At 74.3% G+C, this 115343-nt stretch carries 104 protein-coding genes, 4 tRNA genes, 1 pseudogene and 1 riboswitch (1 of these 110 only partly in view); of the genes and pseudogenes, 17 read left to right on the forward strand and 92 right to left on the reverse strand.

What is annotated here, in order from left to right:
• A protein-coding gene (locus tag NXY84_RS10910) for a hypothetical protein (protein ID WP_258723138.1) crosses the window boundary here: on the reverse strand, positions 1–231 show its 5' end (the start). Its footprint begins 621 nt before the window's first position; 231 of the gene's 852 nt are visible here — the first part of the coding sequence; the start codon lies at positions 229–231; its stop codon lies beyond the left edge, outside the window.
• Between the two features lie 318 nt (positions 232–549).
• Here NXY84_RS10910 and NXY84_RS10915 point away from each other — a divergent pair, with 318 nt between their 5' ends.
• The 4 genes from NXY84_RS10915 to NXY84_RS10930 all read left to right on the forward strand — a co-directional run bounded on the left by NXY84_RS10915 (position 550) and on the right by NXY84_RS10930 (position 5122).
• Positions 550–1656 carry a carboxylate-amine ligase gene (locus NXY84_RS10915; protein ID WP_258723139.1) on the forward strand — a complete coding sequence of 369 codons (1107 nt, stop codon included), beginning with the start codon at positions 550–552 and terminating at the stop codon, positions 1654–1656.
• 10 nt (positions 1657–1666) lie between these two features.
• Entirely contained in the window at positions 1667–3817 is a 2151-nt protein-coding gene (locus NXY84_RS10920; RefSeq protein ID WP_258723140.1) for an ABC transporter ATP-binding protein, read from the forward strand.
• A gap of 108 nt (positions 3818–3925) precedes the next feature.
• Complete coding sequence (locus NXY84_RS10925) at positions 3926–4525, forward strand: hypothetical protein (protein WP_258723141.1); 600 nt, start codon at positions 3926–3928, stop codon at positions 4523–4525.
• 252 nt (positions 4526–4777) lie between these two features.
• Positions 4778–5122, forward strand: a complete 345-nt coding sequence (locus NXY84_RS10930) for an RNA polymerase-binding protein RbpA (protein ID WP_034626998.1) — start codon at positions 4778–4780, stop codon at positions 5120–5122.
• Positions 5123–5260: 138 nt separating this feature from the next.
• On the opposite strand, the gene lnt is transcribed toward NXY84_RS10930, so the two are convergent.
• From lnt to NXY84_RS10975, 9 genes are all read right to left on the reverse strand, one after another.
• Positions 5261–6826 (reverse strand): apolipoprotein N-acyltransferase, encoded by a 1566-nt coding sequence (lnt, locus tag NXY84_RS10935; RefSeq protein WP_258723142.1) that lies wholly within the window; start codon positions 6824–6826, stop codon positions 5261–5263.
• A 372-nt stretch (positions 6827–7198) separates the two neighbouring features.
• A complete protein-coding gene (locus NXY84_RS10940; RefSeq protein ID WP_258723143.1) occupies positions 7199–8860 on the reverse strand; it encodes an amidohydrolase in 1662 nt (553 codons plus the stop codon).
• 122 nt (positions 8861–8982) lie between these two features.
• Complete coding sequence (locus NXY84_RS10945; protein WP_258723144.1) at positions 8983–11946, reverse strand: DEAD/DEAH box helicase; 2964 nt, start codon at positions 11944–11946, stop codon at positions 8983–8985.
• 9 nt (positions 11947–11955) lie between these two features.
• Positions 11956–12882 (reverse strand): diacylglycerol/lipid kinase family protein, encoded by a 927-nt coding sequence (locus NXY84_RS10950; protein WP_258723145.1) that lies wholly within the window; start codon positions 12880–12882, stop codon positions 11956–11958.
• An 84-nt stretch (positions 12883–12966) separates the two neighbouring features.
• On the reverse strand, positions 12967–13752 hold the full coding sequence (gene tatC / locus NXY84_RS10955; RefSeq protein ID WP_258727184.1) for a twin-arginine translocase subunit TatC: 786 nt from the start codon (positions 13750–13752) through the stop codon (positions 12967–12969).
• A 45-nt stretch (positions 13753–13797) separates the two neighbouring features.
• Positions 13798–14124: a Sec-independent protein translocase subunit TatA gene (tatA, locus tag NXY84_RS10960; protein WP_258723146.1), complete on the reverse strand. Its 327-nt coding sequence runs from the start codon at positions 14122–14124 to the stop codon at positions 13798–13800.
• An 81-nt stretch (positions 14125–14205) separates the two neighbouring features.
• Positions 14206–14532: a hypothetical protein gene (locus NXY84_RS10965; RefSeq protein WP_258723147.1), complete on the reverse strand. Its 327-nt coding sequence runs from the start codon at positions 14530–14532 to the stop codon at positions 14206–14208.
• A 101-nt stretch (positions 14533–14633) separates the two neighbouring features.
• On the reverse strand, positions 14634–15599 hold the full coding sequence (locus NXY84_RS10970; RefSeq protein WP_258723148.1) for a helix-turn-helix transcriptional regulator: 966 nt from the start codon (positions 15597–15599) through the stop codon (positions 14634–14636).
• On the reverse strand, positions 15592–16623 hold the full coding sequence (locus tag NXY84_RS10975) for a helix-turn-helix transcriptional regulator (protein WP_258723149.1): 1032 nt from the start codon (positions 16621–16623) through the stop codon (positions 15592–15594). Before NXY84_RS10975 ends, NXY84_RS10970 begins: the two co-directional genes overlap by 8 nt.
• 33 nt (positions 16624–16656) lie before the next feature.
• On the opposite strand from NXY84_RS10975, the gene NXY84_RS10980 reads away from it, so the two are divergent.
• Positions 16657–17814, forward strand: a complete 1158-nt coding sequence (locus tag NXY84_RS10980) for a DUF3866 family protein (protein WP_258723150.1) — start codon at positions 16657–16659, stop codon at positions 17812–17814.
• 8 nt (positions 17815–17822) lie between these two features.
• Here the strand turns inward: NXY84_RS10980 and NXY84_RS10985 are convergent, their stop codons facing one another.
• From NXY84_RS10985 to pyrR, 25 genes are all read right to left on the reverse strand, one after another.
• Entirely contained in the window at positions 17823–18314 is a 492-nt protein-coding gene (locus NXY84_RS10985) for a PH domain-containing protein (protein WP_258723151.1), read from the reverse strand.
• 31 nt (positions 18315–18345) lie between these two features.
• Positions 18346–19194, reverse strand: coding sequence for an ATP phosphoribosyltransferase (hisG, locus tag NXY84_RS10990; RefSeq protein WP_258723152.1), 849 nt, complete (start codon positions 19192–19194; stop codon positions 18346–18348).
• 84 nt (positions 19195–19278) lie between these two features.
• Positions 19279–19542 carry a phosphoribosyl-ATP diphosphatase gene (locus tag NXY84_RS10995; RefSeq protein ID WP_258723153.1) on the reverse strand — a complete coding sequence of 88 codons (264 nt, stop codon included), beginning with the start codon at positions 19540–19542 and terminating at the stop codon, positions 19279–19281.
• Positions 19543–19551: 9 nt separating this feature from the next.
• Positions 19552–20262 (reverse strand): nicotinamide riboside transporter PnuC, encoded by a 711-nt coding sequence (gene pnuC / locus NXY84_RS11000; RefSeq protein WP_258727185.1) that lies wholly within the window; start codon positions 20260–20262, stop codon positions 19552–19554.
• Positions 20262–20756: a 6,7-dimethyl-8-ribityllumazine synthase gene (gene ribH, locus NXY84_RS11005; RefSeq protein WP_258723154.1), complete on the reverse strand. Its 495-nt coding sequence runs from the start codon at positions 20754–20756 to the stop codon at positions 20262–20264. Before ribH ends, pnuC begins: the two co-directional genes overlap by 1 nt.
• Positions 20753–22219, reverse strand: a complete 1467-nt coding sequence (ribB, locus tag NXY84_RS11010) for a 3,4-dihydroxy-2-butanone-4-phosphate synthase (RefSeq protein WP_258723155.1) — start codon at positions 22217–22219, stop codon at positions 20753–20755. The genes ribH and ribB overlap by 4 nt, the downstream gene beginning before the upstream one ends.
• On the reverse strand, positions 22216–22848 hold the full coding sequence (locus NXY84_RS11015) for a riboflavin synthase (RefSeq protein WP_258723156.1): 633 nt from the start codon (positions 22846–22848) through the stop codon (positions 22216–22218). The genes ribB and NXY84_RS11015 overlap by 4 nt, the downstream gene beginning before the upstream one ends.
• The gene (gene ribD / locus NXY84_RS11020; protein ID WP_258727186.1) at positions 22848–23918 is read right to left on the reverse strand and encodes a bifunctional diaminohydroxyphosphoribosylaminopyrimidine deaminase/5-amino-6-(5-phosphoribosylamino)uracil reductase RibD; all 1071 of its coding nucleotides are present in this window, start codon (positions 23916–23918) and stop codon (positions 22848–22850) included. The genes NXY84_RS11015 and ribD overlap by 1 nt, the downstream gene beginning before the upstream one ends.
• 255 nt (positions 23919–24173) lie before the next feature.
• Positions 24174–24308, reverse strand: a riboswitch (FMN riboswitch).
• Positions 24309–24475: 167 nt separating this feature from the next.
• Positions 24476–25147, reverse strand: a complete 672-nt coding sequence (gene rpe / locus NXY84_RS11025) for a ribulose-phosphate 3-epimerase (protein WP_258723157.1) — start codon at positions 25145–25147, stop codon at positions 24476–24478.
• 92 nt (positions 25148–25239) lie between these two features.
• Positions 25240–26784, reverse strand: a complete 1545-nt coding sequence (locus NXY84_RS11030) for an RsmB/NOP family class I SAM-dependent RNA methyltransferase (protein WP_258723158.1) — start codon at positions 26782–26784, stop codon at positions 25240–25242.
• A complete protein-coding gene (fmt, locus tag NXY84_RS11035) occupies positions 26781–27731 on the reverse strand; it encodes a methionyl-tRNA formyltransferase (protein ID WP_258723159.1) in 951 nt (316 codons plus the stop codon). The genes NXY84_RS11030 and fmt overlap by 4 nt, the downstream gene beginning before the upstream one ends.
• A gap of 33 nt (positions 27732–27764) precedes the next feature.
• Positions 27765–28391 carry an HAD family hydrolase gene (locus tag NXY84_RS11040; RefSeq protein ID WP_258723160.1) on the reverse strand — a complete coding sequence of 209 codons (627 nt, stop codon included), beginning with the start codon at positions 28389–28391 and terminating at the stop codon, positions 27765–27767.
• Complete coding sequence (locus tag NXY84_RS11045) at positions 28388–30643, reverse strand: primosomal protein N' (RefSeq protein WP_258723161.1); 2256 nt, start codon at positions 30641–30643, stop codon at positions 28388–28390. Before NXY84_RS11045 ends, NXY84_RS11040 begins: the two co-directional genes overlap by 4 nt.
• A 288-nt stretch (positions 30644–30931) precedes the next feature.
• Complete coding sequence (gene metK / locus NXY84_RS11050) at positions 30932–32134, reverse strand: methionine adenosyltransferase (RefSeq protein ID WP_258723162.1); 1203 nt, start codon at positions 32132–32134, stop codon at positions 30932–30934.
• Positions 32135–32143: 9 nt separating this feature from the next.
• Positions 32144–33364: a bifunctional phosphopantothenoylcysteine decarboxylase/phosphopantothenate--cysteine ligase CoaBC gene (gene coaBC / locus NXY84_RS11055; protein ID WP_258723163.1), complete on the reverse strand. Its 1221-nt coding sequence runs from the start codon at positions 33362–33364 to the stop codon at positions 32144–32146.
• Between the two features lie 31 nt (positions 33365–33395).
• Positions 33396–33659 carry a DNA-directed RNA polymerase subunit omega gene (gene rpoZ, locus NXY84_RS11060; RefSeq protein WP_034627292.1) on the reverse strand — a complete coding sequence of 88 codons (264 nt, stop codon included), beginning with the start codon at positions 33657–33659 and terminating at the stop codon, positions 33396–33398.
• A 42-nt stretch (positions 33660–33701) separates the two neighbouring features.
• Positions 33702–34268 carry a guanylate kinase gene (gene gmk / locus NXY84_RS11065; protein ID WP_258723164.1) on the reverse strand — a complete coding sequence of 189 codons (567 nt, stop codon included), beginning with the start codon at positions 34266–34268 and terminating at the stop codon, positions 33702–33704.
• A gap of 74 nt (positions 34269–34342) precedes the next feature.
• Complete coding sequence (mihF, locus tag NXY84_RS11070) at positions 34343–34654, reverse strand: integration host factor, actinobacterial type (RefSeq protein WP_034627300.1); 312 nt, start codon at positions 34652–34654, stop codon at positions 34343–34345.
• Between the two features lie 78 nt (positions 34655–34732).
• A complete protein-coding gene (gene pyrF, locus NXY84_RS11075) occupies positions 34733–35593 on the reverse strand; it encodes an orotidine-5'-phosphate decarboxylase (protein WP_258723165.1) in 861 nt (286 codons plus the stop codon).
• Complete coding sequence (gene carB, locus NXY84_RS11080; RefSeq protein WP_258723166.1) at positions 35590–38964, reverse strand: carbamoyl-phosphate synthase large subunit; 3375 nt, start codon at positions 38962–38964, stop codon at positions 35590–35592. The genes pyrF and carB overlap by 4 nt, the downstream gene beginning before the upstream one ends.
• Complete coding sequence (gene carA / locus NXY84_RS11085) at positions 38964–40178, reverse strand: glutamine-hydrolyzing carbamoyl-phosphate synthase small subunit (RefSeq protein WP_258723167.1); 1215 nt, start codon at positions 40176–40178, stop codon at positions 38964–38966. Before carA ends, carB begins: the two co-directional genes overlap by 1 nt.
• Positions 40175–40738: a hypothetical protein gene (locus tag NXY84_RS11090; protein WP_258723168.1), complete on the reverse strand. Its 564-nt coding sequence runs from the start codon at positions 40736–40738 to the stop codon at positions 40175–40177. Before NXY84_RS11090 ends, carA begins: the two co-directional genes overlap by 4 nt.
• On the reverse strand, positions 40738–42078 hold the full coding sequence (locus NXY84_RS11095) for a dihydroorotase (RefSeq protein WP_258723169.1): 1341 nt from the start codon (positions 42076–42078) through the stop codon (positions 40738–40740). The genes NXY84_RS11090 and NXY84_RS11095 overlap by 1 nt, the downstream gene beginning before the upstream one ends.
• Entirely contained in the window at positions 42075–43061 is a 987-nt protein-coding gene (locus NXY84_RS11100; protein WP_258723170.1) for an aspartate carbamoyltransferase catalytic subunit, read from the reverse strand. The genes NXY84_RS11095 and NXY84_RS11100 overlap by 4 nt, the downstream gene beginning before the upstream one ends.
• On the reverse strand, positions 43058–43678 hold the full coding sequence (gene pyrR / locus NXY84_RS11105) for a bifunctional pyr operon transcriptional regulator/uracil phosphoribosyltransferase PyrR (protein ID WP_258723171.1): 621 nt from the start codon (positions 43676–43678) through the stop codon (positions 43058–43060). The genes NXY84_RS11100 and pyrR overlap by 4 nt, the downstream gene beginning before the upstream one ends.
• Before the next feature lie 173 nt (positions 43679–43851).
• On the opposite strand from pyrR, the gene NXY84_RS11110 reads away from it, so the two are divergent.
• Positions 43852–46086 (forward strand): putative bifunctional diguanylate cyclase/phosphodiesterase, encoded by a 2235-nt coding sequence (locus tag NXY84_RS11110; RefSeq protein WP_258723172.1) that lies wholly within the window; start codon positions 43852–43854, stop codon positions 46084–46086.
• A 262-nt stretch (positions 46087–46348) separates the two neighbouring features.
• Here the strand turns inward: NXY84_RS11110 and nusB are convergent, their stop codons facing one another.
• The 4 genes from nusB to NXY84_RS11130 form a co-directional block, all read right to left on the reverse strand.
• Positions 46349–46765: a transcription antitermination factor NusB gene (gene nusB, locus NXY84_RS11115; RefSeq protein WP_258723173.1), complete on the reverse strand. Its 417-nt coding sequence runs from the start codon at positions 46763–46765 to the stop codon at positions 46349–46351.
• Position 46766: 1 nt separating this feature from the next.
• Positions 46767–47330 (reverse strand): elongation factor P, encoded by a 564-nt coding sequence (gene efp / locus NXY84_RS11120; RefSeq protein ID WP_183294810.1) that lies wholly within the window; start codon positions 47328–47330, stop codon positions 46767–46769.
• A 165-nt stretch (positions 47331–47495) separates the two neighbouring features.
• The gene (locus tag NXY84_RS11125) at positions 47496–47942 is read right to left on the reverse strand and encodes a hypothetical protein (RefSeq protein WP_258723175.1); all 447 of its coding nucleotides are present in this window, start codon (positions 47940–47942) and stop codon (positions 47496–47498) included.
• A 79-nt stretch (positions 47943–48021) separates the two neighbouring features.
• Positions 48022–48666, reverse strand: coding sequence for a hypothetical protein (locus NXY84_RS11130; protein ID WP_258723176.1), 645 nt, complete (start codon positions 48664–48666; stop codon positions 48022–48024).
• 97 nt (positions 48667–48763) lie between these two features.
• On the opposite strand from NXY84_RS11130, the gene NXY84_RS11135 reads away from it, so the two are divergent.
• Entirely contained in the window at positions 48764–50737 is a 1974-nt protein-coding gene (locus NXY84_RS11135; protein WP_258723177.1) for a DUF6541 family protein, read from the forward strand.
• Here the strand turns inward: NXY84_RS11135 and NXY84_RS11140 are convergent.
• The 26 genes from NXY84_RS11140 to NXY84_RS11265 form a co-directional block, all read right to left on the reverse strand.
• A complete protein-coding gene (locus NXY84_RS11140; RefSeq protein WP_258723178.1) occupies positions 50716–51924 on the reverse strand; it encodes a glycosyltransferase 87 family protein in 1209 nt (402 codons plus the stop codon). The genes NXY84_RS11135 and NXY84_RS11140 overlap by 22 nt on opposite strands.
• Positions 51925–52010: 86 nt before the next feature.
• Positions 52011–52454: a type II 3-dehydroquinate dehydratase gene (locus tag NXY84_RS11145; RefSeq protein WP_258723179.1), complete on the reverse strand. Its 444-nt coding sequence runs from the start codon at positions 52452–52454 to the stop codon at positions 52011–52013.
• Positions 52455–52489: 35 nt separating this feature from the next.
• Positions 52490–53629, reverse strand: coding sequence for a 3-dehydroquinate synthase (gene aroB / locus NXY84_RS11150; protein ID WP_258723180.1), 1140 nt, complete (start codon positions 53627–53629; stop codon positions 52490–52492).
• Positions 53626–54225, reverse strand: coding sequence for a shikimate kinase (locus tag NXY84_RS11155; RefSeq protein ID WP_258723181.1), 600 nt, complete (start codon positions 54223–54225; stop codon positions 53626–53628). Before NXY84_RS11155 ends, aroB begins: the two co-directional genes overlap by 4 nt.
• Before the next feature lie 13 nt (positions 54226–54238).
• On the reverse strand, positions 54239–55429 hold the full coding sequence (gene aroC, locus NXY84_RS11160) for a chorismate synthase (RefSeq protein ID WP_258723182.1): 1191 nt from the start codon (positions 55427–55429) through the stop codon (positions 54239–54241).
• A 114-nt stretch (positions 55430–55543) separates the two neighbouring features.
• Positions 55544–56350: a hypothetical protein gene (locus tag NXY84_RS11165; RefSeq protein ID WP_258723183.1), complete on the reverse strand. Its 807-nt coding sequence runs from the start codon at positions 56348–56350 to the stop codon at positions 55544–55546.
• Positions 56350–57066, reverse strand: a complete 717-nt coding sequence (locus NXY84_RS11170) for a fimbrial assembly protein (protein WP_258723184.1) — start codon at positions 57064–57066, stop codon at positions 56350–56352. The genes NXY84_RS11165 and NXY84_RS11170 overlap by 1 nt, the downstream gene beginning before the upstream one ends.
• Positions 57063–58130: a type IV pilus assembly protein PilM gene (pilM, locus tag NXY84_RS11175; RefSeq protein ID WP_258723185.1), complete on the reverse strand. Its 1068-nt coding sequence runs from the start codon at positions 58128–58130 to the stop codon at positions 57063–57065. The genes NXY84_RS11170 and pilM overlap by 4 nt, the downstream gene beginning before the upstream one ends.
• 110 nt (positions 58131–58240) lie before the next feature.
• Entirely contained in the window at positions 58241–59014 is a 774-nt protein-coding gene (locus NXY84_RS11180) for a prepilin peptidase (protein WP_258723186.1), read from the reverse strand.
• Positions 59015–59039: 25 nt separating this feature from the next.
• Positions 59040–60623, reverse strand: a complete 1584-nt coding sequence (locus NXY84_RS11185) for an RICIN domain-containing protein (protein ID WP_258723187.1) — start codon at positions 60621–60623, stop codon at positions 59040–59042.
• 20 nt (positions 60624–60643) lie between these two features.
• Positions 60644–61327, reverse strand: coding sequence for a PulJ/GspJ family protein (locus NXY84_RS11190; protein ID WP_258723188.1), 684 nt, complete (start codon positions 61325–61327; stop codon positions 60644–60646).
• On the reverse strand, positions 61324–63216 hold the full coding sequence (locus tag NXY84_RS11195) for an Ig-like domain-containing protein (protein ID WP_258723189.1): 1893 nt from the start codon (positions 63214–63216) through the stop codon (positions 61324–61326). Before NXY84_RS11195 ends, NXY84_RS11190 begins: the two co-directional genes overlap by 4 nt.
• The gene (locus tag NXY84_RS11200; RefSeq protein WP_258723190.1) at positions 63213–63647 is read right to left on the reverse strand and encodes a prepilin-type N-terminal cleavage/methylation domain-containing protein; all 435 of its coding nucleotides are present in this window, start codon (positions 63645–63647) and stop codon (positions 63213–63215) included. Before NXY84_RS11200 ends, NXY84_RS11195 begins: the two co-directional genes overlap by 4 nt.
• A gap of 92 nt (positions 63648–63739) precedes the next feature.
• Complete coding sequence (locus NXY84_RS21750; protein WP_309484986.1) at positions 63740–64186, reverse strand: prepilin-type N-terminal cleavage/methylation domain-containing protein; 447 nt, start codon at positions 64184–64186, stop codon at positions 63740–63742.
• Positions 64187–64398: 212 nt separating this feature from the next.
• Positions 64399–64800, reverse strand: a complete 402-nt coding sequence (locus NXY84_RS11210) for a type IV pilin protein (protein WP_258723191.1) — start codon at positions 64798–64800, stop codon at positions 64399–64401.
• Between the two features lie 35 nt (positions 64801–64835).
• Positions 64836–66065 (reverse strand): type II secretion system F family protein, encoded by a 1230-nt coding sequence (locus tag NXY84_RS11215; protein WP_258723192.1) that lies wholly within the window; start codon positions 66063–66065, stop codon positions 64836–64838.
• Entirely contained in the window at positions 66065–67504 is a 1440-nt protein-coding gene (locus tag NXY84_RS11220) for a type IV pilus twitching motility protein PilT (protein WP_309484987.1), read from the reverse strand. The genes NXY84_RS11215 and NXY84_RS11220 overlap by 1 nt, the downstream gene beginning before the upstream one ends.
• A 113-nt stretch (positions 67505–67617) precedes the next feature.
• Entirely contained in the window at positions 67618–69291 is a 1674-nt protein-coding gene (locus NXY84_RS11225; protein WP_258723193.1) for a GspE/PulE family protein, read from the reverse strand.
• A 120-nt stretch (positions 69292–69411) separates the two neighbouring features.
• A complete protein-coding gene (locus tag NXY84_RS11230) occupies positions 69412–70317 on the reverse strand; it encodes a shikimate dehydrogenase (protein WP_258723194.1) in 906 nt (301 codons plus the stop codon).
• Positions 70314–71465 carry an endolytic transglycosylase MltG gene (gene mltG, locus NXY84_RS11235; protein WP_258723195.1) on the reverse strand — a complete coding sequence of 384 codons (1152 nt, stop codon included), beginning with the start codon at positions 71463–71465 and terminating at the stop codon, positions 70314–70316. Before mltG ends, NXY84_RS11230 begins: the two co-directional genes overlap by 4 nt.
• On the reverse strand, positions 71458–72084 hold the full coding sequence (ruvX, locus tag NXY84_RS11240) for a Holliday junction resolvase RuvX (RefSeq protein ID WP_258723196.1): 627 nt from the start codon (positions 72082–72084) through the stop codon (positions 71458–71460). Before ruvX ends, mltG begins: the two co-directional genes overlap by 8 nt.
• Before the next feature lies 1 nt (position 72085).
• Complete coding sequence (gene alaS / locus NXY84_RS11245) at positions 72086–74794, reverse strand: alanine--tRNA ligase (RefSeq protein WP_258723197.1); 2709 nt, start codon at positions 74792–74794, stop codon at positions 72086–72088.
• A gap of 119 nt (positions 74795–74913) precedes the next feature.
• Positions 74914–75288, reverse strand: a complete 375-nt coding sequence (locus NXY84_RS11250; protein WP_258723198.1) for a hypothetical protein — start codon at positions 75286–75288, stop codon at positions 74914–74916.
• Positions 75288–75662 (reverse strand): DUF948 domain-containing protein, encoded by a 375-nt coding sequence (locus NXY84_RS11255; RefSeq protein WP_258723199.1) that lies wholly within the window; start codon positions 75660–75662, stop codon positions 75288–75290. The genes NXY84_RS11250 and NXY84_RS11255 overlap by 1 nt, the downstream gene beginning before the upstream one ends.
• Before the next feature lie 131 nt (positions 75663–75793).
• A complete protein-coding gene (gene rpsD, locus NXY84_RS11260; RefSeq protein WP_183294785.1) occupies positions 75794–76420 on the reverse strand; it encodes a 30S ribosomal protein S4 in 627 nt (208 codons plus the stop codon).
• Positions 76421–76648: 228 nt separating this feature from the next.
• Positions 76649–78175 (reverse strand): replication-associated recombination protein A, encoded by a 1527-nt coding sequence (locus NXY84_RS11265; protein ID WP_258723200.1) that lies wholly within the window; start codon positions 78173–78175, stop codon positions 76649–76651.
• A 126-nt stretch (positions 78176–78301) separates the two neighbouring features.
• On the opposite strand from NXY84_RS11265, the gene NXY84_RS11270 reads away from it, so the two are divergent.
• Together NXY84_RS11270 and NXY84_RS11275 are read left to right on the forward strand one after the other, a co-directional pair.
• The gene (locus NXY84_RS11270) at positions 78302–80536 is read left to right on the forward strand and encodes an MMPL family transporter (RefSeq protein WP_258723201.1); all 2235 of its coding nucleotides are present in this window, start codon (positions 78302–78304) and stop codon (positions 80534–80536) included.
• A 131-nt stretch (positions 80537–80667) separates the two neighbouring features.
• Positions 80668–81033, forward strand: coding sequence for a hypothetical protein (locus NXY84_RS11275; protein WP_258723202.1), 366 nt, complete (start codon positions 80668–80670; stop codon positions 81031–81033).
• 16 nt (positions 81034–81049) lie between these two features.
• Here NXY84_RS11275 and aspS read toward each other — a convergent pair whose 3' ends face one another.
• Positions 81050–82822, reverse strand: coding sequence for an aspartate--tRNA ligase (aspS, locus tag NXY84_RS11280; RefSeq protein ID WP_258723203.1), 1773 nt, complete (start codon positions 82820–82822; stop codon positions 81050–81052).
• Between the two features lie 376 nt (positions 82823–83198).
• A complete protein-coding gene (locus tag NXY84_RS11285) occupies positions 83199–83927 on the reverse strand; it encodes an MBL fold metallo-hydrolase (RefSeq protein WP_258723204.1) in 729 nt (242 codons plus the stop codon).
• A gap of 168 nt (positions 83928–84095) precedes the next feature.
• Between NXY84_RS11285 and NXY84_RS11290 the strand changes: the two genes are divergently transcribed.
• The 3 genes from NXY84_RS11290 to NXY84_RS11300 all read left to right on the forward strand — a co-directional run bounded on the left by NXY84_RS11290 (position 84096) and on the right by NXY84_RS11300 (position 87814).
• Complete coding sequence (locus tag NXY84_RS11290; RefSeq protein ID WP_258723205.1) at positions 84096–84878, forward strand: peptidylprolyl isomerase; 783 nt, start codon at positions 84096–84098, stop codon at positions 84876–84878.
• Complete coding sequence (locus NXY84_RS11295; protein WP_258723206.1) at positions 84875–86968, forward strand: DUF349 domain-containing protein; 2094 nt, start codon at positions 84875–84877, stop codon at positions 86966–86968. Before NXY84_RS11290 ends, NXY84_RS11295 begins: the two co-directional genes overlap by 4 nt.
• Before the next feature lie 162 nt (positions 86969–87130).
• Entirely contained in the window at positions 87131–87814 is a 684-nt protein-coding gene (locus NXY84_RS11300) for a type IV toxin-antitoxin system AbiEi family antitoxin (RefSeq protein ID WP_258723207.1), read from the forward strand.
• Here the strand turns inward: NXY84_RS11300 and NXY84_RS11305 are convergent.
• The 19 genes from NXY84_RS11305 to NXY84_RS11395 form a co-directional block, all read right to left on the reverse strand.
• On the reverse strand, positions 87763–90078 hold the full coding sequence (locus NXY84_RS11305) for a RelA/SpoT family protein (RefSeq protein ID WP_258723208.1): 2316 nt from the start codon (positions 90076–90078) through the stop codon (positions 87763–87765). The genes NXY84_RS11300 and NXY84_RS11305 overlap by 52 nt on opposite strands.
• A 114-nt stretch (positions 90079–90192) precedes the next feature.
• The gene (locus tag NXY84_RS11310; protein ID WP_258723209.1) at positions 90193–90741 is read right to left on the reverse strand and encodes an adenine phosphoribosyltransferase; all 549 of its coding nucleotides are present in this window, start codon (positions 90739–90741) and stop codon (positions 90193–90195) included.
• Between the two features lie 8 nt (positions 90742–90749).
• Complete coding sequence (gene secF, locus NXY84_RS11315; protein ID WP_258723210.1) at positions 90750–91844, reverse strand: protein translocase subunit SecF; 1095 nt, start codon at positions 91842–91844, stop codon at positions 90750–90752.
• A complete protein-coding gene (secD, locus tag NXY84_RS11320; RefSeq protein ID WP_258723211.1) occupies positions 91844–93796 on the reverse strand; it encodes a protein translocase subunit SecD in 1953 nt (650 codons plus the stop codon). Before secD ends, secF begins: the two co-directional genes overlap by 1 nt.
• A 90-nt stretch (positions 93797–93886) precedes the next feature.
• On the reverse strand, positions 93887–94309 hold the full coding sequence (gene yajC, locus NXY84_RS11325) for a preprotein translocase subunit YajC (protein WP_258723212.1): 423 nt from the start codon (positions 94307–94309) through the stop codon (positions 93887–93889).
• Between the two features lie 130 nt (positions 94310–94439).
• Positions 94440–95477, reverse strand: coding sequence for a Holliday junction branch migration DNA helicase RuvB (gene ruvB, locus NXY84_RS11330; RefSeq protein WP_258727188.1), 1038 nt, complete (start codon positions 95475–95477; stop codon positions 94440–94442).
• Positions 95478–95520: 43 nt separating this feature from the next.
• Positions 95521–96135: a Holliday junction branch migration protein RuvA gene (gene ruvA / locus NXY84_RS11335; protein WP_258723213.1), complete on the reverse strand. Its 615-nt coding sequence runs from the start codon at positions 96133–96135 to the stop codon at positions 95521–95523.
• Between the two features lie 117 nt (positions 96136–96252).
• Positions 96253–96822: a crossover junction endodeoxyribonuclease RuvC gene (ruvC, locus tag NXY84_RS11340; protein ID WP_258723214.1), complete on the reverse strand. Its 570-nt coding sequence runs from the start codon at positions 96820–96822 to the stop codon at positions 96253–96255.
• Between the two features lie 136 nt (positions 96823–96958).
• Complete coding sequence (locus NXY84_RS11345) at positions 96959–97720, reverse strand: YebC/PmpR family DNA-binding transcriptional regulator (RefSeq protein ID WP_258723215.1); 762 nt, start codon at positions 97718–97720, stop codon at positions 96959–96961.
• Between the two features lie 75 nt (positions 97721–97795).
• The gene (gene pdxT, locus NXY84_RS11350) at positions 97796–98407 is read right to left on the reverse strand and encodes a pyridoxal 5'-phosphate synthase glutaminase subunit PdxT (protein WP_258723216.1); all 612 of its coding nucleotides are present in this window, start codon (positions 98405–98407) and stop codon (positions 97796–97798) included.
• 66 nt (positions 98408–98473) lie between these two features.
• Entirely contained in the window at positions 98474–98998 is a 525-nt protein-coding gene (locus NXY84_RS11355; RefSeq protein WP_396126198.1) for an NUDIX hydrolase, read from the reverse strand.
• Positions 98999–99054: 56 nt separating this feature from the next.
• Positions 99055–99984: a pyridoxal 5'-phosphate synthase lyase subunit PdxS gene (gene pdxS / locus NXY84_RS11360; RefSeq protein WP_258723217.1), complete on the reverse strand. Its 930-nt coding sequence runs from the start codon at positions 99982–99984 to the stop codon at positions 99055–99057.
• 86 nt (positions 99985–100070) lie between these two features.
• On the reverse strand, positions 100071–100745 hold the full coding sequence (locus tag NXY84_RS11365) for a hypothetical protein (RefSeq protein ID WP_258723218.1): 675 nt from the start codon (positions 100743–100745) through the stop codon (positions 100071–100073).
• Positions 100742–101938 carry a glycosyltransferase family 4 protein gene (locus tag NXY84_RS11370; protein WP_258727190.1) on the reverse strand — a complete coding sequence of 399 codons (1197 nt, stop codon included), beginning with the start codon at positions 101936–101938 and terminating at the stop codon, positions 100742–100744. Before NXY84_RS11370 ends, NXY84_RS11365 begins: the two co-directional genes overlap by 4 nt.
• 29 nt (positions 101939–101967) lie before the next feature.
• Positions 101968–102945, reverse strand: a complete 978-nt coding sequence (locus NXY84_RS11375; RefSeq protein WP_258723220.1) for a phosphatidylinositol mannoside acyltransferase — start codon at positions 102943–102945, stop codon at positions 101968–101970.
• Entirely contained in the window at positions 102942–103553 is a 612-nt protein-coding gene (pgsA, locus tag NXY84_RS11380) for a phosphatidylinositol phosphate synthase (protein ID WP_258723221.1), read from the reverse strand. Before pgsA ends, NXY84_RS11375 begins: the two co-directional genes overlap by 4 nt.
• 7 nt (positions 103554–103560) lie before the next feature.
• Positions 103561–104139, reverse strand: coding sequence for an HIT family protein (locus NXY84_RS11385; protein ID WP_258723222.1), 579 nt, complete (start codon positions 104137–104139; stop codon positions 103561–103563).
• A 5-nt stretch (positions 104140–104144) separates the two neighbouring features.
• Positions 104145–106148 (reverse strand): threonine--tRNA ligase, encoded by a 2004-nt coding sequence (gene thrS, locus NXY84_RS11390; RefSeq protein WP_258727191.1) that lies wholly within the window; start codon positions 106146–106148, stop codon positions 104145–104147.
• A gap of 134 nt (positions 106149–106282) precedes the next feature.
• Positions 106283–106357: transfer RNA gene (locus NXY84_RS11395), tRNA-Val, on the reverse strand.
• 369 nt (positions 106358–106726) lie between these two features.
• Here NXY84_RS11395 and NXY84_RS11400 point away from each other — a divergent pair.
• On the forward strand, positions 106727–107155 hold the full coding sequence (locus tag NXY84_RS11400) for an SsgA family sporulation/cell division regulator (protein WP_141372596.1): 429 nt from the start codon (positions 106727–106729) through the stop codon (positions 107153–107155).
• A 182-nt stretch (positions 107156–107337) separates the two neighbouring features.
• On the opposite strand, the gene NXY84_RS11405 is transcribed toward NXY84_RS11400, so the two are convergent.
• Both NXY84_RS11405 and NXY84_RS11410 read right to left on the reverse strand, forming a co-directional pair.
• The gene (locus NXY84_RS11405; RefSeq protein WP_258723223.1) at positions 107338–108201 is read right to left on the reverse strand and encodes an aminotransferase class IV; all 864 of its coding nucleotides are present in this window, start codon (positions 108199–108201) and stop codon (positions 107338–107340) included.
• Positions 108198–109439 carry a chorismate-binding protein gene (locus NXY84_RS11410; RefSeq protein ID WP_258723224.1) on the reverse strand — a complete coding sequence of 414 codons (1242 nt, stop codon included), beginning with the start codon at positions 109437–109439 and terminating at the stop codon, positions 108198–108200. The genes NXY84_RS11405 and NXY84_RS11410 overlap by 4 nt, the downstream gene beginning before the upstream one ends.
• Positions 109440–109563: 124 nt before the next feature.
• Between NXY84_RS11410 and NXY84_RS11415 the strand changes: the two genes are divergently transcribed.
• From NXY84_RS11415 to NXY84_RS11425, 3 genes are all read left to right on the forward strand, one after another.
• Positions 109564–109635, forward strand: a tRNA-Gly gene (locus NXY84_RS11415).
• 56 nt (positions 109636–109691) lie between these two features.
• Positions 109692–109762, forward strand: a tRNA-Cys gene (locus tag NXY84_RS11420).
• Between the two features lie 14 nt (positions 109763–109776).
• A tRNA-Val gene (locus NXY84_RS11425) sits at positions 109777–109851 on the forward strand.
• A gap of 244 nt (positions 109852–110095) precedes the next feature.
• Here NXY84_RS11425 and NXY84_RS21850 read toward each other — a convergent pair.
• A pseudogene (locus NXY84_RS21850) lies at positions 110096–111013 on the reverse strand (tyrosine-type recombinase/integrase); the annotation flags it as partial.
• Positions 111010–111540 (reverse strand): hypothetical protein, encoded by a 531-nt coding sequence (locus NXY84_RS11430; protein WP_258723225.1) that lies wholly within the window; start codon positions 111538–111540, stop codon positions 111010–111012. The gene NXY84_RS11430 and the pseudogene NXY84_RS21850, both read right to left, overlap by 4 nt.
• 57 nt (positions 111541–111597) lie before the next feature.
• Between NXY84_RS11430 and NXY84_RS11435 the strand changes: the two genes are divergently transcribed.
• Positions 111598–113124 (forward strand): ribbon-helix-helix domain-containing protein, encoded by a 1527-nt coding sequence (locus NXY84_RS11435; RefSeq protein WP_258723226.1) that lies wholly within the window; start codon positions 111598–111600, stop codon positions 113122–113124.
• Positions 113125–113454: 330 nt separating this feature from the next.
• On the opposite strand, the gene NXY84_RS21855 is transcribed toward NXY84_RS11435, so the two are convergent.
• Complete coding sequence (locus NXY84_RS21855; RefSeq protein ID WP_396126397.1) at positions 113455–113658, reverse strand: DUF4913 domain-containing protein; 204 nt, start codon at positions 113656–113658, stop codon at positions 113455–113457.
• On the reverse strand, positions 113598–113888 hold the full coding sequence (locus NXY84_RS11440) for a hypothetical protein (protein WP_258723227.1): 291 nt from the start codon (positions 113886–113888) through the stop codon (positions 113598–113600). Before NXY84_RS11440 ends, NXY84_RS21855 begins: the two co-directional genes overlap by 61 nt.
• Positions 113889–115343 lie beyond the last annotated feature (1455 nt).

A 115343-nucleotide genomic window follows, 5' to 3' on the forward strand; every position in this document is an offset into this window, starting at 1 on the left:
GACGGACGCGGGTCGTCCGTCCTCGGGCGTCTCCCGGGCGGCGAGCCACGCAACGAGGGCCTCGGGCTGCAGCGCGTCCAGGGCCTGGGCGCGCCCGGCCTCCTCCGCGTGCTCGCACAGGTCGCGCAGGGCCCACCGCCGCTGACGCTGCGTCGACGCGGACGCCTCGAGCCCGGCCAGGTACCGGTCGGTCACGTCGTGGACGGTCAGGGTGCGACCCGCGCTGCTCATGGCACAGGTGTACCGGTTCTCACCCACACCGCGTGGACGGGGCCTCGTCCGGTTCTGAGTTTCGATAACGGAAACATGCCCCTCGCCTCCCTTTCCTTGCTGACGCGCGCAGCGCGCGCGCCGGGCTGGCCGAACGGCGCCACGAGGAGGGATGACAAGGCGTGTTTCCGTTATCGTACCCGCGGTGTGTATCCCCTGTCGTATCGGCACGGACGGTCCTCGACTCGAGGCCGGAGGACTCGCCACCGCCTTGGGCGGTCCTCCCCGTCCGGGCCCCCTGCACAGGACATCCCCGCCGCTCACCCCCACACTGTGCGCATGCGCAGCATCGGAATCGAGGAAGAGTTCCTGCTCGTCTCCCCCGACGGGACCCCACGGGCGGTCGCCGCCGCCGTCCTGCAGCACGCGTCCGCGCGCATGCCCGAGCCCGCCCCGGACTCCACACCCGGCGGCGAGCTCGAGAAGGAGTTCACGCAGGAGCAGGTCGAGACCTCCACGCACCCGTGCACCGAGCTCGACGCCCTGCTGACCGAGGTCCGGTCAGGCCGCGCCCGGGCCGACGCGTCCGCCCAGCACGCGGGCGCCCGCGTCGCCGCTCTCGGGACCGCACCCCAGCGCGTCGCGGCCACGGTCATCGCGAACCACCGGGCGCGGCAGATCCGGACGGAGTTCGGGCAGGTCGCGCGCGACCAGCTCACCTGCGGGTGCCACGTCCACGTCGAGGTGCGGGACGACGACGAGGGTGTCGTCATCCTCGACCACCTGCGCCGCTGGGCGCCGGTGCTCCTCGCCCTCAGCGCGAACAGCCCCTACTACCAGGGCGAGGACACGAGCTACGCGAGCTTCCGGTCCCAGGTGTGGGGACGGTGGCCGACGGCCGGCCCGACCGCGCCCTTCGGCGACGTCGGGACGTACCGCGCCGTGGTCCGCGACCTGCTGGCGAGCGGGACCATCCTGGACGACGGGATGATCTACTTCGACGCCCGGCTGTCCGCGCGCTACCCCACCGTCGAGGTGCGCGTGCCGGACGTGTGCCTCGACCCGGCCGACGCGGTGCTGCAGGGGGCCCTCGTGCGCGCGCTCGCCGACACGGCCGTCGCCCAGGCGGACGGGCCACCCGTGCTCGAGCAGCCGCGGACCGAGGTCCTGCGCGTCGCCGCGTGGCGTGCGGCACGCTCCGGCCTGAGCGGCGGTCTCGTCGACCCCCTGCACGGCACCACCGTTCCCGCCGCCGACGTGGTCGCCGGGCTGCTCGCGCACGTGCGGCCGGCGCTCGAGGCCTGCGGCGACCTCGAGTGGGTCACGAGCCACCTCAAGGAGGTGCTCGCGCGCGGGAACGGCGCGATCCGGCAGCGCCGGTGGCGCGAGGAAGGCGCGGACGACTCGGCGCTCGTCGCACGCGCGGTCGAGGCGACGCTTGCCTGAGACTGGTCCCATGACCCCCGAGCCGGACGGCATCCCCGGCACCTCGCACCCCGCCGCGCCGTCGGGGACGGACCCCGCACGGACCGCGCCCCCGACGGCCGCGCCCACCACGTCCGCCCGTGCCGGCGACGCCGGCCTGCTGCGCCGCATCGGTGCCCTCCTCGCCCCGCACCGCGGTGCCCTGCTGCTGGTCGCGCTCTCGATCGTCGTCGCGTCCGTGCTCGGGATCGTCACGCCGTTCCTCACGCAGCGCGTGTTCGACGACGCGCTGTTCCCGGTGGACGGCTCCGGCGTCGACCTGCCCCTGCTCACGTGGCTCGTCGCCGCGATGATCGTCATCCCGCTGCTCAGCGCCGCGATCGGCGTGGGCCAGACCTACCTGACGACCAAGATCGGCAACCTCGCGATGGCCGACCTGCGCGGCCGGCTGTTCGAGCACCTCGAGCGGATGGAGCTCGCGTTCTTCACCGCGACGAAGACCGGCTCCATCCAGTCGCGCCTCGCGAACGACGTGGGCGGCGTCCGCTCCGTGCTGACCACGACGGCGTCGTCGATCCTCTCGAACACCGTCACCGTGCTCGCCTCGCTCGTCGCGATGCTCCTGCTGAGCTGGCAGCTCACGGTCGTCGCCGTCGCGCTCATGCCGGTGTTCATCGTGCTGCAGCGCCGCGTCGGCGCCCGTCGGCAGGTCATCGCGCGCCAGACGCAGGAGTCGCTCTCGGACATGACGGCGATCACCGAGGAGGCGCTGAGCGTCTCCGGGGTGCTGCTGACGAAGGTGTTCAACCGCTCGGACACCGAGATCGCGCGGTACCGGGCGGAGAACGACCGGCAGGTCACCCTCCAGGTGCGGCAGGCGATGGCCGGGCAGGGCTTCTTCGGCGTCGTCACCGCCTTCATGGCGATCACCCCCGCGCTCGTGTACCTCGTCGCGGGCTACATGATCGACGGACGCGCGGGGACGGCGACGCTGACCGCCGGCACGCTCGTGGCGTTCTCGACGCTGCAGGCCCGCCTGCTCATGCCCGTCATCTCCCTCATGCGCGTCGCGCTCGACGTGCAGACGTCGCTCGCCCTGTTCCGGCGGATCTTCGAGTACCTCGACCTGACGCCCGCGATCACGGACCGCCCTGGTGCCGTGCACCTCGACCCGCAGGGGACCCGGGGTCGGGTCGAGCTCGACCACGTGTGGTTCCGGTACCCGCCCCCGCCCCGGCTGACGCAGCCGCCTCCGGCACCAGGAGGTCGCGGCGGCGGCTCCGGCATGCGTGGGGCGATGGCCGGTCTCGCTGCACCGTCCGGCGGCGGGCACCCCGGCGGCGGCGGGCCGGTGCGCCTGCCCCGTGACGAGCCGGCTGCGGCCACGGGCGACGCGCTCGCCGGGTCGCGGCGGCGCGCCTGGGCCGTGCGCGACGTCTCGCTCGTGGTCGAGCCCGGACAGCTCGCGGCGTTCGTCGGCCCGTCCGGGGCGGGCAAGACGACCCTCAGCTACCTGGTCCCGCGGCTGTACGAGGTCGACCGGGGCGCCGTGCGCGTCGACGGCCACGACGTCCGGGACCTGACGCTGTCGAGCCTCGCGGACACCGTCGGCATGGTCACGCAGGACCCGTACCTGTTCCACGCGACGATCGCGGACAACCTCCGCTACGCCCGCCCCGACGCGACCGACGACGAGCTCGTCGAGGCGTGCCGGGCCGCGAACATCCACGACCGGATCGAGGCGTTCGAGCACGGCTACCGGACGCTCGTGGGTGAGCGCGGCTACCGGCTGTCCGGCGGGGAGAAGCAGCGCATCGCGATCGCGCGCGTCCTGCTCAAGGACCCCCGCATCCTCATCCTCGACGAGGCGACGTCCGCGCTCGACACCGCGTCCGAGCGGCTCGTGCAGGGTGCGCTCGCCCGGGCGGTGCGGCAGCGCACGACCCTCGCGATCGCGCACCGGCTCTCGACGATCCGCGACGCGGACGTCATCTTCGTCGTCGACGACGGCCGCGTGGTCGAGCGCGGCTCGCACGAGGAGCTCGTGACCGCTCCGGACGGGCTCTACGCACGTCTGTACGCCGAGCAGTTCGGGGGCGGGCGGGTCGAGGCCCGGTTCTCCGACGGGGTGATGTTCACCGACGGTGTCGTCCTCGCCCAGCCGGCGCCGCCGCACGCCTGACCGTCGGCGCCCGCCGCGCGCCACCCACAGGCCCGGCACGTGTCGCCTCGACCGCCGCCCGCGCCGGTGGGCCGCGACCCCGGCGCCCCGGTCCGCGACCGTCACGCCATGAGCTCCGACGACGACCAGCTGCTCCCCCGCCCGCGCCCCCACCGGGAGACCCTCCCGCCGGACGAGCCCCTTCCCCACTCCCCCGAGAACGCACGGGCCGGCCACCGCGCTCCCCCGCCACCCGGCCCGCACGCGACACCCGCGGTGCCGCCGGATCCCTGGGACGCCCTCCGCCTCCCGGAGCACGGTGCGCCCGACGCGGTCGGCCGCACCCTCGAGAGCGTCGACGAGGCTCTCGCGCTCCTGCTCGGCCTCGTCGGCCGCGACCGCTCGGGACCGCCGGCCCTGTGGTTCGTCGTGCTCGACGCGGACGACCGGGTGCTCCCCGTCGTCCTGCCGATCCCCGAGGTGCCGCTCGTCGCCGACCCCGTCGTGGCGTCGAACCTCCTGCACGTCCTCGCCTCCGTCCTCGAGCACGACGCTCCCGGAGGCTCGCTGCTCGTGGCGTACGTCCGACGCGGCGGCGGGGACCGCGGCGCGTTCGAGGGCGGGTGGTCGCGTGTGCTGCAGGCGGAGGCCGGGCGGGTCGGCGTGCGGATCCGGGCCGAGGCGGCCCTCGGACAGGACCGCGCCCGGGTCCTCGACCCACGCTGGTGACCCGCATCACGCGCGAGCGGGTCGCCCGCGAGGGGCCCCGACCGACCCCGACCGGCCGGTAAGCGAGACGTCCGTCACACCCCCGTGGCACCCCGAGCAGGGTTTCGTCCGGGTATGCCCGGCTCTGCATCTGCGCTGCTCCTGGCCCCGCGCGCGTTCACGAGACCTTCACGGCAGACTGGAACACCCAGGGTCCCTCCATCGTTGAGCCCGGTGGAAGATCTCGTAAGGCAACAGCACGGAGGTCCACAGATGTCGAACCGGTCACTGCGCGGTATGCGCATCGGTTCTCACAGCATGGAGACCGAGGACGGCGTCGAGTTCGCCCCTCGCCTCCAGGCGCACTACGACTGTCCCAACGGTCACACCATCATCCTCCCGTTCTCCGTCGAGGCCGACGTCCCGCTCGTCTGGGAGTGCCGCTGCGGTGAGGAGGCGCTCCTGCGCGACGCGTCGCGTCCGGAGCCGAAGGCCGGCAAGCCGCCGCGCACCCACTGGGACATGCTGCTCGAGCGACGGACGGTCAAGGAGCTCGAGGAGCTCCTCGACGAGCGTCTCGGACTGCTCCGGGCGGGCAAGCTGCGCCGCAGCGCGTGACGCCGTGACGGCGTCCGCACCGCGATGAGGTGAGGATCAACGAAGGGCGGGTACCGGCTGATGCCGGTACCCGCCCTTCGTCGTGCAGCCCCCGCGTTCGTCGCTGCGCGCACGGTCCGGCAGGTGCGGCGCCTGGTCTCAGCCGACGCCGTCCGGCCGCTCTCCCCGCCGGATGCGCCGCGCGCCCGCCATCCCGGTCACCACGACGCAGAGCGCGAGAGCGTCGACGACCCACGCCGGCCACCCGCCCAGGCGCGACGCCACCGTCAGCGAGTCCCGCAGCGGCAGGGACGCGACGAGCTGCTCCGCGGTGAACAGCCCCGTCTGCTGGCTCACGACGCCGTTCGGCTGGATCACCGCGCTCACGCCCACCGTCGAGATCTGCACCGTCGCCCGCCCGTGCTCGACGGCCCGCACACGGGACATCGCGAGCTGCTGCGTCGACTCGGCGGTGTACCCGAACGACGCGTTGTTCGTCTGCACGACGAGCACCTCCGCGCCCGCCCGGACCGCGTCCCGGGGCAGCGCGTCGTACGCGACCTCGAAGCAGATCACGTCGCCGATGCCGACGACGCGACCCAGCCGCTCCGACTCGAGCGGCACGAGCCCGACCTTCGTGCCCGGCAGCATGTCGTTGCGGACGAGGTCCACCGCAGAGGAGAACGGCCGCACGAGCGACCGGAGCGGGATGTACTCGGCGAAGGGCGCGGGGTGCTGCTTCGAGTACGTCGCCACGACGCCTTGTGCGGGCACCCACAAGACCGCGGTGTTGTACCGGTCCCCGGACTCGGGGTACTCGACCGTCCCTACGAGCATCGGCGCCCCGACCGCCTGCGCCGCGGCGTCGATCTCCTCCGCGGCCGCCGCGTCCACCTGCGGGTCGACGTCCGTCCCGTTCTCGGGCCACAGCACCAGGTCGAGCTCGCCGGGCTCCACCTGCTCGAGGAGCGCGTGGGTCCCGACGGCGTGGTTGTGCAGCACCTCGCGCTGCTGGGCGAACGCGTCCAGGCCCGGGGTGGGGACGTTGCCCTGCACGGCTCCGACGCGCAGGCTCCCCGCCTCGGCGTCCGACGGGAGCGGCACCAGGAGCGCCCCGACGACGACGGCGAGCGCAGCGCCCACCCGCAGCGCGGTGCTCCCCACCGCGAGCCGGCGGGCCGCGAGGACGGCGAGGGCGAGCAGGACGCCGATCATGGCCGTGAGGAGCGACAGGAGGGGCGCGCCGCCCCACGAGGCGTAGGCGAGGACCGGTGAGTCGGCCTGGGAGAACGCGAGCCGGCCCCAGGGGAACCCGCCGAAGGGCCACGCGGACCGCAGCTCCTCGACGGCGACCCAGAGCACCGCGAAGACGATCAGCTGGAGCCGGGCGTCACGCCACACGGCGTTGCCGCGCCGCGCCCAGCTCCACGCGGCGCCGAAGAGCGCGACGAAGCCGGCCTCGACGACGGACAGCGCGACCCACGGCACCGGGCCGACGGCGTAGTCGGCCCACGCGATGTGCGGGAGGAAGAAGACGAGGCCCCAGACGAGGCCGAGCAGGGCGTTCCACCGGGCGCTGTCGCGCCGCATCGCGAGGAACAGGGCGGCGACCGCGAGGTAGGCCGTCCCCCACCACCCCACGTCGGGGAACGCAGCCCAGGCGAGCACGCCGCCGACGGCGGCGAGCGCGAGGCTGAGCGCACGCGAGGGCTCTCGGGCTGGCACCGCAGAAGCCTACGTCAGCCGGGTGACCCGGCCGACCGGCCCGCGTGTCCTTCGTGCCGGACGCCACGACCGTGTGGTGCGGCGTACGTTTTCTACTGAACACGCGGGCCCAGCCGGGTCCTCCTGTACGGGCGGCGGGCCCTGGGTGCCTGAGCGCATCTCCGGACCGACCGTCGTCCGCCAGAGCGGAACACCACGTGAACCTACCGGCTGCGCAGCACGTGTCAAGGCCGTGTCGTCGCAGGTCATGCGTCTAGCGGCAGGTCAGCGTGGCCGGTCGCGGCGTGTCGTCCCCGGACGCCCCGGCGTGTCGCCCGGTGTGTCGTCGTGACGGCCGACACGTCCGCCCGTTGGGGTGGTGCTCCTGCGGGGTCAGCCGAGCTCGTCGTGCAGGACGACGCCCGCACGCACCGTGCGCAGGCAGCGCGGGGCCGGTGCGCCGGGGCTGACGTCGGGCAGGAGCGGTGTGCCCGCGCGGGCGTCGGTGCTCCACGCGGAGACCCGCCCGTCCGCGGCCTGGACGGTGAGGTGCTCGGCCCGCCACACGGCGAGGTGCGCGGGCGCTCCGAGCCGGATCTCCCCCGCGCCGGTGTGGTCGAGACCCGCGGCCCGCCAGCCGCCCCGCGTGTGCGCGCGGAACGCCGCGCGGGCGGAGATGCGCTGGTCGGGGGCATGGTGCGTGACGGCGGCCCGCACGGCGCCCCAGGGGTCGAACGGCGTGACCGGCGAGTCCGAGCCGAAGGCCAGCGGGATGCCGGCGGCGGCGAGGTCGGCCAGGGGGTGCAGGGCGTCGGACCGGCCCTCGCCGAGCCGACGGGAGTACATGCCCCCGGCACCGCCCCACGCGGCGTCGAACGCGGGCTGGGTGCTGACCCGCACGCCGAGCAGCACGAGGGCGGCGAGCGTCGGGGCGTCGATCATCGAGGCGTGCTCGAGCCGGTGACCCGCGCCGCGGATCGCGCCGACCCCCTCGACGTCCACGGCGGCGCGCAGGCCCACGAGGACCTCGTCCATCGCGCGGTCGCCGATCACGTGGAAGGCGGCGTGAGACCCGGCGCGTGTGACCGCGGCGACGTGGTTGCTCACCTGGCCTGCCGTGAGGTGCAGGACGCCGCCGGGGTGCTCGGCGCCGGCGGGGGCGTCCGTGTACGGCGAGCGCAGCGCGGCGGTGCGGGAGCCGAGCGAGCCGTCGACCGACAGGTCACCCCCGATCCCGGTCAGCCCGGGGATCGCCGCGAGGAGCTCGCGGGCGTCGTCGCTCGTCACGCACAGCTCGGCGCGGTAGCCGGCGACGTGCGGCAGGCCGGAGGCGGCGTCGGCCGTCATCCCGAGCAGGGCGACGAGACCCTCGCGGGTGTCCACGTGCGGTGCGCTGTGCTCGTGCAGCGCGACGATGCCGGCGGCTGCCGCGCTCCGGAGCACGCGCGTGTAGAGCGCGTCGCGCCGGGCCGCGTCGACGTCCCGGGCCCCGTCGCGCGCGGCGTGGTGCGCGTCGAGCGTCACGAGGCCGTCGTCGCGCCAGCCGCGCAGCGCCGGGAGGCCGAGCGCCTCGGCGAACGACGTCGAGACGACGGCCGAGTGCACGTCGACGCGGGCCAGGTAGACGGGTGCGCCGCCGGCGGCCCGGTCGAGCTCGTCGCGGGTGGGCGCACGGCCCTCGGGCCAGGCCAGCTCGTCCCAGCCGTGGCCGAGGAGCGGGAGGCCGGCACGGTCCCCGCCCGCGGCCCGGACCTCCTCGGCGGCGGCGTGCACCGCGTCGAGCGCGTCCTCGAGCGACGTCACGCCGGCCGCGGCCGACAGGTCCACGCCCTCGAGCGCGAAGCCGGTCTCGAGCACGTGCGCGTGCGCGTCGACGAACGCGGGGGCGACGAGCGCGCCGTCGAGGTCGACGACCTCGTCGGCCCGGTCCGCGAGCCCGTCGGCGGTGTCGTCGGCCCCGATCCACACGACGGTCCCGTCCTCGACGACGAGGGCCTCGGCGAAGGGGTCCGCGGACGAGTGGACGACGCCGCGCCGGTACAGGGTGGAGGTCACACCCGCACGATAGCCAGGTTCACCGCACCTGACCTGCGAAGGAGCCTGCACGAGGGTGCACGCGGGGCGAGCACGGCCCACGCGAGGCCCTTGACGGTCGTCCCAGGCAGCTCACAGCGGCCTCACAGCGACGAGTAGGACACCACGCCCCGCCGCAGCGCGCCGACCGCGCGGCCCGCGGTATGCCGCACGTGCGGGTCGGGCGCGGACTGCGCGAGCTGGTCGAGCAGGTCGATCACCTGCTTGCACCAGCGCACGAAGTCGCCCGCCGCGAGCTCGCTGCCGCGCAGCACCGCGTCGAGGCTGCGACCCGCCGCCCACCGGTGGATCGACTGGACGAGGCCGAGGTCCGGCGGTGCGAGGGTCTCGAGGCGGTGCTCCCGCTCGAGGTCCTCGAGCTCGGACCAGATCCGGACCGTCTCGTCGAGCGCGCGCCCCAGCGTCCCGGCGGGACCGCCGGGGATGCCCGGCTCGGCCTCGCGGTCGTCACGCCGCGCGGAGTAGACCAGGGCGGAGACCGCGGCAGCCAGGCCGGGGGCGTCGAGCTCGTCCCAGGCGCCCCGGCGCAGGCACTCCGCGAGCAGCAGGTCGTTCTCGGCGTAGAGCCGGCGCAGCCACCGGCCGTCGGGCGTGACCACGGTGCGCGTGCCGGCGCCCGCGCGCCCGGTCGCCGACCCTCGGGACGGGACCGGCGGCCACGCCCCGTCGCCGTCCTCCGAGGTGCCCGGCGCGGTGACGGGCTCGGGGTCGGCGGTCGTGAGGTAGCCGAGCCGCAGCAGGACGTCGCACGTGCGGTCGAAGACCTTGGCGATGGACCCTGTGCGCCCCTCGATACGGCGGACGAGGGAGTCGTGCTCGGCGCGCAGGCGCTCCCAGCGCTCGGCCCAGCGGGCGTGCTCCTCCCGGTCGGGGCACTGGTGGCACGGGTGCGCACGGAGCCGGCGGCGGAGCTCGTCGAGCGTCGCGTCCTCGCGGGCGCCGGACCTCCCGCGCGCCCGACGGCCCCCGTCGCGCCGCGCGCCGTCGCCCGAGGGCAGCTCGGCCACGAAGTCGCGCAGCGTCGCCGCGAGGTCGCGGCGGGCCGCGGCGACGCGCCCGTTGAAGCCCTTGGGCACGCGCAGGTGCCCGACGGTCGTCACGCCGGTGCCGACGTCCGCGACGGCGAGCCGCCGGACCTGCCGGTCGGTCGTCAGGACGGTCGGGCGCGGTCCGTCGAACCCGCCGGCCGTGCCCGGGTCGAGCACCACCGCGTGCGCGCCACGACGGCCCCACGGCACCTCGATGACGTCGCCGACCCGCAGGCCCTCGAGGGAGCGGACCACGTCGGCGCGCCGCGCGGCGGACGACTCCTTGGCGATCGTCCGTTCGCGCGCGCTGATCGCCCGGCGGATGCCCGCGTACTCGGAGAAGTCCCCGAGGTGGCAGCTCATCGCCTTCGCGTACCCGTCGAGCGCCTCGGTGTGCGCCTGCGCCTGGCGGGCGAGGCCGACGACGCCGCGGTCCGCCTGGAACTGCGCGAAGGACGTCTCGAGCACCTCGCGCGCGCGGTCCCGGCCGACCTGCGCGACGAGGTTGACCGCCATGTTGTACGTGGGCCGGAAGCTCGACTTGAGCGGGTAGAGCCGCTTGGACGCGAGACCGGCGAGAGCCACGGGGTCGAGCCCCGGGTGCTCGACGACGACGGCGTGCCCGTCGACGTCGATGCCGCGGCGCCCGGCCCGCCCGGTCAGCTGGGTGTACTCCCCCGGTGTCATGTCGACGTGGTTGGACCCGTCCCACTTGACGAGCTTCTCGAGGACCACCGAGCGCGCGGGCATGTTGATCCCGAGCGCGAGGGTCTCGGTCGCGAAGACCACGCGAACGAGGCCGCGCGCGAACAGGTGCTCGACGGTCTCCTTGAAGACGGGGAGCATGCCCGCGTGGTGCGCCGCGATGCCGCGTGCGAGCGCCTCGGTGAACGCCCAGTAGCCGAGCACCTCGAGGTCCTCGGGCGGGATCGACGCGCACCGCTCCTCGACGACGCGGCGGATCTCCGCCTCGTGCGCCGGGGTCGTGAGCCGCAGCCCCGCGGCGAGGCACTGCGAGACGGCACCCTCGCACCCGGCGCGGGAGAAGATGAAGAAGATCGCGGGCAGCAGCTCGGCCTGCTCGAGGACGTCGACCACCGCGAACCGCGGCGTCGGCCGGTTCCCGGCCAGCGCGTTCGACGGCCCGTGACCGCGCCCGCGGAAACCGCGATCGCCGGGGCCGCGTCGGCCGCGGTGCGGTCCGTCGATGCGCTCCTGGCGGCGCAGCAGGTGCGTGATCTCCGGGTTGATCGGCGGGTTCGGTCCCGGGTCGGTCGGGTCGACCTGGCCGGCGTAGAGGTCGAGCAGGTCGCCGCGGATCAGCACGTGCTGCCACAGCGGCACGGGCCGGCGCTCGCTGACCACGACCTGGGTGTCGCCGCGGACCATCGTCAGCCAGTCGCCGAACTCCTCGGCGTTCGATACGGTGGCCGAGAGCGACACGAGCTGGACGTCGTCGGGCAGGTGGATGATCACCTCCTCCCAGACCGGTCCGCGGAAGCGGTCGGCGAGGTAGTGCACCTCGTCCATCACGACGTAGCCGAGCCCGTCGAGCGCACGCGAGCCCGCGTAGAGCATGTTGCGCAGCACCTCGGTGGTCATGACGACCACGGGAGCGTCGCCGTTGACCGACGTGTCACCGGTGAGCAGGCCGACGTTGTCCGCGCCGTGCCGCCGGGCGAGGTCCGCGTACTTCTGGTTCGACAGCGCCTTGATCGGCGTCGTGTAGAACGCCTTGCGCCCGGACGCGAGCGCGAGGTGCACCGCGAACTCCCCGACGACCGTCTTGCCCGCACCGGTCGGCGCCGCGACGAGCACGCCGCTGCCGCGCTCGACGGCCTCGCACGCCTCGACCTGGAACGGGTCCAGGCCGAACTCGAAGCCCTCCGCGAACCGGGCGAGCTCGGTGCGCTCGGCGGCGGTGCGCCGCCGGGCCGCCGCGTACCGCTCGGCCGGGGAGAGCGCCGCAGAGCCGGCTGCTGGGTGCGACGCGGGTCGCGATCGTTCGGTGCGTGCCACTCGACAACCCTAGGCGCTGGTGCCTCCGAGCACCCGGACAGCGCCGGGGTGGACGTCGGCGCGCAGCGGGAGCGGGCCGAGGCGCTCGCCGTCGGCGAACGCGTGCGATGGCTCGGCGCCGAGCCGCTCGACCGGCTCGATGAGCACGGAGCGGGACCGGAGGACCTGCACCGCGGGGTGCGTGACGTGCCGGCCCGCGTACATGCCGGGGAAGATCCGCACGACGCCGGCCTTCGTGAACGGCCCGGCGACGACGACGTCGAGGAGGCCGTCGTCGAGGACCGCGCCGGGCGCGATGTGCACGCCGCCCCCGAACCACGGCGCGTTGGCGACGGCGACGAGCGTCCCGGCGGACTCCCACACCGCGTCGTCGAGCGTCAGGCGGTACCCGTACGGCCGGAACCGGGCGAGCTCGCCCGCCAGCGCACGGACGTAGCGCGCGCTCCCCCGCGGCCAGGTGAGGGCGTTCGCGCGGGCGTTGACCGCGGCGTCGATCCCGCAGGAGAGCACCCCGACGTACCACTCGCGCGCGGTGTGCTCGGGCGGCCCGGCGCTCACGGCGTCGATCGACCGGGGGCCGGCAGCGAGCCCCCGCTCGATCGCCGCGACGTGCTCCTCGACGCCGCGCCGCGGGATGCCGAGGGCCCGAGCGAGGTCGTTGCCCGTGCCGGCGGGGACGATCGCCAGCGGCAGGTCGGTGTCGGCGACGACGTTCGCCCCGAGGTGCACCATGCCGTCACCGCCGACGACCACGAGCGCGTCGAGCCCCTCGACGGCGGCGTGTCGCGCGGAGGCGCGCGCCCGCTCCGCGTCCGGGGCGGACAGGTCGAGCACGGTGTGCCCGCGGGCCCGCAGCCGCGCGATGGTCCCGGACCCGACGCGGGCGCCCCGGCCGCGGGCCGCCGTCGGGTTCACGACGACGCCGAGCCGGGTCACGCGGCGGGACCGTCCGCGCGGCCGGCAGCGCGCCCCGCGGGGCGGCTCACCGGGTGGGGACCGGCGGTGCGGTGCACGGACGGCTCACGACGTGGTGAGGCCCTCGCCCGGGACGGACCCGTCGAGCCGCGGCAGCCCCTCCGCGAGGCGCTTGCGGTCGACACGGCGGTCGTGCACGAGGCAGACGCCGAGCGCCAGGAAGTACAGCCCGCAGATCGGCAGCGCCATGACGATCATCGTCACGGCGTCCGGCGTGGGGGTCATCACGGCGGCGAAAACGAACGCCAGCAGCACCGCCCAGCGCCAGCCGTGGCCCCACGTCGCGGCGCGCACGAGCCCGGCGAGGTTGAGGCACACCATGATGACCGGCAGCACGAACGCGACGCCGAAGGCCAGGATGAAGCGCATGACGAAGCTCAGGTAGGTCTGGGCGTCGACGAGGTTGGTCGAGTCCTCGGGGATGAAGTCGGTGAGGACCCGCACGGCCGCGGGGAGCGTCGTCCACGCGAGAAACGAGCCGCTCAGGAACAGGGGGACGGCGGCCGCGACGAAGCCGACCGCGTAGAGCCGCTCGCGACGGGTGAGCCCGGGGGTGACGAACGCCCACAGCTGGTAGAGCCACCACGGGCTCGTGAGGATCGCACCGAGGAACAGCGAGACCTTGACCCGCATGTCGAACGCGGTCGCCAGGCCACCGAAGTTGACCGAGGCGGACGCGTCGCGCTCGGCCGCCGCGTTCAGGAGCGGTGCCTGGAGAGCGTCGAACACCGGGTCGAACAGCAGCCACCCGGCGACGGCGCCGAGCACGAGACCGCACGCCGCGAGGAACAGCCGCTTGCGGAGCTCGAGGAGGTGCTCGCGCAGCGGCATCCGGCCGCCGGGCTCGCCCCGGCGGCGCTCAGCAGGCACGACGCGTCAGACCCGGGGCTGGCCGCCGCCCTCGACGGGCGGCTCGGCCGGACGCACGGGCTCCGTGGCGACGACGGGGTCGGGGATCGAGCCGTTCGCGTAGGGCGCCGGGGGTGTCGCGGGCGTGGTGTACGTCGTGGGCGCGCCGGCGACGGGCGCCGAGGGGGTGCCCTTGTCCTTGTCGTCGGTGAGGTCCTTGACCTCGCTCTTGAAGATCTTGAGGGACTGGCCGACGCTGCGTGCGAGGTCGGGAAGCCGCTTCGCCCCGAAGAGCAGGATGATCACGATCACCAGGATCAGGATGTGCGTGGGCTTCACAGCGTTGCCGAACATGGGGTGCTCTCCCTCGAACATCGGTGGGTCAGACGATCCTAACCCCGTCGAAGCGCTTCGACCGTCGATCCGGCGATCTGTTCAGCGGCTGTACGCCCGCCACCGCGCGTAGGTCTCCTGGTGCTGCAGCCGGCGCACCGCACGGCGGCCCCCCGCCGCACGACGCAGCTCCGCGAGCCGCTCGCGCAGGACGTGCGTGTCGTCGAACAGCTGCGCCCGCACCGGCTCCTGCTGCCCCGCCGCGTCCGCGAGCGCGTCCACCTGGTCGGCGAGGCGCCCGAGCACGTCGGAGGCTTCCGCGGCGGCGGCTCCGAGGTCCCGGACCTTGCGCCAGAGGCTGCGGCCGAGCAGGAAGGCGCCGGCCACGGCGGCGAGCACGAGGACCGTCCAGACGGTGAACCACAGCATCGGGCCAGCGTAGTCGTGGGTCGCGTGCGGCTGCGGCGTCGGCGGGGCCGGCGGGGCAGCTCGGTGCGGTGTGGCGCGGCGTCTCCGTGCGGCGCGGCCGGTCAGTCCGCGAGGGGCCCGTAGGCGTCGAGGGCGGCGCTGGCGACGGCGGAGACGTCGGCGGCGGCGTCGGCGGGGCGGACCTCGAGGATGTCGTCGGCGGCCTGGAGGAGCAGGTGGCGCAGGAACGCCCGGGAGGCGATGCGCAGGTCGACCTCGAAGGTGCCGTCGTCGTGGTTGCGGACGGCCTCGACCGGGACGTTCTCGGCGACCCAGCGGCCCTGGCTGGTCAGGTGCAGGGTGACGAGCCCGCCGGCGGGGTCGGGGCGGAAGACGTCGGCGTCGGCGCGTACGCGGTGGGGCTGGGCGGGTTCGTCGAGGACCTCGGCGCGCAGGATGCGGTCGACGCGGAAGAGGCGTTCGTCGTCGGCACGCAGGCACCAGGCGAGCAGGTAGGAGCGTTCGTCGTCGGTGACGAGGCGGACGGGGTCGACGTCGCGGGTGCTGGCGACGTCGGCGGCGTTGACGTAGCGCAGGCGCAGGCGGCGGGCGTCGCGCAGGGCGGCGGAGAGGGCCTCGACGACCTCGGGGGCGCCGTCGACGGCGAGGCGGACGTCGATGGTCGCGGCGGCCTCGCCGGTGGCGGCGGTGAGCTTGGCCAGCGCGGAGGAGAGCACGGCGGCGCGGGCGGGCTCGAGGCGGGGGCCGAGGGCCTCCTCCATGGCGCGCAGGGCGGCGACGAGCGCGACGGCCTCACGGGTGCCGAGGCGCAGGGGTCGGGTCATGCCGCGGGACTCGGTGAGGCGGACGACGCCGGCCTCGTAGGACGCCGCGTCGAAGTCGATGAGGTCGTGCGGGAAGTAGCCGGGCGTTCCGGTCATCCAGAGGGTGTCGACGTCGTCGATGACCTGGGCGGGCGTCACCCCGAACTGCTCGGCGACCTGCTCGACGGGGACGCCGGCGTGGCGGTCGAGGTAGGTGATCATGCCGAGCATGCGCAGGAGGCGGTCGCTCGCGCGTTCAGCCATGGTCGGCTCCCCGGGTGACGAGGTCGGCGGCGGTGCGCAGCAGGCGCAGGACGGTGGCGCGGAGGGGCTCGGGGGCGAGCACGACGACGGCGTCGCCGTAGCCGACGATCTCCTCGGCGAGATCCCACAGCGCGGTGAAGGGGATGCGGACGACGTCGCGGTCGGCGAGGACGGCGGCGACGCGGGGGTCGGCGAGGTCGACGTCGTCGGGCGTGGTGGCGGGGGTGCGGACGGCGCGCACGCGCAGGGCCTCGGCGCGCTCGGGGCGGATGGCGAGGGTCGCGATGCGCTCCTCCCCCGCGCCCCAGCTGCGCAGGGCCGTGCCGAGACGCTCGACGTCGGGCTCGGGGAACGCGCCGGGGGCGCCGACGGTGCGGACCTTGCCCTCGACGCGGCTGAGCCGGAAGGAGCGGGGCGCGTCGCGGTCGCGGTCGTGGCCGACGAGGAACCAGCCGCCGCGCCGGGCCAGGAGCTTCCACGGTTCGACGACGCGCTCGCGGACCTCGCCGGTGCTCGCGGCGCGGTAGGTGAAGCGCACGGCCTGGCGGGCGTGCACGGCGTCGAGCAGGGGGCCGAACGCTGCCCCGGCGGCGCGCACGCGGGGGGCGAGGCCGGCGACGAGGTCGGACGCCTCGGGGGCGTCGCCGACGGCGCGGAGCTTGGTCAGCGCGCGCTCGGTGTCGGTGCGCACGGACTTGTCCTGCCAGAACTCCGAGGCGAGCGAGAGCACGCCCAGCTCGGCGGCGGTGAGGTCGACGGGCGGGAGGGCGTAGGCCTCCTGGTCGATGCGGTACCCGATGTCGTCGCCGTGCCCGGCGCCCGTCACGGTGAGCACGGGGATGCCGAGGTCGCGGAGCGTGTCCTTGTCGCGCTCGAACATGCGTTCGAACGCGTCGTCGGACGGGGCGTCGGCGTACCCCGCGACGCTGCGACGGATCTGCTCCTTCGTCATGCGCGCCGAGGTGTTGACCAGGGCGATGACGAGGTTGAGCAGCCGTTCGGCGGGGTGGATCTGGTCGGGCATCGCCTCCACCGTAGTCGCCGGTAGCCTGCAGCGGTGATCACGTGGCGTGCGGGTGTCGTGGTGTCGGGCGGCGCGTCGTGGCCCGGGGCGGTCGAGATGCAGGTCGAGCTCGAGGGCGAGCCGGTCGGCGGGCTGCCCGCGGACGGCCGGGTGCGGGCGCTCGCGTACCCGGGGCTCGTCGGGGAGCCGCAGGTCGGCGACCGGGTGCTGCTGAACGTGTCGGCGCTCGCGCGCGGGCTGGGGACGGGCGGCTACGCGATGGTCGTCGCGCTCGGGGACCGGGTGCCCGCCGACCCGCCGGCCGGGCCCGGGCACCTGGTGAAGGCCCGGTACACCCCGCTGCAGGCCACGGTCCTCGGCGTCGACGACCAGGAGTCCGCGCACCACGAGGTGCTGCGCGACGCCGACGACCTCGCCGGGCTGCCGGTGGTCGTCGCGGACCTGCACTCGGCCCTGCCCGCGGTCGTCGCGGGGGCCCGGCACTCCGCGGCGCTGCACGGGCGGCCCGCGCCGCGCGTCGTGTACGTCATGACGGACGGTGGCGCGCTGCCCGCGTGGTTCTCCCGGACGGTCGCGGGGCTGCGGGACGCGGGCTGGCTCGAGGCGTGCGTGACCACCGGGCAGGCGTTCGGGGGCGACCTCGAGGCCGTCACGGTGCACACGGGCCTGCTGGCGGCGCGGCTCGTCGCCGGGGCGGACCTCGCCGTCGTCGCGCAGGGCCCGGGCAACCTCGGCACCGGGACGCGGTGGGGGTTCTCCGGGGTCGCCGCGGGTGAGGCCGTCAACGCCGTCGGTGTGCTCGGGGGGCGCGCGGTGGCGTCGCTGCGGGTCTCCGGGGCCGACGCGCGCGAGCGCCACCTGGGCGTCTCCCACCACTCCACGACCGCGTACGGGCGGGTGGCCCTGTCCCCCGCCGACGTCGTCGTCCCCGGGCTCGCGGCCGCCGGGGCGGGGCTCGACGAGCTCGACGCCCGGGTGCGGGCGCAGGCGCAGGCCCTCGCGGCTCCCGCAGGGCGGCACCGGCTCGTCGACGCGGCGACCGGGCCGGACCTCCTCGAGGCGCTGCGCGGGACGCCGGTGCGGCTCTCCACGATGGGGCGCGGGCTCGACGGTGACCCGGCAGCGTTCCTCGCGGTCGCCGCGGCCGGGGTGCACGCCGAGCGGCTCGCCGCGGAGCCCGCGAGCGCCTGAGCGGTCGCTCAGTCGTCGCGGGCGGTGCGCGAGTGCAGGGCGACGAGGGTCGCGAAGCGCCGGGCCTGCGCGTCGGCGTACGCGCCGTCGGAGCGCTGCACGCCCATGACGGCGAGGGTGTCGCCGTCGGCGAGGTCGAGCTGGACCCAGGGGCGGCCCTGACCGAAGCGGACGGAGACGATCTCGGGCCAGGTGAGCCGCCGGGTGAGCAGCAGGTTGCGGACGGTGACGCCGTCGCGGTCGACGCGCGCCTGGACGCTGGCCTGCCGCCAGCAGAACCAGGCGATGCCGGCGCCGAGCAGGCCCATGCCGAGCTGGTCGCCGAACGACTCGCCCTCGGGGCCGATGGACGGCAGGGCGACGACGAGGGCGGCGGTGAGCGCGAGCACGAGCACCATGAGCGCGAGCGTGACGACGCGCGCGAGCCGCGGGCGGAACGTCGCGTAGAGCCCGGCGATGCGGTCGGCGTGGGGTCCGGCGTCGGGGTCGCCGCTGGTCATGGTGCCTCTCCGGGGGCGGTGCGCCGGGGGGTCAGAGCCGGCACGCGTGGATCGAGGTCACCAGGATCGCGCGAGCGCCCACGTCGTACAACGCGTCCATGACACGGTTGGTCTCGTCGCGCCGGACCATGGCGCGCACGGCGGCCCACTCGCGGTTGTGCAGCGGGGACACGGTCGGGGACTCGAGCCCGGGAGTGATGGCGACGGCCCGGTCGACGAGCGCGAGCGGCACGTCGTAGTCCATGAGCACGTACTGCTGGGCGGTCAGGACGCCCTGGATGCGGCGGGTCAGCACGTCGAGGCCGGCGGGCTCGTCGCCGTCGGCGCGGCGCACGAGGACGGCCTCGGAGCGCAGGATCGGCTCGCCGAAGATCTCGAGGCCGGCGGCGCGCAGCGTGGTGCCGGTCTCGACGACGTCCGCGATGACGTCGGCGACGCCGAGGCGGATCGCGGTCTCGACGGCGCCGTCGAGGCGCACGATGCCGGAGGCCTCGACGCCGCGCTCGCGCAGGTAGTCGGCGACGAGGACCGGGTAGGACGTCGCGACGCGGTGCCCGGCGATCTGGGTGACGTCGGTGAGCTGCCCGGCGGGGGCGGCGAACCGGAACGTCGAGCGCGCGAAGCCGAGCCGGAGGTGCTCGGTCGCCGTCGAGGCGGAGTCGAGCAGGAGGTCCCGGCCGGTGATGCCGACGTCGACGGTGCCCTCCCCCACGTACACCGCGATGTCGCGGGGGCGCAGGAAGAAGAACTCCACGTCGTTGTCGGGGTCGGGCAGCACAAGCTCGCGGGAGTCGCGGCGCTGGCGGTAGCCGGCCTCGCGGAGCAGGTCGGCGGCGGGCTCGGACAGGGAGCCCTTGTTGGGGACGGCGATCCTCAGCACGTGGTCCTCACGGGGTGGTTCGGTCGGGTGGGGGCCCGGGCGCGGCGGGTGTGCCGGGGCCGGGGCCGGGGTCGTGCCGGCGCCTCAGAGGTGGGCGTAGACGTCCTCGAGCGTGAGCCCGCGCGCGAGCATGAGGACCTGCAGGTGGTAGAGCAGCTGCGAGATCTCCTCGGCGGTGCGCTCGTCGCCCTCGTGCTCGGCGGCCATCCACACCTCGGCGGCCTCCTCGACGATCTTCTTGCCGATCGCGTGGACGCCGGCGTCGAGCTCGGCGACGGTTCCGGATCCTGCGGGGCGGGTGGTGGCCTTCTCGGCCAGCTCGGCGAACAGCGAGTCGAACGTCTTCACGCGCTGAGCCTAGACGCCCGCGCGGTCGCCGGCGGGCGCGTCCACCGCGAGGGTGCCCGCCCCGGCCGACGCGGTGACCTCCTGGGCCTGCCCGGTGCGCTGCGCGCGGACCCACACGGTGAACCCGTAGAGCACCACGCCGCCGTACACGGCGTACAGGACGGCCGACGGGTAGTACCCGGCGCGCAGCAGCAGCGGGACACCGACGGCGTCGACCGCGATCCACACGAGCCAGAACTCCGTCCAGCCGCGCGCCATGCCGTAGGTCGCCAGCAGGCTGCCGGTGAAGATCCACGCGTCGGCCCACGGCCCCCACGAGCCGAGCGCCTGGAACACCAGCGCGGCGACGACGGTCCCGCCGACGGCGGCGACGAGCAGCTGGACCCGGCCGCGGGTGCCCGCCCAGGACGGCACGATCGCCGGCCCGTCCCCGGCGCCGCGGGCCTGGCGCCAGCGCACCCACCCGTAGACCGCGACGACCACGAAGAACACCTGCCTCCCGGCCTGCCCGTAGAGGTCCTTCGCCTGCGGGGTGTCGAACACCCCGCCGAGGAACACCGTGAACAGCAGCACGTTGCCGACGATCCCGACGGGCCACGCCCACACGCGCCGGCGCAGACCCCCGACGGCGGACGCGAGCCCGAACAGGTTCCCGACGACCTCGCGGACGAGGATGGGCGCACCCGCGACGACGAGCTGGGCGTCGAAGAGCCAGTCGATCACCGTGCGCCCCCGAGCGACGCACCGAGCGACCCGCGCAGGGCCACGACGGTCGCGACCGCGGCCTGTGCGGCCTCCGTGCCCTTGTCCTCGTGCGACCCGGGCAGGCCCGCGCGGTCGAGGGCCTGCGCCTCGTCGTCGCACGTGAGGACCCCGAAGCCGACGGGGACGCCGGTGCGGACCGCGACGTCGGTCAGCCCGAGGGTCGCGGCCTGGCACACGTAGTCGAAGTGCGGGGTCCCGCCGCGGATGACGACACCGAGCGCGACGACGGCGTCCGCGCCGTGCTCGGCGGCGTGCTTCGCGGCGACGGGCAGCTCGAACGTGCCCGGCACGCGCACGACGGTCACGTCGCTCACGTGGGCGTCGGCGAGCGCGCGCTGCGCCCCCGCGAGGAGGCCGTCCATGACGACGGTGTGCCAGCTCGCGGCGACGACGACGACGCGCAGCCCGGTGCCGTCGACGGTGAGGGTGGGGGCTCCGGCGCCGCTCATGCGGGGGTCTCCTGGTTCGTGGGGGTGGTGCGGGGGCTGGGGACGGGGGTGCCCGCCGGGACGGTCGCGCCGTCGAGGACGTGGTCGGTGGTGTCGGTGCCCGGCAGGGGCGGGGAGGCGCGCACCGGGTCGACGTGCACGGGCGCGACGGTGCGGGGCTCGGCGTGCGGGGCGTGCGCCCCGCGGCCGTCCAGACCGGGCAGCACGTGGCCCATCGCGGTCGCCTTGGTGCGCAGGTAGGCCTCGTTGTGCGGGGTGCGCCCGACCTCGAGGCCGCGGACCTCGGTGACGGCGACGCCGTGGGCCTGCAGCCCCGTGACCTTGGCGGGGTTGTTCGTCAGGAGCCGCACCCGGGTCACGCCGAGGTCGGTGAGGATCGCGGCGGCGGCGCCGTACTCGCGGCGGTCCGCGGGCCAGCCGAGGTCGAGGTTCGCCTCGACGGTGTCGCGGCCCTCGTCCTGCAGCGCGTAGGCGGCGACCTTCGCGAGCAGGCCGATGCCGCGGCCCTCGTGCCCGCGCAGGTAGACGACCGCGCCGCCCTCGCGGGCCGCGAGCGCGAGGGCGGCGTCGAGCTGGGGGCCGCAGTCGCAGCGGGCGGACCCGAAGGCGTCGCCCGTGAGGCACTCGGAGTGCACGCGCACGACGGGGACGTCGGCGAGGCCCGCGGTCGAGACGAGCGCGACGTGCTCGGCGCCGGTGCGCAGGTCGCGGTACCCGTGGATGCGGAAGTCCCCGTGCCGGGTCGGCAGGTACGCGGTGTGGGTCGGGTGCACGCGGGCCTGGGCGGGGGCGCCCGGCGCTGCGGCGTGGCCGGCGGTCTCGGGGCCGGGCGGCTCGACGGGGTCGTGGGTGCGCCGCCAGGCGACGAGGTCCTCGATGGTCAGGAGCACGAGCCCGTCGCGCTCGGCGAGGGCGGCGGCCTCGGGGAGCCGGACCATCGTGCCGTCGTCGTTGACCAGCTCGGCGATGGCGCCCACGGGCTCGAGGCCCGCGAGGCGGCACAGGTCGACGGCGGCCTCGGTGTGCCCGGCCCGGTGCAGGACGCCGCCGGGGACGGCGCGCAGGGGCAGGACGTGCCCGGGGCGGATGAGGGACTCCGGGCCGGACGAGGGGTCGGCGAGCGTGCGCAGCGTGTGCGCGCGGTCCGCGGCGGAGATGCCGGTCGTGACCCCGCGGGCGGCGTCGACCGTGACGGTGTAGGCGGTGCGGCGCGGGTCCTCGCTGCGCGGGACCATGAGCGGGAGCTCGAGGGCGTCGGCGCGGGCGGCGGGCATGGGCGCGCACAGGTAGCCCGAGGAGTGCCGGATCGTCCACGCGACCCACTCGGGGGTCGCGGACCGGGCGGCGAGGATGACGTCGGCCTCGTTCTCCCGCTCCGGGGAGTCCGCGACGAGCACGGGGCGGCCGGCGCGCAGCGCGTCGAGCGCGTCCTCGACGGTGCCGAGGCGCACGGGTGCGCTCACCGGGTCACCGCGCCGGTCGCGAGCAGGCGCTCGACGTACTTGGCGAGCACGTCGACCTCGAGGTTCACGCGCGAGCCGGGCGCGAGGCCGCCCAGCGTCGTGGCCTCGAGGGTCGTGGGGATGAGTGAGACGCCGAACGCGTCGTCGGACACGTGCGTGACCGTCAGCGAGACCCCGGAGACGGTGATCGACCCCTTCTCCGCGACGTACCGCGCGAGGTGCGGGTCGAGCGCGATCTCCACCTCGTCCCAGCGGGGTCCGGGCCGGCGGGCCCGGATGGTCCCGACCCCGTCGACGTGCCCCTGCACGACGTGCCCGCCGAGGCGCGCGTCGGCCCGCAGCGCCCGCTCGAGGTTCACCGGGCTGCCCGCCGCGAGGTCACCGAGCGCGGTGCGGCGCAGCGACTCGGGCATGACGTCGACCGTGAAGGTGCCGTCCTCGCCGAGGGCGGCGACCGTGAGGCAGACCCCGGACACCGCGATGGAGTCCCCGAGGCGTGCGTCGGACGCGACGAGCGGCCCCCGCACCGTCAGCCGCGCGTCCCCCTCGCCGCCGCCCGTCGTGCCGTCGTGCGCGCCCGGCTCGAGCGCGACGACCGCGCCGACCTCCTCGACGATGCCTGTGAACATCAGCTCTCCTCGCTGGTCGTGCTCGTGCCGGTCAGGGGCGCGGGGGCGTCCGGGGTCGCCACGACGAGGACGTCGGGCCCGAGGTGGACGACCTCGCGGGGGGTCAGGCGCAGCGCGCCCGCGATCGTGGTGACGCCGAGGTCCGCGAGCGCGGGCGGCCCCGCGCCGAGCAGGACGGGTGCGACGTAGGCGTGCACCTCGTCGACGAGGCCGGCGCGCAGGAACGCCGCGGCGAGCGTCGGGCCGCCCTCGACGAGGACGTGCCGGGCCTCGCGCCCGTGCAGGACGCGCAGCACCTCGTGGGGGTCGTGGGAGCGCACGTGCAGCAGCTCCCCGCCGGCGCCGTGCAGGCGCGCGCCGGCGGGCAGGTCCCGGTGCCCGACGACGACCCGCAGCGGCTGGTGGTGGGTCAGGGCGCCGTCGGCGGTGCGGGCGGTCAGCGACGGGGCGTCGGTGAGCGCGGTGCCCGTGCCGACGACGATGGCGTCGACGTCGGCGCGCAGGTCGTGCGCGTGCCGGCGGGACTGCGCCGAGGTGATCCAGCGGCTCGACCCGTCCGGGGCGGCGACGCGGCCGTCCAGGCTCGTGGCGAGCTTGAGGGTGACGAACGGGCGCGCGCGCTCGACGGCGGGCAGCCAGGCGCCGAGGGTCTCCCGGCCCTGCTCGGTGAGGAGCCCCTCCCGGACGTCCACGCCCGCGGCGCGCAGGCGGTCCGCTCCCCCGGCGGCCTGCGGGTTCGGGTCGGCCACGGAGACCACGACGCGGGCGACACCCGCGTCGAGGAGCGCGACGCTGCACGGGCCGGTGCGCCCCGTGTGGTCGCACGGCTCGAGCGTCACGACGGCCGTGGCGCCCCGCACGTCGTGGCCGCGGCGGCGGGCGTCGGCCAGGGCCGCGACCTCGGCGTGCGCGGTCCCCGCGCCCTGGTGCCAGCCCTCGCCGAGGACGGCGGCGGGCTCCGGTGCGCCGGACGGGTCGGTGCCGGCGCCGGGGGCGAGGAGCACGCAGCCGACCCGCGGGTTGGGTCCGTGGGCGGGACCGCGGCGCGCGAGGTCGAGGGCGTGACGCATGGCGGCGGTCTCCGCGGGGGTCACGGCCGCCGTGGGCGCCGGGACCGTCGCGGGGAGACCGGCGGGGGTCGTGGCGGTGCCCGGTGCGGGGCGGGGAGCCCGGGCACGGGCGTGCGTGCCGAGCAGCGTCGCGCCGTGGTGGGTCTCGGTGCCCATCGCCGTCCTCCCGTGCCGGTCAGGGCTCCGGGGTCTCGGCGGAGGACGACCCCAGGGGTCGCCGCTGCCACGTGCGCGCGACCGACGGCCGCGTGCACGCCACGTCTCCTCCCATCCGGACTTTCACCGTCGGTCCCGGAGTTCCACCAGGTCAACCGCTCGGCTCACGAGGAGCCTCACGGGTCGCGGACTGTCACCGCCGGCTCGGAATTGCACCGACCCCGGAGCACGTGTGTGCGTGTTCTTGCTGAGCAACGATCATGGCACACCGCGCATTCCCGCTCGGTGGGGTGTCCGGGTGCCGACACGCCCGGTCGCGGCGCGCCGGACCGTGCCGGCGGTCCGCTCCGGGTGCGGGTGCGGGTGCCTCGCCGTCGTGCCCGGCGGTCGTGCGGCGCCGGTCACTCCCCGGCGCGCAGCGCCTGCTCTGCGAGGTCGCGCAGCGCGCCGATCTCCGCCGCGACGTCGTCGGCGCCGTAGACCGCCGACCCGGCGACGAAGACGTTCGCGCCGGCGGCGGCGACGCGCTCGATCGTGCTGCGGGACACCCCGCCGTCGACCTGGATCCACGTGTCCGCGCCGGCGGCCGCGATCGCGGCGCGGGCACGGCGGATCTTCGGCAGCGTGCCCTCGATGAACGACTGGCCCCCGAACCCGGGCTCGACCGTCATCACGAGGATCATGTCGAGCTCGTCGAGCAGGTCGAGGTACGGCTCGACGGGCGTCGCCGGCCGCACCGCCACGGCGGCGCGGGCCCCGAGGGACCGCAGCTCGCGGGCGAGGCGCACCGGCGCCTGCGCGGCCTCCGCGTGGAACGTCACGGACGCGGCACCGGCCTCGGCGAACGCGGGCGCCCACCGGTCCGGGTCCTCGATCATCAGGTGCACGTCGACCGGGACCGGGGAGACCTCGACGAGCCGCTGCACGACGGGCAGGCCGATCGTGAGGTTCGGCACGAAGTGGTTGTCCATCACGTCGACGTGCGCGTAGTCGGCGCCCGCGATCGCGGCGAGGTCGCGCTCGAGGTTGGCGAAGTCGGCGGACAGGATGCTCGGGTTGATCAGCGCGCGCACCCGGTCAGCCTAGTCACGGCGCGGCACGGCCGGCCGACCGGCGGCACCCGACTACCCCGCGGCGGCCACCGCCCCGCCGGCCACCGCGCCGGTCAGGACGTGCGGCGCAGCAGCGTCAGGTGCATCGCGTCCGTCCCGTGCACGTGCGGCCACAGCTGCACGTCGTCGCGCTCGGGCAGCTCGATCGCGGGCGCCACCGCGAGGACCGCCGCGCGGGCGTCGAGGACCTCGACCCCGTCGCCGGCCTTCGTCCGGGCCCGCACGACGTCCTTGACGACGAGCTGGGTCTCCGCGAGGTGCGGGGAGCAGGTCACGTAGGCCACGACGCCCCCGACGCGGACGGCGGCGAGCGCCGACGTGAGCAGGGCGCGCTGCAGCTCGGCGAGACCGGCGAGGTCGGCCGGGCTCCGCCGCCAGCGCGACTCGGGGCGCCGGCGCAGCGCCCCGAGACCGGTGCACGGTGCGTCGACGAGGACCCGGTCGTAGGCGCCCGGGTCGTCGGTGCCGAGCGTGCGGCCATCACCGGTGCGGACCGCCTCGACCGCACCCGCGGGCAGCCCGGCGACGGCCTGCTCGACGAGCCGTGCCCGGTGCGGCTGCACCTCGTTGGCGACGAGCCGGGCCCCGCGCTGCGCGGCCACCGCACCGATCAGGGCCGCCTTGCCCCCGGGTCCCGCGCACAGGTCGAGCCACCGCTCGTCCGGGCCCTCGAGCGGGGCGCCGGTGAGCGCGAGGGCCACGAGCTGGCTGCCCTCGTCCTGCACGCCGGCCCGCCCGTCGCGGACCGCGGCCAGCGCGGCCGGGTCGCCGCCGCCCTCCAGCACGAGCGCGGTCGGCGCCCACCGGCCCGGTCGGGCGCCCCCGGCGTCCGCGGCGAGCTCGTCGGGCTCGACCAGGCCGGGCCGGGCGACGAGCGTCACCTGGGGTGCCTGGTTGTCCGCGCGCAGCAGGTCCCCGAGCTCGGTGACCGCCCGCCCGGACCCGGCGAGGGCCTCCCGCAGCGCCCGCACCACCCACGCGGGGTGGCTCTCGGTGACCGCGAGCCGGGTCGTGTCGTCGGCGGGCTGCGCCGCGTCCGCGATGCGCTCGAGCCACGTCTCGAGCGGCTCGCGCGACGCCGCACGCAGGACGGCGTTGACGAACTGCGACGCACCCGTCCCGGCGCGCTCGCGGGCGAGCCCGACGGTCTCGGAGACCGCGGCGTGCGCGGGCACCCGCATGCCGAGCACCTGGTGCATCCCGAGGCGCAGGAGGTCGAGCACCGGGGGGTCGATCGACGCGGCGGGACGCGACGCGCACAGCTCGATCACCGCGTCGTAGCGCCCGCGCAGCCGCAGCGTCCCGTAGGCAAGCTCGGTCGCGAACGCCGCGTCGCGCCCGGCCACCCGGCGCTCGCGCAGCAGGGGCGGGAGCACCAGGTTGGCGTAGGAGTCGCTCGTGTCGACGGCCCGCAGGACGTCGTACGCGGCGCCGCGCGCCGGGTCCCCCGCACGCCGGCGGGCCGACGGCGCCGCGGCCGTCCGGGCGCCCCGCCCCTGCGCGCGGGCCGCCCCGCGCTCGCGGCCCTGCCGGTCACGCCGGTCCGCCCCGCCGCGGGGACGCTCGCCCGTGCCGCCCGTGCCGCCCGTGCCGCTCATGCGTGCTCCACCACGGCCGCACCGAGCACCGTGCCGGGCGCCGGGCGTGCGCCGCGCGCCCAGTCGACGGCGGGCATCGTGCGCTTGCCCGCGGGGGTCACGTCCCCGAGGCGGACCGCGTGGGTCGCGGTGCCGACGAGCACCGCGTCCTTGCCCGCCCGCAGCTCACCGGGCGCCAGGTCGGTCACGTCGGGGGCCGGCGTCACCGGGCCCAGCCCGAGCCGGGCCCCGTCCGGGGTGCGGGTCCAGGCGCCCGGCGCGGGCGTGCAGCCACGCACGCGGCGGTCCACCGCGTACGCGGGGTGCTCCCAGCGCACCCGCGCGTCCTCGACCTCCAGCCGCGGGGCGTGGCTGACCCCCTCGGACGCCTGCGGCACCGGCGCGAGGATGCCGTCCTCGATCGCGTCGAGCGTGCTCACGAGCAGCCCGGCACCGGCCACCGCGAGCCGGCCGAGCAGGTCGCCCGACGTGTCCCGCGGCCGGATCTGCTCCGTCAGGACCCCGAACACCGGACCGGTGTCGAGCCCCTCCTCGATCCGGAACGTGCTCGCGCCCGTGACCTCGTCGCCCGCGAGCAGCGCGTGCTGCACGGGCGCCGCGCCGCGCCACGCCGGGAGCACCGAGAAGTGCAGGTTGACCCAGCCGTGCCGCGGCACGTCGAGCACGGCGGGCGGCAGCAGCGCCCCGTACGCGACCACGGGTGCGGCGTCCAGGTCGAGCTCGGCGAGCCGTGCCTGGAAATCGGCGTCCCGCGGCGACCGCGGGGTCAGGACCTCGAGGCCCGCGTCCAGCGCGCGCTGCTTGACCGGGCTCGGCGCGAGGGTCCGGCCGCGCCCCGCACGGGCGTCCGGGCGGCTCAGCACCGCGACGACGTCGTGCCGGGAGGCGAGCAGGGCGTCGAGGGCCGGGACGGCGACGTCCGGGGTCCCGGCGAAGAGGAGGCGCATGGGCTCGATCCTAGGCGGCGCCCCAGGACCCGTTCAGACGCCGACGCCCCGGGCGGCGAGCTCGGCACGGGCCGCCGCCGCCGTGGTGAAGAGCACGGCCGCGAACCCCTCGGCCGCCGCTCCCGCGACGTTCACCGGGCTGTCGTCGAGGAACACCGTGCGCGCGGGGTCGAGCGAGAACCGCTCCGCGAGCAGCCGGTAGATCCGCGGGTCCGGCTTGGCGACCCTCACCTCCCCCGAGACCAGCACGCCCTCGAGCAGCCCCACCGCGGGTGCCGCCGGCTCGGCGTGGTGGAACGTCTCCGCGGACCAGTTCGTCAGGCCCAGCACCCGCACCCCGGCCGCGAGGAGGTCCCGCACGAGCTCCTCCGAGCCGGGCACCGGCCCGGGCAGCGCGGCCCGGAAGTGCTCGACGTACAGGTCGAGGGCCGGCAGGTGCTGCGGCAGCCGGGCCTGCACGTCGGCGCGCGCGTGCGCCCAGGGCCGCCCCGCGTCCTGCAGGTGGTTGAACGCCGGGAAGTCGACGTCCCGGAAGAAGGCGTCGACCGCCGCGCGCGGGAGGCGCCCCTCGTACGGGCCGTACGGGTCCCAGCGGACCAGGACGTTGCCGAGGTCGAAGACGACCGCGTCCACGGGCGGCGCGGCGCCGGGGACGCTCACAGCATCTCCGCCGGGTCGACCTGCACGCGCACCGTGCCGCCCTCGCGCCGCGCGCTGCGCACCGCGACCGACGCCGCGACGGTCCGCACGAGCGCATCGCCCGCCGCGACGGGGGCCCGCACGAGCGCCCGCACCTCCGGCTCGAACGAGCCCTGCGCCGGTGCGGCAGCCGCCCGCGCGCGGCCCGACGCGACCCCGGTGCGCACGACGCCGGAGCCGCCCTCGTCGACCGGCACCGGGCCCAGCACCTCCCCGCCGGGGGGCAGCTCGAGGCGCGCGAGCACCGCCCGGACCGCCTCGCGCCCACCCGTGACCGCCACGACCCGCACGGACGGCGGGAGCGCGAGCTCGTGGCGCTCGGCGAGCTCACGGGCGGCGAGACCCGCGGGGTCCCACCGCACGAGGGCCTGCGTGGGACGCGGTGCGCCGTCGCCGACCAGCAGGACGACACCGCCGTCGGTCGTCGGGCGCACGAGCGCCGCCGCGGCGAGCCAGCGCCGCAGCGCGTCCTCCGCGCCCCGCAGCGACGTCGACGCGGACGCGACCGCCGCGTCGAGCAGCACCGCGGCCGCGTACCCGGCGTCGCACACCGGCTCGGCACCGGTGGTCGCGACGACCAGGGCGGGGGTCCCCGGCACGCTCGCGAGCACCCCGGTCGCCGACCGGGCCCCCGACGAGCGCACCGGCACCCCCGGGAACGCCCGGCCGAGCTCCTCGGCGGTCCGCTCGGATCCCACACGCACCGACCGCAGGGCCCCCGCGCCGCACTCCGTGCACCGCCACCCCGTCGCGAGGCGCCCGCACCACCCGCACTGCGGCACGCCGTCGGCCGACGCGAGCGACAGCGGCCCGTGGCACGCCGTGCACCGCGCGAGCGCCCGGCACCGGCCGCACGCGACAGCCGGCAGGTAGCCCGCGCGGGGGACCTGGACGAGCACCGGACCGTGGGCGAGGTGCTCACGGATCGCGCGCCACGCCTCGCCGGGCAGCCGGGCCGACGCCGCGGCGCCCTCGCGCGCGAGCTCGACCGACGTGAGCGCCCGCACGCGCGGGGCCCGGGACCGCAGCACCGCGCGGTCGGCGCTCACCTCCCGCGCCCACCCGCTCTCGACGAGCGCCTGGGCCTCGACGCTGCGGGCGTGCGCGGCGAGCAGCACCGCGGTCCCCTCGAGCTCGGCGCGCAGCCGCACGACCTCCCGCACGTGCGGGTACGGCGCCCGCGGCTCGGCGTGCAGGTCGTCGCCGTCGTCCCAGCACACGACGAGGCCGAGGTCCTCGACCGGCGCGAACGCCGCCGCGCGCGTCCCGACCACGACGCGCGCCCGCCCGCGCAGCGCCGCGAGGAACGCGCGGTACCGCGGCGCGGCGCCGTCCTCCGCCGCCAGGCGCACGTACCCGCCGGGGCGCTCGGGCGTGCACGGGGGGACCTCCACCCGGTCGAGCGCCTCGCACACCTGCGCCACGTCGCGCGCGTCGGGGACGACGACGAGCGCGCCCCGGCCCCCCACGAGGCACGCCTGGACGGCCTGCGCCACGGCGTCCGGCCACCGCGCCCCGGCCGGGCCCGGCAGCGCCGTCCACACCGCGCGCGGCGAGGAGCCCGCCGCGAGGTGCTGCAGGAACGCGGGCCCGCCCCGGTACGGGAGCCACGCGTCGCCGGACAGGCGACCGTGCGCGGGTGGGGGGCTCGCCGCGTCCGGTGAGGACCCGTCCGCTGCCTCCGGGACGGTCGCCTCCGCTGTCGCGGGCGCCACGGACGCCTCGGGCTCGCCCGCTGCGGGCCCCTCGGACTCGACGCGCGCATGCCGCGGGGGGATCGCGAGCCGCAGGACGTCCGCGAGCGTCCCGGCGTACCGGTCGGCGACCGCGCGCGCCAGGCGCGCCACCACGTCGCTGAGCACCGGCTCGGCCGAGACGACCCGCCGCAGCGGCTGGAGCGCGCCGTCGTGCTCGGCGTCCAGGGTGCGCGCGAGCACGTACCCGTCGACGTCCTGGCGCCCGAAGCGCACCTTGACGCGGGTCCCGGGAACGGCGTCCGCCGAGAGCGCCTCCGGGACGAGGTACTCGAACACCCGGTCGAGGTGCGCGGGCGGCAGGTCGATGCACACGCGGGCGACCGGCAGGGACGCCGCGGGCTCGAGCCCCTCGGCGGTGCGCCGACGGGCCGCCGACCGCCCGCGGCCCGGGAGCACGGGCTCCGGGAGCCCCGCGAGGGTCAGCTGCTCCCCCGCTGCACCGCCCGTCGCCTCCACGCCTCTATCTCACCATCGACGACCGACCCCGCGGACCGCTCCGTCCACCGGTCGCCGCGCACGGCGCCGTCGGGCCTGTCACCGCCGCACCGAGCCGCCGCCCGCCGCCGCCGCGCGACCCGCCGCCGAGCCGCGGGGAGCACCGCCGGGAGCGCCGCCGCCGGTACGCGACGAGCCCGCCCGGCCAGGTGGGCCGGACGGGCTCGTGCTGCAGGACCGCAGGGTCGCAGCCGGGAGGAGACCCCGTGCGGCAGAGGACGCCGCACGCGGTGACGGACCCGTCGCGCGTCAGCCCACCGCGCTGATCAGGTCCGCGGTGCGGTCCGCGCGCTCCCACGTGAAGTCGGCGAGCTCGCGGCCGAAGTGCCCGTACGCCGCGGTCTGCTGGTAGATCGGCCGCAGCAGGTCCAGGTCGCGGATGATCGCGGCCGGACGCAGGTCGAACACCTCACGGATCGCAGCCGTCAGACGCCCGACCGGGACGGTGCCCGTGCCGAACGTCTCGACGTAGAGGCCGACGGGGTGCGCCTTGCCGATCGCGTACGCGACCTGCACCTCGCAGCGCCGCGCCAGGCCCGCGGCGACGACGTTCTTGGCGACCCAGCGCATCGCGTAGGCGGCCGAGCGGTCGACCTTCGACGGGTCCTTGCCCGAGAACGCACCGCCTCCGTGACGGGCCATGCCGCCGTAGGTGTCGACGATGATCTTGCGGCCCGTGAGCCCGGCGTCGCCCTGCGGCCCACCGACGACGAACGTGCCCGTCGGGTTCACGAGGAGCCGGAAGTCGCTGGCGTCGAGGTCCAGGTCGGCGACGACCGGCTTGACGACCAGGTCCGCGATCGCGGGCGCGAGGGTCGTCTCGAGGTGGACGTCCGGGTCGTGCTGCGTCGAGAGGACCACGGTGTCGAGGCGCACCGCGCGGTCGCCGTCGTAGCCGATGGTCACCTGCGTCTTGCCGTCGGGGCGCAGCCCGGGCACGACGCCCTCCTTGCGCACGGCCGCGAGGCGCTCCGCGAGGCGGTGCGCGAGCCAGATCGGCAGGGGCAGGAGGCTCGGGGTGTCGTCGCTCGCGTACCCGAACATGAGGCCCTGGTCGCCGGCGCCCTGCAGGTCGAGGGGGTCGAGGTCGCCGCTGTCGACGCGGACCTCGAGCGCCTTGTCGACGCCCTGGGCGATGTCGGGCGACTGCTGCCCGATCGAGACGGACACGCCGCACGAGTCGCCGTCGAAGCCGATGTGGGAGGAGGTGTAGCCGATGCCCCGGACGACCTCGCGCACCACCTGCGGGATCTCGACGTACGCGCTCGTGGTGACCTCGCCGGCGACGTGCACCAGGCCGGTCGTCACCATCGTCTCGACGGCCACCCGGGCCGAGGGGTCCTGCTCGAGGATCGCGTCGAGGATCGCGTCGGAGATCTGGTCGCAGATCTTGTCGGGGTGCCCCTCGGTCACGGACTCGGACGTGAACAGGCGCATGTCGGGCTCGGTCATGCGCACAGGTTACTGGCCGTGCGCTCGGCCCCGGAGCAGAACGGCGTCCCAGACGGCGTGCGCGACGTCGTCCTTCGAGCCCGCCGCGACCGCCACGACGTCGCCGTCCCCGTCGAGGACCGTCACGTCGTTATCGGCCGTCCCGAAGCCGCGCCCGCCGCCGACCGCGTTGACGACGAGGAGGTCGGCGCCCTTGCGCCGGGCCTTCGCACGCCCGTGGTCCAGCACACTGCCCGAGGCGTCCCCCGTCTCGGCCGCGAAGCCGACGACGACCTGGCCCTCCCGCAGCCGCGGGGCCGAGAGCTCCGCGAGGATGTCGGGCGTCTGGACGAGCTCGAGCACGCGGGTCCCGCCTGCGGCGTCGTCGGCGCCCTTCTTGATCTTGGTCTCGGCCGCCGTCGCGGGCCGGAAGTCGGCGACCGCGGCCGCCATCACGACGACGTCGGCGTCCTTGGCCGCGGCACGCACCGCGTCGCGCAGCTCCGCCGAGGTCTCGACGGGCACCACGGCCACGCCCTCGGGGGTGGGCAGCGTCACGTTCGCGGCCACGAGCGTCACCTGGGCGCCCCGCACCGCCGCCGCCCGCGCGAGCGCGTAGCCCTGGCGGCCCGAGGACCGGTTGCCGAGGAAGCGGACGGGGTCCAGCGGCTCGCGCGTGCCCCCGGCCGAGACGACGACGTGCCGCCCGGCCAGGTCCTGCGCGGCAGGCCGCACGAGCGCGAGGGCCGCCGCCGCGATGGCCTCCGGCTCGGGGAGCCGGCCGGGGCCGGTGTCGGCACCCGTGAGGCGGCCGGAGTCCGGGTCGAGCACGTGGACGCCACGCGCGCGCAGGGTCTCGACGTTCGCGCGCGTCGCCGGGTGCTCCCACATCTCCGTGTGCATCGCCGGCGCGAGCAGGACCGGGCAGCGCGCCGTGAGCAGCGTCGCGGTCAGCAGGTCGTCCGCACGGCCGGTCGCGGCCCGCGAGAGCAGGTCCGCGGTGGCCGGGGCGACGACCACGAGGTCGGCGTTCTTGCCGAGCCGCACGTGCGGGACCTGGTCGACGTCCTCGAACACGCGCGTCGTCACCGGTGCGCCGGACAGCGCCTCCCACGTCGCGCGACCCACGAACTCCAGCGCGGAGTCGGTCGGCACGACGCGCACGTCGTGGCCGGCCTCGACGAGCAGGCGCAGCAGCAGCACGGCCTTGTACGCCGCGATGCCGCCGGCGACGCCGAGGACGATCCGCATGGTCGGGACGCCGGGAGGGACGGGGCCGAGGTCAGCCCTCGGTGGCCTCGACCGTCAGCAGCCCGCCGTCGATCTCGCGCATCGCGATCGACAGGGCCTTCTCCTGCGGGCGGGTCTCGACGAGCGGCCCGACGTACTCGAGCAGGCCCTCGTTGAGCTGGGAGTAGTACGCGTTGATCTGGCGCGCGCGCTTGGCGGCGTAGATGACGAGCGCGTACTTGGAGTCCGCGCGCTCGAGCAGCTGGTCGATGGGCGGGTCGGTGATGCCGACGGGTGCAGCGACGGTTCCGGACACGGTGGACTCCCGCAAGGACGAAGGGGTGGGACTGACGCCAGTCTACCTGGTCGGCAGTCCCATGACCCGGACCAGCTCGTCGGTCGCCCGCCGCACGTCGTCGTTGACGATCACGTGGTCGAACTCGGGCTCCGCGGCGAGCTCGACGCGCGCCGTCGCGAGCCGTCGCTCCCGCTCCTCCGGCCCCTCGGTCCCCCGCCCCACGAGCCGGCGCTCGAGCTCCTCGAACGACGGCGGCGCGAGGAACACGAACCGCGCACCGGGCATGGTCGAGCGGACCTGCCGCGCACCCTGCAGGTCGATCTCGAGCAGCGCCGGCGCGCCCGCCGCGAGCCGCTCCTCGACCTGGCGCCGCGGCGTGCCGTACCGGTTGCGGCCGTGCACGACCGCCCACTCGAGCAGCTCGCCGCCCTCCGCCATGGCGTCGAACTCGGCCGGGGTCACGAAGTGGTAGTGCACGCCCTCGACCTCGCCCGGTCGCGGCTCACGCGTCGTCGCGGAGACGGACAACCAGATCTCGGGGTAGCGCTCGCGGATGTCGGCGGAGACCGTGCCCTTGCCGACGGCGGTCGGTCCGGCGAGAACGGTGAGCCGGGCTGGCGTCGTCATGGGTGCTGCGGTGCTCCTGGCCTGGTGCTGCGTGGATCCGGCTGGTCAGAGGCACACGGTACGTGCCTCCGGGCTCACCCGAAGCGGTCGACGAGCGCCTTGACCTGGTGCGGACCCAGGCCACGGACGCGCCGCGTCTCGGAGATGCCGATCTCCGAGATGATGGCGCGCGCCTTAACCTTGCCGACGCCCGGCAGGGACTCGAGGAGCGCGAGCACCTTGAGCTTGCCGATCGTCTCGTCCGCCTGGCCCTGGGCGATCACCTCGGAGAGCGTGCCCTGAGAGTACTTGAGTCGGTTCTTGACCTCGGCACGGGCCTGCCGGGCCGCGGCCGCCTTCTCGAGTGCTGCTGCGCGTTGTTCGGGGGTCAAGGGGGGAAGAGCCACTCGAGTCACCTTCTCGTCCGCGGGATGTGATCGTGCTCCGAACCTAGCGACCGGGGGGCGGGTCCGCCAACGCGACGCTCAGCGGAGTGCAGCTGCGGCCTCGTGGGCGGCGTTCTGCGCCGCTGCCAGCAACGACGCTCGGTCCGGCCCGGCGGCGAGGACCGCCCGGGACGACGACGCGAGCACCGCGCGTCGCGCGGTCCCGAAGACGCGCGCGAGCTCCGCGGACCCGGCGCCCTGCGCCCCGACCCCGGGCGCCAGCAGGGGCCCCCGGACCGCGGCGAGGTCGACGCCGAGGCGCTGCGCGGCGTCGCCGGTCGTGGCGCCGACGACGAGCCCGACGGACCCCAGCTCCCCGCCCGTCGCCGCGAGCTCCGCGGCGTTGAGCGCGGCGGCCTGCGCCGCGACCGCGGCGGCGACCGCGGTCCCGTCCGGTCCGGTCGCGTGCTGCACGGACGCGCCCTCGGGGTTGGACGTGAGCGCGAGCACGAACAGCCCCCGCCCGGAGGCCGCGGCGGCCTCGACCGCGGGCGTGAGCGACCCGAAGCCGAGGTAGGGCGAGACCGTGAGCGCGTCGCCGGCGAGCGGGGAGCCCTCGCGCAGGTAGGCGTCGGCGTACCCGGCCATCGTCGAGCCGATGTCGCCGCGCTTGGCGTCGACGACCACGAGCGTGCCCGTCTCGCGTCCGGCGGCGACGACCTCCTCGAGCACCGCGACGCCGGCCGAGCCGTGCCGCTCGTAGAGGGCCGACTGCGGCTTGAGCGCCGCGACCTTCCCCGCGAGGGCGTCGAGCACGCCGAGGCTGAACGCGCGCAGGCCCGCGACGTCGTCCGCCAGGTCCCAGTCGCGCAGCAGCCCGGGGTGCGGGTCCAGGCCGACGCACAGCGGCCCGTGCGCGTCCATGGCCGCCGCGAGGCGGGCACCGAACGGCGCGGTCACGCGGTCACCACGGCGTCCGCCGCCGCACCCGCACCGGCCGTGCTCGCGGCCGCCTGGGCCCGGCGCGCGTGCGTCGCCGCGTCGTGCTCCTGCAGGCTCGTGACGCTGAACGGTCCCGCGAGGGCGGCCTCGATGCCCTGCACCGCCGCGCCGAGCTGCTGCACCGTGGTGACGATCGCCTTGTCGGCGGCCGTCGTGGCGGCCCGGATCTCGTACCCGTCGGCACGCGCGCCCTGACCGGAGGGCGTGTTCACGACGATGTCGACGCTCCCGGAGGAGATGAGGTCGACGATCGTCGGCTCCCCCGCCGGACCGCGGCCGCGCGAGAACTTCCGGACGACGCGCGAGGCGATGCCGCTGCGGCGCAGCACCGCGGCGGTGCCCTCGGTCGCGAGGATCTCGAAGCCGAGCTCGACGAGGCGCTTGACCGGGAACACGATCGAGCGCTTGTCGCGGTCGGCGACCGAGATGAACGCGGTGCCCGACGTCGGCAGCCCGCCGAACGCCGCGGCCTGCGACTTCGCGAACGCCGTCGGGAAGTCGACGTCGAAGCCCATGACCTCGCCGGTCGAGCGCATCTCGGGCCCGAGCACCGTGTCGACCACCGTGCCGTCGTGCGTGCGGAACCGCTTGAACGGCAGCACGGCCTCCTTGACGGCGATGGGCGCCTCGAGGTCGAGCACGCTCGCGTCCGTCTGCGGCAGCACGCCCGAGGCGCGCAGGTCCGCGATCGAGTGGCCCGTCATGACGAGCGCGGCGGCCTTGGCGAGCGGGACGCCCGTCGCCTTGGACACGAACGGCACGGTGCGGGACGCCCGCGGGTTCGCCTCGAGGACGTAGAGCACGTCGGAGACGAGGGCGAACTGGATGTTGAGCAGGCCGCGGACCCCGACGCCCTTCGCGATGGCCTCGGTCGAGCGGCGGATGCGCTCGAGCTCGGACAGCGAGAGCGTCACGGGCGGCAGCACGCACGCCGAGTCGCCCGAGTGGATGCCGGCCTCCTCGATGTGCTCCATGACGCCGCCGAGGAACAGCTCGGTGCCGTCGTAGAGCGCGTCGACGTCGATCTCGATCGCGTCGTCGAGGAACCGGTCGATGAGCAGCGGCGGGATCTCGGTGCCGCGGCCCGTGGTGTTGACCGCCGCGGCGATCGCGCGCTCGACGTACTCGGTGAGCTGCGCGTCGTCGTACACGATCTCCATGCCGCGTCCGCCGAGCACGTAGGACGGGCGCACGAGCACCGGGAAGCCGATGCCCTGGGCCGTCTCGCGCGCACCCTCGAGCGTCGTCGCGGTGCCGAACGACGGCGCGGGGAGCCCCGCCGCCTCGAGCACCGCGCCGAACGCGCCGCGGTCCTCGGCGGCGTCGATGGCCTCGGGCGGGGTGCCGAGGATCGGCAGGCCGGCGTCGGCGAGGCGCTGCGCGAGCGACAGCGGGGTCTGGCCGCCGAGCTGCACGATGATGCCCTCGACCGGGCCGACGGCGAGCTCGGCCTCGTAGACCTCGAGCACGTCCTCGAACGTCAGCGGCTCGAAGTACAGGCGGTCCGAGGTGTCGTAGTCGGTCGAGACGGTCTCGGGGTTGCAGTTGACCATGACGGTCTCGAACTCGCCCTTGAGGGCCAGCGCGGCGTGCACGCACGAGTAGTCGAACTCGATGCCCTGGCCGATGCGGTTGGGGCCCGAGCCGAGGATGAGCACCGCGGGGCGCGTGCGGGGACGCACCTCGGTCTCGTCGTCGTACGCCGAGTAGTGGTACGGGGTGAGCGCCGCGAACTCGGCGGCGCACGTGTCGACCGTCTTGAAGACCGGGCGGACGCCGGCCGCCCACCGGGCGGCGCGGACCGCGTCCTCGCCGATCCCGCGCAGCGCGCCGATCTGGGCGTCGGACAGGCCGTGCCGCTTGGCCCGCACGAGCACGGCCCGGTCGAGCTCGGGGGCGTCGGCGGTCTTCGCGGCGACCTCGTTGACCAGCACGAGCTGGTCGAGGAACCACGGGTCGATCCCGGTGCGCGCGTACACGTCCTCGAGCGGGACACCCGCGCGCAGGACCTGCTGGACGTCGATGAGCCGGTGCTCGGTCGGCACCGAGATCGTCGCGAGCAGCGCGTCGAGCGCGTCGCCGGTGAGCGGCTCGCCGTCCCAGTGGAACACCGACCCGGCGCGGTCGATCGAGCGCATCGCCTTGCCGAGGGCCTCGGTGAAGTTGCGCCCGAGCGCCATCGCCTCGCCGACCGACTTCATGGTCGTCGTGAGCGTCGCGTCGGCCGCGGGGAACTTCTCGAACGCGAACCGCGGGACCTTGACCACGACGTAGTCGAGCGTCGGCTCGAACGACGCCGGGGTCGAGCCCGTGATGTCGTTCGGGATCTCGTCGAGCGTGTAGCCGATGGCCAGGCGCGCGGCGATCTTCGCGATCGGGAAGCCCGTGGCCTTCGAGGCGAGCGCCGAGGACCGCGACACGCGCGGGTTCATCTCGATGACGACGATGCGCCCGGTGTCCGGCTCGACGGCGAACTGGATGTTGCAGCCGCCCGTGTCGACGCCGACCTCGCGGATGACCGCGATCCCGATGTCGCGCATGCGCTGGTACTCGCGGTCGGTCAGGGTCAGCGCCGGCGCGACGGTGACGCTGTCGCCGGTGTGCACGCCGACGGGGTCGACGTTCTCGATCGAGCAGACGACCACGACGTTGTCCGCGTGGTCGCGCATGAGCTCGAGCTCGTACTCCTTCCACCCGAGGATCGACTCCTCGAGCAGGACCTCAGAGGTCGGCGAGTAGTGCAGGCCCTGCCCGACGATGCGCCGCAGGTCCGTCTCGTCGTACGCGAGGCCGGAGCCGAGGCCGCCCATCGTGAACGACGGCCGCACGACCATCGGGTACCCGAGCCGTCCGGCGGCGTCGATCGCCTCGTCGACCGAGTGGATGATCTCGGACGCGGCGCTCTCGCCGCCGCACACCTCGACGACCTCCTTGAACTGCTGGCGGTCCTCGCCCTTCTGGATCGCGGCGATGTTCGCGCCGATGAGTTCGACGCCGTACTCCTCGAGCACGCCGGCCTCGTCGAGCGCGATCGCGGCGTTGAGCGCCGTCTGGCCGCCGAGCGTCGCGAGGACCGCGTCGGGGCGCTCCTTCGCGATGATCGAGGTGAGCACCTCGGTCGTGATCGGCTCGACGTAGGTCGCGTCGGCGAACTCCGGGTCCGTCATGATCGTGGCCGGGTTGGAGTTCAGCAGGATGACCCGCAGGCCCTCCTCCTTGAGCACGCGGCACGCCTGGGTGCCCGAGTAGTCGAACTCGGCGGCCTGGCCGATGACGATCGGCCCGGAGCCGATGACGAGGACGCTGTGGAGATCTGTCCGGCGGGGCATCAGGCGTCCGCACCCTTCTGGTTCTGGAGCTGCACGTCGGCGCCCGTGGGCGCGCCGCGCATGAGGTCGAGGAAACGGTCGAAGAGGTACGCGGCGTCGTGCGGGCCCGCGGCGGCCTCGGGGTGGTACTGCACGGAGAACGCCGGCAGGTCGAGCGCGGCCAGGCCCTCGACGACGTCGTCGTTGAGGTCGACGTGCGAGACGACGACGCGCCCGTAGCGCCCGCCGTCGTGCGGCGCGACGGACTCGCCCTCGAGCGGGGCGTCGACCGCGAAGCCGTGGTTGTGCGCGGTGATCTCGACGCGGCCCGTCGCGCGGTCGAGCACCGGCTGGTTCACGCCGCGGTGCCCGTAGCCGAGCTTGTAGGTGCCGTAGCCCAGCGCGCGCCCGAGGATCTGGTTGCCGTAGCAGATGCCGAAGAACGGGATCCGGCGGTCGAGGACCTCGCGCAGCAGCTCGACCTCGTGGGTCGCCGCGCCGGGGTCGCCGGGGCCGTTGGAGAAGAACACGCCGTCGGGGCCGGCGGCGAGCACGTCGTCGATCGTCGAGCTCGAGGGGAGCACGTGGACCCGCACGCCGCGCTCGGCGAGCCGCTGCGGGGTCATGGCCTTGATCCCGAGGTCGATCGCGGCGACCGTCGCGACCGGCTCGTCGAGCGGGGTCCCGTCCGGGCCGAGGGCCTCGACGACGTAGGCCTCCTTCGTCGTGACCTCGCCCGCGAGGTCGGCGCCCTGCATCGCCGGGGCCGCGAGCACGACCGCGAGCAGCTCGTCGTCGGAGCGCCGGGCGCCGCCGTCGGCCGTGAGCGCGTCGCCCGAGAAGATCCCGGCCCGCATCACGCCGCGCTCGCGCAGGCGGCGGGTCAGCGCGCGGGTGTCGATGCCGGAGATCCCGACGACACCCTGCGCCGCGAGGTCCTCGTCGAGCGTGCGCACCGAGCGCCAGCTCGACGCTCGGCGCGCGGGGTCGCGGACCACGTAGCCGGCGACCCAGATGCGGCTCGACTCGGGGTCCTCGTCGTTCGCGCCCGTGTTGCCGATGTGCGGCGCGGTCATCACGACGATCTGGCGGTGGTAGCTCGGGTCGGTGAGCGTCTCCTGGTAGCCGGTCATGCCGGTGTTGAAGACGACCTCCCCCACGGTGGTGCCGTGCGCGCCGTAGGCCTCGCCGTGGAACGTGCGCCCGTCCTCGAGGACCAGGACTGCGTCGGTCATGACTGCTCCTTCTGCGCCTGCGGTGCGGCAGGCGGCGGGTTCTGCGAGATCAGGGTCGTGGCGGCGGCGACCAGACGGGCCCGGTCGGCCCGTCGTCGCACGCGCAGGCCGGTGTCGAGGCCGCGCTCGTCGTCGGGTCCGGTGCTCCACGTCAGGACGACGAGCCCGTCCCGGCCGACGAACTTGCCGGCCTGCCCGGGGGCGGTGCCGACCGCGCGCAGCGAGCCGGCGGGGACGAACACCTCGCGCGCGCCGGTGCGCCGGACGAGCACCCCGGCGTCGCGGACCTGCACGAGCGCGGGGCTGCGGGTCCCGAGGTCGTGCGCGACGACGCGGTCGAGCCAGTCGCCCGCGCGCGTCGAGGACACGTAGGTCGCCTCGATCGGCTCGGTGCGGGCGCGCCCGAGCGTGCCCGGGCCCTCACCCTCGGGCGGCGCGACGGGCAGCGCGGGGACGACGGCCGCGGTGCCGGCCCGGCGGTTCGCCCAGCCGCGGCGCATGCCCCACAGCGCGAGCAGCACGAGCGCGACGATGACCAGCACGGTCACGAGCACGCGCATCAGGCGCCCGCCCCCCGCCCGGCCGCGCGGCGCGAGCCGTCCGCGTCGTCCTGGAGGGCCCCGTCGAGCACCGTCGCGCGCCCGCGCAGGAACGTCGCGACCACCCGGCCCGGGAGCTCGCGGCCGCGGAACGGGGAGTTGCCGCTCGCCGTCGCCTGCTCGGCGGGCTCGACGGTGCGGCGCACCGATGGGTCGACGAGCACGAGGTTCGCGGGCTCGCCGACGGCGACCGGGCGGCCGTGGCCCTCGACGCGGCCGATCGCGGCCGGGGCGGTGGACAGCACGCGGGCGACGTCGGCCCAGGTCAGCCGACCGGTGTCGACCATGGTCTCCTGCACGACGGCCAGCGCGGTCTCGAGGCCGGTCATGCCGAACGCGGCCGCGGCCCACTCGCAGTCCTTGTCCTCGCGCGTGTGCGGCGCGTGGTCGGTCGCGACGATGTCGATCGTCCCGTCGGCGAGTCCCGCGCGGACCGCCTCGACGTCCTCGGCGGTGCGCAGCGGCGGGTTGACCTTGAAGACCGGGTCGTAGCCGCGGGCGAGCTCGTCGGTGAGCACGAGGTGGTGCGGCGTGACCTCGGCCGTCACGTCGATGCCGCGCGACTTGGCCCAGCGGACGATCTCCACCGAGCCGGCGGTCGACAGGTGGCACACGTGCAGGCGCGAGCCGACGTGCTCGGCGAGCAGCACGTCGCGCGCGATGATCGCCTCCTCGGCGACCGCGGGCCAGCCCGCGAGGCCGATCTCGCTCGAGACGACGCCCTCGTGCATCTGGGCGCCGTCGGTGAGCCGCGGCTCCTGCGGGTGCTGGGCGATCACGCCGTCGAACGCCTTGACGTACTCCAGGGCGCGGCGCATGAGCACGGGGTCGTGCACGCACTTCCCGTCGTCCGAGAAGACCCGCACGCGCGCGGCGGAGGACGCCATCGCGCCCAGCTCGGCGAGGTGCTCCCCCGCGAGCCCGACGCTGACCGCGCCGACCGGGTGGACGTCGACCCAGCCGGCGTCGCGGCCCAGCCGCCACACCTGCTCGACGACGCCCGCGGTGTCCTGCGTCGGGGTCGTGTTCGCCATCGCGTGCACCGCGGTGAACCCGCCGGCCGCCGCCGCGCGGGTCCCCGAGCGGATCGTCTCCGCGTCCTCCCGGCCCGGTTCGCGCAGGTGCGTGTGCAGGTCGACGAGCCCGGGCAGGAGCACGAGCCCCTCCCCCTCGACGACCGTCGCGCCGCCCGCGCGCGCGGCGGCGTCCGGGCCGATCGCCGCGATCACGCCGTCGGCGAGCAGCACGTCGGCCGGCTCGCCGCCGAGCGGCGCGACCGAGCGGAGCAGGTACGTCGTCACTTGCCGTCCACCTTCACGTTCGTCGTCTCCCCCGCGAGCAGCAGGTAGAGGACCGCCATCCGGACCGCGACGCCGTTCGAGACCTGCTCGACGATGACGGCACGGTCGGAGTCGGCGGCGTCGGCCGAGATCTCCAGGCCCCGGTTCATCGGCCCCGGGTGCATCACGATCGCGTGCTCGGGCAGGAGCCCGATCCGGCGGGCGTCGAGGCCGTAGGTCCGGGTGTACTCGAGCGGGCTCGGGAAGAACCCGCCGCCCGACGTGGACATCCGCTCGCGCTGGACGCGCAGCATCATGACCGCGTCCGGGCCGTCCGCGAGCACCGTGTCGAGGTCGTACGACACCCGCGCGGGCCACGAGCCGACCCCGACCGGCACGAGCGTCGGCGGCGCGACGAGCGTGACGTCGGCACCGAGCGTGTGCAGCAGCTGGACGTTCGAGCGCGCGACCCGGCTGTGCAGCACGTCGCCGACGATCGCGACGCGGACGCCCGCGAGGTCCCGGCCCGCGACGTCCGCGCGCCCGGCGTCGCCCACGAGGTGCCGGCGCATGGTGAACGCGTCAAGCAGCGCCTGCGTCGGGTGCTGGTGCGTGCCGTCGCCCGCGTTGACCACGGCGCCCTGCGTCCAGCCCGAGCGCGCGAGCGTGTGCGGGGCGCCCGACGCGTGGTGCCGGATGACGACCGCGTCGGCACCCATCGCCTGCAGCGTCAGCGCGGTGTCCTTGAGCGACTCGCCCTTCGAGACGCTCGAGCCCTTGGCGGAGAAGTTGATGACGTCGGCCGAGAGCCGCTTCGCCGCGGTCTCGAACGAGATGCGGGTGCGCGTCGAGTCCTCGAAGAACAGGTTGACGACCGTCCGGCCGCGCAGCGTCGGGAGCTTCTTGATCTCGCGCGCCTGGGTCGCGGCCATCTGCGCGGCGGTGTCGAGGACCCGGACCGCCTCGTCGCGGCTCAGGTCACCTGCCGACAGCAGGTGCCTCATCGCGCCCCCTCGATGAGGACGGCGTCGCGGCCGTCGGTCTCGTCGAGCAGCACGCGCACGCGCTCGGACGTCGAGGTGGGCAGGTTCTTGCCGACGTAGTCCGCGCGGATCGGCAGCTCGCGGTGCCCGCGGTCGACGAGCGCCGCGAGCTGGACCGCGGCGGGCCGGCCGAGGTCGCTGATCGCGTCGAGCGCGGCGCGGATGGTGCGGCCCGAGAACAGCACGTCGTCGACGAGGACGACGACCCGGCCGTCGATCCCCGCCGCGGGCAGGTCCGTCGAGCCGATCGCGCGGGTCGGGTGGTGCGCGAGGTCGTCGCGGTACATCGTCACGTCGAGGCTCCCGACGAGCGTCGCCGCGTCGAGCCCGGGCTCGACGTCCGCGAGGCGCGCGGCGAGCCGGTGCGCGAGCGGCAGGCCGCGGGTCGGGATGCCGAGCAGGACGAGGCGCGAGCCCCCGCGGTTGCGCTCGAGGATCTCGTGCGCGATGCGCGTCAGCGCCCGGGAGATCTCCGGGGGGCCGAGGACGACCGTCGCGTCGGGGGCGGCGGGGGTCGGCTCCGTGGGAGTCGACGCGGTGGGTGTGCCGTCGGCCGGCACAGCGGTGCCAGAGCTCATCCGGCGACCTCCTTCCCCGCCTCACAGGACGGGTCTTAAAGGAATGTCTGTCAGGCGCCGACCTTACCGTGGCGCCGCCGGGGCGGCCGGGGTGTCCACGTTTCCACCGTCCGTGGCGTCGATCACCCGGTTGCCGACTCACGGGTCACCCCTGGACAGCCGATCAACTCGCCATGGATGGAACCGCCTCGACCTGGCCGGCGGCTCTCCAGTTCTTCCTCGCGGGTGCGCTCGTCGGCTCGTGCGTGCTCCAGTGGGTGTGGTGGCGCGGCGAGCTGCGGCAGGCCGGCGCCAAGTGGACGCTCCTGTGGTCCGCGGTGCTCGCGCTCGGCTTCGTCGCGAACGGCCTGCTCGCCATGGCGCCCGAGGGCGTCCTGGGAGCCGTCCTGCTGTTCGTGCGGGCCCAGCTGTTCGTCGCGGTCGTCCTGGTGGCGCTGCCTGCGACGCGCGCGTACACCGCCGGCCCGCCCGTGCGGCGCTACGTGGTGGTGGCGGGCGCGTTCGCGCTGGTCCGGGCGGTGCTGTGGCTGACCACCGACATGGTCATGACGCACACGTACGTCCAGGGCCTGCCGGTGTACGGCCCGCTCGACGCCGCGACGTTCCTCGCCCCCGTCGTCGTCGTGGCGCTCTACGTCGTGCGCGCGGTCGGCAAGCTGCGGATCACGCCGGTCGGGGTGCTGCTCATCGCCTCGGGCGTCGCGTCGGTCGCTCTGCTGGTCGCCTCGCACGTGGTCCAGGACCGCGCGACGGCCGAGGGCTTCGCGACCATGTGGGCGCTCCCCCTCGGCGTCGGCCTCGAGGTCCTCGGCCTCGACCGGCTGCGCCGCGCGCAGGGCGACGCGGTGCGGCAGAACGACATGCGCGACGCCGTCGCGCGCATCGCGAACGCCGCCTGGTTCATCAAGGACCCCGAGGCTCTGCTCCTGCGGGCGCGCGAGGAGAGCCGCCGCCTGCTCGACGACCCGACCATCGAGGGCTCCCTGCGACCGCTGTCCCGCGGACGGTTCGTCACGGAGCTCTTCTCGGTCGAGCACGACGCGGCGAGCTCGCGCGAGCGCGGGTTCCTCATGGACCTCGCGCAGATCGTCTCGGCCGCGGCCGAGCGGCACGCGCTCGCGTCGCGGCTGAGCCAGGCCGCGTTCACCGACTCCCTGACGCACCTGCCGAACCGGCACGCGCTCGACCAGCACCTTGCGGAGGCGCTCGACCAGGCCGACGTCGAGCGGACCCGCGTCGCGCTCGTCTACTGCGACCTCGACGGCTTCAAGCGCGCGAACGACCACCACGGGCACGCGTGGGGCGACCAGCTGCTCGTGCAGGTCGCCGACCACCTGCGCTCCGCGGCGCCCCCCGGCACGACGGTCGCCCGCCTCGGCGGCGACGAGTTCGTCGCGGTGATCCCCCGCGCCGGCGCCTACGACGACCTCATGGCGTTCGGGCGTGAGCTGCGGGCCGGCTTCGGCGGCACCACGCCCGAGCAGAACCCCCCGCGACTCACCGTCGGCATCGCGGTGCGCGAGCCGGGCGAGACCGTCGCGCCCGACCAGCTGCTGCAGCACGCCGACACCGCGATGCTCGAGGCCAAGCGCACGCGCGCCGGCGTCGTCTTCTTCGGCCGCGAGCTCCGCAGCCGCGTGACCGCCGAGACGCAGCTCCGCCGTGCGCTCGACGAGGGGGTCGCCGACGGGGAGTTCGAGGCGCACTACCAGCCGATCGTCGACACCGTCACGCTCGAGGTCGTCGGGCTGGAGTCGCTCGCGCGCTGGACCCGCGGCGGCCAGGTGCTCATGCCGTCCGACTGGCTGCCGCTCGCCGAGGAGTCCGGCCTCATCGTCCCCATCGGCCAGGCGCTGCTCGCGAGCTCGCGCGCCGGCCACGAGAAGTTCCGGCTGCCCGTCGCGGTCAACGTGGCCGCGCGCCAGCTCGCCGAGCCGGACTTCCTCACGCACGTCGAGCGCTCGTGGGGCGACGGCGCCTGGACGCACCTGACGATCGAGGTCACGGAGAGCGCGCTGCTCGACGACAGCGCCGCGGCGGCCGGGACGCTCGCGGAGCTCCGCCGGCGCGGCGTAAAGATCGCGATCGACGACTTCGGCACCGGCTACAGCTCGCTGTCGCGCCTCGCGACGCTGCCCGTCGACGTGCTCAAGATCGACCAGGCGTTCGTGCGCGAGATCCGCACACGCCGCGGCAAGGCCGTGCTGCGCGCCATCCTCGCCCTCGCCGAGGCGCACGGGCTCGACGTCGTGGCGGAGGGTGTCGAGCGCGCGTCGGAGCTCACGGCCCTCGCGGACCTCGGGGTGCCGCGCGTGCAGGGGAACCTGCTCGGGCGCGCCTCCCCCACGCTCCCCGTGCGTGGTCCCCGGCCGCGGCCGCGCGGGCGCCGGCCGGTGCGGGTGCTCTGAGGGGCGTCAGCCCTCGCACCCCCCCCGGCTCGTGGCGCCCGCGGCGGCCTGCCGTCCGCGGTCGCCCACGCAGGACGGGGCGCACGGCGTCGAGCACCCGGGCGCTCCCCTGCGGCTTTTCGTCTTCTGTGCGCACCGCAGGGCGCGTGTTTCCGTTATTGTGTGTCGTTCCTGCGCCACAGCGCAGAACGGCCCCGGCGACCAGCACCCGAGGTCGGGTGAGGTCGCCGGGGCCGTTCGGGTCGCGCGACGGAGCGAGCAGTCAGGCGAGCAGCGTCGGCTTGAGGTCCACGATCCGGCCGAGGAGGCCGTTGATGAACGTCGGCGAGTCGTCGGTCGACAGGCTGCGGGCCAGCTCGACGGCCTCGTCGACGGCGACCGCGTCGGGCACGTCGTCGTTGTAGAGGATCTCCCACGAGCCGAGGCGCAGCAGCGCCCGGTCGACCGCCGGCATGCGCTCGATCGTCCAGCCGTGCGCGTGCGTCGAGATGAGCTCGTCGATGCGGACGCGCTGCGCCGTGACGCCCTCCACGAGCTCGACCGAGTACTGCGGCAGGGCCGCCTCGGTGCCCGGCTCCACGATCCGGTCCCCGAGCAGCGTCACGGGGTCGATCCCCCGCTGCTCGGCCTCGAAGAGCACGTCGAGCGCGCGCTTGCGCGCCTTGGTCCGGGCACCCACGTCAGTCGTTCACGCGGCCCAGGTAGCTGCCGTCCCGGGTGTCGACCTTGACGCGCGTGTTCGCCTCGAGGAACAGCGGGACCTGGATCTCGTAGCCGGTCTCGAGCGTCGCGGGCTTCGTGCCGCCCGTCGAGCGGTCGCCCTGCAGGCCCGGCTCGGTGTAGGTGATCTCGAGCACGACCGACGGGGGCAGCTCGACGTAGAGCGGCACGCCCTCGTTCGTCGCGACGAGCGCGCTCTGGTTCTCGAGCAGGAAGTTCGCGGCGTCGCCGACCGTCGCCTCGGCGACCGGGAGCTGGTCGTACGTGGCGGTGTCCATGAAGATGAAGTCGGTGCCGTCCTTGTACAGGTACTGCATGTCGCGCTTGTCGACGTTGGCCGTCTCGACCTTGAGGCCCGCGTTGAACGTCTTGTCGACGACCTTGCCGGACAGGACGTTCTTGAGCTTGGTGCGGACGAACGCGCCACCCTTGCCGGGCTTGACGTGCTGGAACTCCACGACGGTCCAGAGCTGGCCGTCGATCTTCAGCACGGTGCCGTTCTTCAGGTCGTTGGTGGTCGCCACGATCGCTGCTTCCTGTCGAGTTGAGAATCTGCGTGCCGGCTGCAGGCGTCGCGAGACGCCGGGCGCGGCAAGACCGCCGACCATCCTACAGTGCGCTCCGCACCACCTCCCCGGGCCGGCCGGCAGCGCCAATGGCCCGCTCCCCCGGCAGCGGGCGGCGCGACGTCAGACGAACAGCAGCTCCCGTCCGGCGTACCCGACGACACCGGCCCACAGCAGCGACGCGAGCGTCCCGATGACGAACCGCTCGGAGGCGCCCGGGTTCTCCCGCAGCTCGGGGTAGCGGCCCAGGCCCTTGACGGCGAGCACGAGTGCGATCCCCTCGTTCTCCCCCACCAGCACCATGCCCGTGACGGCGAGGCGCTCGAGGATGCCGATCCACGTCCCGCCCCGCAGCGCCGCGCGGGCCCGCTCGCCGTCCGGGCCGTCCGAGACGGTGTCCGGCGCCGGGCCACCGGGCCCGGGCTCGCCCGAGGCACCCGGGTCCCCGGGCGAACCGGCGTCCGAGGACCGGCCGGCCAGCCGGAGCACGCCGGAGGTGAGCACCCAGCCACCGAGCACGCTCACGGCGAGCATCGCGACGACCACCAGCAGCTGGAGGACGGGGTTCATGAGGCTCCTTGTCGAGACGCACGGCGACGACCGGCGGCGGCCGGCGGCGGCCGCCCGTACCGTACCGGTTCGGCAGCGCTCAGGCGGGACGGGGGGACGCGGCGGCCAGCGCGAGCAGCCGGGCGGCCGCGGGCCGCGCCGCACGCTCCTCGGCCCAGAGTGCGGTCCGCAGCCGCTGGCTCACGGCCTGCTGCGTGATCCCGAGCCGGGCGGCGAGCTCGTCCTGCCGCGGCGCGTCGGCCCCTCCCTCGGCGGCGTCGACAGCCGCCCACCCCGCCGCCGTGCGTCGCGCGGTCGTCGCGGCGATGAGGACGAGCACCCCCTCGGCGTCGGCGGCCGCCGACGGGTCCGCACCGCGGACCGCGAGCGGGACGGAACGCGCGCGGCTCTTCGCCGCCTCCACCGCCTCGCGCGCCAGGACGAACGCGGCGCCGCTCCCCGCCCGCGTCGAGTCCGGGAGCGGTCGCACCACGGCGCCGCACCCGATGCCGACGCTCCAGCCGCCCGCCCGCACGACGCGCAGCGCGAGGTCGACGGCCACGCGCGGGTCGCTCAGGAGCCCCTGGACCTCGTCGCCCACGGTGCGCTCGAACGGCCGCACGACGCCGTCCGCCCGCTCGTCGTCGCCGGGGCCGTGCGCGAGGGCGCCCAGCGTCTCGAGGAGCTCCGGGACGCGGTCGCCGACCCGCCTGCTCCCCCGCTGGTCGATGGTCAGCACCCACATGAGACAAGCCTATGGCCTTGTCGCAGTCCGCACAAGGCTCCCGGCTTGGGCGGCCGCACGCCTCAAGCGAACGCTCCCTGGTGCCGATGGATCGGGCATGGAGTGGTGGGGGGCGCTGGCCGTCGGTGTGCTCGCCATCACGGTGTTCTGGTTGCCCGGGCTCGCCCTAGGCCGCGTCGCCGGGCTGCGCGGCCTGCCCCTGACGGCCTCCGCCCCGCTGCTCACGACCGGCGTGCTCGCGCCCGCCGCCGTCGCCCTCGCCGCGGTGGGTGTCCCGTGGGGCCCCGCGAGCGCCGCCTGCGTCGTCGCCCTGGCCGTCGTGTGCGCGGCGCTCGTGCGCGCGTGGCTCGCACGGCGGTACGGGCGCGGCCCCGTCCCGCCCGTCCCGCCCGGGGCTCCCGGCGGCGGTGCGGGCTCGCGCCGCGCGTGGTGGCTGGTGCTCGCGGTGACGACCGGCACGCTCGGGCAGGTCGTGCCCGTCGCGCTCGGCCTCGGGCGTCCCGGGCGGATCCTGACGGCGCACGACGCGGTGGCCCACGCCGTCATGCTGCGGGGTGTCCGCGACACGGGGTCGGCGTCGAGCCTCGACGTCGCCGGGGCGCACGCGCTCGACGGGGTGTCGCACAGCTTCTACGGGGCCGGGTGGCACGGCGTGGCCGCGCTCCTCGGGACCTGGCCCGACGCTTCGTCGGTGCTCAACGTGGCGTTCGTGGTGCCGTGCGCTCTGGCCTGGACGCTCGGGGTCGCGGCGCTCACCCAGGCGGTGTTCCCGGCGCGGCCGCGCGCGTGGTGCTGGGCCGCGGTCGCCTCGGCCGGGGGCGTCGCCCTCCCGCTGTACCTGGTCCTGCGCCCCGAGGGCATGGTCGCGAACGCGTTCGGGGTGGCCCTCGTGCCGGCGCTGCTCGCGCTCGTCACCGGCCGGCCGCCGGGCGGGCCGGTGCTGCGGTGGGGCCTCGTCGTGGTCGCGGGCGCCGGGCTCGTCCTGGTCCACCCCAACGCCGCGGCCTCCGCCGGACTGGTCCTGACGCCGTGGTTCGTCCCGCGGGTCGTGGGCTGGTGCCGCGGGCGCCGCCGCCGGACGGTCCTCGTCCTCGGGAGCCTCGTGCTGGGGGCGGTCACCGCCGCCGTCCTCGCCCGTGCGCTGCTCGCGGGGCGGACGGCCGCGATCCCGGTGCTGGGCGCCGAGCCGGAGGCACCGCTGCCCGCGTGGGAGGCGCTCCTGCTCGTGCTCGGTGGCGACGCGACGGAGATGGGCTGGGCGTCCGGGATGCCGGTCGTGCTGGCCGGCGTGCTGGGCGCCGTCCTCGTCCGGCGGTGCCGCGAGCCGCGCTGGCTGCTCGTCTCGGCCGCGCTGATGACCGCGTGGTTCCTGGCCGCCACGTCGCCGTGGCCGTACCTGACCGACGTCGACCGCCTCTGGTACGGCGAGCCGCGCCGCTTCGCGCCCGTGATGGCCGCGACGCTCCTCCCCCTCGCGGCGCGGGGCATCGACGCGCTGCCGAGCGCGTGGCACGCCCTCCGGCGGCACCGCGCCGGCTCGGGCGCCGCGACGGCCGAGGCCCCGCGCGCGCTCCCCCTCGCGGGCGCGCGCAGGCTCGTCCCGGGGGCGGTGCTGCTGCTCGTGGCCGGCGTGCCCGCCGCGCTCGGGCTCGTGCAGCTCGTGCGGTTCTCCTACACGGGCGCGGGCCAGAGCGTCGTCGCGGACGACGCCGAGCTGGCGATGATGCACCGGCTCGGGGACCGCCTCGACCCGCGGGGCGCGGTCCTGGGCTCGTCGTTCTCCGGGGCGGCGCACCTCTACGCGCTCCACGGCCAGGCCGTCGTCCCGCGCGACTACGCGACGGTCGAGGACGACGACCTGAGGTACGTCCGGACGCATCTCGAGGACCTGGGGGCGGACGCCGCCCTGTGCGACGCCCTCGACCGGCTCGGTGTCCGGTACCTGTACGTCGATGCGCACCCGTGGAACGTCCTCCCGGAGCACCTCGAGCTCCGCACCGCACCGGCGCGCGGTGCGCGGCTGCTCGACTCCGGCGGGACGGCGAGCGTCTACGAGCTCAGCGCCTGCTGATCGCGGGGCCGCCGCTCGGACAGGAGCACGGCGGCGGGCGCGGCGAGCAGGAGCACCGTCGAGACCACGGCCCCCGAGGCGCCGAGCACGACGTACGGCCCGAGCACGAGCAGGGGCGTGGCGAGCGTCAGCGGGGTGCGCAGCCGGCGAGCGAGACCGGTCGGTGACGACCAGAGCCACAGCAGCAGCGCCACCAGCAACGGGCCGGAGTAGTACGTCAGCCGGAGCGGGTCCAGGAGCAGCCGGACCGCCACGACGACCACCACGACACCGAGCACGGACCCGTGCCGACGGGACGCGGCGAGACTCCCGGCGAGCACGACGGCGCCGCCCTGCAGGAGCCGCAGCGACCAGCCGGGCGGCTCGAGCCCGGGGCCGAGCAGCCCGAGCGTCGAGTCGGGCGAGACCGACCAGTGGAACTCGAACGTGTTGACCTCGCCCCAGACGACGAACGGGACGTAGGCCACCAGGACGGTGAGCAGCGCGGCCGACCCCCCGAGCATGACGTCGCCCGGACGACGCCGGACGAGGAGCACGGGCACGCCGAGAACGCCCCAGAGCTTGAGGGCGGCGGCCACGCCGACGAGCACGCCGGCCCGCACGCGCGCGCCCCGCGAGGCCGCGTGCGCCGCGTGCGCGAGCACCAGGGCGACGAGCACGTCCTCGGGGTGCCCGGCCCCGACGGCCTCGGCCAGGAGCCCGCCGACGACGAACGCGGACCCGATCGCCCAGCGGGCCGCGAGGGCCGACCCGGGCGTGAACGTGCGGACGGCCCGGAGCGTGAGCCAGGTCAGGCCGGCGCCCTGCACGGCGCCGAGGACGAACAGGCGCGGCAGCGCGAGGGCGTCGAGCCCGGCGACCGCGACACCCGTCCCGAGCAGGTAGAGAGGGCCGATCTGCAGGCCCGGGTCGGCGAAGACGTCCCAGAACCCGGCGCCGAGCATGCTGCGGCCCGCGCGGGCGAACCAGGCGGGGTCACCGCCCGGCACGGACGTGCCGATCAGCCCGCACACGACCGCCGCGAGCGGGATCAGGACGAGCCCGGGGCGCTCCCACAGGCGCCGCAGCGCGCGGTGCTGGCCCGGGCGCTGCTCACGGAGGCGGTCCCACTCCCGAGCCAGCCACCTCGATCCCGGACCGGCTGCGTCCGGGCGCCCGTCGAGCACGGCGTGCGGTGGGGCGGACATCGGGGCCTCTCGTCGGCGGTCGCTCTCCCTCGGTACATCGGCCGGTCGGGTCCCGATGTTGAGGGGGCGGACACCGCGGGGCGCGGTCAGCGCACGGCGGTGCGCACGGCGTCGAGGCCGAGCCGGTAGGAGTCGAACCCGAAGCCCGCCACCGTGCCGGTCGCGACCGCCCCGATCACGGACGTGTGGCGGAACTCCTCGCGCGCGTACGGGTTCGAGAGGTGGACCTCCACGAGCACGAGCCCTGCGCTCGTGACCTGCGCGGCGGCGTCCCGCAGGGCGTACGAGTAGTGCGTGAACGCCGCGGGGTTGAGCACGACGTGGCTCCGGGCGTCGACCGCTCCGTGCAGCCAGCCGACCAGCTCGCTCTCGGAGTCCGTCTGGCGGACCTCGACCTCGAGGCCCGCGTCGGCGCCCCACCGGGCCGCGGCGTCGACGAGGTCGGCGAAGGACGCCGAGCCGTAGACGTCCGGCTCGCGGGAGCCGAGCCTGCCGAGGTTCGGGCCGTTCAGGATCAGCACGCGCGTCATGCGGCGAGCCTAGGCGAGCGGCGCGTCCCCCCGCGTCACAGCGGGATCGCCGTGCCGGGCGCCGCCGCACCCTCCGCGACCTCGGCGTACGCCGCCGCGAGCAGCGTGGGGTCGGGGCCCTCGAGCCGCACGGGCCGGCCGACCCCCTCGAGGACGACGAACCGCAGGAGGTCGGCCCGTGTCTTCTTGTCCCGGCGCATGGCCGCGAGGAGCTGGTCCCACCGGTCCCCCCGGTAGCTCACGGGCAGGCCGACGGACGTGAGCAGCGCCCGGTGGCGCTGCACGTCCTCGTCGGAGAGCCGCCCCGCGAGGCGCGCGAGCTCGGCCGCGAACACCATGCCGACCGACACGGCGGCCCCGTGCCGCCACGAGTAGCGCTCGACCTGCTCGATCGCGTGCCCGAGCGTGTGCCCGTAGTTGAGGATCTCCCGCAGCCCGGACTCCCGCAGGTCCTCCCCCACGACACGGGCCTTGACCGCCACGGAACGCTCGACGAGCTCGAGGAGCTCGTCGGACCGCGCCGCGCGCACCGGGTCGGCGACGAGCTCGGGGTCGGCCTCGACGATCTCGAGGATCCGCGGGTCCGCGATGAACCCCGCCTTGATGATCTCCGCGAGGCCGGCGACGTAGTCGTAGCGCGGCATCGTCTCGATCGCGGCGAGGTCGCACACGACCCCGGCGGGCGGGAAGAACGTCCCGACGAGGTTCTTGCCCTCGGCGGTGTTGATGCCGGTCTTGCCGCCCACGGCGGCATCGACCATCGCGAGCAGCGTCGTGGGGATGTGCACGACCCGGATGCCGCGCAGCCAGGTCGAGGCGACGAAGCCCGCGAGGTCGGTCGTGGCGCCGCCGCCGAGCGAGACGATCGCGTCCGACCGGGTGAAGTCCGCCTGACCGAGCACCTGCCAGCAGAAGGCGGCGACCTGCGCCGTCTTCGCCGCCTCCGCGTCGGGGACCTCCGCGAGCAGCGCCTCGTAGCCGTGGCCGAGGAGGTCGTCCCGCACCGCGTCGGCGGACGTGGCCAGCGCGGTCGGGTGGATCACGAGGACCCGCCGGACGCCGCTGCCGAGGATCCGGGGCACCTCGCCGAGCAGGTGCCGCCCGAGCAGCACGTCGTACGGCTGCTCGCCCTCGACGCGGACGCGCCGGGACGGGGTGGTCGGGTCGGTCGTCACGTCGGGTCTCCCTCGGTCGGCTCCGCGCTCGCGCGGCGTGCGGGGTCCAGGTGGTCGTCGATCAGCTCGGCGACCGCGCGAGGGCGCAGCCCGTCGGTCGACACGCGCAGCGTCGAGACGGCGGTGTACACCGGGCGCCGGGCCTCCATGAGCGCCAGCCACTGCGCGCGGGGGTTGCCGAGCAGCAGCGGCCTGGCCTGGTTCAGCCCCACCCGCGGCGCGGCGTGCGCGAGGCTCACGTCGAGGAAGACGACCGACCCGCCGCCCGCACGGTAGTCCGCGAGCGCCTCCTGCGTACCCGGGTCGAGCACCGCACCGCCGCCGAGCGCGAGGACACCGCGGTGCTCGTCGAGCGCGCGGGCCACGGCCTCGCGCTCGAGGGTGCGGAAGGCCGCCTCGCCGTCGTCGACGAAGATCTCACGGATGGACCGGCCGGCACCGGCCTCGACGTCGGTGTCGGTGTCGCGGACCGGCAGGCTCCACAGCGTCCCGAGGGCCGCCGCGACCGTCGACTTGCCGGCGCCGGGCGGCCCGACGAGCACGACCCGCGGACCGCCGGGCGACGTCGGCACGCCCGGCTCGCGATCGGTTCCCATCACTGCCCGCCGCTCAGCGCTGCAGCTCGGGGATCGCCTCGAGGTAGGCGTCGAGGTTCCGGCGGACCTCGGTGACCGAGTCGCCGCCCGCCTTCTCGAGCAGCGCGTCCGCGAGGACGAGGGCGACCATGGCCTCGGCGACGACCGCGGCCGGCGGGACGGCGCACACGTCGGAGCGCTGGTGCTGTGCCTTGGCGGGCTCTCCGGACGTGGTGTCGATCGTCGCGAGCGCGCGCGGCACCGTCGAGATCGGCTTCATCGCGGCGCGCACGCGCAGCACCTCGCCGTTGGTCATCCCACCCTCGAGCCCGCCGGCGCGGTTGGTCCGCCGGACGATCCGTCCGTCGGCGCCGCGCTCGATCTCGTCGTGGGCCTGCGACCCGCGTCGCCGGGCGGTGCGGAACCCGTCCCCCACCTCGACGCCCTTGATCGCCTGGATGCCCATCAGCGCCGCGGCCAGCCGGGCGTCGAGCCGCCGGTCCGAGTGCACGTACGAGCCGAGGCCGGACGGCAGGCCGTAGGCGAGCACCTCGACGACGCCCCCGAGGGTGTCCCCCGCGGCGTGGCAGTCGTCGATCTCGGCGACCATCGCGGCGGACGTCTCGGCGTCGAAGCACCGCACCGGGTCGGCGTCGAGCGCGGCGACGTCCTGCGGCGCGGGCAGGTCCGCGTGCTCGGGGGTCGCGACGGGGCCGATCGACACGACGTGCGAGACGATCTCGATGCCCGCGGCCTGGGCGAGGAAGCGGCTGGCGACGGTCCCGAGCGCGACGCGGGTCGCGGTCTCGCGGGCGCTCGCGCGCTCGAGCACCGGGCGCGCGTCGTCGAACGCGTACTTGCGCATCCCGACGAGGTCGGCGTGGCCCGGCCGGGGACGCGTCAGGGGCGCGTTGCGGGCGCGCTCGAGCACGGACGGGTCGGCCACGGGGTCGGCGGACATCACGTCGACCCACTTGGGCCACTCGGTGTTGCCGATCTCGATCGCGACGGGTCCGCCCTGGGTCAGGCCGAGCCGCACGCCACCGAGGAGGCGCACCTCGTCCTGCTCGAACTTCATCCGCGCCCCGCGCCCGTAGCCGAGCCGGCGGCGCGCGAGGGCGGCCTGGATGTCGGGGGTCGACACCTCGACGCCGGCGGGCAGACCCTCGAGGATCCCGACCAGCGCGGGGCCGTGCGACTCACCGGACGTCAACCAACGCAGCATGGCGCCGATCATCCCACGAGCTGCGGGAGCGCCCGTGGCGGTGTCCGCGTGCCGGTCGCCGGACGCGGCTCGGCGCCGCACCGTCGGGACGGTGCGGCGCCGGGCGGTGCGGTCTCAGCCGAGCGGTGCAAAGGGGTTCTTCGCGGGGTCCGGCACGGGCAGCGCCGGCGGGGCCGGCGGCGCCGCGGCGGGGTCGGTCACCGTGGGCGCGACCGAGGTCTCCGGCAGCACGTACAGGTACCCGGTGATGGTCAGCTCGAGGTCGCCGGGGTTCGTCGCGGGCCGGCCCGAGGAGGACTCCGCGGTGCCGAGCGCGGTGCCCGAGAGCCCCTCGACGAGGAGCAGCCGCTGCGCACCGCGCTGGAGCGCGTCCAGGAAGGCCAGGACGGACTGGTGCGTCCCCACCACGTTGAGGCTCGCGTTGACGGCGTAGAACGAGTCGACCGGTGCAGGTCCGGTCGGCGCGGCAGCGGTGGTGCTCCCGTCGGCGGCGGGCGCGGCGGCCGGGTCCGTCGCTGCGGCGTCCTCGGTCACCGGGGCCTCGGCCACGGGAGCCGCGGCGCCGACCGGCACGACCGGCTCGGCGAGCCCGGTCTGGAGCGACGTGATCGTGACGCCGTGCGTCACCGCGAGCGTGCTGAGCTCACGCTGGTAGGCGGCCAGGTCGTACGACGTCGGGATCTGCAGACGAGCCGACGCGAGCTCCGCACGGAGCGCGTCGAGCTGCTCGAACTGCTCCTTGAGCCGGACGATCCGGGTCTCGGTCAGCGCGTTCTGGTCGACCTGGGACTCCGCCTGCACGCGCGTCTCCGACGCCGCGGCGAACACGGGCGAGATCACCAGGAACCACCCGGCGAGGCCCACGGTCAGGCTCGCCGCGACCGTCCCCGCGATCCAGGGTCCCGCCTTGGGTGCGGCCATCAGTTCCCCTCCGTTGCTGCAGCGGCGTCGGCGACCGGCGCGAACCGGAGCGCGAAGGCCGTCTCGTTGACCTGGACCGTCGAGGACACCGTGTAGGCCACGACGCCGTCGTCCTCGCCGAGCGCCTCGGCCGTCGCGTTCGCGGCGTAGAAGCCCGGGACGGAGTTGAGCGCGTCGATCCACGCGGCGTTGTCGGGCAGCCCGACGGCGGTGCTCGTGAACGTGATCGTGCCGATGCCCTGCGTCGCCAGCGGGTCCGCCGGCGCCTCGGGTGCCGTGACCGGGGTCGCCTGGGCGACCGTGAACGTGCTGATGCTGACGTTGGTGGGCAGCACCGCGGCGACGGCGTCGAGGTACTGCTTCCACAGCACCTCCGTGGACATCCCGAGGGTGCGCGCCTCGGTGGCCCGGCGCAGGTCGTTGACCACGCGCGGGACCTCCGCGTACTCCGCCTCCTGCGCCTGGAGCTCGGCGGCGCGCGCCTGCGCCTCGGCGAGCTCGGAGTCCGCCGAGCCGCGGGCGAGCAGCGCCGCACCGTAGAGGCCGGCGACGAGGACGAGCACGACGACGAACGCGAGCGCGAGCCAGCGCTTGAGGTGGACCAGGCCCCGTGCCGCGCGGACCTCCGGCGGCAGCAGGTTGACCTGCGGGAGCTCCGGGGCGCCGACGAGCACCCCTCCGCCGCGGCGCGACGGCTTCTCGAGCGTGAGACTCATGCTGCTGCTCCGTATGCCAGGCCCACGGGCATTGCCATGAGCGACTCGTGACCGGCGAACGCCTCGCGCCCGCCGGCGGTGCGCGCGACCGAGAGGGTGGCGAGCGGGTCCCCGAGGGTGACGGGGAGCCGGCTCGCGCTCGAGAGGTACTGCCCGAGCCCCGGGAGGTGGGCGCCGCCGCCCGTGAGGACGGCGAGCTCGATGCCCTTGCCGGGGTTGTTGCCCGCGTAGTAGACGAACGTGTTGCGCACGGCCTCGATGAGGTTGCGCGTGACGTCGGTGAGCGCCTCGCTCGCGTCCTGGTGCTCGGGGCCGACGGCGTACCCGATGCCGATGGTCCGCTTGAGCTTCTCCGCGTCCATGACCGACAGGTTCATGGTCCGGGCGATCGCGTCGGTGCCCTCCTGGCCACCGACGGGCAGCGTGCGGATGAAGCGCGGGACGCCGTGGGACACGATCGTCACGTCGGTGACCCGGGCGCCGATGTCGACGAGCGCGACGGTCCGCTGACCGAGCTCACCGCGGGTCAGGCCGCGCAGCAGGGCGAACGCGTTGAGGTCGACCATCGCGGGACGGAGCCCGGCCGACTCGACCGCGAGCACGTTGGCGCTCACCGTGTCCCGGACCGCGGCGACGAGGAGCCCGTGGACCGTGCGGCCCTGCTCGCCGTCGAACTCGTCGGTCGGGTAGAAGTCGAGCAGCGCCTCGTCCGTCGACATCGGCAGCAGCTCCTGCACCTGGAACGGCAGGGAGGCGCGCAGCTGCGCCATGGGCATCGCGGGCAGCGAGAGCTCGCGCACGACGACGCGCTGGTTGCCGACGCCGATCACGACGTCCTTGGAGTCGAACTTCTGCTGGACCCACAGCTCGCGGATGGCGTGGGCGACGACCTCCTGGTCGCTGACCTCGCCGTCGCGCACCGCGCCGATCGGCAGCGGCACCTCCCCGTACCGCACCAGCGTGGGCTGGCCCTTGCCGGTGCGACCCCCGGCGCCGAAGTCGAGCTGTGCGGCGCGCACGGCGGTCGTGCCGATGTCGAGCCCGATGACCCGCGTCTTTGCCACGCGTATCCCCTTCCGGTGAGGCACGTCTGTGCCTCTCCTCCTATCGGGAGCCGGACCGCCTCACTTGAGGCGTCGGGACGTACCGGTCCGGCGGGTGCGCGCGGGGCGCGTCAGGCCAGGAGGGAGAGGTACGCGTCCCACACGGGCTCGCCGACGAGCAGCCCGACCCCGGCGCCGACCAGCATGAACGGGCCGTACGGGATGGTGGACTTGCGGCCGGCGCCGCGGAAGAGCACGAGCCCGATCGAGACGAGCCCGCCGAGCAGGAAGGCGCCGAAGGCACCGACGACGAGCGCGCCCCAGCCGACCCACCCGAGGTAGAGGCCGAGCACGCCCGAGAGCTTGACGTCACCCAGCCCCATCCCGCGCGGGTGCACGACGTGCAGGATCACGTAGAACGTCAGCAGGGCGGCACCCGCGAGACCCGCGCGCGCGAGCGAGGACCAGTCGTCTCGCACCCACGCCGCGAGCGCGAGCAGAACGGGTCCGACGAGGTACGCCGGGAACACGATCGCGTCGGGCAGGCGCCGCACGTCCAGGTCGATGCGGTAGAGCGCCACGCCGATCGCGACGAGGTAGAGGAAGGCGGGTGCCTGCGCGTCGAGGCCCACCAGGAGCCCGACGAGCGCGAACAGCAGCGCGGTCGTGGCCTCCACGAGCGGGTAGCGCGCCGAGATCGGCTCCGCGCAGTGCCGGCAGCGTCCCCGCAGGAGCAGCCACGACAGGACCGGCACGTTGTCCCGCGGGGCGATCCTGGCGCCGCACCGCGGGCACGCGCTGGGGGGCGTGACGACGGACTCACGGCGCGGGACCCGCCAGACGACGACGTTGAGGAACGAGCCGACGAGCAGCCCGAGGGCGCCGTAGAGGACGGCGGCGAGCACGTTCACGCTCCCTGGGCACCCGTCATCAGCTGGTCTCCTCGAGGTAGTTCCCGATCTCGGCCTCGACGCTGTCCGCCGGGGCGTTCCACTTCTGCGCCGTGCTCCCGTCGCACGTCGAGACGACGAGCGTCGACCAGTTCCCGTTGTACCTGCTGCCGCCGACCCCCACGCAGCGGCCCGAGGAGTCCCGGATCGTCCAGCTCGTGGTCTTGTTGCCGGTCGCGGTGCTGCGGGTCCACTGCTGCGTCGTGTCGACGGTGTTGCACGCGCTGGTCAGTGTCACATAGAAGCCGGCGTCGACGCCCGAGTAGGCCGGGTCCGTGACGCCGCCCGCCGTCCTCAGGCAGTACTTCTGCGCCGAGTCGTTGTTGCGGAGCACGTAGATCTGCTGCGGACCGCGGGTCGTCCCGACGAGGGGCTCCTCGTAGAACCACTTGTGGTTCCAGAACAGGCTCGCTGCGGCCGGCGGGTCCTGCTTGCACGGGTAGGAGATCATGAACGGCCGGGTCACCTCGGTGTCGGTGACGTCGAAGCACCGGCCGAACTCGAGGTAGTTCACGATCTGGCGCGTGTTCGCGCTCGCCGCACCGGGGCCGACCGCCGGGTCGGGCGCGAACGAGCCCCACGCCGCCTGGCTCGCGCAGCTGCCGACCTTGAGGGTGTCGCCCGCGACGGGGTTGCCCGAGGTCCGGCCCGAGTACAGGCACGAGCCGGTGTCGTTGATCGCGGAGTCCTGCGCGACCCACGTCGCGCGGCCGTCCTTGTCCCAGGACCACAGCTGGGTGAAGGTCGGCGTCCCGCACGAGCGCAGCACGATCGAGCCGGACTCGTTGGTCAGGCACAGGGGCGTCGCGGTGAGGGTCGAGGACGCGAGCTTGATCGTGTAGTCGGTGTCGTACACCCACAGCTCGAGGTCCTCGTTCGCCGTCGTCCCGCACGTCGAGGCCGCGCGGTAGGCGACGGAGGCGCCCGCGGACGTCGAGGACGCGCGCAGGCAGAGCACCGGCGTCGACGTCCCGTTCCACGCGTAGATGCGCCCGCCCGCGATGTTCGTCGTGGTCGTCTCGAACCGGTACACCATCGAGATCGCCCGGTCGCCCGAGGTCGCGGAGATCTTGCCCTCCGTCGCGGCGTCGCCGGCGGAGGAGATCATCGCGTAGGACGGCAGCACCGAGCCCGTGCCGTTGCTCGGCGAGCAGCTCATCGCGTTGGTCGCCAGCCACGCGTCGTCGCGCCCGGACGGGTCCTCGGTGAAGTACCGCACCGTCGCGGTGTACGAGGTGGCGCTGCCGGCGGCGTCGACCGCGCCGGAGAGGGTGCAGGGGAGCTTCTGCGGGTTGCCGTACACGGCACCGGTGAAGTCCGGGGTGCCCACCGCGGTCCGGATCCGCCCGAGCGCCGCCTCGACGCCGGCCTCGGCCGCGAAGATCGTGCGGGTGTTCTTCTGCGCGAACTGCGTGGGCGCCACCTGGTTCACGACGAGCCCGAGGACGAGCACGCTGAGCGCGGTCATGATGAGCATCATCATGACCGTCGTCATCATCGCGACGCCCGAGTCGTCCCGCAGGCGGCTCAGCCCGCGGTGACGGCGGGTGGTGGTCGTGGGCATGGGTCGTCCTCTCCAGACGCTCACGGGCGCAGCCCGGAACGCCAGCACGCAGGGGTGTCCGAGACGCCGTCGGCGTTCGTGTCGGCGTTGCCCGCCGACTCGACCGAGCTGTTGCGCGCGACGAACGTCGACTCGGTCGACACCTGCCCCGCGCTCGCGTCCGACGTGAGCAGCAGGTTGACGCGCAGGCTCTGCCGGGGGTGGTCGGGCTCCGCGACGAGCACCTGGAACGGGTAGCCGGGGACCCCGGAGTCGACCGTGACGTCGGTCGCGACGACCCGCCACGCGGGCAGCGACCCGGCGCTCTGCGCCCACGTGCGCGACTGCAGCACCTTGGCCGTGGGGTCCCAGCGCCACTGGGTGCACGTCGTGACCCCGCTCGCCGCGACCGTCGCGGGCGTGCGGAACTCGACGTAGCGCGCGCCGGACGGCCCGTTCCCGGGCAGGTTGATCGCGTCGGCGTAGCGCACCTGCTTGTCGAGGCGCTGGAACACGCGCCGGACCGACGCGGAGGCGTCCGCCGTGATCTCGGTGCGCACGGTGTTGCGGGTCATGGTGACGAGCCCCGCCATGAAGACGCTGACCACGATCGTGAAGATCGCCATGGCGACGAGGAGCTCGACGAGCGACATGCCGTCCTCGGCCGCCTCGGCCCCGCCACGCGGGCGGACCGCGGCGCGCACGGTGCGCGCGAGCCGGGTCACGGGTTCACCCGGATCGTGACGCGGACGACCTCGGAGGAGAGCACCGGGTTGGGTGCGTCCGTCGTGTCGAGCCGGTAGTCGAACGTGCACGTCATGACCTTGTTGCTGGTGTTGTTGGGCGCCGTCCAGTAGACGACGCCGTTCGCCGGGCCGGTCCCCTGGTTCGCCGCGAACGTCCCGCACGAGGGGGCGCCGACCGTGACCACGCGCACGCCGCTCGTCGTCACGTCGTTGCCGCGGACGTCGACCGTCACGTTGCTGCGCTCGGCGACCGCGGCGGACGGGCTGTCCGCGACGGCGACCGGTTTCACCCGCACGAGGACCGTGCCGGCGCTGCTCGTCTGGCTCTCGTCGGGCGTGAGCATCGAGTAGGTGAACGTCGCCGTCCCCGCCCAGCGCGCGGGCGCCAGGTACCCGAGCGCGTTCGTCGTCACGGCGCCCGCGGTCGCGTTCCCGCTCCCGATCTTCAGGGTACCGGTGCCGGCCGCCGGCAGGGTGCCGACCTTCGTCTTGTACCCCGTGGGGTTCCCGGTCACCGCGCGCATGTCGAGCGTCGTGGGTGCCGGGCTGGCCGCGGACAGCTGGTCGACCGTGTGGTCGACCCCGCTGGGCGGCGCGTAGGTCGTGACCGTCACCGTGATCGTGCCGGGGAGGCTGGTCATGTTCTGGCTGCCCGCGTCCGTGTACTCGTACTTGAACGTGTACGTGCCGGCCACCGCAGGGTTGTACCGGATGGTCGAGCCCGACACGGTCGCCGTCCCGGTGCTGGGCGCCTGCACGATCGCGACCGTCGTCGGCGCCGTGCCCAGCACCGTGCTGATCGGGATGTTGACGGCGGTGCCGACCGGCGTCGTCGCGGTACGGTCCTGAGCCTTCGGCTTGACGTACACGTGCACGACGGCCTGGGCGGAGCGGGCGCCGACCGTGACCCGGTAAGTGAACGTGACCTCGCCCGACGACGTGAGGGTCGGCTGGTATAGCACCTTGCCCGTCGACGCCTGCACGGACGCCGTGCCCATGGGCGTCGACGTGCCGGCCCGCACCGGGCTCGACACCAGCGAGACCGGGTTCGCGGAGATCTGCATGAGCGTGTCGTTGTCGAGCACGTCGATCACGATGGGCGTCGTGACGGTGGCGTCGACCGCCGCGGCGTCGTCCATGGCGAGCAGACGCGTCGTGTTGTTCCACTCGACGTCCGAGCTGGGGTCGATCAGGGACGCGATCTCGTAGCGGCAGCCACCGGTGCCGCACGACTTGTTGGTGTCCGGCCACGTCACGACCACGATCGAGCGCATCAGCCGGGCGTACCCAGTGAGCGGGGTGCCCGTGGCGTCGCCGCCGGTCTTCGTGCACTCGCCCGACGCAGAGCTCGTCGCGCGGTAGCAGGTGCCGAGGAGGGTCGTCACGGTGAACTGCGTGCGCGACTCCGTGAGGGTGCGCGTGAGGGGGATCTCGTCGTCGGCCACGCCGGCCACCGGCGCGGGCGACGTCGTGGTGTCCCACGCGGGGAACGTGGAGCTCACGCCGATGGCGCTCGCGGCGGCGGCCCAGGCGGCCGTGACGTCGGCCTGGGTCCGGCCCCGCACCAGGCTCGACGTCCCGGGGGTCGCCGACTCCGCCACGAACGAGAAGGCGGTCTCCATCGCGTCGTTCGCGAGCGTGACCGCGCCGTGCGTGCGCTGCTGGTGGGTCACCGTGCGCGTGCCGCTGACGAAGAAGTACAGCCCGGCGGTCGAGATGATCGCGAGCAGCGACAACGAGACGATGACCTCGATGAGACTGAAGCCCTCGTCGCCGCGGGGGGCCCGGTCGGCGTCTGCGCCTGGGTCCAGGACCACGGGCATCTCCTCGGCGTTCGACTCGTGGGGGGCGAGCGGGGTACGGGTCATGGGCAGGCGCTCGCGGGCTCGACGCGCAGCCCGCCGTCGGTGCTCACGTAGACGAACCCGGCGCCGCTGGGGCTGCTGCTGCGCGGGTTGGTGCCGAACAGGCAGTAGCCCGTCGCACCGACGACCTCGTAGCTGATGGTGTTGCCGGCGCTCAGGCGGACCGTGCCGGCACCGGCGACGACGAGGTCGGATCCGCTCGAGGTCACACCGGACGCGGGCGGGTACGCCTGCTCGTCGGCGTAGACCGTCTCGAGCTCGTTGGCGACGCTGCGCAGGTCCGACTTGAGGGAGGCGTCCACCGCGCGCTGGCGCTGCTTGAGGAACACCGGGACCGCGATCCCCGCGAGGATCCCGATGATGATGATCACGACGAGGAGCTCGACGAGCGTGAAGCCCTCGTCCGCACGGGGGCGGTGGACGTGCGCGGCCATGTCGGCTCCCTCTCCTGTCGTGCGCGGTCCGTGGGTACGACGCGACCCGTGGTCCCGGGAGCGCGGGCTCCGGGGACCACGGGTCGACGCGATCAGCAGGCGGTGACGGACTTCGCCTGGAGGCCGCCGTTGTCGCTCTTGTAGACCCAGTTCTGCGTGGCCTTGCCCGACGCGGCCGAGCCGACGAGGCAGTAGGACTCGCCGCCGACGCCCGTGAGGGTGCCCGTGACGCTGATGCCGTTGGAGAGCTTGACCGTCGTCGCCGGGGTCGACGCGATGGTGGCGGTCGACACGCCACCGGCAACCGCGGTGGAAACCGCGTAGTACGCCTGCGCGTCGGTGTAGACGGTCTCCATCTCGTTCGCGACCGTGCGCAGGTCGGACTTGATCGACGCGTCGACCGCCTTCTTGCGCTGGTTGAGGAACACCGGGATCGCGATCGCCGCGAGGATGCCGATGATGATGATGACGACGAGGAGCTCGATGAGCGTGAAGCCCTGGTCCTTCTCGTCCATGGACTTGCGAATGCGAGCGATCATTGCCCGGCCTCTTCTTCTTCGTTGACGGGGGGAAGTCCTGCACTGGGGCGTGCGCTCGGCGCACACCCTGACTTTCGGCACCTGGACGCGCGACTTGAGGGGCCGAACGCGTGACGGGCGGTGTTCACCCGTTCAGCGCAGCCGCCCGACGGACGAAGAAAAGCGGTCCCGGCCTGCGCGCGTGCGCCGACCGGGACCGCGGAAAGACATTCTCAGGGCAGGACGAATGCGACGGTTCCGGCGCACGTCCCGCCGCTCGTCTCGCCCATCCCGCCGGCCGTCGTGTCGAACGTCCACGTGCGCGGGCTCGTGCCGTGGCGCGCGCTCAGGCAGTAGTCGCGCCCGGAGATCACCACCTCGACGACGTTCCCCGGGCTCGTGACACCCTCCCGGGCGACGTCCGTGTGCGTGACGGCCAGCTCGCCGTCCGCGGTGCGCGCGATCTCCATGGCCGTGGCGACGGTACGCAGGTCCGAGCGCAGGCTCGCGTCGTACGCCTTGTTGCGCTGGTTGACCAGCGCCGGGACGGCGATCGCCGCGAGGATGCCCAGGATGATGATGACGACGAGCAGCTCCACGAGCGAGAACCCGTCGTCGTGGCGCACTCGGCGCACGACTCCTCCTCCGAGGGACGCAGGGGCGGACGACCTCAGTTGATGAGGTCGAAGACCTTGAAGATGGGCATGTACAGGGCGATGATCATGCCGCCGATGAGCGATCCCAGGACCACGATCATGAGCGGCTCGATGAGGCTCGTGAGCTGCTCGGTCGTCGCCTCGACCTCCTGGTCGTAGAACTGCGCGATCTTCTCGAGCATCGTGTCGAGGGCACCGGTGTCCTCACCGACGGCCATCATCTGCGTGACCATCGGCGGGAAGACGGGGTGCTGCGAGAGCGGGCCCGTGAGCGAGTGGCCCGAGCGGACCGACTCCTGGACCGCCTTCGCCGCCCGCTCGATCACCAGGTTGCCGCTCGTCTCGCCGACGATGTCGAGCGCCTGCAGGATCGGGACGCCCGCGTGGATCATGGTCCCGAAGTTGCGCGTGAATCGGCTCACCGCGATCTTGCGGAACAGGTTCCCGAAGACGGGCACCTTCAGCTTCCACGGGTCGAGCTTCTCGCGGACCCCGCGGTCGTTCTTGTGCCGGCCCCACCAGAAGGCGAAGATCCCGATGCACACGACCAGCGGGATCGCCGCCCACTTCAGCGTGTCCGAGAGCATCACGAGAATCTTCGTCGGGAGCGGCAGCTCACCGCCGAGGCTCGTGAACATCCCGGCGAACACGGGGACGATGAACAGCAGCATGCCGACCACGGCGAGAATGGCGATGCAGAACACGACGACCGGGTAGGTCATCGCCGACTTCACCTTCCCGCGCAGCTTCACCTCGGCCTCGAAGTTCTCGGCGATCGAGACGAGGACCTGGTCGAGGAAACCGCCGATCTCCCCCGCCTTGACCATGTTGATCATGAGCGGCGGGAACACCTGGACGTGCTTGCCGAGGGCGTTCGAGAACGCGATGCCCGTCTCCACGTCGTTGCGCACCTGCGCGAGGACCTTCGCGAGCGGCTTGCTCTCCGTCTGCTCCGCGAGGATGTTCAGCGCGCGCAGCAGGGACAGCCCCGCGTCGATCATCGTGCTCAGCTGCCGCGCCATGATGGCGAGGTCCTTGAGCGTGACCTTGTCCCCGAAGCCGGGGATCGAGATCTCCTTCTGCAGACCGGAGCTGCCGACCTCGTTGATCGACATGGGAGCGAGTCCCATCGTCTTGAGCCGGTTCGCGACCGCCGCCTGGTTGGGCGCCTCGATCCGACCCTTGACGATCTTGCCCGCGCGGTCGCGGACCGCGTACTCGTACGTCTTCGCTGCGGTGGCCATCAGCCCATCCCGTTCGTGTAGGACGACCCACCCATGCCGGCCTTGGTCAGCCCGGCGCCTGCGCTGCCGCCCTGCGAGCGACCGGTGAGCCGGTTGAAGTCCTCGATGTGGTGGCACTTCTCGAGGCCCATCTCGTAGGAGATGCGGCCCGTCTTGACGAGCTCGGCGAGGTGCTGGTCCATCGTGTGCATGCCCATCTGCGCACCGGCCTGCATCGCGGAGTAGATCTGGTGCGTCTTGCCCTCGCGGATGAGGTTGCGGATCGCGGGGGTCGCGACGAGCACCTCGGTCGCGACAGCACGCCCCGGCCCGTCGGCACGCTTGCACAGCGTCTGCGCGACGACCCCCTGCAGCGCCCCCGCGAGCTGGGTGCGGACCTGGGCCTGCTGGTGCGAGGGGAAGACGTCGATGATGCGGTCGATCGTCTGCGCGGCGTCCTGCGTGTGCAGGGTGGCGAAGACCAGGTGCCCGGTCTCGGCGGCGGTGAGCGCGACCGAGATCGTCTCGAGGTCGCGCATCTCACCGACCAGGATGATGTCGGGGTCCTGCCGCAGGACGTGCTTGAGCGCGTTCGCGAACGAGTGCGTGTCCGCGCCCACCTCACGCTGGTTGATCAGCGACTTCTTGTGCCGGTGGAGGAACTCGATCGGGTCCTCGACCGTCATGATGTGGTCCGCGCGGGTCCGGTTCGCGAGGTCGATGATCGCCGCGAGCGTCGTGGACTTGCCCGAGCCGGTCGGGCCGGTCACCAGCACGAGCCCGCGCGGCAGGCCGGCGAAGGAGCCCACGACCGGCGGGACCCCGAGGTCCTCGAGCGCCTTGATCTCGTACGGGATGACACGGAACGCCGCGCCGATCGACTCGCGCTGCTGGTACAGGTTGACGCGGAACCGGGCCAGCCCGCGCACCGCGTACGCGAAGTCGAGCTCGAGGTTCGCCTCGAACGTCTCGCGCTGCTTCTGCGTCAGGACCGCGTAGAGCGAGCGCTGGAGCGCGTCGGGGACGAGAGGGTCGAACCCCTCGAGCGGGCGCAGCGCGCCGTTGAGCCGGATCATCGGCGTGGAGCCCGAGGTCAGGTGGAGGTCGGACGCCTTGGCCTCGACCATCGCGGTGAGCGCGGCGTCCAGCTGCAGGTCGTCGTCGTGCGACTCCTGCGTCATGCCGATGCGCGCGGGGGCACCCCCGGCACTCCGGCGGCTCTGCGCCCGCTGGCCCTGCGCGGGCGGCGCGCTCGGCGGCCCGGCGGGCGCACGGGTCTGCGGCGACGGCACGGCCGGCACGGCTGCGGGCGGCGGCGCCGCGGGGTACGCCGGGCCCTGCGGCGCGGGCGGGGCGGGCTGGTAGACCGTGGGCGCACCGGCGGGCGGCGCGACGGCCGGGCGGTACGGCGGCAGCGCGCGCGCCGTGCCGGGTGCCGGCGGGGGGAAAACGTCGCTCACGGACTTGCCTCCAGGTCGTCGACCTCAGTCGTCAGGCGGGACGCCGCCTCGGTGGAACTATCGGTCGCCGGGGTGCCGCGCTTGAGCCTTCCGCCGGCGCCACCCGCTCGGCGTCACGCCACGACGCGCAGGATCTCCTCGATCGACGTCTGCCCGAGCGCGACCTTGTGCCAGCCGTCGTCGCGCAGCGGGATCATCCGCTGGGTGCGCGCCGTCGCCGCGATCTCGGCGGCCGAGGCGCGGGACACCGCGAGCCGCTCGATCTCCTCGGTCACGCGCATGACCTCGTGCAGCGCCAGACGTCCGCGGTACCCGGTCTTCGAGCACGAGACGCAGCCGACGGGACGGTGCAGCTCGGGGATCGGCTCCCCCGGGACCCACGGGAAGCGCGCCGCCTCGAGCTCCATCGGCGTCGGCTGGTACGGCTCCTTGCACTTGCCGCAGAGCCGTCGCGCGAGCCGCTGGGCGACGATCGCGTCGAGCGCGGACCCGACGAGGAAGGGCTCGATGCCCATCTCGACGAGCCGGGTGACGGCCGAGGGTGCGTCGTTGGTGTGCAGCGTCGACAGCACGAGGTGACCGGTGAGGGCCGCCTCGATGGCGATCTGCGCGGTCTCGTGGTCGCGGATCTCACCGATGAGGACGACGTCGGGGTCCGAGCGCAGGATCGAGCGGAGCGCGCCCGCGAACGTCAGGCCGGCCTTCGGGTTCACCTGGACCTGGTTGATCCCGGGGAGCCGGTACTCGACCGGGTCCTCGACGGTGATGACGTTGATCTCGGGCCGGGACACCGCGTTGAGCGTCGCGTACAGCGTCGTCGACTTGCCGGAACCGGTCGGGCCGGTGACGAGGATCATGCCGTACGGCTTGGTGTACGCCTCGTGGTAGGTGGCGTAGTTGTCGTCGAGGAACGACAGGTCCCGCAGGTCGAGGCTCGCGGTCGAGTTGTCGAGGATACGCATGACGACCTTCTCGCCCCAGACCGTGGGGAGCGTCGCCACACGCAGGTCGATCTTGCGCCCGTTGTGCACGACCGACATGCGCCCGTCCTGCGGCTTGCGGCGCTCGGCGATGTCGATGTCGCTGAGGATCTTGACGCGGCTGATGACGCCGCCGGTGATCTGCTTGGGCGAGCGCTGCATCTCGTGCAGCACCCCGTCGATCCGGTAGCGGACCCGCAGGTCGTGCTCGCTCGGCTCGATGTGGATGTCGGACGCGCGGTCGGTGATCGCCTGGGTGACGAGCAGGTTCACGTACCGCACGATCGGCGCGTCGTCGTCGGCGAACTCCCCGACGCGGGACAGGTCGTTCTCCTCGGGGGCGACCTCCTCCTGGAACGCCGACGAGAGGTCCTCCATCTCCCCGTCGGCACGGCAGAAGCGGTCGATCGCGCGCGTCAGGTTGTCGTACGTGGCGACCACCGACGTCACCCGCAGCCCCGACATCGTCCGGACGTCGTCGACGGCCACGACGTTGCCCGGGTCGGCGGTCGCGAGCAGCAGGCTGCCGTTCTGGAACCCGACGGGCAGCACCGTGTACTTGCGGCACAGCGCCGCCGGCACGATCGCGACGGCGCTCCGGTCGACCGGGTACTCGTCGAGGTCGATGAACTCCATGCCGACCTGGCGCGCCAGCGCCGCGACGAGCTGGCCCTCCGTCAGGAACCCGATCTCCACGAGCGTGCGCCCGAGCGACTGACCGCGGTTCACCTGCTCGTCGATCGCCGCCATGAGCTGGGACTCCGTGACGAGGCCCTCGTCCAGCAAGATCTCGCCGAGCTGCTTCACGGGTCGTCCTCTCGTCGCGGGCGCGCCCAGGTGCGCGTACGTGCCCGGAGGACTTATCGGCACACACACGGCGACCCGTGAGGAGTCCGTGCGGCCGAACGTGTGACGAAGGTGGGCCGGTCAGCCGTTCGAGGGAGCGGCGCCGTGCACCGGCGCGCCGAGCGCCGCCTGCAGCGCCTCGTCCATCGCCGCGACGGGACCCGCGAGACCGGTCATGAGTCGGACCTGCTCGACCGCCTGGTGGAGCAGCATCCGCTCTCCCCCGACCACGGCGCCGCCGGCCCGCTGCCAGGCGACGGACAGCGCCGTCGGACGCGGGTCGTACGCGACGTCGAGCAGCACGCCGTTGACCGCCGCGCCGTCGAGCTCGGCCGCGAGGCCGTCCGCGGCCCGGTTGGGCAACGTCGAGACGACGACGTCGGCGCCGGGGACCTCGCGCGGGGCGGCGTCCAGCAGCGCGTATCGCGGCTCGACCCCCATCCGGTGCGCGGCCCGCATGAGCGCCCCGGCGCGCGCGAGCGAGCGGACGTAGACGACCGGTGTCGTGCAGCCGAGCTGGGCGAGCGCCGCGAGCGTGGACGCGGCCGTGGCCCCGCCGCCGAGCACCGCCGCGGTCCGCCGCGGCGCCGGTGCGTCGGGGGCGAGCGCCTCGCCCAGCGCCGTGACGAGCCCGTAGACGTCGGTGTTGGCTCCCGTGAGCACCGGGGTCCCGCGTGCGGGCTGCACGAGCACGGTGTTGACCGCGCCGACGACGCCGGCGAGCGGCTCGACGTGGTCCAGCAGCGGCAGCACCGTCTGCTTGAGCGGCATGGTCAGGCTCAGGCCCGCCCAGGACGCGTCGAGCGCGCCGACGAACCCGGCGAGGTCGTCCTCGGTCACGTCGACCGGGTCGTAGCGCCAGCCGTCGAGCCTCAGCGCCGCGTACGCGGCCCGGTGCAGCACCGGTGACAGCGAGTGCGCGACCGGGTGGCCGAGCACCGCCGCCCGGCGGCCGGCGCCGCCGTCGGCTCCGTGCACGTGCGTCACGACGTGGGGTTGTCCTTCTGCCACTGCCGCAGGAGCGCGACGTTCTCCTGGTGCTCGGTGTAGGTCTCGGAGAACAGTGTCTCGCCGGTGTCGAGGTTGATCGCGACCCAGAAGATCCACGGGCCGGGCGTCGGCGAGAGGACCGCGTCGATCGACTTCTCACCCGGGGACGCGATGGGCGTCGGCGGCAGGCCCGTGTTCATCTCGAGGTTGTACGGGCTCTCGACGCTCTTGTCCGCCGTCGTCAGGCCGGTCCCCGGCTTGCCGAGGCCGTACGCGAGCGACGCGTCGATCTGCAGGATCATGTCCTTGTCGAGCCGGTTCTGGATCGCCTGCGCGATCTTGCCGCGGTCCTCGTCCCGGCGTGCCTCGCGCTCGACGAGCGAGGCGCGGACGAGCACGTCCTGCCACTGCTCGCGCGGGATCTGCTTCGCGGTGAGGACGCCGACCGTCTGGTCGACCATCTGCTTGACGACGCTCGCCGCGTTCGCGCCTGGCTCGATCAGGTACGTCGCGGGGTAGAGCCAACCCTCGGCGTTGCCGCCCGCCTCGGCGGGGAGACCGGCGGCCGGGTCCGCAACCGCGGCCTCGAGGTCCGCGACCGGGATCCCGGTGACCTCGTTGACTCGCGTGAAGATCTCGTCGCGCGAGAGGCCCTCCGCGACCGTGACCTTGAGGGACACGCGGTTGGCCACGTTGAGCAGCGCGGCGACCGCGTCGCTCGCCTTCATCTGGAGCTGGAGCGTGTACGTGCCGGGCTGGATGCTCGCGGCGTCGGGATTGGCGGTGAACGCCGCGGTGAAGGCGCTGGTCGTCGCGACGACGCCCGCGTCCACGAGCTTCTCGCCGATCGCTCCACCCGTGTCGCCCTGGGCGACCGCGACCTGGACCTCGCCGCTGCCGGGACCGGGGAAGTCGGTGACCGTCTCCTCGCCGCCCCCGCTCGACAGCATGGGCCCGACGACGCTCCACACGACGTAGCCGGCGCCGAGCACGAGGGCCAGCGCCATGACGATCACGACGATGCTGCGGCGGCGGCGCTTGCGGCGCTCCTTGGCCTTGCGGGCCTTGCCGCGCTGGCGGGCGCGTCGCGACGCGGCGGGCTCGCTCGCGTGCTGCGTCGGTGCGCCGAGGAAGAGGTCACTCACGTTCTCTTCCCTCCGATCCCTGGCTCGTCGGTCCGTCGTGCCGCTCATCTGCACCGTCCTGCAGTCTCGTCCGTCCGTCCCCGCAGCCACCCGCGTCACGCGCGACCACCGGCGGGTCCGCGTCGACCCGTTCTCCCGCCCGTGCACCCGTGACCCGCTCCGCGTCCAGCGCGGTCTGCAGGATCACCACCGCGGCCGCCTGGTCGACGACCTGCCGGTGGCTGCGCCCGGCCCGACCGGACGCGCGCAGCGCCTGATGGGCGGACACAGTGCTCATCCGCTCGTCGACCAGCCGCACCGGGACGGGTGCGACGGCCTGCGCCAGCACCACAGCGTACGCGCGTGCGGCCTCCGATGCGGCACCTTCGGCCCCGGAGAGGTGTCGCGGGAGTCCGACATACACGACAGCCGCAGCGCGCTCGTCCGCCTCCGCCGCGATGCGCAGCACGTCCGCCGGGAGCGCTCCCGGGGCCGGGCGACGGGTGTCGCGCGGCACGGTGTCCACCGGCGTCGCGATCAGGCCGTCGGGGTCGCTCGCGGCGAGCCCGACGCGCACGCTGCCCACGTCCACGCCGAGCCTGCTCCCGCGCGTGACCGGCGCGGCGGTGTCCGGCGGCACCTCAGGCCGCCGCGCCGATCTCGGCCCGCAGGCCGTCGAGCGCAGCACCGAGGCGGCTCGCGTCCGTGCCGCCGCCCTGCGCGAGGTCGTCCTTGCCGCCGCCGCCGCCGCCGAGCACGCCCGACGCCGACTTCACGAGCGCACCGGCCCGCACCCCGCGCTCACGCGCGGCGGCGTTGGTCGCGACGACCACGACCGGGCGGCCCTTGGCGACCCCACCGACCGCGACGACGGCCGGCTCGGACTCGCCGAGCCGGGCCCGGACGTCGAGCACGAGCGTGCGCAGGTCGTCGGCCGAGGACACCTCGCCGGCGTCGTGCGCGACGACGCGGACGCCGCCCACCTCGCTCGCGCCCGACGCCAGGGCGCCGGCTCCGGCGAGGACCTGGGCCTGGCGCAGCGCGGCGAGCTCCTTCTCCGACTCCTTGAGGCGCGTGAGCAGCGACGACACGCGGTCGCCGAGCTCGTCGGGACGCGCGCCGAGCAGGCCCGAGAGCTGCCCGACGAGCGCGTGCTCCTTCGCCTGGAACCCGTACGCGCCGTCGCCGACGAGCGCGTCGACGCGCCGCACGCCCGAACCGATCGACGACTCGCCGAGCAGCGTGACGAGCCCGAGCTGACCCGAGCGGCGCACGTGCGTCCCGGCGCACAGCTCACGCGACCAGTCCCCGCCGATCGAGACGACCCGCACCCGGTCGCCGTACTTCTCGCCGAACAGCGCCATCGCGCCGAGCGCGCGCGCCTCCGCGATCGGCATGACCTCGTCGGTCACGTCGAGGTCCTCCGCGAGCTGGGTGTTGACGCGCTCCTCGATCTCGGAGAGCGCCCCGGCGGGCACCGCGGCGCTCGACCGGAAGTCGAACCGGATCCGGCTCGGGGCGTTCTCGGAGCCGGCCTGCGTCGCGGTGTCGCCGAGGGCCTCGCGCAGCGCCTTGTGCACCATGTGGGTCGCGGTGTGCGCGCGGCTGATCGCCTTGCGCCGGAGCACGTCGATCGTCGCGGTGCCGGCCTCGCCGAACGTGACCGTGCCGTCGACCAGGCGGCCGTGGTGCACCGAGAGCCCCTTGACGGGCGCCTGGACGTCGTCGACCTCGATGCGCGCACCGCCGTCGAGCACGATCGTGCCCTGGTCCGCGAGCTGGCCGCCCGACTCCGCGTAGAACGGCGTGCGGTCGAGGACGACCTCGACGTCGGCCGGCGCGGTCGCCGCGGGGGCGGGCACGCCGTCGACGAGGAGCCCCACGACGCGCGAGCGCGACGTGGTGTCGGTGTAGCCGAGGAACTGGACCGGGCCCGACTGCTCGCTGCTCAGCGTCTGGTGCAGCTCCTGGTACGCCGCGGTGTCCGCGCGTCCGGCCCGCTTCGCGAGGGCGTCGGCGCGCGCACGCTGGCGCTGGGCCTGCATGAGCGCGCGGAACGCGGTCTCGTCCACCGAGACGCCCTGCTCGGCGGCCATCTCGAGCGTGAGGTCGATCGGGAACCCGTAGGTGTCGTGCAGCTGGAACGCCTGCTCGCCCGACAGCAGCGGCGTCGCCGCCGGGGCGTCTGCCCCGGCCTGCGTCTTCACGGTCCGTACCGCGGTGTCGAGGATCGTCGTGCCGGCCGCGAGCGTGCGGCGGAACGCGTCCTCCTCGGCGTACGCGACGGTGCTGATGCGGTCGAACCGCTCCGCGAGCTCGGGGTAGGACGGGCTCATCGCGTCCTTGCTCACCGGGAGCAGCGTCGGCAGCGCGAGGTCCTCGACGCCGAGCAGGCGCATCGCGCGCACCGAGCGGCGCAGCAGGCGGCGCAGGACGTAGCCGCGGCCCTCGTTGGACGGCGTCACGCCGTCGCCCATGAGCATGAGGCTGCTGCGGACGTGGTCCGCGACCACGCGCATGCGCACGTCGTCGTCGCGGTCCGCGCCGTAGCGGCGCCCCGAGAGCTCCTGCGCCGCCTGGATGACCGGGAAGACCTCGTCGATCTCGTACATGTTGTCGACGCCCTGGAGCAGGTACGCGACGCGCTCGAGCCCCATGCCGGTGTCGATGTTCTTCTGCTGGAGCTCCCCGAGGATCGGGAAGTCCTCCTTGCCGCCGCCGTCACCCCGCTCGTACTGCATGAACACGAGGTTCCAGATCTCGATGTAGCGGTCCTCGTCGACCACGGGACCGCCCTCGGCGCCGTACTCCGGCCCGCGGTCGACGTAGATCTCCGAGCACGGGCCGGCCGGGCCGCGCGCGCCCGTCGACCAGTAGTTGTCCTTCATCCCGCGGCGCTGGATGCGCTCGTCGGGCAGGCCGGCGATGCGCTTCCAGAGCGCGGCCGCCTCGTCGTCGTCGTGGTAGACGGTGACCCAGATCGTGTCGGGGTCGAAGCCGAACCCGCCGTCCGCGGTGGAGCCCGTGACGAGCTCCCACGCGTAGGTGATCGCGCCTTCCTTGAAGTAGTCCCCGAACGAGAAGTTGCCGTTCATCTGGAAGAACGTGCCGTGCCGGGTCGTCTTGCCGACCTCTTCGATGTCGAGCGTGCGCACGCACTTCTGCACGCTGGTGGCGCGCGGCCACGGCGCGGTCTGCTCGCCGAGCATGTACGGGATGAACGGCACCATGCCCGCGATGACGAACAGCGTCGAGGGGTCGGGCGAGATGAGCGGGGCCGACGGGACGACGGTGTGGCCGCGGCCCTCGAAGTAGTCGAGCCAGCGCTGGCGGATCTCGGCGGTACGCATGGTGTCCTCGGTGCTCGTCGGGTGCTCGTCGTGTGGCGGTGCCGGCTCGCGACCGGCGGTGGTGCTGTCAGGTTCAGCGTGCGCGGGCGGCGGGGTGTTCCGCTGCCGGCGCGTGCTCGTCAGTAGAACGAGTAGGGCAGGTCCCCGTCGGCGTCGTCCGGGTCCTCGGTCGCGGGTCTGCGGTGCGCGGCCCGGCGCGGCGACGCTCCCGGCGCCGCGTTCTCGGTTTCGCGGCGACGAGCCCGCTCGTCGCGCAGCGCGTCCACGTCCACGTCCACGTCGCCGACGAGGTCGTGCTTGAGCTGCTCCTCGCGCTCCGTGAGGCCCGCGAGGAACTCGGCGCGCGCGGTGCGGGCCGCGGTCGTCACCTGGTCCACGACGCCGAGCGCCTCCCCCGTGCCGGCCGGCAGGTACCCGGTCGCGACGTCGCGCGCGCGGCGCACCGCCACGAGAGTCACCGTCGCGCCCACGGCGACCCAGAACAGGCGCCGCATCAGCGGGTCCTCGACGCCTTCGCGCTCGCGCTCAGGCCGGACAGCGCGCGGCGGACGCCGTAGGAGAACGCGGCGACCTTGATCATCGGGCCGCCGACCGTCGCGGCGAACAGCGACGTGAGCGCCGAGACGTTCGCGGACACCTGGGCCGCGGACGTCGTGATCGTGTCGACGCGCTCGAGCTGGCTGTTGGTCGACGCGACCACCGTCGCCGTCTCGTCGATCACCGGGAGCGTGTGCTCGGTGATCTGGCGCAGCGACGCGCTGGCCTGGTCGAAGGTCCGCCCGAGCTTGACCAGCGGGACCGCGAGGACCCCGACGAGCAGCACGAACGCGATCGCCGCGACGAGTCCTGCGACGTCTCCGACCGACATGGAGGCCCTCCCGAACAGTGGTGGTCGGGCGAGCGCCCGAACCTGCGAAACCCTACCCGGACAGCACAGCGCCCCGCGTGCGCCGACTTCGGCACGCGCGGGGCGCTGAGGTGCTGCGATGCGTGCGGCTGTCAGCGCGCGTAGTACTCGACGACGAGCTGGACCTCGCAGGTCACGGGGACCTCGGCGCGCTTGGGCGCACGGACCAGGACGGCGCTCAGCTTCTCGAGCTGGACGTCGAGGTAGCCCGGGACGGCCGGCAGGACGTCGCGGTGCGCACCGGCGGCGGCGACCTGGAACGGCACCGTGGCCTGGCTCTTGGGCTTGACCTGGAGGGTCTGGCCCGGCTTCACGCGGAACGACGGGCGGTCCACGATCTTGCCGTCGACGAGCACGTGGCGGTGCACGACGACCTGGCGGGCCTGGAGGATCGTGCGGGCGAAGCCGGCACGCAGGACGAGCGCGTCGAGACGCGTCTCGAGGTTCTCGACGAGGGCCTCACCGGTCAGGCCCGGGGCCTTGCGGGCGTCCTCGTACGCACGGGCGAGCTGCTTCTCGCGGAGCGCGTACTGCGCACGCAGGCGCTGCTTCTCGCGGAGACGGACGGCGTAGTCGGACTCGGTCCGGCGGCGCGCGCGGCCGTGCTCGCCCGGGGGGTAGGGGCGCTTCTCGAAGTGCTTGACGGCCTTGGGCGTCAGCGCGAGGCCGAGGGCGCGCGAGAGGCGCACCTGGCGACGCGAGCGGGTCACACTGCTCACAGACGTACTTCCTGTCGTTGTAGACGTCACACCCGACGCGGAGGACTCCGGCGGGGTGGGGCCGACCTTCGGTGCGCGACCCGTGTCGGACGTGCGGCTAAGGCCCCAGGTGGTCGTCCGGCTCGTCGGGACGGCCCGGTCCCCCCGGTCTCCCGGAGCGCGCCACGCCGTCGCCCGCCGGGCAACCTGTACAGACTAGCGGGTGCGCGGCGGTGCTCCCAACCGCGGTCAGCCGTCGCTCGCGAGGATCGCCCGGATCCGTTCGAGGCGCTCGGTCACCGACCGCTCGAAGCCGCGGTCGCTCGGCGTGTAGTACCGCGTCCCGACGAGCTCGTCGGGCAGGTACTGCTGCGCGGCGACCGCGTGCGGGGCGTCGTGCGCGTAGCGGTAGCCCCTGCCGTGGCCGAGCTCCTTCGCGCCGGCGTAGTGCGCGTCGCGCAGGTGCTCGGGGACCGAGCCGATCCGGCCCGCGCGCACGTCCGCGAGCGCCGCGTCGATCCCCGTGTACGCCGCGTTCGACTTCGGCGCGGTGGCGAGGTGCACGACGGCCTCCGCGAGGATGATGCGCGCCTCGGGCATGCCGATGAACGCGACGGCCTGGGCCGCGGCGACGGCGGTCTGCAGCGCGCTCGGGTCGGCCATGCCGACGTCCTCCGCGGCGGCGATGACGATGCGCCGGGCGATGAAGCGGGGGTCCTCGCCGGCGGCGATCATGCGCGCGAGGTAGTGCAGCGACGCGTCGACGTCCGAGCCGCGCATCGACTTGATGAATGCGCTGATGACGTCGTAGTGCTGGTCGCCGTCGCGGTCGTAGCGCACCGCGGCGACGTCGATCGCGCGCTCGACGGTCGCGAGGTCGACGACGGCGGGCGGTGCTGCGGCCTGCGGGTTCGCCGCGCCGCCGGCCTCGGCGTCCTCGGGCTGGGCGTCCTCGGCCCGGGCGTCGTCCGGCGCGGCGGAGTCGTCGGGCGCAGCGGCGGATGCTGCCGGCTCCGCGGGCGCCGCCGCGTCCGGCGCAGGCGGCGCGGGCCGCTCGTCGTGGTCCGCGAGCGCCGCGCCGGCCGCCGCCTCGAGGATCGTCAGGGCCTTGCGCGCGTCGCCGCCCGCGAGCCGCAGCAGGTGCTCCTCGGCGTCCTCGTCGAGGCTGACCGCGCCGCCGAGCCCGCGCTCGTCGAGCACGGCGCGGCGCACGAGCGCGCGGACGTCTTCCACACCGAGCGGTTGCAGGGTCAGCAGGAGCGAACGGGACAGCAGCGGGGAGTTCACCGAGAAGCTCGGGTTCTCGGTGGTCGCCGCGACGAGCGTGACCCAGCGGTTCTCGACGCTCGGGAGCAGCGCGTCCTGCTGGGCCTTGGTGAAGCGGTGCACCTCGTCGATGAACAGGACGGTCTCGCTGCCGTCCCCCGCGAGCCGGCGCCGGGCGTCGTCGATCACGGCCCGGACGTCCTTGACGCCCGCGGTCACCGCGGACAGCTCGACGAAGCGCCGCCCGGACGTCGCCGCGATGAGGTAGGCGAGCGTCGTCTTGCCGGTGCCGGGCGGCCCCCACAGCACCACGGAGCTCGGGGCGGCACGCCGTGAGCCCTCTCCCCCGGGCTCGACGAGGCGCCGCAGCGGTGAGCCGGCGACGAGCAGGTGCGCCTGCCCGGCGACCTCGGCGAGGGTGCGCGGGCGCATGCGCACCGCGAGAGGGGCGCCGGCGGAGACCGTCGGGAGCCCCTGCGCGGTCGAGCTGACCGCGTCGAACAGGTCCATGGCGCCGAGCCTACGCACCGTCGCCGACAGCCCCGGGACGGCGGCGGGCCCGCACCGGACCCGCGGGAGCCGTCCGCGCACGGGTCCGGTGTGCGGTCGCGCGCGCGTTGCTGCGATGCTGACGCCGTGTTCGAGAGCCTGGGCCGCGCGGTCGCCCACCACCCCCGCCTCACGGTCGCCGTCTGGCTCGTCCTCACGGTGCTCGGCTTCGGCCTCGCCGTGGTGGGCGTGCAGGGCGAGAACCTGTTCGAGCGGCTCTCGACGGGCGAGCCCGCGGTCCCCGGCTCGGACAGCTCGCGCGCCAACGAGATCCTGCAGGACTCGGACGAGCGCGGCGCGAGCCTGACGCTGGTCGTGCGGGGCGTGGACCCCACCACGGAGGGGGTCGCGGAGGCGCTCGCGCCGGTGCACGAGGAGCTCGCGGGCATCGAGGGCGTCGCGTCGGTGATCGACCCGCTGGTCCTGCCGGAGGGCGCGGCGAACCCGGCGGCGGCGCCGCTGATCGCCCAGGACGGCAGCGGCTTCCTCGTCGTCGTCGAGCTCGAGCCCGGGCTGGGCGAGGTCGCGCAGGACGAGGCGCTCGGCGCCGTGGAGCGCACGCTCGACGGCGTCCCCACGGCGCTGGAGCCGGTCTCCCCCGGGGCGAGCGGGCTCGTCGGGGGGACGTCGCTCATCGTCGAGGCGATCACGAGCCAGGTCGAGGAGGACCTCGCGACGGGCGAGACGATCGCGCTGCCCGTCGCGCTCGTGATCATGGTCCTCGTCTTCGGCGGGTTCCTCGCGGCCTCGATGCCGATGGTCGGCGCGATCGCGTCGATCGCGGGCGGGCTCGGCGCGCTGCTCGGCTTCTCCTACGTGCTCGACCTCGACTCGTCAGTCGTCAACGTCGTCACGATCCTCGGCCTGGGGCTCTCGATCGACTACGGGCTGCTCATCGTGTCCCGGTTCCGCGAGGAGCTGCACCACCTCGTCGACGAGGACGGCGGGGCCGGTGCGCGCCGGCGACGCGGCGACGGCGCGGTCGTGACCGCCCTGACCCGCACGATGTCGACCGCGGGGCGCACGGTCGCGTTCTCGGCGGTGACGGTCGCGATCTCGATCGCGGGGCTGCTCGCGTTCCGGCCCGACATCCTGCGGGCGTTCGGTGCGGCGGGTGTCGCGGTGATCGTCGTGGCCGTCGCGACGGCGCTCACGCTCGTGCCGGCGATGCTCGTGCTGTTCGGGCGCCGGCTCGTGCGCCCCGGGCTCGTCTCGCGCGTCCCGGGGCTGCGGGGGCTGCTCGCCCGCACCGCGGACGTGCAGTCCGAGGAGGGCGTGTTCTCGCGGCTCGCGACCCGGGTGCAGCGCCACCCGTGGCTCGTGATGCTCGGGTCCGTGGTGCTGCTGGGGGTGCTCGCGCTCCCGCTCACGCAGCTCGAGCTGCGCAACTCCACGACGCAGCTGCTCCCGACGGGCACGACGCAGCGCGAGTACGTCGAGGCGCTCGCCGACGACTACCCCGCGGCCTCGTCCCCGGGGGTCGTCGTGGTCGCCGAGACCTCGCTCGAGGCCGCCACGGCGTGGGCCGCGTCGATCGCCGAGCTCGACGACGTCGCGGCCGTCGACCCGCCGTCGCCGAGCGGCGCGCACGTCGTCATCGGCGTCCGGCCGGACACGACCGATCCCGGCGACGCGGTCGCGCGCGGCGTGGTCACCCAGATCCGCGACCTCGACGCCGACTTCCCGGTGCTCGTCACCGGTCAGGCCGCGGGCCAGATGGACTTCGCGGACTCGCTCGTCGAGCGCCTGCCCTGGGCCGCCGGCATCGTCGCCGCCGCGACCCTCGTGCTGCTGTTCCTGATGACCGGCTCGGTCGTGATCCCGGTCAAGGCGCTGCTGACGAACGTGCTGTCGATCGCGGCGTCGCTGGGCGTGCTCGTCTGGGTGTTCCAGGACGGGCACCTGTCCGGCCTCATCGGCTTCGTGTCGACCGGCGGCATCGAGACGTACGTGCTCGCGCTGGTCGTGGCGTTCGCGTTCGGCCTCGCGATGGACTACGAGGTGTTCCTGCTCTCGCGGATCAAGGAGCTGCACGACGCCGGGCTGCCCAACGACGAGGCCGTGCGCCTGGGGCTGCAGCGCTCGGGGCGCATCATCACCTCGGCCGCGGCGATCATCATCGTCGTGTTCGCGGGCTTCGTGGCCGGCAAGCTCCTCGTCATCAAGGAGGTCGGCTTCGCCCTCGCGGTCGCGGTCCTCATCGACGCGACGGTCGTGCGCCTGCTGCTCGTCCCGGCGACGATGACGATCCTCGGGCGCGCGAACTGGTGGGCCCCGGGCTTCCTGCGCCGTCTGCACGCGCGCGTCGGCCTGGATCACTGACGCGGCGCGTCACCCTCGCGTCGCGTCGGCCTCACGACCCGCGCGCCGGCGCCCGACCCGCGCCTGGCTGACCCGACGCGTCACCCGCGTGGGCCTGCCGGGCGCCGGACGACGCGGGTCAGGATCGACGGATGATACGCCCGGCCCCCGTCGACCGCGGCGCGTACCTGCGGGCGCGGTGGCGTGCGCGTGCCGCGACGACCGTCTGGGGGTGCGTGGCGGCGTACGGGGCCGCGGCGATCCTCGCGGCGGCGGGGTCGGACTCCGGGCTCGAGCGCGCCACGGCCGGCTGGGTGTTCTTCCAGCTGGGGCTCGTGCTGGTCCCGCTCGGATGGGCCGTCGTGCGGGCCTGGCGGCGGTCCGCCGCGCTGCGTCCGCTGCGGCTGCACACGGACGCCGGCCCGGGAGCGTGGGCGGGCGTCCCCGAGCTCGACGAACCCGCGACCGCACCGCACACCGGCCTCACCGGGCTGGCGGAGCCGCCGCGCCGGTGGTGACCGGCGCGGCGACCGCTCACTCCGCGGGCGGCGCGGCCTTCGGCTTCGCGTCGACGCCGGCCTCGCGGCGCTGGGCCGCGGTGATCGGTGCGGGCGCGCCGGTCAGCGGGTCGTAGCCGCCGCCCGACTTCGGGAACGCGATGACGTCGCGGATCGACTCCGAGCGCGTGAGCAGCGCGACGATCCGGTCCCAGCCGAACGCGATCCCGCCGTGCGGGGGCGCACCGAACTGGAACGCGTCGAGCAGGAAGCCGAACTTCTCCTGGGCCTCCTCCTCGCCGATCCCCATGATCCGGAAGACGCGCTCCTGCACGTCGCGGCGGTGGATACGGATGGACCCGCCGCCGATCTCGTTGCCGTTGCACACGATGTCGTACGCGTACGCGAGCGCCTGGCCCGGGTCCTCCTCGAACCGGTCGAGCCACTCGGGCGTCGGCGACGTGAACGCGTGGTGCACCGCGGTCCAGGCGCCCTCGCCGACCGCGACGTCGTCGTCCTCGCCCGTGGGCTTGAACAGCGGCGCGTCGACGACCCAGACGAAGTTCCACGCGTCCTCGTCGATGAGCCCGCCGCGCCGCCCGATCTCGAGCCGCGCCGCACCAAGGAGCGCGCGCGCGTCCGACACCGTGCCCGCCGCGAAGAAGACCGCGTCCCCCGGGCTCGCACCCACGGCGGCGACCAGGCCCGCGCGCTCGGTCTCGGACAGGTTCTTGGCGACGGGACCGCCGAGCTCCCCGTCCTCGCCCACGGTCACGTACGCGAGGCCCTTGGCGCCGCGCTGCTTGGCCCACTCCTGCCACGCGTCGAACCCGCGACGCGGCGTCGCGGCGCCGCCCGGCTGGACGACCGCACCGACGTAGGGCGCCTGGAAGACGCGGAACGGGGTGTCCGCGAAGTACTCGGTCAGCTCGACGAGCTCGAGCCCGAAGCGCAGGTCCGGCTTGTCGGAGCCGTACCGCGCCATCGCGTCGGCGAACGTCATGCGCGGGATCGGCGTCGGGATCGTGTACCCGATGAGCTCCCACAGCGCGACGAGGATCTTCTCGCCGAGCGCGATGACGTCGTCCTGCTCGACGAAGCTCATCTCGACGTCGAGCTGCGTGAACTCGGGCTGCCGGTCCGCGCGGAAGTCCTCGTCGCGGTAGCAGCGCGCGATCTGGTAGTACCGCTCGAGGCCCGCGACCATGAGCAGCTGCTTGAACAGCTGCGGGGACTGCGGCAGCGCGTACCACGAGCCGGGCGCGAGCCGCGCGGGCACCACGAAGTCGCGGGCGCCCTCGGGGGTCGAGCGCGTCAGCGTCGGGGTCTCGACCTCGACGAAGTCCTGGGCGTCGAGCACGCGGCGTGCGGCCTGGTTCGCCTGCGAGCGCAGCCGCAGCGCACGCGCCGGGGCGGGACGACGCAGGTCGAGGTAGCGGTGCTTGAGGCGCGCCTCCTCGCCGATCGTCTCGTCGAGCGCGGACGACACCTGGAACGGCAGCGGCGCCGACTCGTTGAGGACGACGACCTCCCGCGCGACGACCTCGACCTCGCCGGTCGCGAGGTGCGCGTTCTCGTTGCCCTCCGGCCGGCGCCCGACCTCGCCCGTGACCTGCAGCACGTACTCGTTGCGCAGCCCGTGCGCGACCTGCTCGTCCCGGATGACGACCTGGGCGATGCCGCTCGCGTCGCGCAGGTCGATGAAGGCCACACCGCCGTGATCGCGCCGCCGGTCCACCCACCCGGTCAGGGTGACGGTCGTACCGATGTGCTCGGCTCGCAGGGAGCCGGCGGAGTGGGTGCGGAGCACGAGAGGGTCCTTCCGGGACGTCCAGGGGATGGCGCCGCGCGGGCGCCCGGACGAGTCTAGTGGGGCCCGCCCGGGCGACTGCCTCCTGATTCCTCGGGTGGGGCGGGACGGCCCGGGTCGGCGGCGTCGGGCGCCCGCGCGCCGTCGGTCGCTCCCACGCGCGGTGCCCCCCGCCGGCCACCCGGTTGCGGCGCCGGTGCCGCGGGGCGAGGCTCGGGGGATGGCGACCTCCGCGCGCGTCCCCGCTCCCGGGTCCGTCCGGGCTGCCGGTGCTCGCGCGCACGGCTCGGCCCCGCCGACGCCCCGGAGCACCGTGCCGTGGTGCGCGACCTCGCGCCCACGCACCTGAGCTGAGCGGCGCGTGCGACGGGGGGTGTCAGCGGGCCAGGTACGGGTTGCGGGCGAGCTCGGCCGCGACCCGGCTCGACGGGCCGTGCCCGGGCAGGACGACCGTGTGCGGCGGGAGCGCGGCGACCACGTCCCGCAGGGTCGCCGCCATGACCGCGTCGTCGCCACCGGGCAGGTCGGTGCGGCCGATCGTCCCCGCGAAGAGCACGTCACCCGTGAGGGCCACGAGCTCGCCGCCGCCCTCGGGGACCGCGCCGAGCAGGTACAGCGTCGAGCCCTGGGTGTGCCCGGGCGCGTGCCGGGCGACGACGCGCACGCCGCCGAGCGCGAGCACCACGTCCGCGCTCCGGCCGCCCTCGCCCGCGGCGCCGCCGAACGTCTCGACCCGCGCCGGGCGCCGGTAGGACTCGGGCCGTGCGCCCGTCGCGGCGAGCGCCTGGGCGAGCGGGCCGCCCGGGTCGTGCGAGGCGCCGAGCCCGAGCGTGCCGAAGGGGTCGTCGAGCCGGTAGGCGTCCGCGGCGTGCACGTGCACCGGCACGTCGAACTCCTCGGAGAGCTCGGCCGCGTCCCAGGTGTGGTCCACGTGCCCGTGCGTCGCCAGCACCGCGACGCACCGCAGGCCGCGCCCGACCACCGCGTCGCGCACCGGACCGGCGACGCCCGCACCCGCGTCGACCACGACGCACGTGCCGTCGTCGCCCACCACGACGTAGCAGTTGGTGCCGAACACGGGGGCCACGACGGTGAGGATCTGCACGTCACCACGGTAGCGGCGGCGCTCCGAGACCAGACCGTGACCTTCGCTGCCCCGGCACGACGCGCCGCGTGGCGAACGCGTGGTGTCCCCTGCCTAGACTGTCGGAGGTCCAGAGTGCGACGCGGCAGGCCACAGCGTCAGCCGGTCGCCCGTCGTCGAGGAGTCTGCGTGTCGTCCAGCAAGCGCGAGCGTGAGTACGAGCGTCGCCGTTACGAGAAGTGGCAGCAGCGTCAGGTCGCGAACCGCGAGCGTCGTCGCAAGCAGGTCGTCGCCGCGTCGCTCGTCGGTGTCCTCGTGCTCGGGCTCGGGGTCGTGTCCGCCGTGATCCTCACCCGCGACGACACCGCCGCGGACGCCGCAGCCACCGCGACCGGGTCCCCCGCACCCCAGGCGTCGGTGAGCGCACTGCCCGCCCGGACCGGCAATGGCGGCGTCGTCCCCGACCCCGCCGCAGCGGAGGCCCGGACGTGGACCGGCGCGGTCACGCTGAGCACGGGCGCGGTCGGGATCGAGCTCGACGGCGCCGCGGCCCCGCAGGCCGTCGCCAACTTCGTGACGCTCGCGCGCGAGGGCTACTTCGACGGGACGAAGTGCCACCGGCTCGTGACCGAGGGCATCCACGTGCTGCAGTGCGGCGACCCGACCGCGACCGGCACGGGCGGCCCGGGCTACACCTGGGGCCCCATCGAGAACGCCCCGGCGGACGACGTCTACCCCGCGGGCACCCTCGCGATGGCCCGCGTCGGCGGTAGCGGCGAGTCCATGGGCAGCCAGTTCTTCCTCGTCTACGAGGACTCGACCATCCCGTCCGACGCAGCGGGCGGGTACACGGTGTTCGGCCGCATCACCTCCGGACTGGACGTGGTGCAGGCAATCGCTGACGGCGGGATCGGTGCCGACGGAACGGCACCGGCCTCCGACGTCATCATCGAGGGAGTGGAGACCCAGTGACCGAGAACCCGGCTGCCCGGCAGCCCGAGACCGACGACGTCGCGGAGTCCACACCACCGGAGGGCCTCGAGACCGCCGCCGAGGACATCGCGTCCGGCGGCGGCGAGGACCTCGACGCGCAGATCGCGGCGGACATCGCCGACGCCGGCCAGTTCCAGGCGGCCCCCGCCCTCGAGGACGCGGTGCCCGAGGAGGAGCTCGTCGCCGACCAGACGCCGGCCGAGGTGACGGACGCGGATGCGGACGCCGCCACCACCGACGCGACCCCGGAGGCCGACGAGACGCCCGTGGGCGACGAGTCGCCGACGGACGCGACCGCCGAGACCGAGGTCGTGCCCGACGACGTCCGCGCTGCCGACGAGATCGCTGCCGACGACTCTTCCGTCGTCGGCGAGGCTGCTCCCGACGCTCCCGCCGCCGACGAGGCTGCGGCCGAGGCCCCGGCGGTCGACGCGGCTGCTGCCGACGCCCCGGCGGTCGACGCGGATGCTTCCCCCGCTGACGCGCCGGAGGTCGACACGGCCGCTGCCGACGCACCGGCCGACGAGGCTGCGGCAGGCGACGAGACGCCGGAGAGCGCTGCTCCCGCCGACCCTGACGCGACCCCCGCAGCGAACCCGGACGCCGCGCCGGAGTCGCAGGCGGACGCCGGTGCCGGCACCGAGCCGGCGGCGACGACCGCCGCTGCTCCCGCCCCCCGCCCGACGCCGCGCCCCGTGCCGCGTCCCGTCCCCCGTCCGTCGGCCCGCCCGGTCGCGGCGCCGCAGGCCGGGGCGCCCGCCGGTGCACCCGTCGTCCCCGCAGCCGTCGTCCCGCCGCAGGACGCCGCCGAGGCCGCGCACGCCGCGACGTTCGGCCGCGTCGACGACGACGGCACCGTCTACGTCCGCGAGGAGTCGGGCGAGCGCGCGGTCGGGCAGTTCCCGGGCGCCGGGCACGACGAGGCGCTCGCCCTGTACGTGCGCCGGTTCCTGGACCTGCAGGCCAAGGTCGTGCTGTTCGAGGCGCGCCTGGGTGCCACGGACCTCGCGGTCAAGGAGATCGACCAGACGCTGACGAAGCTGACCGACGAGCTCGCCGAGCCCGCCGCGGTCGGCGACCTGGCGGCGCTGCGGTCTCGCCTCGACGCGCTGCGGGGGGTCGCCGCCGAGCGCCGGGCCGCTGCGGAGGCCGAGCGCGCAGCCGCGCGCGAGGCCGCGGTCGCCTCCCGGACCGCGATCGTCGAGCAGGCCGAGAAGATCGCCTCGACCGACCCGAGCCGCATCCAGTGGCGGCCCGCCGGCGAGCAGCTGCGCCTGCTGCTCGACCAGTGGAAGGACGCCCAGCGCAACGGGCCGCGACTCGACCGGCCGACCGAGGAGTCGCTGTGGAAGCGGTTCAGCCACGCGCGCACCACGTTCGACCGTGAGCGTCGGCACTTCTTCGCCGAGCTCGAGTCCCGGAACGCCGGCGCCAAGGCCGCCAAGGAGGCGCTCGTCCGCGAGGCCGAGGCCCTGGCGACGAGCACGGACTGGGGCGCGACGGCGGGCGCCTACCGCGACCTGATGACGCGCTGGAAGGCCGCCGGGCGTGCGAGCCGATCCGACGACGACGCGCTGTGGGCCCGGTTCCGCAGCGCCCAGGACGCGTTCTTCGCCGCGCGCGACGCCGCGTCCGCCGCGACCGACACCGAGTTCCGCGCGAACCTCGAGGTCAAGGAGGCGCTCCTCGCCGAGGCCGAGCGCCTCGTCCCGGTCACGGACCTGCGTGCCGCGAAGGCGGCGCTGCGCGGCATCCAGGACCGCTGGGAGTCCGCCGGCAAGGTTCCGCGCGCCGACGTGCAGCGCGTCGAGGCCCGCATGCGTGCGGTCGAGACGACCGTGCGGGACGCCGAGCAGAGCGACTGGCGCCGCAGCAACCCCGAGACGCGCGCGCGGGCCGAGGGCGCCGCGGCGCAGCTCGAGGCCGCGATCGCCGGTCTCGAGGACGACCTGGCCAAGGCGCAGGCGAAGGGCGACCAGCGTCGGATCCGCGAGGCCCAGGCAGCGCTCGATGCGCGGCGCTCGTGGCTCGAGCAGGTCCAGCGCGCCGCGCAGGACGCACGCGGCTGATCGGTCCTCGACGGGGGCGGTGCGGGCGTCGGCCCGCACCACCCCGTCGGTGCGTCCGGCGCCTCTGCACGGGCTGATCGGCGCGGCGCGACGGCCGTGCCGTGCCTCCGACGCCTGTGCACGGGCCGCACGGCGCCGGGCGACGGCCGCCATGCTGGGGCCGTGCGCCCCACACCCTGGATGCCCCGGCCCGGCCCACCCCTGCCGCTCGAGATCCTGCCGTCGGACGTCAGCCCCCCGACGTACCAGGCGCTCGTGCGGGACGGCGTGACGCGACGCGTCTGGGGCGACCTCGCGGTCCCCGCCGACGTCGACGTCGGCCCGCGGCTGCGCGCGGCGGCGTTCCGCGGGCTCGTTCCGGAGCGGGCGGTCGTCGGGCGACGCTCGGCGGCGTGGGTGCACACCGGCGAGCACGCCCCGCGGCGCGTCGACGCGCTCGTGCCGCCGCGGAGCCGACGGCCCGACCCGCACCCGTCCCGCACGACGTACGAGTGCGCGCTGCCGGCGCGCGACGTGGTCGACCTCGGCGGCGTGCGCGTCACGACGGTCCAGCGCACCGGCCTCGACGTCGCCCGATGGTGCGCCCCTGCGGAGGCGCTCCCGCTGCTCGACGCCCTGGTCCGGGCCGGCTTCGACGTGGAGCGGGCGCGCGCCGAGCTCGCGGGGCTGCACGGGTACGCCGGGACGCTCACCGCTGCGTCGGTCCTGGAGGCGCTCGGTCCGCCGGCGACCGCCCGACGCGTCGCCGACCACCCGCGAGCGGCGCACGTCGCGCACACGGGGAGCAGGCCAGGTCAGGCCCGGATGGCGGGCTCCTCGGACGCCTTGGCGCCCGTGATCCGGTAGACGTCGAACACGCCCTCGACCTTGCGGACCGCCCCGAGCACCGACGCGAGGTGCGACGGCTCGGCCATCTCGAACACGAAGCGCGACATCGCCACGCGGTCGCGCGACGTCGACACCGACGCGGACAAGATGTTCACGTGGTGGTCGGAGAGGACCCGCGTGACGTCCGAGAGCAGCCGGCTCCGGTCGAGCGCCTCGACCTGGATCTGGACGAGGAACAGCGCGCTGCTCCCCTGCGTCCAGCTCACGTCCACGATGCGCTCGGGCTGCTGGCGCAGGCCGTCGACGTTGATGCAGTCGGTCCGGTGCACGCTGACGCCCGCGCCGCGCGTGACGAAGCCGATGATCTCGTCGCCCGGGACCGGGGTGCAGCACTTGGCGAGCTTGACCCAGATGTCGTCGACGCCCTTGACCACGACGCCCGGGTCGCCGGTGCGGATGCGGCGCGCGGTGTGCCCGGGCCGGGCCGTCTCGGCGAGGTCCTCCTCGGCACCCGGCTCCCCGCCCATCGACTGCACGAGCCGCTGGACCACGCTCGCCGCGGACACCTGGCCCTCGCCGATCGCCGCGTATAGCGCGGACACGTCGGCGTAGCGCATCTCGTTCGCCAGGGCGACGAGCGACTCGTGCGAGAGCAGGCGCTGGATCGGCAGGTTCTGCTTGCGCATCGCCTTCGCGATCGCGTCCTTGCCCTGCTCGATGGCCTCCTCACGACGTTCCTTGGAGAACCACTGCCGGATCTTGTTGCGCGCGCGAGGGCTCTTGACGAAGCCCATCCAGTCGCGGCTCGGCCCGGCGGTCTCCGACTTCGACGTGAAGACGTCGACCACGTCGCCGTTCTCGAGCGCCGAGTCGAGCGGCACCAGGCGGCCGTTGACGCGGGCCCCCATCGTGCGGTGCCCGACCTCGGTGTGCACCGCGTACGCGAAGTCCACCGGGGTGGACCCGGCGGGCAGCGAGATGACGTCGCCCTTGGGGGTGAAGACGTAGACCTCGGCGCCCGCGATCTCGAAGCGCAGCGAGTCGAGGAACTCGCTCGGGTCGGCGGTCTCCTTCTGCCAGTCGACGAGCTGGCGCAGCCACGTCATGTCGTTGCCCGCGGCGTCCGTGGCCGCCGGCTGGTTCTTCGCGTTCTCCTTGTACTTCCAGTGCGCCGCGACGCCGTACTCCGCGCGGCGGTGCATGTCGTGCGTGCGGATCTGGATCTCGACGGGCTTGCCGCCGGGTCCGATCACCGTCGTGTGCAGCGACTGGTACAGGTTGAACTTGGGCATCGCGATGTAGTCCTTGAACCGCCCCGGGACCGGGTTCCACCGCGCGTGCAGCGCACCGAGCGCGGCATAGCAGTCCCGGACCGAGTCGACCAGGACGCGGACGCCGACGAGGTCGTAGATGTCGGCGAAGTCGCGGCCCCGCACGATCATCTTCTGGTAGATCGAGTAGTAGTGCTTGGGCCGGCCGGACACGGTCGCCTTGATCTTGGCGCTGCGCAGGTCCGCGCCCACCTGGTCGCGCACCACGGCCAGGTACTCCTCGCGGGCGGGGGCACGCTCCGCGACGAGGTGCACGATCTCGTCGTAGACCTTGGGGTAGAGCGTCGCGAACGAGAGGTCCTCGAGCTCCCACTTGATCGTGTTCATGCCGAGCCGGTGCGCGAGCGGCGCGTAGATCTCGAGGGTCTCGCGGGCCTTGCGCTCCGCCGACGCCGACGCGACGAACTTCCAGGTCCGCGCGTTGTGCAGCCGGTCGGCGAGCTTGATGACCAGCACGCGGATGTCGCGGGACATCGCGACGACCATCTTGCGGACCGTCTCGGCCTGCGCGGCGTCGCCGTAGGTCACCTTGTCGAGCTTGGTGACCCCGTCGACGAGCATCGCGATCTCGGGACCGAACTCCGTGCGGAGCTGGTCGAGCGAGTACTCGGTGTCCTCGACGGTGTCGTGCAGCAGCGCGGCGGCGAGGGTCGGCGGCGTCATGCCGAGGTCCGCGAGGATCGTCGCGACCGCGACCGGGTGCGTGATGTACGGGTCGCCGCTCTTGCGCATCTGGCCGCGGTGCGCGCGCTCCGCGACGACGTACGCCTGCTCGATGACCCCGAGGTCGGCCTTGGGGTGGTTGGTGCGGATCGCCTGGAGCAGGGGCTCGAGCGCCGGGGACGTCCCGGGGCCGCGCGTGCCGAAGCGTGCGAGCCGCGAGCGGACCCGTCCACCGGCGATCGCCTCCGCGGGCGCCGTCTGCGGCTCCTGGCGTGCTTCGTCGCTCATCGCACACCCCCTCCCGCGCCCATCCGACGGGCGTCCGTCGGACCGCACCCGGTGCGAGGGCCGGTCCGCCGGGTCCCCACCGACCCGATCCGTGAAGTGTACGGCGGGACGAGGTCAGCTCACGCCGAGCAGCGCCTCGACACGACGGCCGGGCAGCCGCGCACGTCCGCCGAGGAACTCGAGGTCGACGAGGAACGTCAGGCCGACGACCTCGGCGCCGCAGGCCTCGAGCAGCTCGACCGTCGCGGCGGCCGTGCCCCCGGTCGCGAGGACGTCGTCGACCACGAGCACCCGCGCACCCGCGGGGATGTCCGCGGGGTGGAGCTCGACGGTCGCCGAGCCGTACTCGAGGCTGTACTCGCGCGACACGGTCGGCCCGGGGAGCTTGCCGGCCTTGCGCACCGGCACGAAGCCGGCGCCGAGCGCCACGGCGACGGGGGCCGCGAACATGAACCCGCGCGCCTCCATGCCGACCACGAGGTCGACCGGCCCGTCGACGCGGGCGGCCATCTCGGCGACGACCGCCGAGAAGGCCGCCGCGTCGGCGAGCACGGGGGTGATGTCCTTGAAGCCGACACCCGGCGTCGGGAAGTCCGGCACGTCGCGGATGAGCTCCGCGACGCGCGCGAGCAGGGCGGACCCGGTGAGGCCGAGCGCGGTCATCGTGGCGCCTACCGCTTGCTCGGCTTGCGGCGCGGCTGCGCGGCCGTGCCCTGGTGCGCGCCGGGCCGGATCTGACCGGAAGCCCGCGCCGCTGCGGCGAGCGCCGGCTCGCCGCCCTCGGCCACCGCGGCGGTGCGCGACCGGAGCACGCGCTCGGTGTGCTCCTTGATCTTCGGCTCGCCCTGGCGCAGCGCGACCTCGAACGGCGTCGCGAGGAAGATCGAGGAGAACGTGCCGATCGCCATGCCGACGAAGAGCGCGAGCGCGATGTCGCGCAGCGTCCCGGCCCCGAGGATGAAGGCACCGACGAAGAGGATCGCCGAGACCGGGAGCAGCGCGACGACCGAGGTGTTGATCGAGCGCACGAGCGTCTGGTTGACCGCGAGGTTGGCGCGCTCGGCGTAGGTCGCCTTCGACTGGTCCAGGACGCCGACGGTGTTCTCGCGCACCTTGTCGAAGACCACGACGGTGTCGTAGAGCGAGTACCCGAGGATCGTCAGGAAGCCGATGACGGTCGCGGGCGTGACCTCCCAGCCGACGGCGGCGTACACGCCGACCGTGACGACGAGGTCGTGGAACAGCGCGATGAGCGCCGCCGCCGCCATGCGCCAGTTGCGGAAGTACAGGGTCATGACGACCGTGACGAGCCCGAGGAACACGAGCAGGCCGCGGAGCGCCTTGTCGGAGACGTCGGCACCCCACGTCGGGCCGATGAAAGAGCTCGTGACCTGGTCGGTCGACACGTCGTAGGCCTCGGCGAGGGCCGTGCGGACCTCCTCGACCTCCTCCGACGTCAGGGTCGCGGTCTGGACGCGCAGCGCGTTGGAGCCGATGCGGCTGACGCGCGCCTCCTCCTCCTCCGACACCGCGGTGACGGCGTCGATGGCGGGCTGCTCCGCCGGGTCCACGATCTCGTTGATCCGGAACTCGGAGCCGCCACGGAACTCGATGCCCGGGTTGAGGCCCGGGCGCACGAGCAGGACCGCGGAGATCAGCACGAGCACCGCGCCGATGAGGAACCACAGGCGCCGCTTGCCGACGATGTCGTACGAGCGCCGTCCCGTGTAGAGGTCGTTGCCCCACTGGGCGAATCCGGAGGCCATCAGTGCTCGTTCCCCTCGGTGCGTCCGGACGTCGGCTCGGCGGTGCCGTCCCCGGGGGACGGGTGCGCCGTGGTCGTGTCCGGTCCCTGCTCGGTGGTCCGTGCGGCAGCGGCTGCTGCGGCACGGCGCTGCGCGATCGTCTGGCCCGTGCTCCCGACGCCTGCGGCGACCGGCACCTTGGCCTCGGACGGGCTGTCCAGCGACGTCGTCCCGGCGTTGCCCGCGCTCACCACGCGCCCGCGCCCGGCGTACCGCGGTGCGGTTCCTCCGAGCCGGCGACGGTCGAGGCCGGAGAGCGGGTGGCCCTCGCCGAAGAACTTCGTGCGGGCGAGCAGCAGCATGAGCGGGTGCGTGAAGAGGAAGACGACGACGAGGTCGATGACCGTCGTGAGGCCGAGGGTGAACGCGAAGCCGCGGACCCCGCCGACCGCGAGCACGTACAGCACGATGGCCGCGAGGAAGTTGACCGCGTCGGACGCGAGGATCGTCTGGCGCGCGCGCTCCCAGCCCTTGTCGACCGCCGCCTGGAGCGTGCGCCCGTCGCGCAGCTCGTCGCGGATGCGTTCGAAGTAGACGATGAAGGAGTCGGCGGTGATGCCGATCGCGACGATGAGACCCGCGACGCCGGGCAGCGAGAGCCGGTACCCCTGGGTCCAGGACAGCACGGAGATCACGCCGAAGGTGAGCACGCCCGCGACGACGAGCGAGGCCACGGTCACGAGCCCGAGCGCGCGGTACTGGAACAGCGAGTACACGACGACGAGCCCGAGCCCGATGAGGCCCGCGATGAGGCCCTTCTCGAGCTGCTCGGCACCGAGCGTCGCGGAGATCTGCTCCTCGCTCTGCACCTCGAACGTCAGCGGGAGCGCGCCGAAGTTGAGCTGGCTCGCGAGCGTCGCGGCCGTCTCCCGCGTGAAGTCGCCGGAGATCTGCGCCTTGCCGTCGGAGATGATCACGCCGGTCGCGAGGCTGGGCGCCGAGATCACGAGGCCGTCGAGCACCATCGCGAACTGGTTCTGGGGCTGGGTGAGCGCCTGCAGGCGGGTCGTGGTCTCACGGAAGATCCCCGTGCCCTCGCCGTCGAGCTCCATGTTGACGACCCAGTTGTTGGTCGTCGCGCCGGTCTGCGTGACCTCGAGGCCCGACGTCGCGTTCGCGATGTTCGTGCCCTCGATCTCGACCGGGCCGAGCAGGTACTTGGCGGTGCCGTCGGGGTCGCACGTGACGAGCGCGCGGTCCGCGGGGCTCTGCACGCCACCCGTGAGGTTCTCGGGCGCCGTGCAGTCGAGCGCCGCGAAGTCGGCCTGGACCTTCGGCGTCGCGTAGTACTCGAGGTCGCTCGGGCTGTCGGGAGCCTCCTTGGCGGGCTCGTCCGACGGCGCGGCCGTCTCGGTCGGCGCGGGCGTGGCCGCAGCCTCGGGGGCCGGGGTCGCCGCCGCCTCGGGGGCGGGCGTCGCGGCGGCGTCCGCCGCGGCGGTCTCGCCGTCGGTCGGCGCGGCCGTCGCCGCGGCGTCGGCCGCCGGGTCCGTGGCCTCGGCCGGGTCCTCGACCGGCGCCGGGCCGGCCACCGTCAGCACCGGACGGAGCTCCATCTGGGCCGAGGTGCGCACGAGCGCGAGCGTCTCCGCGTCGGGCCGGCCCGGGAGCGCGACCACGATGTTCCGGCCACCCTGGCTGGTGATCTCCGCCTCCGCGACGCCCGAGGAGTCGACGCGCTGCCGGATGACCGCGATCGCCTCCGAGATCGTCTCGGGGGTGACCTCCTCGTCGTTCTCGGTGACGGGCTGCAGGATGATCTGCGTCCCGCCCTCGAGGTCCAGCGCGAGCTTCGGGGTGAGCGACGCGTCGGACCACCTCGTGCCGGCGAGGAGGGACCCGAAGAGCGCGAGCACGAGCCCGCCCAGGATGATCAGCGAGCGCAGCGGCCGGTGACGGCGTGTGGGTTGAGCCAACGGAGTGTCTTCTCTCGTGCGCGCACCGCCACGAGCGCGGCGGTGGGATCGTGGTCCGTCCCGGCGTCGGTGCCGGTGCGGGCCTGCGGGCTACTTCTTCTCGGGCGTGTCGTCCCCCCGCGCGGGCGGGAGGGTCGACAGGTCGTCGGGCACGTCGTACGACGCGGTCTCGGTGCCCTTGACGAGGGACGGTCCGGCGGTCGTGGGCGCGGGGTCCTCGTCGACCTCGGCCGCGCCGTCGTCGACCGGCGTCTCGACCGGGGCCTCCACGAGCTTCGCGACCGCCGCGCGCAGCCACCGGCTCCGGTTGCCGCGCGTCGACTCGAGCGTGACCTCGTCACCCTCGATCGCGACGACGGTGCCCAGCATCCCGGACCCGGTCATGACGTGCTGCCCGACGGCGAGGTTCGCCCGGAAGTCGACCGCCTGCTTCTGCTGCTTGCGCGTGCGGCTGGTCATGAGCCACATCGCGCCGAAGGCGATGGCGATGAAGAGCAGGAACGTGGGGTCCACGGGGTGGGTCTCCGGATCTGGTCGAGATGTCCGCCGCAGTCTAGGCGCAGCGGCTCCTCGGACCTAACGTCCGTGAGCCCGTCGCGGTTCCCCGGCGGGGTCCGTCCGGGCCCGCGCAGGCCGTCGGCGGTCAGCCGAACAGCGTGCCCGCCGCAGCCGGCGGGGTGAGCCCCAGGTGGGCCCAGGCACCGGGCATGGCGATGCGCCCGCGGGGCGTGCGTCCGACGAGGCCTTCGCGCACGAGGAACGGCTCGGCGACCGTCTCGACCGTCTCGGGCTCCTCGCCGACCGCGACCGCGAGCGTCGTCAGCCCGACCGGACCGCCGCCGAAGCGCGTGCACAGCGCGGTGAGCACGGCACGGTCGAGCCGGTCGAGCCCGAGCGCGTCGACCTCGTACACCTCGAGCGCGGCGCGCGCCGCGGCGAGCGACAGGTTCCCGTCGCCGCGGACCTGCGCCCAGTCGCGCACACGCCGCAGCAGCCGGTTCGCGATGCGCGGGGTCCCGCGCGAGCGGCTCGCGATCTCGGCGGCGGCGTCGGCGGCGAGCGGCACGCCGAGCAGCCCGGCCGAGCGCACGAGCACCCGCTCGAGCTCCTCGGAGGAGTAGAAGTCGAGGTGGCCGGTGAAGCCGAACCGGTCGCGCAGCGGCGCGGGCAGCAGACCGGCACGGGTCGTGGCCCCGACGACGGTGAACGGGGGCAGGCTCAGCGGGATCGCGCTCGCGCCGGCGCCCTTGCCGACCACGACGTCGACCCGGAAGTCCTCCATCGCGACGTAGAGGAGCTCCTCGGCCGGGCGGGCGAGGCGGTGGATCTCGTCGAGGAACAGCACCTCGCCCTCGTCGAGCGAGGACAGCACCGCGGCGAGGTCGCCGGCGTGCTGGATCGCGGGCCCGCTCGTGACGCGCAGCGGCGCGCCGAGCTCGGCGGCGATGATCATCGCGAGCGTCGTCTTGCCGAGCCCGGGCGGCCCCGAGAGCAGGACGTGGTCCGGCGCGCGCCCGCGACCGAGCGCGGCCTGGAGGACGAGCGAGAGCTGCTCGCGCACGACGCGCTGACCGACGAACTCCTCGAGCCGGCGCGGGCGCAGGGCGGCCTCCGCGGCGCGCTCGAGGTCGTCGGCGGCCGAGCGTACGAGGGACGGGTCGTCGCCGCCGGGCGCGGGGATGCGCTCGGTCGTCAGCTCGTCGTGGTCGTCGGACCCGTACGGGTCAGCCACGGCCGCCGCCGAGCGCCCGGAGCGCGGCGCGCAGCACGCCCGCGACGTCGTCCGGCCCGATCGTCGCCGCGGCGTCGGGCAGGACCCCGGCCACCGCGTCCTCGGCGGCGCGCACGTTCCAGCCCAGACCCACGAGCGCGTCGACGACCTGGCCGCGCTGGTCGCCCGCCGGGACGGGCGGGCCGTCGGGGACACCGGCGGGCGCCGGAGCGCCGAGCCGGTCGGCGAGCTCGAGCACGATGCGCTGCGCTCCCTTGTGGCCGATGCCCGGCACGCGCTTGAGCGCGGCGAGGTCCTCGGCCGCGACGGCGCGGCGCAGCCCGTCCGGGGTGTGCACCGCGAGCATCGCGAGCGCGAGGCGCGGGCCGACGCCGCTGACCGTCTGCACGACCTCGAAGACCTCGCGCTCGTCCGCGTCCGCGAAGCCGTAGAGCGTGAGGGAGTCCTCCCGCACGACCATCGAGGTGGCGAGCACGGCCTCGGAGCCGACCCGCAGGCCCGCGAGCGTCGCCGGGGTCGCCTGCACCAGCAAACCCACTCCCCCGACCTCCAGGACCGCCGCGTCCAGGCGGACCGCCTGCACGGTCCCTCGTACCGACGCGATCACGCGCTCCTCCTCCTGCTGCTCATGGCCACCCGGGCGGCGCACCGCACCGGTGCGTGCGCCCGCTCGGGTCGGCACGCACTATGCCACGCGGACGAACACCTGTACGAAGGGACACGCTCAGCGCGAGCCGCGCCGCGCCGACTGCTCGGCCCGCGCCCACGCGAGCTGGGCCGGCGTGAGCGACCCGGGCGCGCGCTGCGGGCCGCCGAGCGTCCCGGCCGGCCGCCAGAGGTGGCAGATGGCGATCGCGAGCGCGTCGGCCGCGTCCGCGGGCTTGGGGACCTCGGTGAGGGCGAGCAGGCGCGTGACCATCGCCTGCACCTGCGGCTTGTCGGCGCGGCCGCTGCCCGTGACCGCGGCCTTGACCTCGCTCGGGGTGTGCAGCGCGACGGGGATGCGCCGGCGGGCGGCGGCGAGCATCGCGATGCCGGCGACCTGCGCCGTGCCCATCACGGTGCGCACGTTGTGCTGGGCGAAGACCCGCTCGACCGCGACGGCGTCGGGGGCGTGCTCCTCGAGCCACGCGTCGATGCTCGTCGCGATCGCGAGCAGCCGCTGGTCGACGTCGAGGTCCGGGTCGGAGCGCGCGACGCCGACGGCCACGAGCCGGGCACGCCGCCCGGACAGGCCGTCGACCACGCCGAGCCCGCAGCGGGTCAGGCCTGGGTCGACTCCGAGCACGCGCACGCCCGCAGTCTCCCAGCCCGGCCGCCCGCCGCGGCGCACCTCGTGCGGCGCGCCGTCGTCGACCGGCCCGCGCCACTGGCCCGCGCCCCCGACCCGCGGCGGCGCTGCACCGCGCCGCGGCAGGCCGCAGCGCCGGTCAGTCGTCCGCGTCGAGCTCCGCCATGACCTCGTCGGAGGCGTCGAAGTTCGCGTAGACGTTCTGCACGTCGTCGCTGTCCTCGAGCGCGTCGATGAGCCGCAGGATCTTGCGGGCGCCTTCGGCGTCGACCTCGATCTGCGTCGCCGGGTAGAACACGACGTCCGCGGAGTCGTACTCGATGCCCGCGTCCTGCAGCGCGGTGCGCACCGGCACGAGGTCCGTCGCCTCGGAGAGCACCTCGAACGCGTCGCCGAAGTCGTTGACCTCGAGCGCACCCGCGTCGAGCACGGCCTCCATCACGCCGTCCTCGTCGACCGCGTCGTTCTTGGGCACCATGACGACGCCCTTGCGCGAGAACAGGTAGGACACGGAGCCGGGGTCGGCCATCTGGCCGCCGTTGCGCGTGAACGCGACGCGCACGTCGGACGCCGCACGGTTGCGGTTGTCGGTGAGGCACTCGACCAGGACCGCGATGCCGCCGGGGCCGTAGCCCTCGTACATGATGCCCTGGTAGTCGGCGCCGCCGGCCTCCTGGCCGGACCCGCGCTTGACGGCGCGGTTGATGTTGTCGATCGGGACCGAGCTCTTCTTGGCCTTCTGGACCGCGTCGAAGAGCGTCGGGTTGCCCGCGAGGTCACCGCCGCCCGTCCGGGCCGCGACCTCGATGTTCTTGATGAGCTTCGCGAAGAGCTTGCTCCGCTTGGCGTCGACGACGGCCTTCTTGTGCTTGGTGGTGGCCCACTTGGAGTGACCCGACATGGTCTCGCTACCCCTTCGTCTCCGCCCGCGGCGCGGACCCCGGACGTGCCGCGCCGTCGAGGGCGCCGTTCGGGGTCAGAGGCTGTCGCGGACGATCTGCACGAACAGACGGTGCACCCGCGTGTCGCCGGTGACCTCCGGATGGAAGGAGGTCGCCAGGAGCGGGCCCTGACGCACCGCGACGATCCTACCGGCGGCCGGACCCGACTCGACGCGCCCGACGACGCTCGCCCGGTCGCCGACCTCCTCGACCCACGGTGCCCGGATGAACACGGCGTGCAGCGGGTCCGCGCCGCTGTCCTCGACGCCGTCGATCACGAGGTCGGTCTCGAACGAGTCGACCTGGCGGCCGAACGCGTTGCGCCGCACGGTGATGTCGAGCCCGCCGAGCGTGCGCTGGCCCTCGATTCCCCCGAGCACCCGGTCGGCGAGCAGGATCATCCCCGCGCACGAGCCGTACGCGGGCATCCCCGCGCGCAGGCGCTCCTGGACCGGCTCGAACAGGTCGAACGCGCGCAGCAGCTTGTCGATCGTCGTGGACTCCCCGCCGGGGATCACGAGCCCGTCGACCGCGGCCAGCTCGCTCACCCGGCGCACCGGGACGGCGTCCGCGCCGCACTCCTCGAGCGCGCGCGCGTGCTCGCGCACGTCACCCTGCAGGGCCAGGACACCGATGGTGGGGCTCACGTGGGCCGATCCTACGGAACACCGGCGACGACCACGGCCACCGACCGCGGCGTGGACCCCGCCGGGTCACTCCTCCCGCGCGAGCCCGAGGTGGCGGGTCGTGCCGTCCCAGCCGCGCAGGAGCGGGCGCACGAGGTCCGCGAGCCCCTCGGGGAACACCTCGAGCTCGACCCGGTCCAGATCGTCGAGGTCCCACCAGCGCAGCTCGTCGAGCACGTCGAGCTCGACCTCGGTCCAGCCGTCCCGCGTCGCCGACGCGGGGTCCGTGACGTCGTGGGCGTCGACGCGCGCGAGGAAGATCTCCTCGTCCTGGCGGCAGTGCTCGGCGTAGAAGTCGAAGATCGCAGACCGCGTGAGGACGGGCCCGACGAGGCTCGACGCGTCGAGCACGATCCCCGTCTCCTCGCGCACCTCGCGGACCGCGGCCGTCCGGGCGTCCTCCCCGGCGTCGATGCCCCCGCCGACGGTGAACCACCAGCTGCGCTCGGGCTGGTCGAGGTCGTGCCCGCGCAGCAGCAGCACGCGGTCCGCGTCGTCGAGCAGGATCACGCGCGCGGCGCGCCGGAACCGCAGACCGTCCGTCCCGAGCACCCACTCCTCCCCCAGGCCGCGAGGCCGGGGTGGCGGGGTGCCCGGGACGGCGCCGGTCACCAGCCGCGCTCGGCCAGGCGGTGCCCGACGGGGACGTCGTCGACGTTGATGCCGACCATGGCCTCGCCGAGACCGCGGGAGACCTTCGCGATGACGTCCGGGTCGTCGTAGAACGTGGTCGCCTTGACGATCGCGTTCGCCCGCTCGGCCGGGTTGCCCGACTTGAAGATGCCGGACCCGACGAACACGCCCTCGGCGCCGAGCTGCATCATCATCGCGGCGTCGGACGGGGTCGCGATGCCGCCCGCGGTGAAGAGAACGACCGGGAGCTTGCCGGCGGAGGCGACCTCCTTGACGAGCTCGTACGGCGCCTGGAGCTCCTTGGCGGCCACGTAGAGCTCGTCCTCGGGCAGCGACGTGAGGCGGCGGATCTCGTCGCGCAGCGTGCGCATGTGCGTCGTGGCGTTCGAGACGTCGCCCGTGCCGGCCTCGCCCTTGGAGCGGATCATCGCCGCACCCTCGGTGATGCGGCGCAGGGCCTCGCCGAGGTTGGTCGCACCGCAGACGAACGGGACGGTGAAGGCCCACTTGTCGATGTGGTGCGCGTAGTCGGCGGGCGTCAGGACCTCGGACTCGTCGACGTAGTCGACACCGAGGCTCTGCAGCACCTGCGCCTCGACGAAGTGGCCGATGCGCGCCTTCGCCATCACGGGGATCGAGACGGTGCTGATGATCGCGTCGATCAGGTCGGGGTCGCTCATGCGCGCGACCCCGCCCTGGGCGCGGATGTCGGCCGGGACCCGCTCGAGCGCCATGACGGCGACCGCACCGGCGTCCTCGGCGATCTTGGCCTGCTCCGCGGTGACGACGTCCATGATCACGCCGCCCTTGAGCATCTCGGCCATGCCGCGCTTGACGCGGGCCGTGCCGACCGCGCCCGCGGCCGGGGTGTGCGACGGGGTGCTGGGGGTGCTCTCGCTGGTCACGCTGTGCCTCACAGGTCGCGGTGGAGGGGGTGAGCAGAGGGCGCAGACTCCCGCGCGCTCCGTGGTCCCAGTCTAGACCGTCGCCCTCATGCGTCCGACGGGCGGTCCCGCAGGGCGGTCGCCGGCGCCGGCTCGCCCGGCCGGCCCAGCGCGGCGGGCCACGCGTCGTCGAGCTCGAGCGTGCGGGGCATCGGGGCACGTCCCGCGAGACGCAGCGTGCGCGCGGCCCACGACCGGCGCACGCGCTGGGCCTGCGCGACGGCCTCGTTGTGGAACCGCCGGGCGAGCTGCGCGCGGTACCAGGACGCGGCGAGCGCCTCGACCAGCTCGGCGCCGTCGGGCTCCTCGCGCATCGCGGCCACCTCGTCGGGGTCGTCGAGCGCGGCACGCAGGGTCTGCGACAGCTCGCTCTCGACGAGGCCGCGGTCCTGCACGGGTGCACGCGTGAGCACGTCGGGGACGTCCGCGAGCGCCCGCACGTCCGCGGGCAGGGCGCGCAGCCCGTCGACCTCCGGACCGCCGACGGCGAGCGCGGCCCACGCGGCCTCGCCGACGAGCAGCGAGCTCACGGGGTCCATCAGGCCCGACGAGGACAGGCCGACGGCGGCGGAGGCGCGGCGGACGAGCTGCGCCTCGACGACGGCACGCGACGCGGCGACCTTGCGGTGCAGGCGGTCGAGGCGGGTCGCGGCGACCCACACGCGCCACCCGACGAGCAGCAGGACGGCGGCGACGAGCACCGCGGTCTCGGACCAGGTCATCGGGCGTCTCCTCGCACGCGGCGCAGGTCGCGCAGCCGGGCGCCACGCCACGACGACGGGTCCTCCCGGACGGGCGCGTCGGCGGCCTCGACGACCATCTCGTAGACCGTGAGGACCTCGTGCGTCACCGAGGACCAGTCGTAGCGCCGCACGGCGGCCGACGCGCGCTCGACGAGCGCGGCGCGCAGCCGGTCGTCGCCGAGCACCCGGACGAGCGTGCGCGCGAGGTCGGCGGAGTCACCGGTCCGGAACAGCACGCCCGCGTCGCCCTCCTCGAGCACCCGGCGGAACGCGCCGAGGTCGCTCGCGACGACGGGGGTCCCGGCGCTCATGGCCTCGACGAGCACGATCCCGAAGCTCTCGCCGCCGATCTGGGGCGCGCAGTACACGTCGACGGACGCGAGCAGGCTCGCCTTCTCCTCGTCGGTGATGCCGCCGAGGAACTCGACCGCGCGCGCGTCGTCGCCGAGCAGCTCCCGGACCTCGTCGGGCCCGGTGTCCCCGCGGCCGGCGACGAGGAACCGCGCGCCGGGGTGGGTGCGCAGGACCTCGGGGACGGCGCCGAGCAAGACGTGCAGGCCCTTGCGGGGCTCGTCGAGCCGGCCGAGGAAGGCGATCGTCGGCGCGTCGGGGGTGCCGGTCCACCGGGGGTCGGTGGCCGCGCCGGTGAACGCGTCGACGTAGACGCCGTTGGGGATCACGACGGCGTCGCCGCCCATGTGCTCGACGAGCGTGCGGCGGGCGTCCTCGGAGACGGCGACGCGCGCCGAGATCTTCTCGAGGGACTGCCGGACCAGCGGGTAGGCCATCTGGAGCGGGCGCGAGCGCAGCAGCGCGGTGTGGAACGTCGCGACGATCGGGCCGTCGGCGATCCACAGGGCGAGCATCCCGAGGCTCGGCGTCACGGGCTCGTGCAGGTGCAGGACGTCGAACTCCCCCGCTGCGAGCCAGCGGCGCACCCGGGCGGCGGTCACCGGTCCGAACGTCATGCGCGCGACGGCGCCGTTGTAGCGCACGGGCACCGCCCGGCCCGCCGAGGTCATGTAGGGCGGGATCGGGGTGTCGTCGTCGGCGGGCGCGAGCACCGAGACGGTGTGGCCGCGCTCGATGAGCGCCTCGGCGAGGTCGCGGACGTGGAACTGCACGCCGCCGGGCACGTCGAACGAGTACGGGCAGACGATCCCGACGCGCAGCGGCCGGTGTGCGCCGCTCATGTCCGCGGTCACGGCGCCTCCACCGGGGCGGGCGCCGCGACCGTCGCGGCGTAGCGGGCCGCGTCGAGGTCCTCGACGAACACCTTCTGCAGCATGTGCCAGTCCTCGGGGTGCGCGGCGATGACCGCGGCGACCTCGTCGACCCAGGACTGCGTCAGCACGCGCACGCGGTCGGGGCGCGCGACGCCCTCGGGGAGCGTCACGGGCGGCAGGAACTGGATGACGATCCCCCACGGCGACCCCGCAGCACGGCGGCGCTCGCCGGTCAGCCGCTCGTAGTGGATGGTCGTCGGCGCGAGCGTGGCCCCCGCGGACACGGCGAGCGCCGCGGGTCCGGCCGCGACGCGGGCCCGGTGCCCGAACAGGTCGACCTCGACCCCGCGCGCCGTGAGGTCGCGGTCGGCGAGCAGCGGGACCAGGCGCGGCCCGGTGCGCACGGCGGCGACGAGCCGGCGGAAGACGTCCCCGCCCTCGCCGCCCGACAGCGGGATGATCGTCATCCCGAGGCCCTCGCGGAACTCGAGGAACTGCTGGAACAGCTCCTCGGGACGCAGCCGCTCGGCGACGGTCGTCACGGGTGCGAGGTGCACGGTCGCCCACGCGCCCGCGACGTCCCAGTTCCCCATGTGCGTCAGTGCGAGGACGATCGCCTCTCCGGCGTCGAGCCGCGGCTGCACCCAGTCGAGCCCGGTCGCGCGCACGCGTGCGGCGAGCCGGTCCGGCGGGAGGGTGTTCAGCGCGAACGCCTCGCCGTAGTACCGCATGTAGGAGCGCATGCCGGCGCGGCTCAGGCGGCGCAGCTCGCGCGGCGTCGCGCCCGGTCGGACGCGCGCCAGGTTGGCTTCGAGCCGGCGCACGCCGCCCGTGCGGCGCAGCCAGGCGAGGTCCGCGGCGAGCGTGCACCCCCCCCGCAGCACGGGCCCCGGCACCCTGCCCGCGACGCGCCAGCCGAGCACGACCAGCCGCGCGGGGTCGGGGCGCCTCACGACGACGCCCCGAGCGACTGACGGCGGACCGTCGCCATGCGCTGCACGACGGTCACCGCGGAGGCGACCGCGAGCAGCGCGAGGACGACCGTGAGCACGACCCGCGGGGCGCCGACCCCGACGAGCGCCGCCGCGGCGAGCACCGCGAAGAGCCGGTCCGCGCGCTCGGCGATGCCGACGGCCGCGGTCATGCCGAGCCCCTCGGCGCGCGCCCGGGCGTACGGGACGACCGAGCCGAGCACGAGGCACACGAGCGCGAGCACCGCGGTGACCTCGTGGTCGCCGCCGCCGTAGAACCACAGCACGAGACCGCCGAAGATCGCGGCGTCCCCGAAGCGGTCGAGCGTCGAGTCGAGGAACGCCCCCCAGCTGCTCGAGCGCCCGGCCTGGCGCGCCATGACCCCGTCGAGGGAGTCCGTGAGCGCGAAGAACGACACGACGAGGGCCCCGGCGAGGAGGTGGCCCGTGGGGAACAGCCACAGCGCCGCGACGACGACTGCGAGCGTGCCCGTCACGGTCACCGCGTCGGGCGAGACCCCGAGGCGCAGCAGGGCCGCCGCGAGCGGGGTCAGGGCGCGCGTCATCCCGCTGCGCAACCGGTTCAGCACGGGTCAGTCATCCCTTCTGGGCGGCCGGCCACGCCGCAGCGAGCCGGTCGCGGGTGTCGCCGAGGAGCTCGGGCAGGGCGCGCGTGCGCCCGACGATCGGCAGGAAGTTCGAGTCGCCGCCCCAGCGCGGGACGACGTGCTGGTGCAGGTGCGCGGCGATGCCCGCACCCGCGACGTCGCCCTGGTTCATGCCGAGGTTGAACCCGTGCGGCGCGGACACGTCGCGCAGGACGCGCATCGCGGTGCGGGTCAGCGCCGCGACCTCGGCGACCTCCTCGGTCGTGAGGTCGGTGTAGTCCGCGACGTGCCGGTACGGGCACACGAGCAGGTGGCCGGAGTTGTACGGGTAGAGGTTGAGCACGACGAAGGCGACCTCGCCGCGCGCGACGACGAGGCCCTCCTCGTCCCCGAGCCCCGGGATGCGGCAGAACGGGCAGCCGGGGCCGGCCTCGGAGTCCGTCGGCTTGTCCTGGCCGCCGATGTACGCCATGCGGTGCGGCGTCCACAGGCGCTCGAGGCGGTCGGGCACGCCCGCGTGGTCGCCCGCGCGCTCGACCTCGACCTCGTCGCCCTGCTCGGTGGCCACGTCCGTCAGACCTGCACCCGGTCCCGCACCGCCGAGACGATCCGCTCGACCGCCTCGGCGACGGGCACCGCGTTGTCCTGGCGGCCGTCGCGGTACCGGAACGACACCGCACCCGCGTCGACGTCGTCGCCGCCCGCGATGAGCACGAACGGGATCTTCTGCGTGCTCGCCGAGCGGATCTTCTTGCCGAAGCGGTCGTCGCTCGTGTCGAGCTCGGCCCGGATCCCCTGCGCCCGCAGCTGCGCGACGACGTCCGCGAGGTAGTCGTTGAACGGCTCGGCGACCGGCACCGCGACGACCTGCACGGGAGCCAGCCACGCCGGGAACGCGCCCGCGTAGTGCTCGGTCAGGACGCCGAAGAACCGCTCGATCGAGCCGAACAGCGCGCGGTGGATCATGACGGGCCGCTGGCGGGAGCCGTCGCTCGCCGTGTACTCGAGCTCGAAGCGCTCGGGCAGGTTGAAGTCGAGCTGGATCGTCGACATCTGCCAGGTGCGCCCGATCGCGTCGCGCGCCTGCACCGAGATCTTCGGGCCGTAGAACGCGGCGCCGCCCGGGTCGGGGACGAGCTCGAGGCCCGACGCGGTCGCGACCTCCTCGAGGGTGCGGGTCGCCTCGTCCCAGATCTCGTCCGAGCCGACCGACTTCTCGGGGTTGCGCGTCGACAGCTCGAGGTAGAAGTCGTCGAGCCCGTAGTCCTTGAGGAGGTCGAGCACGAACTGCAGGGTGCTCGTGAGCTCGTCGCGCATCTGGTCGCGGGTGCAGTAGATGTGCGCGTCGTCCTGCGTCATGCCGCGCACGCGGGTCAGCCCGTGGATCACGCCCGACTTCTCGTAGCGGTACACCGAGCCGAACTCGAACAGCCGCAGCGGCAGCTCCCGGTACGAGCGCCCGCGCGAGGCGAAGACCAGGTTGTGCATCGGGCAGTTCATCGGCTTGAGGTAGTAGTCCTGGCCGGGCTTGCGGACCGTGCCGTCGTCGTTCAGCTCCGCGTCGACGTGCATCGGGGGGAACATGCCGTCCCGGTACCAGTCGAGGTGGCCGGAGATCTCGTACAGGTGGCCCTTGGTGATGTGCGGGGTGTTGACGAACGAGTACCCCGCCGCGACGTGCCGGCGGCGCGAGTAGTCCTCCATCTCCATGCGGATGATGCCGCCCTTGGGGTGGAACACCGGCAGGCCCGAGCCGAGCTCGTCGGGGAAGGAGAACAGGTCGAGCTCCGCGCCGAGCCGGCGGTGGTCGCGCCGCTCGGCCTCCGCGAGCCGCTCGAGGTACGCCTTGAGCTCGTCCTTGGTCGGCCACGCCGTCCCGTACACGCGCTGCAGCTGCGGGTTCTTCTCCGAGCCGCGCCAGTACGCCGCCGCCGAGCGGGTGAGCTGGAAGCCGTTGGCGATGAGGCGGGTGCTCGGCAGGTGCGGGCCGCGGCACAGGTCCTGCCAGACGACCTGCTCGGACTCGCGGCCGGCGCCGCGCACGTTCTGGTAGATCGACAGCCCGCCCAGGCCCACCTCGACCGACGCGCCGTCGTCCTCGCCGCCCGGGGTGCCCTTGAGGCCGATGAGCTCGAGCTTGTACGGCTCGTCGGCGAGCTCGGTGCGCGCCTCGTCCTCGGTGACGTCCCAGCGCCGGAAGGTCTGGCCCTCCTTGACGATGCGGCCCATGACCTTCTCGAGGGCCTTGAGGTCCTCGGGGGTGAACGGGGTCTCGACGTCGAAGTCGTAGTAGAAGCCGTCGGTGATCGGCGGGCCGATGCCGAGCTTCGCCTTCGGGTTGACCTCCTGGACCGCCTGCGCGAGCACGTGCGCCGCCGAGTGCCGCAGCACCGCGAGACCGTCGGGCGAGTCGATCGTCACGGCCTCCACGACCGCGCCCTCGCTCAGCGGCAGGTGCAGGTCGCGCAGCTCGCCGTCGACGCGGACGACGACGACCTCGCGGCGCGAGCCGTACAGGTCCGTGCCCGTCGTCCCTGGCTCCACCGTGGTCGCGACGCCGTCGACGGTGAGGGTCATGAGGTCGGGCACGAGAGGGATCTCCTTGCGTCGGGCCCGCACTCAGGCGGTGCGGGCGCACGTCGATGCTACCGACGCCGCGTGCGCCCCGGACGCACGACAGCCCCGGCGCGCGAGGCGGACCGGGGCTGTGCTGGTGGGCGATACTGGGTTCGAACCAGTGACCTCCTCGGTGTGAACGAGGCGCTCTACCACTGAGCCAATCGCCCGTCGTCCTCGGGGGCGGTCGGACCGGAACCAGGTCTGGCCCGGACCGCGCACCGTCGGTGACGTCGAAGTAGGATGCTACCCAACGCGCGGCGATATTCCGAACCGGGCTCCTGGTCGGGCTCGGACGGCGTCGTGAGGGCGGTGGTCGGACGTGGCTCGCCGGGCCGGCGACCCCGCCGGGCTCGCCGGGCCGGCGACCCCGATCGGTCGACCGGCTGCCACGTGCGGGTGGACGGGAGGCGCTGTGACGGGGGACGTCAGGCGTATGACGGGGCCTACCGGGTGAACTCCGCGCCGATTTCCCGCCAGGAAGGCGTTCCGGCTGCCATGATGGAGACCCCACCACCGCGCGAATCAGGAGGACGCCGATGACGCAACCGTCGTACGACGTCGTCGAGGCTGTCACCATGCAGCTGATCAGCTCTGACGCCAGCGTCATCCCGGTCAACGCCGAGTTCTCCTTCCGCGTCTCGGACCCGTACACCGTGCGCACCGTCTTCACGGGCCAGCACACGATGTCGACCTGGCTGCTCGGACGCGAGCTCCTCGTCCACGGCCTGCTGGCCGCCTCGGACGCCCCGGCCGGCAACGGCGACGTCCAGGTCTGGCGTGACGAGGACCCGGACTTCCTCCTCATCTCGCTCAGTGGCGTCGAGGGCAGCGCGCTCCTCGCGGCGCCCGCCGAGCCGCTCGAGCGGTTCCTGGCGACGACCGAGGACCTCGTCCCGATCGGCTCCGAGAGCGACCGCATGGAGACCGAGATCTCGGCTCTCATCGCGGCCCTGCTCACCGCCTGAGCCGCACCGCAGCACGCACACGCAGGAGGCCGGTCCCCTCGGGGACCGGCCTCCTGCGTCGTCCGGGGGTCCGAGGACCGCGTGCGCGAGCCCGGCGACCCCGCGGGCGCCAGGGCCGGGCTCGCGCGCGCCCGGACCGCTCAGGGGGTGACGTCGTCCGCGAGGCGGGCCCGGACCACCGCTCAGGGGTCGAGGGCGTCCGCGAGGCGGGCCTGGAAGAGCTCCTGCGCCGCGCGGGAGAGCTCGCCGGGTGCGACGTCGACCTCGTCCAGCGAGACGACCGGGACGACGTTGCGGATGGACCCGCTCAGCGCGAGGTGCGCGTCGCCGGCCAGGACCTCCTCGAGGACCTCGTAGGGCAGCTCGCCCGGCAGCCCCTCGCGCACCGGCAGACCGGCCTCGGCCGACCACTCGAGCAGGAGCTCGCGCGTGATGCCTGCGAGGCAGCCGCTCGACAGCGGCGGGGTCACGAGCTCACCGCCGCGCTCGACGAGCACGTTCGAGCCCGTGCCCTCGCACAGCTCGCCGACCGTGTTCGCGAGGATCGCCTCGTCGGCGCCGTGGTGGTGCGCGCGAGCGAGCGCGACGACGTTCTCGGCGTACGAGATCGTCTTGAGGCCGGCGACGGCCGAGCGCTCGTTGCGCACCCACGGGACGCGCACGACGCGCGAGACGGTCATCTGCGGGGCCGGGCCCGCGAGCACGATCACGGTCTGCCGCGACTCGCCCGGCTCGTTGCGGTGGGACCCCAGCGGACCCGGACCGGCCGTGAGCGTGATGCGCAGCCGGCCGACGTCGGGGGTCGCGGCCTCGAGCACCGCCTTGACGCCCGCACGGATCTCGTCCTCGTCCGGGGTCTCGAGGCCGAGGCCGTGGGCGGACCGCGCGAGCCGGCGCAGGTGCCGCGTCAGCGCGAACGCCTGCCCGTCGTACACCGCGCACGTCTCGAAGACGCCGTCGCCCACGGTCAGGCCGTGGTCGACCCCCGTCGCGAGCGGCTCGTCGGGGCGGTGCAGGCGGCCTCGTGACCACAGGAGGGTGCTCATGGCGACCAGTCTCCCACCGGGGGCCCACCGCGGGAGGCGAGCGCGACGAGACGGGCGGCCTTGAGCTCGGTCTCCCGCCACTCCGCGCCCGCGTCGCTCCCCCACGTGATCCCGGCGCCCGTGCCGAACCGCAGCACGCCGTGCTCCCCCGGCGAACCCGGCGCCCCCGGCCCGTCCGGCACGTCCCGCTCCGCCACAGCACCCCGCGGCGAAGCGCCGCTCGACGCCCGCTCCCACCAGAAGGTCCGGATCCCGACCGCGAGCTCGGCGCGCACCGACCCGTCGTCCGCCACGTCGACCCAACCGACCGCACCGCAGTACGGCCCACGCGGGACGGGCTCGAGGCGGCGGATGATCCGCAGCGCCGAGCTCTTGGGCGCGCCCGACACCGACCCCGGGGGGAACGTCGCGCCCAGGAGCTCCGCCCACAGCAGGGGCGAGTCGCGCACGTCCGGCGCGAGGCGCCCCTGGACGGTCGAGACGAGGTGCACCAGGCCGGGGTGGCGCTCGAGCGCGAGGAGCGCCGTGACCTCGACCGTGCCCGGCACGCTCACACGCTGCAGGTCGTTGCGCACGAGGTCGGTGATCATGACGTTCTCGGCCTCGTCCTTGACGGACAGCCCCTCCGCCACCGTCGCGGTGCCCTTGATCGGGCTCGACGTCACGACGCCGTCCTCGACACGCAGGAACAGCTCGGGCGACGCCGACACCACCCACACCGGGTCGACTCCGGACCCGCCGGGCACGTGGACGCCGCCGGCGAACGGCGCCGGGTTCCCCTGCGCGAGCACCGCCGCGAGCGCCCGCGCGTCCGGCTCGGCCTCCCCCGGTGCCCCCAGCGGCGCCTGCAGGACCCGGCAGAGGTTCGCCTGGTACACCTCCCCCGCCCGGATCTCGTCCTGCACGGCGCGCACCGCGGACTCGTAGCCGCTCTGGTCCAGGGAGGACGTCCAGTCGGAAGCCGCCGGGCCGCCCCACGCCGCCGCAGCCGCAGCCGGCGGGCCCGTGGGACCCGCGCCGTCGCTGCCGTGGCGGTCCACGTCCGCGAACCGCCAGGCCCGGACGCGTCCCTCGAACTCCCCCACCACGACCCAGAAGCCGGGCTCGCTCAGCCGCTCGGGCTCGGCAACGACGTCCACGCACTCGACCGCCCCGCGCGCGTGCACGCCCGAGAACCACGCCTCGCCGTCCCCTCGGGGGGTGACGTCGGGTGGTCCGATCGGGCCTCTGACCTGCACGGTCGACACGCTACCGAGCCCTTCGCAGACGCGCGGACGGGGAGCCGGTTGGACTCTTCCCGAAAACGTCGGCTAATGTTCAGCACGCACACGGAACGCCGGTGAGAGCCGGACGAAGTGTCGCGCGGACGTGGCTCAGTGGTAGAGCATCACCTTGCCAAGGTGAGGGTCGCGGGTTCGAATCCCGTCGTCCGCTCGGAGGCAGACACTCCTGATCGGCCCGCAAGGGTCGCTGAGGACTGCGGGTCTCAGGGTGGAGTGGCCGAGAGGCGAGGCAGCGGCCTGCAAAGCCGTATACGTGGGTTCGAATCCCATCTCCACCTCGCAGCACAGCCTTGGGCGATTGGCGCAGCGGTAGCGCGCTTCCCTGACACGGAAGAGGTCACTGGTTCGATCCCAGTATCGCCCACCAGCATCACCGCAGGTGAGAGGCCGTTTCGGAGACATCCGAGACGGCCTCTTCGGCGTCTGAGGGGCCCGGTGTAGCAACGTCCGGCAGTGTGCGGCTTCAACCCGCGATGAGCGCGAATCGCGTCGGCAGACCGCCGATGCAGGACGATGCATAGCCATGCATCACTCGGTGCCGGGTGCTCAGTGCACGACCGACCTCGACAGCGACTCCATGCTGCTTCAGCGATCGCGGTGCTCACGTGACCGTAGACATCGGCAGTGATACGGATGTCGGAGTGTCCGAGGAGCTCGGAGACCGCCTTGGGGTGGACTCCAGACTCCAGCATCGCGGTGGCCGCCGAGTGCCTGAGTGTGTGCACGGTCACATCTGCGAGGCCGGCCTTGCGCGCCGCTGTTGTCAGCGCCCGCAGGACGTTGCGCGGGTCGAGCGGTGCCCCGGTCTCCGTGGCGAAGACGAATCCGCGTTCGCGCCAGAGGTTGTGGGCGTTCACTCGCTCGAGGTCCTGGGCAGCGCGGTGCGCGGTGAGGAGCGCGATCATGCCGGAGGTCAACGGCAGGACTCGGCGTGAGTGCGACGTCTTGGGACTGGTGACGACCAGCTCACCCGAGACGCGCGACAGGGTTCCGCGGATTCGCATCAGCCGGCGGTCGAGATCGACATCGGCCCACGTCAGCGCGAGTGCCTCGCCCTTGCGCACGCCGGTAGCAGCGATGAGCGTCAGCACCGGAAGGTAGCGTGAGCCCCTTGCCGCCTCGAGCAGGCGCACCACCTCGTCCGGCGACAGGAACCGTGCCTCGCGCGACGGAGCCGACGGCGCCTTGATGACTGCGACGGGGTTGCGTCGTACGTGACCGTCACGGACCGCGCCGTCCATGACCAGCCGAAGCACCGAGAAGATCCGTTGCGCTGTCGAGTCGGCGAGAGCGTGAACCTGGATCGGCTCCCCCTTTTCGTTGCGACCGGGCTTGGTCCTCCCCCGCAGTTCCAGGATGAACGCCTCGACGTCCGTGGGCCGGAGGCGGTCGAGGCGTCGAGTGCCCAACGGTGGAGGCACGATGTGCTGCGCGACCAGGTACCCGTAGAGCTCCTTGGTCGTGGCCTTGCGCGAGCTCGCGGCCAACGTCGTGTCGAGCCACACCTGCGCCCACGCTCCGACGGTCATTCGCGAGTCGGTGATCGGCACCTCGTCGCGCCGGCGGTCGATCGCCTCGTCGAGCTTTCGCCGGACGCTGGCACGCGTCGCCCCGTAGAAGGCTGCCCGTCGTACTGGTCCAGCCAGTCTCGCCCCGCGCTGTATAGCTCGTCATCGACGAGAAGCCGAAGGTCAGCCAGTGCCAGCTCCGCCTCGACCTCGGTGTCCCATGGGTCCGGTTCCGGCGGGTTCTCGTCGCCGCGAAGGTGCTGCTCCAGCTCAATCGCCTCCGCGCGCAGCACGACGCGTCGCATCTCCGCAGCGAAGCGGAGGTACGCAGTCTTCAGGTCCTCGTAGCGCTTCTCCGCTCTGGCGTGCTCCTGGTCGGCGCGAGCGATGGCGAGTTCGTGCTTGCGTTGCTCGACGGCCAACCGCACCTCGTGCCCGCGGCGCCGCCACTCCAAGATCCCCTGGCCGGCGATGCCCACTAGAGCGACCGCCACCGCAACGACGCCAGCGATCTGGGCGCCGAGGATCACCGCTTGTGCATCGTCCACGCCGACATCTTGTCGCGACGAAGCCATGTCGGGGCATCTTGGTTGGATGCTGGGTCGGTGGGTCAACGACAGACAAGCGTCCGCATCTCGCCCGACGCGCTCAACGCCCTTGAGTCGCTCGCAGCTGCGCGGGGTGCGAGCCGGGAGCAGTGCGTCAGAGACCTCCTCGATCAGTACATCTGTGCGCAAGCATCCAGGCCCTCGGAGCAGAGGCTCACCCACATCTCTACGGTGCTGCGGTTCCCGCCGGCACCGGCGATCCCGGGTGCGTCGGACGGCCGCGTGCGCCTTGCCGTCCGACTGGATGACGGAGTCGCCACCTGGGCGGGCTCGTTCGCTTTGCGTCTTCCTGGGCAGGGCGCCGCGCGAGGTCCTCGCGACTACTCACCCCGTCCGTTGACCGACGCGCTGACGACAGCCATCGCGACGACGGTTCCGTTCGTTGATGGTGGGCTTGAAGGCTTGCCGCAAGTCGTTGAGCAGAGGGTTGCCCTGGGCCTGTGGAGGCTGACAGTCGCCGCGACCCTCACGGCCGCTGAGCAGCACGTCATCTATGGCGGCCGGGACGCGGCCACGGTGCTGAGCGACGAGCACGTCGCCTGGCACGGGACCTGGCGCCTTGACGTCATGCGCCACCTGGCGCGCCTGCTGCTCACGGGTCCGGACGCATCCGCCAACCTCCAGATGTTGCGGGACCAGACCGACGCCGAGTTCGTGCGACACCGATACGACCTCGAGCGCACCGACGACTTCGATCACCCGTGGCTTCGTCGAGCGCCGCTGCCCGCGAGCGATGCTTCCGGCCGCGGAGGCGCAGCGGTATGGCGTGCCGAGCGGAAGCTCGGTCTCTCCGATATCGCACGGTGGCTTACGACACCGGGCCCGCCCTCAACCCTTCACGTGAGGCCTCCGGGCTGGGACTTGTGCCCGCCGGCCGGCTGGGAGCCTCATCGAGGCTCGCACGGGATGCGCCCGACCGAGGTCGAGGTCCATCTCGTACGTACGGGTCGCGTGCTGCGGATCACGCACGGCTCGCGGTGGGCGCTCTGGCCGTTCGCCGACGTCGACAAGCCGGTACCAGCGTTTGACGCCGTCATCGCCGGGGCGATGACCCTGCAGCCAACCGATGTCGTCGAGCTGGCGCTGATGCCGACGAAGGAGACTCGGATGCCACGAGTCCCTGCAGGCCTGGCACTCGACTGGGGCTTCATCTCAGAACTGGAGCACGATCGCCTCGTCGCGGACGCCGCGCAACGACGGCGTGCTGCCTTGAACCGTACCCGACGTGGCCGCTCCGGAAGCCGGCTGTCGTCGAGCAACTGGCGGGCCCTTGAGACCGCAGTCGATGACCCGGGGCGCTTCACCCGACTCGCAAGGCGGCTCAACATCAAGGGCATCTTCGTGCCCTGCGTGAAGTGGAGGGTCGGTTCCGTCGCGGAAGCTCTCGAGGCCGGTGCTACGGAGAGCCAACTCCGGTGGCTCGTGGGCACCATGCGTGAGGTCCGCACTCTTGAGCTGGAGGTGAGCATGCAGCAGGCCTGGCACGAGGGCTTCCGGGCGGCCCGAGCGGTCCCGCCCATCTGAGTGCCTGCGCCGTGTGACATCAACCGTAGTCGAACCATTCGCTCCGTGCTCGAACCTCGAAGTACAGCAACTCATCGAGTACACGGAGGTAGCGGCAGTGAACAGCAGCGAGCACGGAGATCTACGCGATGACGTGGCCGACGATCATCCCAGAGGGACCGACCGCTCGACCGGTCGCCTGCGACGAGGTGTCGCCAGACGCCGTCGGTGCGCGGAGCACGACATAGACGCCGTCTTCGACGGCGACTGCTTCCGGTGCATCGTGGACAACGGCATCGTTGGCGGGGCAGTCCGGGAATGAGTCTCGGTGAAGCACGTTCGAGTCCGAGCTTACCGCTCGTCGGGGTGTCCTGCGTCCCGGAAGAGCCCGGTGGGTGGGGTGGCGACCGGCAGGGCGAGTGGGATCGTGTGCCCGCCGAGCGCCTCCTCCTGGCAGGCATGGAAAGGCCGGGTGGTGCTAGTCAGTACGGCCATCATCGGGTCGAAGTAGTCCGCGAACCACACGGCGGGGCCGGAGGGGCCTTCGTGGCGCAGGTGCTCCCAGGCGCGCCAGCAGGCTTCGAGGCGCGCACCGCCGCGATGGCGGCCGACAGGCCGTGCTCCGTGTCGTCGACCGCGTCCTCGAGCTGGCTGGTCGCGCGCTCGTGCGCCCGGATCGCCGCCACGTGTGCGGCGCGGGCCGCCTTGACCTCGGGCGGCTCGTGGGCAGCCGCGGCGCGCTCTTCTGTCGGCAGTGTGGGGTCGAGCAGGCGTCCGTCGCTCATCGCTCGCTCCGGGCGCCGGTACTGGTCGTCGACGATGGCGACGTACGTGCCGCGCTGGCTGACCCGCCATCCGAAGCTCGCTCGGCCGCCACCTTCGCACCCGCGGCCCTCGCCGACTACTACGGACTCCCGGCCGACGCCCGCGCCGCACTTCCAACGGCCGAGTAGCTCCGGGCCCTCTTCGACGACGAATCGATCCGGACGCAGCCGACTCGCGCTAGGCCGAGGTAGTTGACTCAGCGCCACCGCCTTGCACTTAAGTGCAGTCGCGGACCCAATCATCGTGCCCAATCGGCCACATCTGGCGCTGCTCCTGGACCCGTGAACACCCGTGTGTGACGCTGGTGGCTACTCCGCCAAGGTCCAACCATGGAGTTGCCGTGACATTCCTCAGTGGAAACGAACGGAAGTCCATCCTTTTTGTCACACTGTCGCTGATCGTCGCCGTCGCCTGCTTTGGCGGTCTGCAATCTACCGGCGCGATCGAAAACGCCAGCGTGAAACTCGGGGGGCGCATTCGTTGGATTTGTCGTCACAATCTTAATCCTCAGACGACTGTGGACCGACGATAGCGTCCAAAAGAGGCAGCAGCCGAGCGCAGCGATTTTCTATTTCACGACGTGGTGAAGATCTTGGACTTACGAGAACGAAAGCCCGACGGCTCCGGGCCCGCCCTGCTCAGCAACGCGTGCCAGGTTCAAAGACTACGCGAGAAAGAGATCATCAGCTTTCCCTATGCATCTTTGAGCAAGATCGATCGATGAACGAGCCCTACCCATCCTGACTCGTTGCGGCCGACCCCAGGGGAGGCACATAAGGGACGGTCCTGGACACATTCTCTCGACCGCATATCAGCTCGACGTCTCGTTAGGTTCTTGAGCAGGTAACACAGCCACCGGTCCCGGCGCTCTTCGATGGGTGTATCTGACGCGTCGGGATACAGGACTCGATCGGCCGCAATTAGCAGGCGGTCATCCTGAAGCACTGCGATGTCAAGTTCCATCGATGCGCTTCGTATGTCGCGTTCAGTCGCAACGATGGCTGCGCGCTTCGACGCTCGGTGCACCGCGACCGCGATTGCGACGGTCCCCACCAAGGTGGCTACCTCAAGCATCAAACTCGCCGTCTCCATGGCCCTTCCTCCCCGCCCAGGTCGTCCGCCGCGAGTTTTCCCTGTACCCGCGCACGAACGCGGCTCTGCCGCCTGCCCACAGCAGACTGAGCAGCTGGGGGTCCTCGTGATACGCAGCCACAGCGGGTCTGAGATGTGCATGCGTTCGCGCATGGCGCCCGAGACGGGTGGAGCGTGCCAACGTGCTGCGGTCCCTGTCCGCCGACCGCTCAGCGTCCCGCTCGAAGGTGGGACGCGACTCCGCGCGCGCTGGCTCCTTCTGCTCCTGGAGGCTCAAGTTCGAAGGCGACACCCGGGGTGCCTTGCGCGGGAGCCGTCGCGGA

Origin of the sequence: Cellulomonas sp. NS3 (assembly GCF_024757985.1) — a bacterium.
In the GTDB taxonomy this organism is placed as follows: domain Bacteria; phylum Actinomycetota; class Actinomycetes; order Actinomycetales; family Cellulomonadaceae; genus Cellulomonas_A.

What these genes read in the sequence shown, in the direction of transcription:
- NXY84_RS11100 (WP_258723170.1), bottom strand. Translation starts at nt 43,061, where the DNA reads ATGAGGCACCTGCTGTCGGCAGGTGACCTGAGCCGCGACGAGGCGGTC.
- carA (WP_258723167.1), bottom strand. Translation starts at nt 40,178, where the DNA reads ATGACCGACGCAGTCCTGGTCCTCGAGGACGGGCGCACGTTCCACGGC.
- NXY84_RS11250 (WP_258723198.1), bottom strand. Translation starts at nt 75,288, where the DNA reads ATGCGGCGCCTGTTCTGGGTCGCCGTGGGCGCGACGGTGACTCTCGTG.
- NXY84_RS11405 (WP_258723223.1), bottom strand. Translation starts at nt 108,201, where the DNA reads ATGAGCACCCTCCTGTGGTCACGAGGCCGCCTGCACCGCCCCGACGAG.
- NXY84_RS11130 (WP_258723176.1), bottom strand. Translation starts at nt 48,666, where the DNA reads ATGTGGGTGCTGACCATCGACCAGCGGGGGAGCAGGCGGGTCGGCGAC.
- tatC (WP_258727184.1), bottom strand. Translation starts at nt 13,752, where the DNA reads ATGCCGCTGCGCGAGCACCTCCTCGAGCTCCGCAAGCGGCTGTTCCTC.
- NXY84_RS11165 (WP_258723183.1), bottom strand. Translation starts at nt 56,350, where the DNA reads ATGGCCGCACCCAAGGCGGGACCCTGGATCGCGGGGACGGTCGCGGCG.
- NXY84_RS11310 (WP_258723209.1), bottom strand. Translation starts at nt 90,741, where the DNA reads ATGACCGCGCTCGGCCTCACCGGGTCCGCCCTGCTCGCGCGCGTCGCG.
- NXY84_RS10930 (WP_034626998.1), top strand. Translation starts at nt 4,778, where the DNA reads ATGTCGAACCGGTCACTGCGCGGTATGCGCATCGGTTCTCACAGCATG.
- NXY84_RS11140 (WP_258723178.1), bottom strand. Translation starts at nt 51,924, where the DNA reads ATGTCCGCCCCACCGCACGCCGTGCTCGACGGGCGCCCGGACGCAGCC.
- NXY84_RS11440 (WP_258723227.1), bottom strand. Translation starts at nt 113,888, where the DNA reads ATGAGCGACGGACGCCTGCTCGACCCCACACTGCCGACAGAAGAGCGC.
- NXY84_RS11345 (WP_258723215.1), bottom strand. Translation starts at nt 97,720, where the DNA reads ATGTCGGGTCACTCCAAGTGGGCCACCACCAAGCACAAGAAGGCCGTC.
- NXY84_RS11090 (WP_258723168.1), bottom strand. Translation starts at nt 40,738, where the DNA reads ATGCGCGTGCTCGTGACCGTGCTGGTCATCGTCGCGCTCGTGCTGCTC.
- secF (WP_258723210.1), bottom strand. Translation starts at nt 91,844, where the DNA reads ATGGCCTCCGGATTCGCCCAGTGGGGCAACGACCTCTACACGGGACGG.
- tatA (WP_258723146.1), bottom strand. Translation starts at nt 14,124, where the DNA reads ATGTTCGGCAACGCTGTGAAGCCCACGCACATCCTGATCCTGGTGATC.
- gmk (WP_258723164.1), bottom strand. Translation starts at nt 34,268, where the DNA reads ATGACGACGCCAGCCCGGCTCACCGTTCTCGCCGGACCGACCGCCGTC.
- carB (WP_258723166.1), bottom strand. Translation starts at nt 38,964, where the DNA reads ATGCCCCGCCGGACAGATCTCCACAGCGTCCTCGTCATCGGCTCCGGG.
- NXY84_RS10965 (WP_258723147.1), bottom strand. Translation starts at nt 14,532, where the DNA reads ATGCTGTGGTTCACCGTCTGGACGGTCCTCGTGCTCGCCGCCGTGGCC.
- NXY84_RS10915 (WP_258723139.1), top strand. Translation starts at nt 550, where the DNA reads ATGCGCAGCATCGGAATCGAGGAAGAGTTCCTGCTCGTCTCCCCCGAC.
- NXY84_RS10925 (WP_258723141.1), top strand. Translation starts at nt 3,926, where the DNA reads ATGAGCTCCGACGACGACCAGCTGCTCCCCCGCCCGCGCCCCCACCGG.
- NXY84_RS10985 (WP_258723151.1), bottom strand. Translation starts at nt 18,314, where the DNA reads ATGACCAGCGGCGACCCCGACGCCGGACCCCACGCCGACCGCATCGCC.
- NXY84_RS11305 (WP_258723208.1), bottom strand. Translation starts at nt 90,078, where the DNA reads ATGAGCGACGAAGCACGCCAGGAGCCGCAGACGGCGCCCGCGGAGGCG.
- NXY84_RS11275 (WP_258723202.1), top strand. Translation starts at nt 80,668, where the DNA reads ATGATACGCCCGGCCCCCGTCGACCGCGGCGCGTACCTGCGGGCGCGG.
- NXY84_RS10975 (WP_258723149.1), bottom strand. Translation starts at nt 16,623, where the DNA reads ATGCCCGACCAGATCCACCCCGCCGAACGGCTGCTCAACCTCGTCATC.
- NXY84_RS11195 (WP_258723189.1), bottom strand. Translation starts at nt 63,216, where the DNA reads ATGACCCGTACCCCGCTCGCCCCCCACGAGTCGAACGCCGAGGAGATG.
- NXY84_RS11200 (WP_258723190.1), bottom strand. Translation starts at nt 63,647, where the DNA reads ATGGCCGCGCACGTCCACCGCCCCCGTGCGGACGAGGGCTTCACGCTC.
- NXY84_RS11255 (WP_258723199.1), bottom strand. Translation starts at nt 75,662, where the DNA reads ATGTCGGTCGGAGACGTCGCAGGACTCGTCGCGGCGATCGCGTTCGTG.
- NXY84_RS11125 (WP_258723175.1), bottom strand. Translation starts at nt 47,942, where the DNA reads ATGAACCCCGTCCTCCAGCTGCTGGTGGTCGTCGCGATGCTCGCCGTG.
- NXY84_RS11365 (WP_258723218.1), bottom strand. Translation starts at nt 100,745, where the DNA reads ATGACCTGGTCCGAGACCGCGGTGCTCGTCGCCGCCGTCCTGCTGCTC.
- fmt (WP_258723159.1), bottom strand. Translation starts at nt 27,731, where the DNA reads ATGCGCCTCCTCTTCGCCGGGACCCCGGACGTCGCCGTCCCGGCCCTC.
- NXY84_RS10970 (WP_258723148.1), bottom strand. Translation starts at nt 15,599, where the DNA reads ATGGCTGAACGCGCGAGCGACCGCCTCCTGCGCATGCTCGGCATGATC.
- NXY84_RS11155 (WP_258723181.1), bottom strand. Translation starts at nt 54,225, where the DNA reads ATGGGAACCGATCGCGAGCCGGGCGTGCCGACGTCGCCCGGCGGTCCG.
- ribD (WP_258727186.1), bottom strand. Translation starts at nt 23,918, where the DNA reads ATGCGTCACGCCCTCGACCTCGCGCGCCGCGGTCCCGCCCACGGACCC.
- NXY84_RS11030 (WP_258723158.1), bottom strand. Translation starts at nt 26,784, where the DNA reads ATGAGCGGCACGGGCGGCACGGGCGGCACGGGCGAGCGTCCCCGCGGC.
- NXY84_RS11215 (WP_258723192.1), bottom strand. Translation starts at nt 66,065, where the DNA reads ATGGCCACCGCAGCGAAGACGTACGAGTACGCGGTCCGCGACCGCGCG.
- pyrR (WP_258723171.1), bottom strand. Translation starts at nt 43,678, where the DNA reads ATGAGCTCTGGCACCGCTGTGCCGGCCGACGGCACACCCACCGCGTCG.
- NXY84_RS10920 (WP_258723140.1), top strand. Translation starts at nt 1,667, where the DNA reads ATGACCCCCGAGCCGGACGGCATCCCCGGCACCTCGCACCCCGCCGCG.
- NXY84_RS11145 (WP_258723179.1), bottom strand. Translation starts at nt 52,454, where the DNA reads ATGACGCGCGTGCTGATCCTGAACGGCCCGAACCTCGGCAGGCTCGGC.
- metK (WP_258723162.1), bottom strand. Translation starts at nt 32,134, where the DNA reads ATGACCGAGCCCGACATGCGCCTGTTCACGTCCGAGTCCGTGACCGAG.
- NXY84_RS11110 (WP_258723172.1), top strand. Translation starts at nt 43,852, where the DNA reads ATGGATGGAACCGCCTCGACCTGGCCGGCGGCTCTCCAGTTCTTCCTC.
- aroC (WP_258723182.1), bottom strand. Translation starts at nt 55,429, where the DNA reads ATGCTGCGTTGGTTGACGTCCGGTGAGTCGCACGGCCCCGCGCTGGTC.
- NXY84_RS11185 (WP_258723187.1), bottom strand. Translation starts at nt 60,623, where the DNA reads ATGCCCACGACCACCACCCGCCGTCACCGCGGGCTGAGCCGCCTGCGG.
- alaS (WP_258723197.1), bottom strand. Translation starts at nt 74,794, where the DNA reads ATGCGTACCGCCGAGATCCGCCAGCGCTGGCTCGACTACTTCGAGGGC.
- NXY84_RS11135 (WP_258723177.1), top strand. Translation starts at nt 48,764, where the DNA reads ATGGAGTGGTGGGGGGCGCTGGCCGTCGGTGTGCTCGCCATCACGGTG.
- NXY84_RS11015 (WP_258723156.1), bottom strand. Translation starts at nt 22,848, where the DNA reads ATGTTCACAGGCATCGTCGAGGAGGTCGGCGCGGTCGTCGCGCTCGAG.
- NXY84_RS21750 (WP_309484986.1), bottom strand. Translation starts at nt 64,186, where the DNA reads ATGATCGCTCGCATTCGCAAGTCCATGGACGAGAAGGACCAGGGCTTC.
- coaBC (WP_258723163.1), bottom strand. Translation starts at nt 33,364, where the DNA reads ATGCGGATCGTCCTCGGCGTCGCCGGCGGCATCGCGGCGTACAAGGCC.
- ribH (WP_258723154.1), bottom strand. Translation starts at nt 20,756, where the DNA reads ATGAGCGGCGCCGGAGCCCCCACCCTCACCGTCGACGGCACCGGGCTG.
- NXY84_RS11265 (WP_258723200.1), bottom strand. Translation starts at nt 78,175, where the DNA reads ATGGACCTGTTCGACGCGGTCAGCTCGACCGCGCAGGGGCTCCCGACG.
- thrS (WP_258727191.1), bottom strand. Translation starts at nt 106,148, where the DNA reads ATGACCCTCACCGTCGACGGCGTCGCGACCACGGTGGAGCCAGGGACG.
- NXY84_RS11400 (WP_141372596.1), top strand. Translation starts at nt 106,727, where the DNA reads ATGACGCAACCGTCGTACGACGTCGTCGAGGCTGTCACCATGCAGCTG.
- NXY84_RS11170 (WP_258723184.1), bottom strand. Translation starts at nt 57,066, where the DNA reads ATGAGTCTCACGCTCGAGAAGCCGTCGCGCCGCGGCGGAGGGGTGCTC.